88 protein-coding genes, 1 tRNA gene, 6 pseudogenes and 1 riboswitch are annotated in these 99,667 nt (G+C 38.6%); of the genes and pseudogenes, 62 read left to right on the forward strand and 33 right to left on the reverse strand.

Going from position 1 to position 99,667, the window contains the following annotated elements; all coding sequences use genetic code 11:
• Positions 1-232: 232 nt before the first annotated feature.
• Both AR334_RS07955 and AR334_RS07960 read left to right on the forward strand, forming a co-directional pair.
• Positions 233-1,063: pseudogene (locus AR334_RS07955) on the forward strand (ATP-dependent DNA ligase).
• Positions 1,064-1,147: 84 nt separating this feature from the next.
• Positions 1,148-2,089: a hypothetical protein gene (locus tag AR334_RS07960; protein WP_066307767.1), complete on the forward strand. Its 942-nt coding sequence runs from the start codon at positions 1,148-1,150 to the stop codon at positions 2,087-2,089.
• Positions 2,090-2,217: 128 nt separating this feature from the next.
• Here AR334_RS07960 and AR334_RS07965 read toward each other — a convergent pair.
• Positions 2,218-2,772 (reverse strand): annotated as a pseudogene (locus tag AR334_RS07965) (recombinase family protein).
• 571 nt (positions 2,773-3,343) lie between these two features.
• On the opposite strand from AR334_RS07965, the gene AR334_RS07970 reads away from it, so the two are divergent.
• Together AR334_RS07970 and AR334_RS29430 are read left to right on the forward strand one after the other, a co-directional pair.
• Positions 3,344-8,131, forward strand: a complete 4,788-nt coding sequence (locus AR334_RS07970; RefSeq protein WP_066307774.1) for a type ISP restriction/modification enzyme — start codon at positions 3,344-3,346, stop codon at positions 8,129-8,131.
• A gap of 1,817 nt (positions 8,132-9,948) precedes the next feature.
• Positions 9,949-10,080: pseudogene (locus AR334_RS29430) on the forward strand (RCC1 domain-containing protein); the annotation flags it as partial.
• 129 nt (positions 10,081-10,209) lie between these two features.
• Here AR334_RS29430 and AR334_RS07975 read toward each other — a convergent pair.
• Positions 10,210-10,986 carry a DUF4393 domain-containing protein gene (locus tag AR334_RS07975; protein WP_066307777.1) on the reverse strand — a complete coding sequence of 259 codons (777 nt, stop codon included), beginning with the start codon at positions 10,984-10,986 and terminating at the stop codon, positions 10,210-10,212.
• Positions 10,987-11,307: 321 nt separating this feature from the next.
• Between AR334_RS07975 and AR334_RS07980 the strand changes: the two genes are divergently transcribed.
• The 4 genes from AR334_RS07980 to AR334_RS07995 all read left to right on the forward strand — a co-directional run bounded on the left by AR334_RS07980 (position 11,308) and on the right by AR334_RS07995 (position 13,450).
• Positions 11,308-11,823, forward strand: a complete 516-nt coding sequence (locus tag AR334_RS07980) for a hypothetical protein (RefSeq protein ID WP_066307780.1) — start codon at positions 11,308-11,310, stop codon at positions 11,821-11,823.
• A gap of 57 nt (positions 11,824-11,880) precedes the next feature.
• Positions 11,881-12,183, forward strand: coding sequence for a hypothetical protein (locus AR334_RS07985; RefSeq protein ID WP_066307783.1), 303 nt, complete (start codon positions 11,881-11,883; stop codon positions 12,181-12,183).
• Positions 12,180-12,422: a phage holin gene (locus AR334_RS07990; protein WP_066307786.1), complete on the forward strand. Its 243-nt coding sequence runs from the start codon at positions 12,180-12,182 to the stop codon at positions 12,420-12,422. The genes AR334_RS07985 and AR334_RS07990 overlap by 4 nt, the downstream gene beginning before the upstream one ends.
• Positions 12,423-12,505: 83 nt before the next feature.
• A complete protein-coding gene (locus tag AR334_RS07995) occupies positions 12,506-13,450 on the forward strand; it encodes an N-acetylmuramoyl-L-alanine amidase (RefSeq protein WP_253701219.1) in 945 nt (314 codons plus the stop codon).
• Positions 13,451-13,490: 40 nt separating this feature from the next.
• Here AR334_RS07995 and AR334_RS28780 read toward each other — a convergent pair whose 3' ends face one another.
• On the reverse strand, positions 13,491-13,637 hold the full coding sequence (locus AR334_RS28780) for an aspartyl-phosphate phosphatase Spo0E family protein (RefSeq protein ID WP_082692846.1): 147 nt from the start codon (positions 13,635-13,637) through the stop codon (positions 13,491-13,493).
• Between the two features lie 168 nt (positions 13,638-13,805).
• Positions 13,806-14,555 carry an EAL domain-containing protein gene (locus AR334_RS08000; protein WP_066307790.1) on the reverse strand — a complete coding sequence of 250 codons (750 nt, stop codon included), beginning with the start codon at positions 14,553-14,555 and terminating at the stop codon, positions 13,806-13,808.
• A 74-nt stretch (positions 14,556-14,629) separates the two neighbouring features.
• Positions 14,630-14,715: riboswitch (cyclic di-GMP riboswitch) on the reverse strand.
• A 304-nt stretch (positions 14,716-15,019) separates the two neighbouring features.
• Between AR334_RS08000 and AR334_RS08005 the strand changes: the two genes are divergently transcribed.
• Complete coding sequence (locus AR334_RS08005) at positions 15,020-15,922, forward strand: DUF6731 family protein (protein WP_066307795.1); 903 nt, start codon at positions 15,020-15,022, stop codon at positions 15,920-15,922.
• Positions 15,923-15,927: 5 nt separating this feature from the next.
• A complete protein-coding gene (locus AR334_RS08010) occupies positions 15,928-16,473 on the forward strand; it encodes a hypothetical protein (protein ID WP_066307798.1) in 546 nt (181 codons plus the stop codon).
• A gap of 36 nt (positions 16,474-16,509) precedes the next feature.
• On the opposite strand, the gene AR334_RS08015 is transcribed toward AR334_RS08010, so the two are convergent.
• Together AR334_RS08015 and AR334_RS29435 are read right to left on the reverse strand one after the other, a co-directional pair.
• Positions 16,510-16,902 carry a hypothetical protein gene (locus AR334_RS08015; RefSeq protein WP_066307799.1) on the reverse strand — a complete coding sequence of 131 codons (393 nt, stop codon included), beginning with the start codon at positions 16,900-16,902 and terminating at the stop codon, positions 16,510-16,512.
• Positions 16,903-17,115 carry a hypothetical protein gene (locus AR334_RS29435; protein ID WP_156431213.1) on the reverse strand — a complete coding sequence of 71 codons (213 nt, stop codon included), beginning with the start codon at positions 17,113-17,115 and terminating at the stop codon, positions 16,903-16,905.
• Between the two features lie 1,979 nt (positions 17,116-19,094).
• On the opposite strand from AR334_RS29435, the pseudogene ltrA reads away from it, so the two are divergent.
• Positions 19,095-20,355: pseudogene (gene ltrA, locus AR334_RS08030) on the forward strand (group II intron reverse transcriptase/maturase).
• Between the two features lie 759 nt (positions 20,356-21,114).
• Here the strand turns inward: ltrA and AR334_RS30590 are convergent.
• From AR334_RS30590 to AR334_RS08045, 4 genes are all read right to left on the reverse strand, one after another.
• Positions 21,115-21,249, reverse strand: coding sequence for a hypothetical protein (locus AR334_RS30590; protein WP_301337155.1), 135 nt, complete (start codon positions 21,247-21,249; stop codon positions 21,115-21,117).
• A gap of 458 nt (positions 21,250-21,707) precedes the next feature.
• Positions 21,708-22,070 (reverse strand): hypothetical protein, encoded by a 363-nt coding sequence (locus AR334_RS08035; protein WP_066307805.1) that lies wholly within the window; start codon positions 22,068-22,070, stop codon positions 21,708-21,710.
• Between the two features lie 444 nt (positions 22,071-22,514).
• Positions 22,515-24,371, reverse strand: coding sequence for a YfjI family protein (locus AR334_RS08040; RefSeq protein ID WP_066307809.1), 1,857 nt, complete (start codon positions 24,369-24,371; stop codon positions 22,515-22,517).
• Between the two features lie 1,640 nt (positions 24,372-26,011).
• Positions 26,012-26,548 (reverse strand): ankyrin repeat domain-containing protein, encoded by a 537-nt coding sequence (locus tag AR334_RS08045; protein ID WP_066307812.1) that lies wholly within the window; start codon positions 26,546-26,548, stop codon positions 26,012-26,014.
• A gap of 163 nt (positions 26,549-26,711) precedes the next feature.
• Between AR334_RS08045 and AR334_RS08050 the strand changes: the two genes are divergently transcribed.
• Positions 26,712-27,056 (forward strand): helix-turn-helix domain-containing protein, encoded by a 345-nt coding sequence (locus AR334_RS08050; protein WP_066307816.1) that lies wholly within the window; start codon positions 26,712-26,714, stop codon positions 27,054-27,056.
• A 411-nt stretch (positions 27,057-27,467) separates the two neighbouring features.
• Here AR334_RS08050 and AR334_RS30745 read toward each other — a convergent pair whose 3' ends face one another.
• Positions 27,468-27,722: a helix-turn-helix domain-containing protein gene (locus AR334_RS30745; protein ID WP_156431217.1), complete on the reverse strand. Its 255-nt coding sequence runs from the start codon at positions 27,720-27,722 to the stop codon at positions 27,468-27,470.
• A 722-nt stretch (positions 27,723-28,444) separates the two neighbouring features.
• Between AR334_RS30745 and AR334_RS08060 the strand changes: the two genes are divergently transcribed.
• The gene (locus tag AR334_RS08060) at positions 28,445-28,648 is read left to right on the forward strand and encodes a hypothetical protein (protein WP_066307826.1); all 204 of its coding nucleotides are present in this window, start codon (positions 28,445-28,447) and stop codon (positions 28,646-28,648) included.
• Positions 28,649-29,485: 837 nt separating this feature from the next.
• Here the strand turns inward: AR334_RS08060 and AR334_RS08070 are convergent.
• Together AR334_RS08070 and AR334_RS29445 are read right to left on the reverse strand one after the other, a co-directional pair.
• Positions 29,486-30,433, reverse strand: coding sequence for a tyrosine-type recombinase/integrase (locus AR334_RS08070; RefSeq protein WP_066307835.1), 948 nt, complete (start codon positions 30,431-30,433; stop codon positions 29,486-29,488).
• 209 nt (positions 30,434-30,642) lie between these two features.
• Positions 30,643-30,739: transfer RNA gene (locus AR334_RS29445), tRNA-Sec, on the reverse strand.
• A gap of 421 nt (positions 30,740-31,160) precedes the next feature.
• On the opposite strand from AR334_RS29445, the gene AR334_RS08075 reads away from it, so the two are divergent.
• The 13 genes from AR334_RS08075 (at position 31,161) to phaC (ending at position 47,153) form a co-directional block, all read left to right on the forward strand.
• On the forward strand, positions 31,161-32,396 hold the full coding sequence (locus tag AR334_RS08075; protein WP_066307844.1) for a sugar ABC transporter substrate-binding protein: 1,236 nt from the start codon (positions 31,161-31,163) through the stop codon (positions 32,394-32,396).
• Positions 32,397-32,596: 200 nt separating this feature from the next.
• Positions 32,597-33,526: a carbohydrate ABC transporter permease gene (locus tag AR334_RS08080; protein WP_066307847.1), complete on the forward strand. Its 930-nt coding sequence runs from the start codon at positions 32,597-32,599 to the stop codon at positions 33,524-33,526.
• A complete protein-coding gene (locus tag AR334_RS08085; RefSeq protein ID WP_066307854.1) occupies positions 33,523-34,344 on the forward strand; it encodes a carbohydrate ABC transporter permease in 822 nt (273 codons plus the stop codon). Before AR334_RS08080 ends, AR334_RS08085 begins: the two co-directional genes overlap by 4 nt.
• 50 nt (positions 34,345-34,394) lie before the next feature.
• Positions 34,395-36,554, forward strand: a complete 2,160-nt coding sequence (locus tag AR334_RS08090; RefSeq protein ID WP_253701220.1) for a glycoside hydrolase family 2 TIM barrel-domain containing protein — start codon at positions 34,395-34,397, stop codon at positions 36,552-36,554.
• A gap of 91 nt (positions 36,555-36,645) precedes the next feature.
• A complete protein-coding gene (locus AR334_RS30310) occupies positions 36,646-37,455 on the forward strand; it encodes a beta-galactosidase small subunit (RefSeq protein WP_253701221.1) in 810 nt (269 codons plus the stop codon).
• 47 nt (positions 37,456-37,502) lie between these two features.
• Positions 37,503-39,167, forward strand: coding sequence for an amylo-alpha-1,6-glucosidase (locus AR334_RS08095; RefSeq protein WP_066307857.1), 1,665 nt, complete (start codon positions 37,503-37,505; stop codon positions 39,165-39,167).
• 11 nt (positions 39,168-39,178) lie between these two features.
• On the forward strand, positions 39,179-40,063 hold the full coding sequence (locus AR334_RS08100) for a DMT family transporter (protein WP_066307859.1): 885 nt from the start codon (positions 39,179-39,181) through the stop codon (positions 40,061-40,063).
• A gap of 76 nt (positions 40,064-40,139) precedes the next feature.
• Positions 40,140-41,138 (forward strand): LacI family DNA-binding transcriptional regulator, encoded by a 999-nt coding sequence (locus tag AR334_RS08105; protein WP_066307862.1) that lies wholly within the window; start codon positions 40,140-40,142, stop codon positions 41,136-41,138.
• A gap of 136 nt (positions 41,139-41,274) precedes the next feature.
• On the forward strand, positions 41,275-42,831 hold the full coding sequence (locus AR334_RS08110) for a spore germination protein (RefSeq protein WP_082692879.1): 1,557 nt from the start codon (positions 41,275-41,277) through the stop codon (positions 42,829-42,831).
• A 17-nt stretch (positions 42,832-42,848) separates the two neighbouring features.
• Positions 42,849-43,940, forward strand: coding sequence for a GerAB/ArcD/ProY family transporter (locus AR334_RS08115; protein WP_066307866.1), 1,092 nt, complete (start codon positions 42,849-42,851; stop codon positions 43,938-43,940).
• Entirely contained in the window at positions 43,937-45,004 is a 1,068-nt protein-coding gene (locus AR334_RS08120; protein ID WP_066307869.1) for a Ger(x)C family spore germination protein, read from the forward strand. Before AR334_RS08115 ends, AR334_RS08120 begins: the two co-directional genes overlap by 4 nt.
• A 493-nt stretch (positions 45,005-45,497) precedes the next feature.
• A complete protein-coding gene (locus AR334_RS08125) occupies positions 45,498-45,902 on the forward strand; it encodes a hypothetical protein (RefSeq protein WP_066307872.1) in 405 nt (134 codons plus the stop codon).
• A 174-nt stretch (positions 45,903-46,076) separates the two neighbouring features.
• The gene (gene phaC / locus AR334_RS08130; RefSeq protein WP_066307880.1) at positions 46,077-47,153 is read left to right on the forward strand and encodes a class III poly(R)-hydroxyalkanoic acid synthase subunit PhaC; all 1,077 of its coding nucleotides are present in this window, start codon (positions 46,077-46,079) and stop codon (positions 47,151-47,153) included.
• A gap of 67 nt (positions 47,154-47,220) precedes the next feature.
• Here phaC and katG read toward each other — a convergent pair whose 3' ends face one another.
• The 3 genes from katG to AR334_RS08140 form a co-directional block, all read right to left on the reverse strand.
• Positions 47,221-49,437 (reverse strand): catalase/peroxidase HPI, encoded by a 2,217-nt coding sequence (gene katG, locus AR334_RS08135; protein ID WP_066307885.1) that lies wholly within the window; start codon positions 49,435-49,437, stop codon positions 47,221-47,223.
• A 510-nt stretch (positions 49,438-49,947) separates the two neighbouring features.
• Complete coding sequence (locus tag AR334_RS30595) at positions 49,948-50,079, reverse strand: hypothetical protein (protein ID WP_285858407.1); 132 nt, start codon at positions 50,077-50,079, stop codon at positions 49,948-49,950.
• Between the two features lie 74 nt (positions 50,080-50,153).
• Positions 50,154-51,569, reverse strand: a complete 1,416-nt coding sequence (locus tag AR334_RS08140; protein WP_066307891.1) for a sorbosone dehydrogenase family protein — start codon at positions 51,567-51,569, stop codon at positions 50,154-50,156.
• A gap of 140 nt (positions 51,570-51,709) precedes the next feature.
• Between AR334_RS08140 and AR334_RS08145 the strand changes: the two genes are divergently transcribed.
• On the forward strand, positions 51,710-52,825 hold the full coding sequence (locus AR334_RS08145) for a Gfo/Idh/MocA family protein (RefSeq protein ID WP_367576355.1): 1,116 nt from the start codon (positions 51,710-51,712) through the stop codon (positions 52,823-52,825).
• Between the two features lie 32 nt (positions 52,826-52,857).
• Positions 52,858-53,142 carry a putative quinol monooxygenase gene (locus tag AR334_RS08150; protein ID WP_066307903.1) on the forward strand — a complete coding sequence of 95 codons (285 nt, stop codon included), beginning with the start codon at positions 52,858-52,860 and terminating at the stop codon, positions 53,140-53,142.
• A 155-nt stretch (positions 53,143-53,297) separates the two neighbouring features.
• On the opposite strand, the gene lspA is transcribed toward AR334_RS08150, so the two are convergent.
• From lspA to AR334_RS29870, 3 genes and pseudogenes are all read right to left on the reverse strand, one after another.
• Entirely contained in the window at positions 53,298-53,735 is a 438-nt protein-coding gene (lspA, locus tag AR334_RS08155; protein WP_066307910.1) for a signal peptidase II, read from the reverse strand.
• A gap of 103 nt (positions 53,736-53,838) precedes the next feature.
• Positions 53,839-54,162: pseudogene (locus AR334_RS08160) on the reverse strand (redoxin domain-containing protein); the annotation flags it as partial.
• Positions 54,163-54,177: 15 nt separating this feature from the next.
• Positions 54,178-54,345 (reverse strand): lipoprotein, encoded by a 168-nt coding sequence (locus tag AR334_RS29870; protein WP_172799183.1) that lies wholly within the window; start codon positions 54,343-54,345, stop codon positions 54,178-54,180.
• Between the two features lie 311 nt (positions 54,346-54,656).
• Here AR334_RS29870 and AR334_RS08165 point away from each other — a divergent pair, with 311 nt between their 5' ends.
• Positions 54,657-55,637 carry a catechol 2,3-dioxygenase gene (locus tag AR334_RS08165; RefSeq protein ID WP_156431219.1) on the forward strand — a complete coding sequence of 327 codons (981 nt, stop codon included), beginning with the start codon at positions 54,657-54,659 and terminating at the stop codon, positions 55,635-55,637.
• A gap of 471 nt (positions 55,638-56,108) precedes the next feature.
• On the opposite strand, the gene AR334_RS08170 is transcribed toward AR334_RS08165, so the two are convergent.
• The gene (locus tag AR334_RS08170) at positions 56,109-56,876 is read right to left on the reverse strand and encodes an IclR family transcriptional regulator (RefSeq protein WP_066307918.1); all 768 of its coding nucleotides are present in this window, start codon (positions 56,874-56,876) and stop codon (positions 56,109-56,111) included.
• Positions 56,877-57,011: 135 nt separating this feature from the next.
• Here AR334_RS08170 and AR334_RS08175 point away from each other — a divergent pair, with 135 nt between their 5' ends.
• From AR334_RS08175 to AR334_RS08200, 6 genes are read left to right on the forward strand one after another with little or no spacing between them, the layout of a single operon-like run.
• Positions 57,012-57,926: an acetaldehyde dehydrogenase (acetylating) gene (locus tag AR334_RS08175; protein WP_066309307.1), complete on the forward strand. Its 915-nt coding sequence runs from the start codon at positions 57,012-57,014 to the stop codon at positions 57,924-57,926.
• Positions 57,923-58,936, forward strand: coding sequence for a 4-hydroxy-2-oxovalerate aldolase (gene dmpG, locus AR334_RS08180; protein ID WP_066307920.1), 1,014 nt, complete (start codon positions 57,923-57,925; stop codon positions 58,934-58,936). The genes AR334_RS08175 and dmpG overlap by 4 nt, the downstream gene beginning before the upstream one ends.
• Before the next feature lie 29 nt (positions 58,937-58,965).
• Positions 58,966-59,742, forward strand: coding sequence for a 2-keto-4-pentenoate hydratase (locus AR334_RS08185; protein WP_066307921.1), 777 nt, complete (start codon positions 58,966-58,968; stop codon positions 59,740-59,742).
• A gap of 19 nt (positions 59,743-59,761) precedes the next feature.
• Positions 59,762-60,553, forward strand: coding sequence for a 2-keto-4-pentenoate hydratase (locus AR334_RS08190; RefSeq protein ID WP_066307928.1), 792 nt, complete (start codon positions 59,762-59,764; stop codon positions 60,551-60,553).
• 26 nt (positions 60,554-60,579) lie between these two features.
• Positions 60,580-60,780, forward strand: a complete 201-nt coding sequence (locus tag AR334_RS08195) for a 2-hydroxymuconate tautomerase (RefSeq protein ID WP_066307931.1) — start codon at positions 60,580-60,582, stop codon at positions 60,778-60,780.
• Positions 60,777-62,249 carry an aldehyde dehydrogenase gene (locus AR334_RS08200; protein ID WP_066307934.1) on the forward strand — a complete coding sequence of 491 codons (1,473 nt, stop codon included), beginning with the start codon at positions 60,777-60,779 and terminating at the stop codon, positions 62,247-62,249. Before AR334_RS08195 ends, AR334_RS08200 begins: the two co-directional genes overlap by 4 nt.
• 111 nt (positions 62,250-62,360) lie before the next feature.
• Here AR334_RS08200 and AR334_RS08205 read toward each other — a convergent pair whose 3' ends face one another.
• Positions 62,361-64,082, reverse strand: coding sequence for an ABC transporter ATP-binding protein (locus tag AR334_RS08205; protein WP_066307936.1), 1,722 nt, complete (start codon positions 64,080-64,082; stop codon positions 62,361-62,363).
• A gap of 152 nt (positions 64,083-64,234) precedes the next feature.
• Here AR334_RS08205 and AR334_RS08210 point away from each other — a divergent pair, with 152 nt between their 5' ends.
• The 5 genes from AR334_RS08210 (at position 64,235) to AR334_RS08230 (ending at position 70,263) form a co-directional block, all read left to right on the forward strand.
• Positions 64,235-65,665 carry an ABC transporter permease gene (locus AR334_RS08210; protein WP_253701223.1) on the forward strand — a complete coding sequence of 477 codons (1,431 nt, stop codon included), beginning with the start codon at positions 64,235-64,237 and terminating at the stop codon, positions 65,663-65,665.
• A 12-nt stretch (positions 65,666-65,677) separates the two neighbouring features.
• Positions 65,678-67,171 (forward strand): ABC transporter permease, encoded by a 1,494-nt coding sequence (locus AR334_RS08215; RefSeq protein ID WP_066307941.1) that lies wholly within the window; start codon positions 65,678-65,680, stop codon positions 67,169-67,171.
• Positions 67,172-67,226: 55 nt separating this feature from the next.
• The gene (locus tag AR334_RS08220) at positions 67,227-69,020 is read left to right on the forward strand and encodes an ABC transporter substrate-binding protein (protein ID WP_066307944.1); all 1,794 of its coding nucleotides are present in this window, start codon (positions 67,227-67,229) and stop codon (positions 69,018-69,020) included.
• Between the two features lie 183 nt (positions 69,021-69,203).
• Positions 69,204-69,722 (forward strand): GNAT family N-acetyltransferase, encoded by a 519-nt coding sequence (locus AR334_RS08225; RefSeq protein ID WP_066307950.1) that lies wholly within the window; start codon positions 69,204-69,206, stop codon positions 69,720-69,722.
• A gap of 160 nt (positions 69,723-69,882) precedes the next feature.
• Positions 69,883-70,263: a PaaI family thioesterase gene (locus AR334_RS08230; RefSeq protein WP_066307952.1), complete on the forward strand. Its 381-nt coding sequence runs from the start codon at positions 69,883-69,885 to the stop codon at positions 70,261-70,263.
• Positions 70,264-70,348: 85 nt separating this feature from the next.
• On the opposite strand, the gene AR334_RS08235 is transcribed toward AR334_RS08230, so the two are convergent.
• Positions 70,349-71,155 (reverse strand): LysR family transcriptional regulator, encoded by an 807-nt coding sequence (locus tag AR334_RS08235; RefSeq protein WP_066307958.1) that lies wholly within the window; start codon positions 71,153-71,155, stop codon positions 70,349-70,351.
• A gap of 110 nt (positions 71,156-71,265) precedes the next feature.
• Here AR334_RS08235 and AR334_RS08240 point away from each other — a divergent pair, with 110 nt between their 5' ends.
• Together AR334_RS08240 and AR334_RS08245 are read left to right on the forward strand one after the other, a co-directional pair.
• Complete coding sequence (locus AR334_RS08240) at positions 71,266-72,501, forward strand: cysteine desulfurase (RefSeq protein WP_066307961.1); 1,236 nt, start codon at positions 71,266-71,268, stop codon at positions 72,499-72,501.
• Between the two features lie 140 nt (positions 72,502-72,641).
• The gene (locus AR334_RS08245; protein ID WP_066307964.1) at positions 72,642-73,409 is read left to right on the forward strand and encodes an SDR family oxidoreductase; all 768 of its coding nucleotides are present in this window, start codon (positions 72,642-72,644) and stop codon (positions 73,407-73,409) included.
• 235 nt (positions 73,410-73,644) lie between these two features.
• Here AR334_RS08245 and AR334_RS30315 read toward each other — a convergent pair whose 3' ends face one another.
• The gene (locus AR334_RS30315) at positions 73,645-73,875 is read right to left on the reverse strand and encodes a hypothetical protein (protein ID WP_066307966.1); all 231 of its coding nucleotides are present in this window, start codon (positions 73,873-73,875) and stop codon (positions 73,645-73,647) included.
• Positions 73,876-74,261: 386 nt separating this feature from the next.
• On the opposite strand from AR334_RS30315, the gene AR334_RS08255 reads away from it, so the two are divergent.
• The 5 genes from AR334_RS08255 (at position 74,262) to AR334_RS08275 (ending at position 77,432) form a co-directional block, all read left to right on the forward strand.
• Entirely contained in the window at positions 74,262-75,050 is a 789-nt protein-coding gene (locus AR334_RS08255; RefSeq protein WP_066309313.1) for a hypothetical protein, read from the forward strand.
• Positions 75,051-75,055: 5 nt separating this feature from the next.
• Complete coding sequence (locus AR334_RS08260; RefSeq protein ID WP_066309312.1) at positions 75,056-75,514, forward strand: hypothetical protein; 459 nt, start codon at positions 75,056-75,058, stop codon at positions 75,512-75,514.
• 104 nt (positions 75,515-75,618) lie between these two features.
• Positions 75,619-76,416, forward strand: coding sequence for an HAD family hydrolase (locus tag AR334_RS08265; RefSeq protein WP_066307972.1), 798 nt, complete (start codon positions 75,619-75,621; stop codon positions 76,414-76,416).
• A 151-nt stretch (positions 76,417-76,567) separates the two neighbouring features.
• Positions 76,568-77,044 carry a CarD family transcriptional regulator gene (locus tag AR334_RS08270; protein ID WP_172799184.1) on the forward strand — a complete coding sequence of 159 codons (477 nt, stop codon included), beginning with the start codon at positions 76,568-76,570 and terminating at the stop codon, positions 77,042-77,044.
• 187 nt (positions 77,045-77,231) lie between these two features.
• On the forward strand, positions 77,232-77,432 hold the full coding sequence (locus tag AR334_RS08275) for a cold-shock protein (RefSeq protein ID WP_066307977.1): 201 nt from the start codon (positions 77,232-77,234) through the stop codon (positions 77,430-77,432).
• A 102-nt stretch (positions 77,433-77,534) separates the two neighbouring features.
• Here the strand turns inward: AR334_RS08275 and AR334_RS08280 are convergent, their stop codons facing one another.
• Positions 77,535-77,963 (reverse strand): Rrf2 family transcriptional regulator, encoded by a 429-nt coding sequence (locus tag AR334_RS08280; RefSeq protein WP_066307988.1) that lies wholly within the window; start codon positions 77,961-77,963, stop codon positions 77,535-77,537.
• Between the two features lie 204 nt (positions 77,964-78,167).
• Here AR334_RS08280 and AR334_RS08285 point away from each other — a divergent pair, with 204 nt between their 5' ends.
• The gene (locus AR334_RS08285) at positions 78,168-78,806 is read left to right on the forward strand and encodes an NAD(P)-dependent oxidoreductase (protein WP_066307990.1); all 639 of its coding nucleotides are present in this window, start codon (positions 78,168-78,170) and stop codon (positions 78,804-78,806) included.
• 58 nt (positions 78,807-78,864) lie between these two features.
• Here the strand turns inward: AR334_RS08285 and AR334_RS08290 are convergent, their stop codons facing one another.
• Entirely contained in the window at positions 78,865-79,104 is a 240-nt protein-coding gene (locus AR334_RS08290) for a hypothetical protein (protein ID WP_066309319.1), read from the reverse strand.
• Positions 79,105-79,379: 275 nt separating this feature from the next.
• Here AR334_RS08290 and AR334_RS08295 point away from each other — a divergent pair, with 275 nt between their 5' ends.
• Complete coding sequence (locus AR334_RS08295) at positions 79,380-79,784, forward strand: hypothetical protein (protein ID WP_253701224.1); 405 nt, start codon at positions 79,380-79,382, stop codon at positions 79,782-79,784.
• A 140-nt stretch (positions 79,785-79,924) separates the two neighbouring features.
• Here the strand turns inward: AR334_RS08295 and AR334_RS29450 are convergent, their stop codons facing one another.
• From AR334_RS29450 to AR334_RS08305, 4 genes are all read right to left on the reverse strand, one after another.
• A complete protein-coding gene (locus tag AR334_RS29450) occupies positions 79,925-80,071 on the reverse strand; it encodes a hypothetical protein (RefSeq protein WP_156431220.1) in 147 nt (48 codons plus the stop codon).
• 98 nt (positions 80,072-80,169) lie between these two features.
• Positions 80,170-81,069 (reverse strand): VanW family protein, encoded by a 900-nt coding sequence (locus AR334_RS08300; RefSeq protein ID WP_066307994.1) that lies wholly within the window; start codon positions 81,067-81,069, stop codon positions 80,170-80,172.
• 60 nt (positions 81,070-81,129) lie between these two features.
• The gene (locus AR334_RS29875) at positions 81,130-81,303 is read right to left on the reverse strand and encodes a hypothetical protein (RefSeq protein WP_172799185.1); all 174 of its coding nucleotides are present in this window, start codon (positions 81,301-81,303) and stop codon (positions 81,130-81,132) included.
• Positions 81,304-81,463: 160 nt separating this feature from the next.
• Positions 81,464-82,087, reverse strand: a complete 624-nt coding sequence (locus AR334_RS08305) for a TetR/AcrR family transcriptional regulator (RefSeq protein WP_066307997.1) — start codon at positions 82,085-82,087, stop codon at positions 81,464-81,466.
• Between the two features lie 203 nt (positions 82,088-82,290).
• On the opposite strand from AR334_RS08305, the gene AR334_RS08310 reads away from it, so the two are divergent.
• From AR334_RS08310 to AR334_RS08325, 4 genes are all read left to right on the forward strand, one after another.
• The gene (locus tag AR334_RS08310) at positions 82,291-83,148 is read left to right on the forward strand and encodes an ABC transporter permease subunit (RefSeq protein ID WP_066308000.1); all 858 of its coding nucleotides are present in this window, start codon (positions 82,291-82,293) and stop codon (positions 83,146-83,148) included.
• A complete protein-coding gene (locus AR334_RS08315; protein ID WP_066308002.1) occupies positions 83,145-84,110 on the forward strand; it encodes a hypothetical protein in 966 nt (321 codons plus the stop codon). Before AR334_RS08310 ends, AR334_RS08315 begins: the two co-directional genes overlap by 4 nt.
• Before the next feature lie 329 nt (positions 84,111-84,439).
• Complete coding sequence (locus AR334_RS08320) at positions 84,440-85,540, forward strand: serine hydrolase (RefSeq protein ID WP_216638016.1); 1,101 nt, start codon at positions 84,440-84,442, stop codon at positions 85,538-85,540.
• A gap of 26 nt (positions 85,541-85,566) precedes the next feature.
• Positions 85,567-86,334 (forward strand): sugar phosphate isomerase/epimerase, encoded by a 768-nt coding sequence (locus AR334_RS08325; RefSeq protein ID WP_066308009.1) that lies wholly within the window; start codon positions 85,567-85,569, stop codon positions 86,332-86,334.
• Between the two features lie 71 nt (positions 86,335-86,405).
• On the opposite strand, the gene AR334_RS08330 is transcribed toward AR334_RS08325, so the two are convergent.
• The 4 genes from AR334_RS08330 to AR334_RS08345 all read right to left on the reverse strand — a co-directional run bounded on the left by AR334_RS08330 (position 86,406) and on the right by AR334_RS08345 (position 88,285).
• On the reverse strand, positions 86,406-87,251 hold the full coding sequence (locus tag AR334_RS08330; protein ID WP_253701225.1) for a hypothetical protein: 846 nt from the start codon (positions 87,249-87,251) through the stop codon (positions 86,406-86,408).
• A gap of 312 nt (positions 87,252-87,563) precedes the next feature.
• Entirely contained in the window at positions 87,564-87,701 is a 138-nt protein-coding gene (locus AR334_RS08335; RefSeq protein WP_066308016.1) for a YvrJ family protein, read from the reverse strand.
• Between the two features lie 74 nt (positions 87,702-87,775).
• Positions 87,776-87,994 (reverse strand): DUF2922 domain-containing protein, encoded by a 219-nt coding sequence (locus AR334_RS08340; protein WP_066308019.1) that lies wholly within the window; start codon positions 87,992-87,994, stop codon positions 87,776-87,778.
• Between the two features lie 72 nt (positions 87,995-88,066).
• Positions 88,067-88,285 carry a DUF1659 domain-containing protein gene (locus AR334_RS08345; RefSeq protein ID WP_066308027.1) on the reverse strand — a complete coding sequence of 73 codons (219 nt, stop codon included), beginning with the start codon at positions 88,283-88,285 and terminating at the stop codon, positions 88,067-88,069.
• Between the two features lie 185 nt (positions 88,286-88,470).
• Here AR334_RS08345 and AR334_RS08350 point away from each other — a divergent pair, with 185 nt between their 5' ends.
• The 9 genes and pseudogenes from AR334_RS08350 to AR334_RS28795 form a co-directional block, all read left to right on the forward strand.
• Positions 88,471-88,671, forward strand: a complete 201-nt coding sequence (locus AR334_RS08350; protein ID WP_066308029.1) for a hypothetical protein — start codon at positions 88,471-88,473, stop codon at positions 88,669-88,671.
• A 234-nt stretch (positions 88,672-88,905) separates the two neighbouring features.
• Positions 88,906-90,351, forward strand: a complete 1,446-nt coding sequence (locus AR334_RS08355) for a DEAD/DEAH box helicase (protein WP_066308031.1) — start codon at positions 88,906-88,908, stop codon at positions 90,349-90,351.
• Positions 90,352-90,531: 180 nt separating this feature from the next.
• A complete protein-coding gene (locus AR334_RS08360; RefSeq protein ID WP_156431221.1) occupies positions 90,532-91,605 on the forward strand; it encodes a Wadjet anti-phage system protein JetD domain-containing protein in 1,074 nt (357 codons plus the stop codon).
• Positions 91,596-93,110, forward strand: coding sequence for a hypothetical protein (locus AR334_RS08365; protein WP_253701226.1), 1,515 nt, complete (start codon positions 91,596-91,598; stop codon positions 93,108-93,110). The genes AR334_RS08360 and AR334_RS08365 overlap by 10 nt, the downstream gene beginning before the upstream one ends.
• Complete coding sequence (locus tag AR334_RS08370; protein WP_066308041.1) at positions 93,107-93,853, forward strand: DUF6063 family protein; 747 nt, start codon at positions 93,107-93,109, stop codon at positions 93,851-93,853. The genes AR334_RS08365 and AR334_RS08370 overlap by 4 nt, the downstream gene beginning before the upstream one ends.
• Positions 93,831-98,276, forward strand: coding sequence for a hypothetical protein (locus AR334_RS08375; RefSeq protein ID WP_066308044.1), 4,446 nt, complete (start codon positions 93,831-93,833; stop codon positions 98,274-98,276). Before AR334_RS08370 ends, AR334_RS08375 begins: the two co-directional genes overlap by 23 nt.
• Before the next feature lie 282 nt (positions 98,277-98,558).
• Positions 98,559-98,738 (forward strand): annotated as a pseudogene (locus AR334_RS30320) (ATP-binding cassette domain-containing protein); the annotation flags it as partial.
• Between the two features lie 318 nt (positions 98,739-99,056).
• Positions 99,057-99,347, forward strand: a complete 291-nt coding sequence (locus tag AR334_RS28790; RefSeq protein ID WP_082692852.1) for a hypothetical protein — start codon at positions 99,057-99,059, stop codon at positions 99,345-99,347.
• Between the two features lie 107 nt (positions 99,348-99,454).
• Positions 99,455-99,667 (forward strand): heterocycloanthracin/sonorensin family bacteriocin (locus AR334_RS28795; RefSeq protein WP_082692880.1); only part of this gene is annotated, 213 nt, incomplete at its 3' end.

Consider the following 99,667-nt stretch of genomic DNA (forward strand, 5'->3'; position numbering starts at 1 on the left):
GCTACTGATATAATAAGACCAAAATAAATAAGGTCAACCAGAAATATTTAGCATTCTGGTTAACCTTATAATACGAACGGGGGCTTTAGTTCACGAACAGTGAAATCATAGCGGTGCCCTATTTTTATTTTATGTAGCTGAAAATGCCATTAATGACAATAAACCACCAGTGATAGTTGTTTAACTTTCTCTTACAATTAATCATGAGGTGGTTTATGTGTTTGTTTCACCGATGTTATTGCGAAGGGTAACGGAACCTTTTGATGATGATTCATATATTACAGAACTAAAGCTAGATGGCATTAGATTAATACTTTCAAAGTTTGATAATAAGGTGCGTCTTTATACTCGCCATAATAACGAGGGTACAGCCCGATTCCCTGAACTTTTGACTATAGATATACCAGACGGAACGGTTTTAGACGGGGAAATTATCTTTACTAGCGCCGATGGGAAGCCGGACTTTGAAGCTATGATGTTCCGGTTCCAGTCAAAGCGCAACGTACTAGAGAACGGGACGTTAAGCTAGGTGGTTTTCGACGTCATCCAATATAGGGGCAAATCGGTTACCAGGTTTCCCTTGATGGATAGAAAGCAACTGCTGCATGACATTATCCCGGAGGATTCAAGTTTAGTATCGAAGGTAAAGTTTTTGGAAGGTCACGGTTCGACATACTTTGATCTGGTCCGGCAGCAAGGCTTGGAGGGGATTGTCTTAAAGCGCAAGGATTCACTCTATGAGGTCGGTAAGCGCAGCTGGGTTTGGCTCAAAGTGATAAATTACCAATATGATGATGTGGTGATTACCGGGCTTAGAAAGGGCAAATTTGGGCTTCTCCTGGGCTTTCAGGGGCAGACCAGCCGGAGTAATGGAGAGAATATTCTACCAGCCGAACGTAAGAAACTGTACGGGGTGCTGGAGGTTGTGTCAGACGATGATAAGTTTACTTTTATAGAACATATCCCGTGTCGAGTAAGGTACCGGAACTTAACCAGAACTGGGTTGCTCAGGCTGCCTCCGTTTGTTAAATGGAATAAAAAAAATTTTAGGATGGAATTGTAATAGTTTCATCCTTTTTATTATGATATAAATATATCGAATATAATATATGTAACTTAAATTGGGGGAAGAAGGAAAGGATAATATATGGAAAGAAAAAATAAAATAGACAATAAAAACGAATTCGATGTAACAGAATTAGCCCCTGTCTTTCTTGGTTTGGCATTCGTTTCTCCGTTTTTTGGCGCTTTCGGAAATAAAGTATTAGGTATATCTTTTAGTGAACTAGGTACATACGGTGACTTACTTGGAGGAAGTACACTTCCCTTTCTAACATTTGCTAGTATTCTTTATATTATTCGAACAATAAATATACAAAAGGAACAATTGAATATACAAAAGGATGAAATATCTTTAGTTCGTGAAGAATTAGAAGACGCAAAAATAGCTTTGCAAGAACAAAGTAAAACATCTAGACTTAATAGATTTGAAAACATATTTTATAATTTAATAAATGAAATTAGAATAGATATACTAGGATTTTCATTTCATACTGAATCAAAAACATATTCTGGGTACGAATATCTTAAATATCTATTGGTCACTTTTAATAAAAGAATGGAAAGCGGCACAAATAGCCCGGAATTTAACAAACAAGTAAAAAATATACGTAAGGAACATTTTAATGAAGATTTTTATAAAATATATGGAAAGGTTGTTGAAGATTCATATTTTTCGCTTGAAAGAGGTACTGATTTTGATGTTTTCCAAGACCATTTACAACAGGTGTTTCTTTTATTAGAAAGGAATATTAATTTACTAGATGAATGGGATCTTGAATTTTATTTGAAATATTTGTTTAATCTTACTCGCAAAGAAACGTTAATTCTATATTTACTAAGTAATGCATTCTTATTCAATGACAAAGGGATTAATAGTATTAAAAAATTAAATTTACTTAATTACATTTCAAAATTTGATACAGGTAACACAACAGATTATAAGTTTATAAAATTTGTAGTTGAAAATGATTTTGAAATACTGCCGTCTTTTACCTTTAATGAAAAAGATTCTGCTCAAGGTAACTAATCAAATTATAAATAAATTACGAGCCTGGGAATCCGGGCTCACTATTTTTTACCTTTAACGAATCACTTTGGACATTAGTTTTTGGTTTATTAAATCGCTTGATTCATGCTCAGCAACAGCTACAAATATTATTTAAAGGTAGTGCGTTTCTTCGCACGAATGAGCGTACTTTTGCTGATTCCGGTGATTTCCTCTACTTGTTTGTATGAATTACTCCCCAGTAGCTTTAGAGCGTGTTCTATTTGCTTCTTGCTAAATTTGTTCGGTCGCCCTTCCCGAAAATCCTCCTTCTGTTTCGCTATAGCCTTTTCTTCCTGGATCGCTCGACAATCATATCCCGTTCAAACTCTGCGAACGCCAGCATTACGCTCAATATAAGCCATCCTGTAGGCGTATCCTCAATTAATCCCATATTTAGCACATGGAATTTAATCCCCTTCTCGAACAGTGACTTAACGGTGTTTATTCCGTCTGCAGTCGTTCGGGCGAAACGGTGCAGCTTTGTAACGACGAGTGTATCACCTGTTTTTAGTTCTTGCAGCAGCTTGTTGAATTCGAGGCGATCAGTTTTAGTTCCGGTAAACATTTCTGAATAAATTTGTAGCAACCATGCTTTTCTATGCTTGAAGCTGGGATTCCAAATCTTGATTTAAAGACGATACCCTGGTGTAACCATATTTCATGATGATTTTCTCCTTTTATTTATTTATATTTTTCTGACCGGGGGTGGGCTCGTAAAGATCTCTTGTATTTAGTACTATTTAAATAGCAATTGCCTTGAACTATATGTAAGAAAGACCCCTATTAGGCCTCGAGTCAGGAGTGCTATAAGTCGTATAATATTTTTAGATTCTCACGCTTATGGGATTATTGTGAATATTTATGTTACTTGAGTCTATCTTAATTTATATTAAAAATCACAGGGAAAGAGTGAATTAAGGCTCTAAAAGATAGAATAAAGAATGAGGAGAATGAAAATAGAGAGTTAAAAAAACAATTAGAAATGGCTTATGGTGAACTTTTTTTACAAAAATCACGGTTTATCGGAAAAATATAGCAAATTTTTCAAAATATTGTAGTTTAGTACTCTTGAAAGAGTTAGAATAATGATGGAAATGTTGTTTTAGGGCTGGCCCTCTTAGAAAAACTAAACTTTATTGATAGTCAATATGCTAGATATTAAATAATATTGTACTCAGTCCTAATAATTACTTTCTGTTACACCTACCAACTAGTAAGATTGGAGTTATTAGGATGAGTACAATTTTTAATTTACTGGAAGAGTTTAATCGTGCAGCTAGTTCAACCCGCGAAAAAGGCGAATTATTTGAAAGATTAATAGCAAACTATCTTTTGACCGATCCAATTTATTCAAATCTTCTAAGTGATGTATGGTTATGGGATGATTGGCCATATCGTTGGGGGAGTGACGATGGGATTGACCTTGTAGCGAGGGTACGGTATACGGGTGAATACTGGGCCATTCAATGTAAATTTTTTAATTCAAACTATAGTATTGAAAAAGGAGATATTGATTCATTTTTTACAGCATCGGGTAAACTTTTTGTAGCAGATGATTATGAGCAATCGTTTGTTCACCGCTTAATTGTCTCTACAACAAATAATTGGAGTAAAAAGGCAGAGGAAGCTATAAACCATCAAACAATTGAGGTTACACGTTTAGGGCTCCAACAGTTGGCCGAAAGTCCTATTGATTGGAGTCAATTTAGCATTAATAACATAAAGGATCTTCGGCTACGCAGAAGGAAGCAATTATTACCACATCAGAAAGATGCACTGCAAGATACTAAATTTGGATTTCAAGCTAATGATCGTGGGAAACTAATTATGGCATGTGGTACTGGAAAAACCTTAACTTCACTGAGGATAGCTGAAGAAATAACGGATAGAAAGGGAAAAATTTTATTCCTTGCTCCCTCAATTTCTCTTGTTGCGCAAACCCTTCGTGAGTGGGCTAACGAATCTATTGCTCCATTCCATTCATTTGTTGTTTGCTCTGATAACAAAATTGGAAAAGAAAATGAGGACATACGCAAGTATGATTTGGCATACCCTGCAACTACTGATTCCGACAGACTTGCTGCCAAGTTAAAGCAGGTTCCCTCGGATCGCCGAAGTGTTATTTTTTCAACTTATCAATCTATTCAAGTTGTATCAGATGCTCAGAAAAAGGGTGTTGGGGAATTTGATCTAATTATTTGTGATGAGGCGCATCGAACAACGGGGATAAGTATAGATAACGAAGACATATCAGATTTTGTAAAAGTACATCAGCAAAACATAATCCAAAGCAAAAAGCGGTTATACATGACGGCAACTCCTCGTATCTATAATGATGCATCAAAAAATAAAGCTGACAAAAATAGTGCCACACTATATTCCATGGATGATGAAACAATTTATGGGCCAGAATTCCATAAGCTTGGGTTTGGTAAAGCTGTCCTTAAGGACTTACTGGCTGAATATAAAGTTTTGATTGTTGCTGTTAACGAGGAGCTTATGGCAAAGCTTGCAAACGATTACAATGCATTTAAAATTGAAAATAAAAAGGCAATTGATAGTGGATTTGCTACTAAAATAATTGGAAGTTGGAAGGGGCTTTCAAAACTTGGCTTGATAGAAGTAAGTGAAGAAGGAACAGAAGCGATAACTGATGATACTGCCCCAATGAAAAGAGCTGTGGCTTTCTCACGCTCAATAAAAAATTCCCAGTCCACAACCAAGATATTTTCTGAATTAGTAAGTATGTACAGCCAGTCTCATCAGGACAATGATAATATGGTTTTTTGTTCATTGGAACATGTAGATGGGACTATGAATGCACTTAAGCGTCAGGAGGCAATAGAATGGCTTAAGGAAGATCCTCGAGCCGGTGAATGTCGTATTCTCTCAAACGCACGTTGTCTTTCAGAAGGTATTGACATCCCGGCACTTGATGCAGTAGTTTTTTTTGATACACGGGACTCTATTGTTGATATTGTACAGTCTGTTGGGCGGGTAATGCGTAAAACAAAAGACGGTAAAAAAAAGTATGGGTATATTATTCTTCCGATAGGAATTCCATCATCAAAAGTTAAAGATTACAATTCTTATATAGATAGAGATAGTCAATTTAAAGGAATTTGGAAAGTTATAAAAGCACTAAGGGCTCATGATGATTCTTTGGTTGATGAGGCTGAATTTAGAAAAAAAATTCGTGTTATTAGCGCATCCCCTGGTAAAGGAAGTGCTAGTGATTCAAGTGGTAATTCTCAAATATCCATGGACTTTCCTCTACTCTCAATTGATGCTATATCCGAAGCTGTTTATGCAGCAATACCAAAAAAACTTGGTGATTTAGAATACTGGAGGGACTGGGCGAAGAACGTTGCACAAATTGCAGAAAGTATTATTTTACGTATTCATGAACTATTAAAATATGATAAAGCACAAAATGCCTTTCAAATTTTTTTAAAGGGGATTAGAGATAACCTGAACCCATCAGTAACTGAGGAAGAAGCAATAGAAATGTTATCACAACATGTAATTACACGTCCGGTATTTGAAGCATTATTTGAAGGTTATTCATTTACAAAAAATAACCCAGTATCAAAATCTATGCAGGCAATAATAGAAATAATTGATAACCATGCCATGAGTAGTGAGATTGAGAACTTGGGAAAGTTCTATGAAAGTGTTCGAGAGCGAGTACAACTTGCAAAGAGCGATAAATCACGGCAAGAAATTATCAGGAATTTATACGATACCTTTTTCAAAAGTGCATTCCCACGGATGGCTAAACGCTTAGGTATTGTTTACACCCCTGTAGAAATAGTTGATTTTATTATCAATAGTGTTGAATTTGCTCTACGGAAGCACTTCAGTACAGGATTAACTGAGCGTAATGTGCATGTTCTTGATCCGTTTACTGGCACGGGAACTTTCGTAACACGACTGCTACAATCTGGGTATATTAGACCTGCGGATTTATTACATAAGTATCAAAATGAACTACATGCCAATGAAATCGTTTTATTGGCCTATTACATCGCAGCAATAAATATAGAAAGCACCTATCATGCTTTAACTGGCGAATATCGACCATTCGAAGGTATAGTATTAACGGATACGTTTCAAATTGCCGAAAAACGAGATTGGATTGATCGTCAAACTTTGCCGGAAAATAGCGAACGAGTAAACCGACAAAAAACACAGGATATTCGAGTTATAATTGGGAATCCTCCATATTCAGTTGGCCAAGAAAGTGAGCGGGATAACAATAAAAATCTGAAATATCCAACCTTAAATGATCGCATTCGTAGTACCTATGCTTTAGCGTCAAAATCAGGGCTAATGAGGAATCTCTACGATTCATATATACTAGCCATTCGATGGGCCTCAGATCGTATTAAAGATAAAGGTATCATAGCTTTTGTAACCAATGGTAGGTTTATTGATAGTAATAATGCAGATGGACTACGTAAATCCTTGACTGACGAGTTTAGCCATCTCTATGTTTTTAATTTACGCGGATTTATTAAAGGGAGACTTGGGGAGGACGCAAAACGGGAAGGCCAAAATGTATTTGACATACAAACTGGTGTTGCAATAACGGTCATGGTTAAAGATCCTGATCATGAAGGTAAATGTGAGTTGTCTTATTACGACATCGGTGATAATCTTAGCCGCGAAGAAAAACTGACAAAAATAGAAAACTTAAATAGTATTAATGGCGTCTATTGGCAACATATCATCCCAAACACAAAGGGTGATTGGATAAATCAACGTAATCCGGTGTTTAATACGTTTATTAGTATAGGGAACAAGGATGATGAAACATCCAATAATATTTTCTCCTTATACTCACTTGGTGTTGTTACTAACCGTGATACTTGGACTTACAACTTTAAACAAAGCTGTCTCGAATCCAATATGAGAGGGTTGATTAAAAACTATAATGGAGAAGTAAGACGATATGTTAATGCATGTATTGGAATGGAGAAAAGTCAAAAGCCACAAATTGAATCTGTAGTGGATAACACCCCGAGTCGAATAAGTTGGACACGTGCCCTGAAATCTGATGCAAAAAAGGGAAAGTTGTTTAAATATGACCCTAAATCGGTTGCAGTTAGCATGTATCGCCCATTTACTAAGCAATGGTTGTATTTTAACCGTTCCTTCAACGAGATGGTATATCAAATGCCACGAATCTTTCCTACTGAGGAACACGAGAACATCGTTATTTCCATAACCGGGATTGGGGCGAGACGTGATTTCTCAGCATTGGTTACTGATGTCATACCCAATCTGCACATGCATGATACCGGACAATGTTTTCCTCTATATTGGTATGAAAAGGTACAGGTTGAAAATAATACTCAAATTGAATTATTCGAAAAACAACCAAATAATTACAATGGATATATCCGTCATGAAGCAATTACAGATTGGGCATTAAATGAATTTCAAAGTCATTATAATAATTATTCATTTACCAAAGAAGATATCTTCTGGTACATATACGGTATCCTTCATTCTCCTGAGTATCGTAAACGGTTTGGCACAGACCTAAAGAAAATGCTACCACGTATTCCACTTGCTGGCGATTTTTGGACATTCTCAAAAACTGGACGAAAGCTAGGTGAATTGCATTTAAACTATGAATGCGTTGAACCTTATCCTTTGGCCGAGGAGTCAAAACTTTTAATGGATGAAGAGAGTTATAAAGTAACCAAGATGACCTTCGGTAAAAAGAATGGAAAAATTGATAAGAGTGTAATTGTTTATAACCAAGAGCTTACCCTGTATGATATTCCGCTTGAAGCTTACGATTATGTTGTAAACGGAAAATCAGCTATTGAGTGGATTATAGAGCGATATGCAATAACCAAAGATAATGATTCTGGAATTGTCAATAATCCCAACGAATGGTCCAATGATCCTCTCTATATTGTTAATTTACTAAAACGGATTGTAAGGGTTAGTTTGGAAAGCGTGAAGTTTATAAAGGGGCTACCCCAGTTAAATGTAAGTGAAGAATAAGAATTGTTAAAAAAATAAATGGGAAAGTCTTGTCTATTTTAGTCAAGACTTTTTCGTAATTTCTATTTTAATAAAAGTTTTGTTAATTCAGTATCATTCCAAAATCGTTATTATTTGTTTCATAGGAGGGGTTCCTATCTTTGAATTTTTCAATATACTTTAAACCACTTTATAAGGGTTTTTTATATTGTTTAAATAAGGTACGTTCACCTTACGTCGTATTCTAGGCCCTTTTTAAATCATAAAGGTTCGACAATCCATTCAAATAATTATATTTTGGACATTTAGAATCAGTACAGCGAACAATCGTGGCTAACAATCTGAATGAGACAACTAATTTATAAAGTCGGCGCCAAAGAAAGCTTTTTTTGGTATGAATTTAAAGGAAGATTCTTGGGTATATAGTAAGTAACGGAGGGGGAGAACACAATGGTAATGCACAAGAGAAATCCTTTAGGTTTAACTTATAAGGACTATTTAAACAATAAAGAATCATCAATAATGACTTTCGATGAATGTTAAAAAAGAAGATGATTGTGAAGATACTGAATACTCCGATAGTTACGGTGAGTATAAAAGGTAAGCGCACATATGTCCAGAATGGAAGCTCTAACGCTGTAATTCGGCGTTCTTTTTTCAATCACAAAATGAATATTAGTTCCTATATAATGGATTTAAGGTGATATTAAGGCAATAGGTGACTGCGGTAAGATTAATGACAGCCAGATACTAATATTCCGAAAGATTTTATGATTACTCGTGAATTGTTCAAAGATCAGGAATTCATACCTAAACCGTTAAATAAAGAATTTTTAGAGAAAATTAGCTATCATCTTGAATAATCTAAAGAGGTTATTATTGATCTTGCAAAAAACGGTTGTGAGAACGACTCAGCGACAACCCGAGGAGAGCGAAGCGACTGGAGCGGAAATCAACAGTCAAAATAATAAAATATGCTTAAAAAAGAGTCTGCCTCTAAAACTTTTGGGCGATGCCAGCGAATAACATTCCCTATATATTCTGTTTTATAAATGAGATGTATTTTAAACTAATAAACTAACTCATAATTTTATTCTCAGTATTGGTTGTCGCCATTATTTAGGCAAATAAAAAAGACTAACACACCCTGTTAATCTTTGACCGGATACAATGGTATGAGTCTTTTTTTTACATCGAACTTTCTGGCTACGGTATTTAGCTGCCAAAGAGCGTCGTGTTACCAGCACGGAACTCTTTTTTAATTACCTTCATTATAGTCGATTTTCATGTATTTTACAACAATACGGGAAACTCTGAATGATTTCTGTTTTACAGAAAATAGCTGCCGATGACAATCAATTCATTCAAGGAAACCTGCAATACCTAAAAATAATCCAGTTCAAGTTTGTGTCTTCATCATCCATCAAGTCCAGATCCAATTTGCAAAAATCCTCTTCGGAATATGAATGACCATATTTTTCAGATGGGAAGGGGCAGTATCAACTTTTAAAGTAGCCCTTACATTTATTCGGTTTTTAGGACCTACTTTGCTCTTTACTCTGTCTTACCATGCAAATCTGGAAAAGGCAATTGTACTCTCACTTCTATTTTCTATTTTCATTCAGTAATATCATTAAATTGAGTGTATGATTTGTTTCTGTTGGTTCCATTAAGCGCCAAAACGATAAGAAATAAAATAAACATAGGGAAACGATGTATGATTTTGGCTATTTTCTTAAACCGGGAAGCTGGAGAAAAAATGAAAAAAGTTCTTCAAGTTATAATCGTTATTCAGCTAAAGGGTGAGAGAGTGAAATAAAGCAACGAATAATTACGATGTGGCGATTGCTGCGGGTTGTGCCCATATTGTCGGTCTTAAATCTGACGGCACGGTGGTTGCTGTGGGAAATAATAAATATGGCCAATGCGATGTAAGCGGCTGGCGTGGCACCCAACTGCCCAACAATTAGTTTTCGGGTAAAAAGGATACAGTTCCTGCAACTAATAAATCCAAAAATAAAAGATAAAAATTCCTTATTCAGCTATCGGGAGTCTTATGTGAGAAAAAAAAGGAGCTAATTTTAGCTCCTTTGAAAGCTTTATTGTTCCTTAATGCATGCTTCATAGAATTGACTGCCAAATGATGATGATGTAACATACCCGCAATCGTACCTTAGTTTCCCAAATGTTGGCGCTTTACTGGAAGCAGATATAACGAAAGGGTGTTCTTTTAGCATTTGATAAGATTGTTTAAGTGTAACATTTTCAATTCTGATCAATCCTAATCGTTTCAAATTATCTAAGTAATTACTCAGAATTTCTGGATGATCGATATTAGCTTCTTCGCCAAGCAAAGTAAAGTTTCTAAGCAATTCATAATAACTTAAGTTATCACTTTCCATTGCTTTTAAGCTTATTATTGGATGGTAACCTAAACCTATTTTTTTCAACAACCTTGCTTCGTCAGAGGTTAATTGCTTTAATATTTCTACAAACGAAGGATGAGCTTTTGAAGAAGATTCTTTATCCATTGAAGTTGCAAGTAAGTTAGCAAACAACTCTCTTAGTTCTTCGTTATGTCCTGAAAATCGTAGAGCTTCCAAAGCAGGACCAGCAACAGTCACTTCAGGGCTTACAATGTTTTCTTTAGTTTTATTTTTAAATCGTTTTTCCAAAGCCGGTTGAAGATATTCTTTAATTTGATCAAAGCCCCAAACTAAACCGGAGACTGGAGAAAGTGCTATGTTTATAGCTTTAGATAAAGTATGGATACTTTTACCTAATTCTTTTGCAGCGGGTTGAAGCATATCCTCATAAACGGGTACAGCTTCAACTATTCCTTGGACAGCTTCTACGGTTTCTTTAACGTTACTCATTAATTTATTCACATCCTTTTTTAAGTACAATGTGATTCTACTAAACTTTTACAATTTATTCTAGGAGGTGTTTGTGTGGAAAGTAAAGCTATTGTATGAATTATGCTCTTTCTTTAATATTTGTTTATTGATTTTAATTGGTTGGAGCGTTTGGTTCCTAAGATCTCCCATACTCTTTTTGGTTTGTTATTTCTCTAAAAAAAAATCCCGGCTGCGTAATAGTCGTGATCTTCTTTTTTAAGGCGATTTTGAGATCTACAGAGGAGATATTTAGCCATATTGAACTTATATAGTAAAAATTTCTATTAGGGGAACTTGAATATGTCAGAACTTAATTATGAACAAAGAATGAGGTTAAAATTCAACCATTATGCAAGTATTACTGCTTTCAAAAGACTTGAAAAAGCAATTGAAGAATCCAACGATCATGAGATTTATTCTGCTATTGGAGAGCTACTACTTTGGGTTATGACTACTCATGAGTGGCATAAAAAACATGGTTTAGCTGATTATTATAATAGAGCGGGACAGGATGAAAAAGGACTTCTATTGTTTGGGCTTGCGCATGCTTATAATTCAATGAAACACAATATGAAACTATTCGTGATTCACAATAAAATAGGTCTTCATTTTAATAACATAGACTTTAATAAAATAGACTTTAGACCTTATGCAGTCAGGTGGATTAAAGCAGCAAATCTTTTGGATGAGGGATTTCCAAACCAACAGAAGAATTATGTTGACTATATTGAAGATAAAGATGTTCTAAAAACATTTAATGATGTGTTAATTTTTTTGAATAATGAAATGCAAACTTTAATATTTCAAAAAGAATAAGTTGTTTTAAGAGTCCTTCCAGGGCTCTTATTATTTTTCTTGAAAGCAGGTGTATTGATGACAGTAGAGGTTGGAGTATTAATATCCGTTTTATCCGTAATAATTGCTTTTCTTGGCTATTCACTAAACAAATCTAAGGCAATTAAATCTGATGGGCAGGAAAGTGCAGAATTAAAGGCAGAATTGGGTTATATCCGCAGAGGGGTTGATGATATAAGAATTGACCAGAAAGCCAGTGAGAAGCAAATGCAGGTTTTTGGAGAGCGCGTAACACTGGTGGAGGAATCCAACAAGTCGCTGCATAAACGAGTCGATAAAATTGAAGGTAATGGAGGAAATGGAGGAGGAAGTGGAGAATGAAAAAGGATATTGCTACATTATTAGGTGGGTTTTTAACAGCCCTATTATTTTTTTTAGGAACCATCGGAGTATCTTTTGATTGGTTTACAACTGAAAGTATTAATGCGTTTATCCTTGTTGTCTCAGCTGGAACTGCGCTTGTAATTAACTTGTATGCTGTATGGAAAAACACATATACATCTAAAAAAGCGCAGTTGCAGAAAAAGGCTTTGCAGGCCCAGGGCCTAATCAAAAAATAATGTTTACCCATTTGTCCCTGTCAAGAATAAATATTTTGCATTTACTATACTATAGGAGATGATAAGTAATGGCAAAAAAAATCATGTGGGATCCTGGCCATGGAGGCATTGACCCCGGCGCCGTTGCCAATGGACTCCAAGAATCAAAACTAACATTAAAGATTGTACAGTATGCGATGACATATTTAGAGTCATATTACATGGGATTTGAGCAAAGAGCTACTCGGTTAAGTGAGACAACGGTGGAGTTATCGAGGCGAGATGATCCCGCGAATGCATGGCCAGCAGATGTATTTGTATCCGTCCACATTAATGCAGGTGGGGGAACAGGTTTTGAAAGTTTTGTTTATAATGGTGCCGGTTCGTCATCCGTTGCCCTGCAGAATATTCTACATGCTGAGATTTTAGCAGCTATGCGACAATATGGATCCATTCCTGATCGTGGCAAGAAACGCGCAAATTTTGCAGTATTAAGGGCGACAAATATGCCGGCGATCCTTACAGAAAATCTTTTCATTGATAGCAATGACGCTAATCGACTAAAGGATGAGACCTTTATTAAAGCGATTGGCGAGGCGCATGCACGAGGTGTTGCCAAGTTTTTAGGGCTAGCAGTAAGACCCCAAACACTTGCTATATCAAGCCCATCTGTCGTATATGAGGCGCATGTCCAAGAACTGGGGTGGCAAGGGCCACGGCGAGACGGCCAGACAGCTGGAACCATTGGACAATCACGAAGAATAGAAGCGTTGACTGTAAGACTTGAACATTCGGACGCCAGGCTTACAGTAGAAGGACATATTGAAAGTTTAGGCTGGACACCAGCTAGGACCAACGGAGAAGTAGTCGGAACCATTGGTAAGGGGTTAAGGCTTGAGGCTATAAAAATAAATTGTGATAAACACAGCATCTCTTATCGTGTTCACGTTCAAAACATAGGCTGGACTGCATGGATACGTAATGGCGAAATAGCAGGTACGACTGGACAAGGATTGCGAATCGAAGCCATTGAGATTAAATTAGCGTAGTTGAGAAGCCCCTTACTATTTTAGTAGGGGGCTATATTAGTTATGTACTCATTTTTATATTTATTAATTGGTCCAGCGTTTTACTGAGACTAATCGTATCTGGTGACGTAAGGCCCTTTTTCATTCCAACCGTTATCATTTTCCTCCTTAGTAATTCAATTCTCTTGGTTAGTTCCTCATTGCACACTTTATTTCTCTCCTGCTTTAAAGTAATTATGGGATTATTTTACCAAAAGTGGATTGATATTCAAATAGATAACTTGACAATTTTTTTTTTTTACAAATTAAAATCCCCTTTTTCTCTTGAGATGGGGGTTTTGATTCTTTAACACTTTGTTCATTTTATCAGATCATGTTAGGTAAATTGCCTATTTTTTAATAATCCTGGTCTGCCGATTAAATAACCTTGGGCGTAAGGAATGCCCATATATTGAGCGGTTGCCAAGTCTAATTCATTTTCAATTCCTTCTAAGATAAGATAACAATTATACTCTTTGCAATATTTAATTAATAACTTAATCAAAAATTGTTTACGATTAGATCGATAAAGATCCCTTGCAAAATAGTGGTCTAATTTTAAAAAGTTTGGTTCTATCTCAACCAATAACTGAGTGGGAACAAATCCTTTTCCGATATCATCTATGGCAATTAATATTCCATTTTCTTTAATTTTCCTAATCCTATCCTTAAAAATTTGCATATTGATATCTGACATATCTTCTGATTCAGAAATCTCAAAGACAATCTCAAAAGGAACATTTACCTGTTGACTAAGGTTTTCTTTTTCTAACATAATATTATATAGGAATTTTAAAAATTGTGGATGTATTATCGTAGACGGGTATACATTTAAAAACAATTTTCCTTTTATTCCTGAACCTTCTGTTAGGTAGGTGCGAACAGCTTTTTGAATAGACCGCGAATCTAATTCAAAAAGCTGTTTTACTTCTATTGCTTCATCAAATATTATCGTTGGATCTAAAGAAGAGCTAGACCTTAATAAAGCTTCAAAACCTATAATCCTCATGGTATTTAAGTCATAAATAGGCTGAAATACATGATAGAATTCTTCATTGCTAATAACATTGTAAATAGACAGTTCCATCTTAACTCATCATCCTCCTTAAAAATAAAAAAAGATAGCCCTGAAAACAAGGACTATCTTAATTTATCCCTATCTTCGGTAGCCTGGCGATCATAACAAGTATTGCCTTAGACCCATGGCTTTGCGTCCTAATCTTTCAATTAGTTTGCCGTTATCGGAAAAGTCATTAATATCATATCACAGATTATTTACATAAAACGACAATTTTCTACATATTTCGAAATTCTGGTTATAAAAAATAGCCCCCTTGCTCATTGAGTAGGGGGCTATTTTAATTGACAAATATCACCATTATATAGCCAAATTCGACCATAAGAATTATAATAAATAAAAAAAGACATGCAGGATGTCCAAACATGTCATCAATAAATTGGTTATATTAATTATATAATAGTTTACTTTTTTGTGCTATTAATTTTTAATAAAGATGAGTGTTTGGGTCTCCTGAAATAAAGGAGGCATTTATGAATACTAAATATGTAAACTTTGATTATTTCCATGTTGTTTGTAGACCAAAGAATTCTGCCCCGACATTTCGTGATGTTCCATTTGATGTAAGGGCGATTTTTTCAATCATGGAAAATAAGGATCTTGCTGAGAGAACAATTCAGTACAAACAGGAACATGCTAGGATGGAACAATTTTCATTCATGGGACATACTCAAAATCTATGGGATATGTACTTTACAAGATTAAGAGATTTTAATCTACCTTCTAAGGCGAAGAAAAATTCAAAGTCAGTTCCAGTTGATTTGGATGATGATGAATATATTGGCGAAAATGTTTCTGCAATTTATGATCAAACATGCAATATCATAATGATACAGAGAAATAGATACAGCTTGGGTCCAAGTGCGATTGAAGAGTATTTTAACCAATTTTGTAATCCAAATGAAGAAATTCACTTGCGGCCAATTTACGTAACTGACATGCAGACGAGAGTTAAGAGTGCAGATTCAGTAAGGAAACTCAGAATTAAGTTCTCTGATGTGAAAAAGGCAAGTGAAAATGTTACTGGAGATTCCCTAAAAAGATGGCTTACTGCATTCGATGATTACGAGACAATCGCTGGCGAAATTGTTTTAACTGTCGGCAGGAAGAGAAAAGCATCATTAGGTGGAAATTTAAAGGGACTCGTTGATGAAATATATGCCAATCAAGATTTAGTAAGTCATGCAGAAGCCAGTATAAGAAAAACTGAGCTGGCCGATAATGAAGTTATTGATTTATTCAATGACAATGCACATGATATTGCTACATTCTTACTACCACCAAGGGCAATTTTAAATCATGAGGCAGTTATTTTAGAAATGGAAAGACTATACATGGCAAAAAGGGCACGTTTACTTGCATTAATTGGGAGATGACTAAAATGGGAAGATTTCGAGATAAGATTTATCCCTATGTAGTGGGAGCGATTGTCATGATTATTGCCTATTGCTTTCATTTAGATCCTACTATAAAAGGATTTGATAACGTTTTAGATGGGCTTATCTCGTTTTCTTCAATTGTCCTTGGATTTGTGGCTGCATTATTAGCGATTATCTTAAGCATATCAAAATCTCCGGTAATGAATCACTTGTACAACTACACTGCTTCTGGTGGGACCATAGACGGGAAAACTCTACTTTTTGGATACTTTCGTTCTGCACTATTTTCCGGTTTTTTTACAGTGATTATTTCAATATACATGTTTATTATTAGCAATAAAGAGCGAATAAATATATTTGATGAAATACTCACCTATTTTTGGATTGGGATTACTACAATTTTTATGTTAACGTCATACAGGATTGTTTCGATAATAATGTTTACTTTATTTAAACATGAATCAAATCAATCTACACATGAACAAGCAACTCAACCAGAAAGTGATTATAGTCAATTACAGGAACGAAATACCAGAGTGATTGAATAGAAAGAAATAAGCCCCTCCTAAATTATAGAAGGGGCTTTAGATATGCTTCCAGGTCTTCCTCAAAACCACATCCGAAATGGTCGGACGTTTCACGCCATACTTCTTGGCCAGCTTATATTGTGCATCAGTTTTGGTGTAGCCATCCCAAAGTAATTCTTCATATTCACTTCTAATTCTTTTCACTTGTTCCTCAGTCAGCTTCGCGCAAGTATTTAGTTCTCCTAGCTGTGTTGACCTGATTTTCTCACTGTATTCGGGAGTAGTTCTTAATCTACATGCTTCGGATTTTTCTCTGGTGCCGGCTGCATATTGATTAAGGTATTTGATGACCGTATGAGCCTCAATATGTAATATTCTGGCCACGTTACGTGTTGACAACTTTTCTTGGTAATACAACCGTTCAATTTCTTTTAATAACTCAGCATTCATTTAACCACTCTCTTCTTCAAGTGCTTTCTTAAGTTTAAATGCTGCCATTTCTATTGCCGAATCTCGAGTCGATCCATAGCAGTTACAGACTGTTACCTTTCCATTCGATGCAATTGCATGATAGATGTCACCGTAATCCACCACATGAAAAGCGACTTTACCTTTGCGGAAATACCAAAACCAATACCAAAAATTCCATAACCAAGCCGGCATCAAAACGCCTCCTTTCACCTTAAAATTCAATATGCGTTCTTTATTCCCTTTATCTGAATATGGACGTTTTGTGGCAAAATAAAAAGCCCTGCAAATGGGCTTAAAATGGCAAATTGTCATTCATCGATTTATTACATTCCTCCTGCTCCTGCTCTTAGGCCAGCACCAACTGAGTAATGTCCTGGTTGCCGTTTATGATGACCTTCTCCAGCTGTGCGTGGAAAGGCATATCCTTTTTAATCTGTTGACAAAATAATAAAGCAATCTTTTCCGGGTGGCGGCCTCAGAGCAGGAAACTGCAAGATTGAGATACTTTTGATGAATCGCTGTAGATTATCTGGATGTTTCTGTTCATTTGTATACTTCCTTATAAACCTTTCCCCAAAACATCCACTTTTGGCCGGGAATTAAACGCTAATAAACGAACAGCAAGCAGGCCGAAAAATACAATGTATTCAAGCAACCGCAATTACCTCCGGCAGCTATTCTAATATTTCCGATTTTTTAAGAATTAATTAAAATGGAATTACTTACCGCTGACAAGATTTTTTCAGGCCAAGTGGTAATAACGCATTATTTATTATCGCTAAGTTTATAACAATACTCGAACCTACAATTTAACAACTTGCCCAATAACAAGCCTTTTTCGGTCGGAATGAATAATTCAAATTTTTCATATTTCCTTAACTGGCGAGGAGATACCTTTATTTTTTCAGCAATATAATCCTTTTTTAATCTGCTTTCTCTAATTAACGCCTCAATGTTGCATTTCCACATTTTCATCACCTGTAAAAATAATACTTCGGAAGGGAGGTTGAAAGGAGAGCAGAAATAAGGAAGTAAGGTCCGTTTCGTTTAATACTACCAAAGATGACGATAAACGTTATTTAGAGCGGATAGTGTCAATAGGTAATTTTAGCGGCTACGTTAAGCGCTTGATTGAGAAGGATATCCGGCAGAGGAAGATAATAAAGTCGGAAAATAAAGCCACCACAGCCAATTTTAAGCGATTACCCGATAATTATTCGGACCACTTGAAACAACCTTAAAATCCGTATGACCACCTCCTTTCTTAATCAGTTATGTGTAACAAAGTAACGCGGTTGACGTTGGTAATTGTCAGTACAATTTGAAAGGGGATGCAAAAAGAATGATAGAAGGGATGGGGTTAGGAGGTAAGAAAGTTCACTGGGTAGAATGATTTGATCGACTCCTTTCGAATTCCTCCCATGACCGCAACTGTACCATGATGAGCAAGAGATTCTATCCACGAAGTTTCAATTTGTAATCCTGTCTGATTTTTATTGGCAATTTTTATTTTGTCTTTTAAAATTCAGTGTATACAACGTCCTCATCTACCATGAGGTAAACTTTCGGTATCTCACACGCAATGTAACTGGGAAACTATTTCCCAGTTACCCACCATGTGCGCCCGGCATGGGTGCAGTCTATAGGGTGAAAGTCCCGAGCCATGAAGGCAGTAGTAATGGTTAGCTTAACGCAAGGGTGTCCGTGGTGACGCGGAATCTGAAGGAAGCGAGCGGCAAACCTCCGGTCTGAGGAACACGAACTTCATATAAGGCTATGTATCATTGGATGAGTTTGCATGTCAAAACAAAGTCCTTACTGCCGAAGGTGGTACAGAGTAAATGAAGCAGACAGATGGAGGGAAAGACTGTACTCTTACCCGGGGAGGTCTGATTGATAAGCCAAGTACACTTGGTAACCTATCCAGCAATGGATAGCTGAACAATCAGAAGTCAGCAGAGGTCATAGTACCATTCTAACTCGAGAAAGAATGGGAAGGACTGAACTATTAAGAAAGAATGCAATCTGCACATTCGGTGATTGCATTGAACACAGACAATCCGAAAGGACTTACCTAAAGGAGGAAGCGGTGAATCCGTTGTGGACTTTAGGAGGGTGGAGCAAGTACCGGCATAAACAGAGCCTTCATTCACGTGGAAAGGAATAGCATCATGTTAATGGAACGAGTCTTGTCACGGGAAAATCTCTTAACTGCCCTTAAACGGGTAGAGCAGAACAAAGGAAGTCACGGCATAGATGGAATGTCCGTAAAATTCCTACGACGATATCTCTATGAAAACTGGGACTCCCTTCGGGAAGCTTTGAGAACAGGTAACTATCAACCTTCCCCTGTTCGCCGTGTCGAAATCCCGAAAGCAAGCGGAGGGATAAGGCTTTTAGGCATACCAACTGTGACAGACCGTTTCATCCAACAGGCAATTGCCCAAGTATTAACCCCAATCTTTGACCCAACCTTTTCTGATAACTGCTATGGCTTCCGACCTAACAGGAGAGCCCATGATGCGGTAAGAAAAGCAAAGGGTTATATCAAAGAAGGTTTTTGGTGGGTAATTGATATGGACTTAGAGAAATTCTTTGATAAGGTCAATCATGACAAATTGATGGGAATACTCGCTAAAAGAATTGAAGACCGCATACTTCTAAAACTAATTCGGAAATATCTTCAATCAGGTGTAATGCTTTAATGGGGTCGTCCAATCAACAGAGGAAGGTACTCCGCAAGGAGGACCTCTCAGTCCTCTCCTTTCAAACATAATTCTTGATAAATTAGATAAAAAAATTAGAAGCTAGAGGACATAAGTTTGTCCGTTATGCGGACGACTGCAACATCTATGTTAAGTCATTAAAAGCAGGGGAACGTGTAATGGAATCCGTTACGACGTTTGTTGAGCAGAAACTAAAGTTGAAGGTAAATAGGAATAAGTCGGCGGTAGACCGTCCATGGAAACGGAAATTTCTTGGCTTCAGCTTCACATGGAATAAAGAACCGAAGGTGCGAATCGCGAAGGAAAGCATCAAACGCTTTAAGATGAAGATTCGAGAAATTACCTCTCGGTCAAAACCTTTTCCAATAGAAGTAAGAATTGAAATGTTAAACCGTTATCTAACAGGATGGTGCGGGTACTTCGCTTTAGCTGAACTTCAAGCAAATTCAAAGAATTCGATGAATGGATAAGAAGAAGGCTTAGAATGTGCGAATGGAAACAGTGGAAGAAACCCAAGACCAGAGCTAGAAAACTAATTGGTTTAGGCGTCCCTGATTATAAAGCATATGAATGGGGCAACTCCAGAAAGAAATACTGGAGAATCGCATGTAGTCCAATATTACACAAAACCCTCGATAACTCTTATTGGAGTCAACGAGGGTTGAGGAGTCTATATAATCGTTATGAATTTCTACGTCAATCTTAATGGAACCGCCGTATACCGAACGGTACGTACGGTGGTGTAAGAGGTCGGGGGTTAGTCACCCCCTCCTACTTAATTGAGCTTCCGGTTTTTCAAACCATTGTTTCCCATACTTATCCTTTAATAATTTTTCAGTAGCATTGGATATGTAAAAATAGTGAAATTTTTTTATTTAGAGTCAAGTGGTAAATCTCTAGTAATTAGTATGGAGATATTTTTGTATAACGCTGGCTTAATTACAGCGAATCTCACTATCAGCAGTTGAGGCAGGGAGTAGTAAAACGCAGATGCTCGAACTGGCCGGCGAGCTTGTTGCTGATAATTTAACGGACAAGGAATATCAAATAAACGGTTTCTGAATATCGTCAATTATATCGAAAAAAATAATGTTTCGGTTCAGGAGATTCCTGATTCCTTCCGCGATAAAATCACGATTGAACATTCCTTCTTTTTTAGAATTACTTCCAAAAATTTCATTCATTTTTTTATTTCCAACCGAAATTTGGAAAAAACACGTATATTAATAGTAGTTATCTTTTTCGCTAAAACACAATATTTTTATAAAAAGCCTTAAAATTATAGTAAAATTACCTTCTCTCCCTTTGCTAGACCATATTTTACTTAATTTGAAAAAGGGTTATTCAACTGACCATTAGTGTGTTCCACATTGGCAGCTATCTGAAGAAAATAGACGGAAGATATCCGCCAAGGTAATTTGGACACAGCATTGAAGTACCTAAGCTTAGCTCTGTCCTTGCATAATTACTTATACCGTTCAAACAAATGAACTGCCAGTGCTGGATAATTAATTTCCTCAAGGGCATGTCCATTTTTTAAAGAGAGCTCTTTCCATTTTTTTAACAAATCGAGGTTTGGACTTTTCTTTTCCTTAAGCATCTTTTTAAACCCACCTTTGCATTTGTAATTAATTTTTTATGGCAAGGATATTTTAGTTTTCCTTGGGCATCAATTATTCCAAGAATTATTGCCCGGCAGAGTTGTATTAGATATAGGCTCTACATATTCAACACTAGTATGATTCCTGTTTTTTCATCAATCAGAAGGTACTGATAAAAACCAGGTTTATTTTCCTCATGTAAATATTTTACCCTGTAAAAACTAGTTTTACAGTTCTTAAACTTTGGTGTGTTGCGTTTTTTGGGGAGTAATATTTTCTCTGTGATAAAATCCCGCTCAAGTCCGGCCAGATCCTGCCATCTTAATGAAATACAATCGAATTCTCTGAAGGGAATGTAAACATTTTAAACGAAAATATCAATAGGTATAAAAAAAAGACCAACTTTTTAAAATGTTTCAATCTAAATGATTGTTCATTTTAATAGTTGATCCTATTTTTATCTTTTAATTAGATCATGGCCTCTCCATCCACGGTACCACCTAGTAGTAATGGTTTTATAGGAAATCCCGCTTTGTTCTGCCCATTCAATAAGCGGTTTTTGAATTCCGTTGATTTCCGCATAAACCGTTGACTGTTTATTTCGGGATTGCGCTCGCATATCAATCCATTTGCAGTTCAAAGGTTCGTAATTACCATTAACATCCATACGTTCAATGGTCAATTGCTCTTCATATCCGTTATTATTTGCCCAGTTAAAAAAGGACATGAAATCATTATTCCACTGTTCACAAACTGTGATGCCCCGGCCCCCATAATTTGTATAGTTTGAAGCATTCGGATTGTTGCACCTGTCTTTCATCTTTCTCCAAATATTATGAAGTCTTGTTTTGGATAATCCGTGTATTGTTGCTATGGTTACTCCTCCTCTTTATTTATGTCGGAAAAGTAACCATTTATATTCTAGAAATCAACTTGAAATAATTAGATAATCAATCCCAGCATGCCAGCCTCTATAAAACTTGGAGAAGGAACAACACCAGCCGAAGGCATCAAATGTTTATTATTCAGGTCTTGATTTACACCATACTCTCTTATGATAGTTTTTGAAAGTGAAAAGTTCTTATAATGTTCCGTTTAATAGGGTTTGGAAAATACCTCCAGATGATTCTAAATCCTTTTTTAGCTTTTCGCGCATATGCCCCAAGAGATATCGGAACGCCTATATAATTCTTGGAACCTTTTTTGGAACATCAAAACCCAGTCATAATAGAGATATTGGCCTATTGGAACATTTGGATCAATATCAAGTGTATTCCTTAATATCACTTAAAAGATTAAAGATTTTTGAGTTGTATTTATTAACTTCTATCAACCTCCTTCTTTCCAATGAATTAAGTACAGATTTCATGACCTTTGAGTTCATTCTTCTTCTCAGGTTACTTTGCTGAATCTTTTTCCATTCAATAGCACCATCTTGATTATATTTGATGATATAATCGACCATTAGTTTCTCATCAGGTGTAAGCGGATCTTTTTGCCTACCGTAAATAGCCAAGTAATGTTCAGAATAATACTCAAATAGCTGCCATACCTTCATGGTTGTTTCCAAGTTAATATTTGTTGGGAAGGGAACCTTATCATAGTTCTCTGCAATATGTATGAGAGCTATCAGCCTTGAAAGTTTTCCGGGAAGTTTCCGCATCCACTCACAATAATGTGAATCACCAAAAGGTTCACCTTTTCGCATTTGTTTTTGGACAGCATCTCTGAATCTTTGGAATTCTTCATAGGCGCCTGTATCAAATGTCAAAGTACAACCACTAAGATCGTGGATATCATTCAATAGTTTATTATAGGAAGCTTCAAGTTCTTCTGTCACTGGTTCAGAATCAAGTTTATCATAACCTACATTGTATTCTGGCTTCGCCAATAGAAAACGTTGTGGCAATCCTCTATTCGTAGAATATTCCGTAAAGTCATTGATAACAGATGGTTGAAATAAAGCACCTATATTGAGACAAGGGTTTTCCAAATGTTCCTTAATATTTCTTCTGGTGACTGTGTGAGATTCACCATCAACCCCCTTTAAATAGATGTCAATGTTGGGGTCACTACTGTACCTGCCCATCATACCTGTGACAAATCCCCCTTCTGGCGAGAATAAGGAAATTTTCTCACCATTATTAACCATAGTAGTTACTAGTGCTTCTGGCGTGACATCTTCCACAATCATTTGCCCTTCACTAACAATGGGTAACTTTGTCAATGACTTAATTAATTCTGATTTCTCAGAAGTAAAATTACTGATGGCTTCCGGGTCATTAAGCTTGGCTAAATCCTGTTCCAGTTTTTCTATTTTCCTAGTCAGTATCTTTTTAGTAGATTCATATTCAGCACGCTCAATTCTTTGAGTGAACATGTTTTTCCTCTGGATAGTTTGTATCGGTTTAATCATATGACTAAATACAGCTGATTTCTTTGATCCTGGGGCTGCCAATGCACCCGAATAAACGCATACTTCTTCACACCATCCTCTCTTAGGCGAAACCTTAAATTTTCTCATGGACAAGGCGGCTAATACAGGAAATGCTAACACAGATGGAATATCAACTGGCACTTGTAACGATTCTGAAACTGCCTCCACATATTTCTTCAAAACTACTGGAAATACCTCCGTCGGAAACAATGGTAATTGAGGTTCATCAATCCCATCTTCTTCCTGATCAGTTAAGCTCTTTAACAAATCAATATGGTGGTTAATGTAATGTTCGGTAAGAAAAATGGTATCTTGACTAAGCTGTACTAACATCGCCTGGATGTCCTCTTGTGGCATTTTGACAACGTGATTTAGGATGGCAGTTTCATGGCCGAGCCTTTTACAGAGCTGAGTTGCTATATCATTAGATACCTGGCCTTTTAGTACTTTGTCAGCAAGTTTTAACTCAAAAGAGTAACTACGAGCTATTTTCTCCTCAACCAGCACCGAATCCGGTACGAGCTGAGGTTTTTCTTTGGTTTGTGATGATTCTTCAAATTGGATTTCTTCAAGTCCTGTTTTTTCTTTGCATGGCTCTCCCATGTTTTTCTCTAAATCATCGAAAAAGTTTTTATCATTGTTTTCCATCATTTCTTCAATAAATAGTTTTTGTAATTCTTCCATCTTAAACATCCTTTCTTTTGCGTTTTTTATGTTCTTAAAAATGCTCCAAATGTTCCAAAGTGCCGACAAGCGTTGAAAGGGCGCCTTTTGTTCTGTTCAAAAAATGTCCAAAACATGTTCGAATTTCGGCAAAATCGGAAACACTCTTTAGTTAGATTGGTATTTACCTATGAATTTTTGAGATCCGATAGAGTGAATTATAAACCTGCCTTCCTTTTTGTAACTCTGAAATAGAACCAATTTAAAAGTACTAAGTTTCATAAACCGGTTATATTTTCCACCTATCTCAAAAGCAAAAACTCTTGTGTTAATTGAAAATCAATCTTTTAATTTATTTTTTTCTAGCGCGATAATCGTTTAAAACCAACTTCCGAATATACTCAGATCGCCTAATCCCGGATTCCGCACATTTTTTAGCAATGTACTTGATATATCTTTCCGGAAGCCTGACGCTGAATGGAATTGAATATTCTGTTTTGCTTGATTTCGTCATCTTTATCAACTCCCCTCAAAGTAACAAAGTAGTTACTACAATAATTTTTGAAAAAAACCCTTAACCAGTGCGGAATACCAAAAGCTTGAAAATGTAGAGGTATAACTTCAATTCTTTATTTTCAGCTATTCATATGGTTAACGGATGACACATGTATCGAAACCATTTGATAATTAAATGTCAATACCTTTTTTGGAAAAGTCACAAATATTAAACCATAGGCGGCAATCCACGGATTTTACTGCAAGTGTTAAAACGATATAACGCTAGGAAACAAACGTCTTGTTTGTAAGACCATTATGCCTGTCGCGCAGGCAGCGATGTCTTCATTTTCGAGTACGGATGGTATTTCTGGCACAGGAAATATTTATTAAGAACAGATTATTCTTTTGAAAACTATTTTTTCCATTTAATTGGAGGGGGGGGGGATTGTAATGGCGTAATGAGAATTTGTTATTCTAGATACTAACAACGTATCAATCATTGGTTCATAATTAGTTGCTCCTTTCATACGAGCAACAGAGGGAGGACAAGTTAACAAAATGGCTTTAGAAAAAAATTCTTTTGGTATATCAGATCGGGTTTATTGGTAAAAGGGGGTTGCAGAAAGCCGGGGACTAGGACTATTAAAAAGGTCTGAATAACTGTGTATCTAAACCATTGGAAGGGTATATCTCCTTTGAGATAATAAATAAGAATTTATTCGTTATTTTGGAATTTAAACAGTGGATCTAGCGTCGAAGGATTTTAGGTGGAAAAAGTAAATGGTGAGAATGATTTCATTCTGAAACGAAAAGGGACTACTTTACGTAAACCAAGAACTTTTTTATTTAATGTTGCTCGTTGTTTGTTGGATAACAGTATTCCCGGAGAACCTTTACAAAGGAAAATTACACGAAGCTAAAGAGCCACCACTAAAAGGGGATATTTCACATTATCATAAATATAATATTACTTATCTCTTACCAAAAACAAATATAGGTAGGTAACGAAAAATCAGAGAACTACTTCTCCCCCTCAAGGGAATCGTTTTTTATCCTTATTGAGTGCAGAGTGGAAGATACGCATAGCATTATAGTTTAATGAAAAAATCTTTTAAAAGGACTAGCGCTAGACTAATCCTTTCTTGATAGTTACATCTAACAAATTAATATACTCTCTGAAAAAAAACCTTACCGCCGTATTTCTCACAAAGTTTAATGACAGCCCACAATTCTCTTTGATCTTTCCTCAGATACATAATTTTTATTCGATAATCATGAATGCAATACAGAATAGATTTACCATTTTTCGATACTATTTCATTTGGATCCACACCATATTCAAGTAATAATTTGGCAATAGGATAATTATCACAGGCTAAATATAAAGCAGGTACGCCACAATAATCCTTTGCTCTTGGATTAGCCCCTGCCTGTAATAATAACCTTACAATCTCTACCTGATTACATTCTGAAAATCGTGGCTTTTTTTGGAAATCACCTACAATTGCACTTATCAAGATTGGTTCTTTATAACTTTCTATATTTGAATTGTTAATTTTATAATTTGGATCAGCGCCAGCAAGTAATGCCTCTTTTACACCCTCAATATCCAAATCTAAAACAGCCTCTGCCAATTTCATATTGGAAATTTCAATCCATTCTTTAAGCGAAATATCCTCCGGCCTAAACACCTTTATCATATTAACCTCCATAGTAAATTTCTACTTTATTAATCAAATAAAAAGAATACAGATAAATTTCAATGGATAAATCATATATGATTTATATTACTATATCGGAATCACATATGCTATTCAAAAATAATATAGATTAAGATTTACTAACCCTAAAGGGGTTGTTTAAATGGAAGAACTCTCAAAGTTAATTGGCGATCGAATTCGTTCCTTACGGAAAGCAAACAATTTAAGTCAAGAAGAACTAGCCTTTAAATCATCACTTCATTCCACGTCAATAGGTAGAATTGAAAGAGGAGAAATGACTTTTAGTATTGATAATCTTATAAAGATTACCAATTCTTTAAATGTATCCCTAGAAGAATTTTTTAGTGTAATTGATCCAAAGGGTAAATCAGAAAATACTATTCTAGTAGAAATTATTCGATTACTGGGAAATCAAAGTTCGATGCAACAAAAAAAGATATTAGAAATCTTAAAATTAATTTTGGAACTTAATGATGTAGATAAATAACCAAGCACTCACTTACTCCAACAAGCATTTTGACTAGTTTCTAAAAATGAATAGTTAACATAATTTCAATTAACCTTCTAGCAAGATAATCCCGATATCAGGAAAGATAGGGGGACGGGCCTATTAACTGCAAGAAAAGTTAAACAAAAGTAGCCTACTACTTTAATTAGGGTACTAGGACTGAGTTTAAGCCGAAGGCAAAACGGAAGAAGGTTACTCAATTTGTCTAAAATGACCAAGTTTGCAGCATAGGAAAATTAAAGGCTCCCAAGAAAACGTTTCGAATCTGACCTTCTTTACGTGATTGGTCACAATTTATGAAAAAGCACGCTCAAAAGTTGTATGGCCTACTATATGTATGAATTTAAGCCTTCCTATAGTATTTGGAAGGTTTTATTATTGATTTAAAATTCAGATTTCTTCCAAAGGCCTCTTAAGTTCGGTAACAATTTTATATGTAATTTCAAAAGTTGGGAGTGTTTTTCGTTTGATAATAAAAATCAATGTTGTATACGTAACACCTATCGTTTTTGCAAATTTTCCTTGTGTATACGAACAATCTTTAAGTTTTTCCTCTACAAAAATTTTGTTCAATCGGTCTGTTCGTATTCCATGACTTCGATTTACTGAAATAGGGCTTGACGACGAACTTAAAAGCGGATGCATGCATTCATTTATTTTTATTCGCTACTACAATCGCATGGTTTTCGAAAATCCGAAGCTCAGTTAAAGCCCACGTTTGAAATGGATTTAGAGCTCTCTAGATTGAGGGTTATCATGCGATAGTTATTGCCAGGTCCGACGGGCGCAGGCAAAACTCGTTCTTTATTAAAGCTTACCTCCTATCAGCGTGCGGTTACAGCAGTTTGATAATTCATTATTTAACCAGGCGATACTCGAGAATATATGGCCGCCACTTGCAGGATGCCGCTTCAATGTTGACTGGAAACATCTTAAACATTTATTTAATGTACCAATTAATAAATACGATTTACTAGGAGGTGAGGGTACATAGTTAAAATTATTTCGTAAAATAAGGTGGCTAACATTTGACCAAACGGTTCGGAAAAACAGACCCTGTGATATCGTCGATTTTGGAACAACATGGGTAAAACCAAAAGAAATATTAGGTCTAACCTTTCCCGTAAATCAGGATAAAAGATGATTCAAAAACTCAATGGTTGAGACGTTTGGTGTATAAATATGGCTGGAATGACAAAACACCTCATGACACATAAAACGGAAAATACAATGTTGAAACAAGAGGGAACCATCGAACCTACCTTTCTAATGAATTAAATATTCCACAAATCCAAGCATTCTTTACAATAATGTTCCCTTTTAAGGATATACCAGAAGAAATTAAATAACAGGTAGATTATTACTGGTTGAAAGAAGCAGAATATGAAGAAGAAGCCTGTAAAATAAATGACTGGTTAAGGCTGAAAGGAATACGTCGCATTGGCTATACGGAGGAGGTTACTTATAATAGATTTTGTGGATTAGCGGATGGGATGCTCGGAAAACGAGAAGAAACCTTGTTGTCCCTTACACTGGAACTAAATTTTCTTCCAGAAGGAATAATAGAATGATTTAGCTTTCCTTTTTGACGTTCAACGAACAACAGCTATTTCGACATTTTACTGTGACTCCAAATAGAACTAACTTCTTTTTCTCTTCGGCTCTTAAATCCTGGAAACCCTGTTTTTCCTTAGGTTCGTAAAATTCATAATTCCAGCAGGTTGAATTATGTCTTGCATTCTCATCTTTCCGTAAGTCCGTAATTTAAACATCTACAAACGGAAAGTTAGTGCCTATAAAAACTTTTAACGAAAAGACCGCTTGCCGATTAAATAGGTAGAGTCCGCCTATATTATATTAGGTTTCTAATCAGCCGTGCTGTTGTTTGTCAAGAAAGCATATATACTTAGACTAATAATAAGCCGACTACAGAAAAATATAAAGAAATATGGCGATAGTGGATTAAACACAGTATTTGGAAAGTTTTTCGGATTGATTTTTTTGGAGGTTATTATGAATGATTTATTAGAGGCGAAGTTAACAATGGCTCGTGTTAAGGTGAAGTTTCTAGACCTTGCTGGCGAACTGATTGCTGACAAAGGTTCCACAAAAGACGCATAATTAAGCGCATGATTGGCATTGTGGAATATATTGAGGAACATACGATGAAGGAAATAAAGGAAACATTATAGGCGATAATAAAGAGAAGCTCTGACGTCATGTGCCGGGGTCTTTTTCTTTTTTTTAGTTAATTCAAATTCGTACACGTACGAAAGTAGAAGGACGGTCCTTTTGGGAACGCTAGAAGGTTTCAGTCGGATGACTTGAAGGTAAACAATCCGCCAATTAAACGCAATAAAAACGCGCAATAAAAACGCCAGCCCGTAAAGCTGGCGTAAAATTTATCGTTATTTAAATACGTAATTTAGCGGTGAGTGTGTATTGTGCTGATTCTGTATGTCCATATTCGTCATCTGCACGTAACGGCGTACCATATTCATATGGGAGTGTCCGAGAATACGTTGCAAGCTAAACGGGTCGCCACCGTTAAGGATATAAAATAGTGCGCCGGTATGACGGAGTGTGTGCGGGCTGACTCGCTTGTTTGTTATCTTCGCTATTTGGCCGCAAACTCGTAAGTTATCTCTTACAGTGGATTCGCCAATTTTTTCTCCCTCATACGATAAAAATACGTAGTCATTGCTGAAAGCTTCCGTTTCTTTCAAGTACTGGCTTAATAGTTTAGCTGTGCGCGTTGAAATTGGCACGATACGACCGATGCGCGTCTTTGTATCCGCAGCTTCCAATCGTATCGACATCGTTTTAAAGTCTATATTTTGACGCTTCATATCTACGAGCTCACTAACGCGAACCATCGTATCGAGCAATATAAGCAATATTACCTTTGTCCGAAAACCGACGTAAGTATCATCGTCAATAGCTCCAATTAGCCTGCGATACTCTTCAACGGTAAGCGCTTCAACGACGTCTATTGGTGCCTTAATCGGCTTGAAGCGCTTATGTATTGCCTCATTGATCCACATTTTATCTTCGAAACAATATCGAAGGAATGCACGCATTGTTCTAATGCGAATATTAACGGTCATGGGTGAATAATCCATTTCCTCGACCATGTATGTTATCCAGCCCATAAATAACTCAGTCGTCATTTCTTCAGCGGATAACTCAGCATTCATATAATCCTTAAAATAGCCGAAATTTTGATAATGGCCTTCTATCGTTCTTTTCGCCAAACCTTCGCCCTTTTTTATTAGCATAAATTCTTCGAACATTTCCGACATGGTGAGCGAAACTTCAGTCGATACATGCTTTGTTCTTCGTATACCTTTTCGCATAAATAAAAAAACCCCTTCCACAGTCAAAATAAGTGTAAGAGGACGAATGTTTAACCTATACAGTTTCGAGCAACTATCAAGACAGTCTTTACGATCAGTCGTTAACAGTTTTTCGTTAAACTGGTCGAAAACTGTGTATGTAAACGGCTCAATCAACGCCACCAATCACCGAGTCAATCATTAGATTAACAGCGGTATAGAGCGTTTTTTGGCGGGACCGCCTGGGAATCGAACCCAGCAGACCTGGCACGCAGGTCTCGTGCAGTTTTGAAGACTGAGGAGGACACCAGTACCCCACTCGGCCCCATCTAATGAATGTACTACTATATTACAATGGATTATAGTAGTAAATCAACAATTCGACTCTAATTGTCATTTTTTCGACAATTTTTGAAAAAAGGAGAATACATTATGGTTGTATTCTCCTTTTTCAAAAGATTATCTAACATCCAATTTGGCCACAATGGCGACCGGCACTTGGAGGAATGCCTGAATGTGACAGATGAAATATTTTAGTAAAAAATCTGTTGTGAACCATTCTTTCACTTACAAAAATTCTCATATTTTACTTAACATATAAACTCTAGTAAAACTAGTTAGGTTTGATATACCAGTGTTTAGACCAAATTATTCCAACGAAAAATTTTAGTAAAAATAGAAATAAAACCGTTTACATTTAGTAAAAACCAGAATATAATCAAGTTGTCATACTAAAAGGAGGATTTCTATGAAGCTAGTAAAATCAATATTATCTTTATTCATTGCAACAGTATTTCTTTTAGCTGGCTGCAGTTCATCGTCCAGCAAAAACGATGGCGATAAAACGGCAGATGGCAAAGTCAAAGTTCGCTTTGCTACATGGGATGTTGGAGACGATGTTAAATTACAGCAAAATTTGATTGATAAGTTTAATAAGTCTCATGAAAATATTGAAGTTGTTTTAGAAGCATACGGAAGTGATTATGATACGAAGATCACCGCCGGTATGGGTGAGAAAGATGCACCAGACGTCATGTATATGTGGAACTACCCACAATATAAAGATGCACTGGAACCTCTTGATTCTTACATTGAAAAAGAGGGTGCAGACTACAAAGGCAATTTCTATGAAACGCTTTGGAACTACAATTCAGCTGATGGAAAAATCCTCGGCTTGCCAGTTGGATACACAACTCACGTGGTTTATTATAACAAAGCTCTTTTTGATAAAGCTGGAGTGGAATATCCAAAAGCGGGCTGGACTTGGGAAGATTTACAAACAACAGCTAAAAAGCTGACCAACAAAGAAACGAAAGTAACAGGATTCGCTTTCTCAGGCAAGCCAGATCCATATGATTTTGAAATGTACCTATGGGGCAACAACGCTACCTATGCCGATAAGAATGGAAAACTAAAAGGCAACCTGGATTCCAAGAAATCAGTTGAAGTATTTGAGATGTTCCAGAACATGGCGAAAGATGGCATCGCCATTACAACTGAAGGCTCGGGAGATACTGAAATGAAATCCGGCAAGGTAGCCATGTTTGTTTATGGCGCATGGGGATTAAACCCATTAAAAGATGCAGGCATTGATTATGGTGTAGTGGAATTGCCGACGTTTAAAGATGGAAAAAGCGTAAGCATTTTAAGCTCTTCAGGTATTTCGGTTTCGAAGGATTCCAAACACAAACAAGAAGCATTTGAGTTTATTAAATTCTGGACCAATGAAGAAGCGAATAAAGCGAGAATCGATTTCGAGCTTCCGGTTCTTAAATCTGTAGTAGAAAGCGAAAAGCTTGAGCAAGATGAAAAAAGAAGCGTGTTCTATTCCATGCTCGAAAAGAGTAATGGCTACACTCCAGCTTCCTTCATCGTTGATGACTGGAGCCAAGTGTCAGAAAATCTAAATCTTGCATTTGAACAAATCTTTAACCCAAGCACCAGAATGGAGCCAAAAAAAGTATTAAGCAGTGTTGTGGAGTAAATCGTTAGTACGTCTTCAGGGTAAGCACTTCACATGAAAAGGTGGGTGCTTTCCCATTTTTAGCTAATAAGAAATAAAAAAATTTTAATAAATTTTTTTATTTCTTATGTCGCATAAATTCAACTACGCCTCTGTCTTCGTCCTAACGGACTCGCCAGTCGGCAAGTTTACATTTATTCTGAAATTTAAGGGGTCATCTTATGTTTAGTAAATCGAAAGCGAATAGCTATCAGCTGGTAAGTAGGAAGGTACCCTATTTATTTATATTACCGTGGATCATTGGGTTCTTGGTGTTTACCTTGGGACCATTGGCTTTTTCTCTAGTCATGAGCTTTTTTGATTGGCCCATTACAAGTGCCCCGACCTTTATTGGGATTGACAACTATAAAAATATGTTTAGTAACGATCCGCAATTTTATAAATCCCTAGGCATCACCTTAAAATTTGCCGCTATTTTTGTTCCGTTAAATTTAGTTATCGCCTTAGTTCTTGCCCTGCTTATTACGCAGCCTGTTAAAGGAATGAAATTCTTTCGTACGATTTTCTATTTGCCGGCCGTTGTTTCCGGTGTGGCGATTTCAATTATTTGGGGCTGGATTTTCAACTCTGAATACGGAATTTTAAACTATGTTTTATCCTTGATTGGGGTAGAAGGGCCAAGGTGGCTGATTGATCCAAAGTGGGCTATTGTCACAATCGTCATCGCAAGTGCCTGGGGAGTAGGAACGATGATGCTCATATTCTACACCGATATTAAAGGAATTCCCGCTGAATTATATGAAGCGGCTGCGATTGATGGTGCAAGCCCGCTAAGGCAATTCATCAGCATCACTATCCCTGTGATCACGCCAACGATTCTTTTCAACGTCATAACATCTGTGATTGCAGCCTTACAGCAGTTGACTTTGGTTCTCCTGCTAACCGGCGGAGGTCCCTTGAAGTCAACTTATTTCTACGGTCTATATGTATTTAATAACGCGTTTAAGCACCATCACTTAGGATATGCAAGTGCAAACGCATGGTTCATGTTTATCATTATTTTAGTTTTAACCATGTTAATCTTTAAATCATCATCCACGTGGGTGTTTTACGAAAATGAAGTGAAAAAAGAAGGGAAGAAGAAAAAATGAAGATGTCAAAGAAGCACAAAACAATCATATACATCCTTCTTGGGTTATTTTCACTTTATTTCTTATTGCCGTTTGTTTGGGTCATCCTTTCTGCTTTAAAAACAGAAGCCGAGGTATTCAGCTTTCCGCCTAAGATTTTTCCGGATGTTCCACAATGGGGCAACTTTATGGATGCCTGGAACAGCCAGCCATTTGGAACGTATTTTATGAACTCGGTGATTGTTACGGTAATGACGACGCTAGGACAACTGATTTCATGTTCTCTAGTTGCCTATGGGTTTGCGAGATACGATTTTAAATATAAAAATTTCTTGTTCATGCTATTGCTGGCAACGATGATGATCCCATGGGACGTGACGATGATCCCTTTATACATGCAATTTAATTTGTTTGGCTGGATTAATACCTTAAAGCCGTTAATAGTTCCAGCATTTTTTGGGTCTGCCTATTATATCTTTTTGCTAAGACAGTTCCTGATGAATATTCCAAAGGATCTTGAAAATGCTGCGAGAATTGATGGTGCGAATGAATTCCAGATTTTCTATAAAATTTTCCTTCCCATCATGAAGGCGCCGCTTATCTTAATTGCGGTATTAAATATTTTATTGGTTTGGAACGACTACCTTGGTCCATTAATTTACCTTCAGGACCAATCAAAATATACATTGGCATTGGGCCTTGCCGCGTTTAAGGGAGTTCACACCCTGCAAATATTACCGATTATGTCGATTACATTAATCATGATTGTTCCGCCTGTATTAGTTTTCTTGTTCGCACAGAAGTATATTGTCGAAGGAACTAGTGGTGCAATCAAGTAATTCAGCAACAATGCTCGAATTTCAACTACGATCGTTCGGAGGAAGATAATATGCTACGTGAAATGAAAAGATGGGAAAATATCCAACTGACCGGGATCAATAGACTTCCCGCCCATACAGATTTTTATCGCTATAGTAATAGCGAGAATGCCACTACTTTTAATAGAGAAACTAGCATCGGATACCGTTTGCTAGATGGAGTTTGGAAATTTCTATTTGTCGAGGCACCGGAGCTTTCGCCAAAGGGCTTCGAAACAGAGAATTTTCCGATTGAGAGGCTGGATGATATCGAGGTGCCGTCCAGCTGGCAAATGAAAGGCTACGGCCACATGCATTATACCGATGTGTTGTATCCTTTCGCCATCAACCCGCCATTTGTACCGCAGGAAAATCCAACCGGGATCTATTTTAGAGAGCTCGTCATCGACGAACTATCAGAGCATGAAGCGCTGATTTTAAAATTTAATGGTGTCGATTCAGCTTTTGACTTATATGTAAATGGGCAGCATGCCGGCTTCAGCAAGGTTTCAAGATTGCCTTCTGAATTTGACATTACAGAGTTTTTGAAAAAAGGAAGCAATCGCCTGACAGTAAGAGTCTATCAATTTTCCGACGGTACCTATTTAGAGGACCAGGATATGTGGTGGCTCTCTGGAATTTTTCGAAGCGTTGAGTTATTTACCATCAACAAGGACACAATGCAGGACGTTTATGTTGAAACAGTGCCTGATGAAAACTACCAACATTTCACCTTGAAAATTGGCGGAGCTTTTTTTACTCATAATGTAAAAAATCTTAAAGCGACGCTTCAATATAGAAATGAAAAGGTTGATGAATTTGCCATTGATGTGGTCGATGGTATGTTCAAATCTAACAGATTAGTTGAAAATCCGCTATTGTGGAATGCCGAGGAGCCGAATCTTTATACACTCCAGTTCCAATATGAATTGCCAACAGGCGAAACGGAGATCGTGCCGCTTAGAATTGGCTTCCGCTGTATTGAAATCATGGATAACGAAATTCGCGTTAACGGAAAACGCATTTTCTTTAACGGCGTGAACAGGCATGATGCCAATCCAAAGACTGGCCGCACGGTTAGCTATGAGGATATGGTCAAGGATGTAAAAATGATGAAGCTGCACAACATTAATGCAGTTCGTACCGCCCACTATCCAAATAATGATGTGTTCTATGATTTATGTGACGAGTACGGTTTATATGTGATTGATGAGGCGGATTTGGAGTGCCATGGCTTTGAAAATACTGGCAATTACAATTGGATTTCCGATAATGAGCTTTGGGAAAAACAATATGTTGACCGCGCTGTCCGCATGGTAAAACGAGATCGCAACCACCCAAGTGTCATTATGTGGTCACTCGGAAATGAATCAGGTGCGGGCCGCAACTTTACGGCGATGTACAATGCAATAAAGGCGATCGACTCCACTAGACTGGTACATTACGAGGGTGATAGAGTTGCCGCCTACAGCGACGTCTACACCACAATGTATACGCGAGTGAAGCCGCTTGAAGAAATCGGAATGAATGCGGAAGGCAGGAAGCCTCATATTCTATGTGAATATGGCCACGCTATGGGGAATGGGCCCGGCGGATTGACCGAATACCAACAGATCATGCGAAAGTATCCTAGATTGCAAGGCGGCTTCATTTGGGAGTGGTGCGATCACGGGATTGAACCTACCAATGAAAAGGGTGAAACCATCTATCTATATGGCGGTGACTTCGGTGACTTCCCGACAAACGGAAACTTCTGTATTGACGGACTTGTTTACCCTGATAAAACACCATCACCTGGACTCCTAGAGTATAAAAAGGTAATTGAGCCGATTGTCACAGAAGAGGTTAATTTAAAAGAAGGCAAGGTTCTTGTGAAGAACCTGTACGATTTTAGGAATCTGAGTGGTATCATGCTTCATATTTCTGTAAAATCCTATGATACACTTATCGAAGAAAAAACAATTATATTACCAAGCATCGATGCGCAGAAAGAAGTGGAGATTGTTTTACCGGTAGATCTGGCGAAAGCAATTAAATATGACAATGTTCGGATCTATCTAAGCTATCAGGAAGCGGAAGGTACGCTCTATGCAGAAAAAGGTCATGAGATTACAAAGGAAAGCTTCTTGCTTGCTTCAACTAAAGTGGAGAAGACAGTAAAAAGCTGTCATCACGGTCGGCTCCGAATTTAGCATCGCGAATGAAGCAGCTCAGCTTACAATTGAAAACAACAAGTTCAAGGCTGTTTTTTCAAAGGTATTTGGAACACTGGAATCGTTCGCAGTGGAAGGAGAAAAAATGATCGATAAAGGCCCTGAGGTCACCCTTTGGCGAGCCATCATCGACAACGATATGTATAAAAAGGATGACTGGGTCAATAAGTACTTCTTGAAGAATACAAAAGAACAGCTTGGAATTGTTGCCTATGAGGTGGCTGAAGATTATATCGATATTGAAATCACCAAATATCTATCAACGGTAAACCAGGCGTGGGGCTTCAATCTGACTTATAATTACCGGATTACGAAAGATGGTGCCCTAAACATTAACCTTAATGGAAAGAGGGTTCTCCGAGGCACTGATATTCCGGAAATGCTGCCGCGAATTGGTGTCACACTAAATCTTAACCAAGATTATAACCAGGTAACCTGGTATGGACGAGGCGATTCTGAATCGTACCAAGACACAAAACGCAGTCAACACATTGGGTTATACAGTAAGACTGTTGCAGACATGCATACGGATTACGTGTACCCTCAGGAAAACGGTTCACGCTGTGACACTTCTTTCCTAGCAGTAGCAAACGGTGAAGACATGTTCTTAGTCAATTTTAAAGAGGATTATGATTTCACCATCCATGATTATGAAAGTAGTGCACTTGAAGAAGCGAAGCACCGTGGCAACATCAAAAAGTCACCTTACAATGTGCTGACGATTGATTACAAGCAAAGCGGCGTGGGAAGCAATAGCTGCGGCGAAGAACAGCTGCCTCCATATCGGGTTGGAGTCGAGGATTTCCATCTTCAATTTGAAATGAGAAAAATCGCTAAGGACAACTTGGTGGAAGAAAGCAAATTTTTTACGGCACGCTAACAGTAAGCAGGGGAAACCCTGCTTATGATTTCAAAGGAGAAAAAAATATGAAACTTGATATTAGAGAAATTCCTTTTTCCAGATTTGGTTCGTATTTTTGTGTGTCACAGGAGAAGGATTCTGAGGAAATTTATATCCGCGACGTTCACGGCGGGGATGACGCCCCATCAAAGTTGTTTAAATTGAATTTGTTACAGGAAGGCGTTGAAAAGGCGTTTGAGATTTTCGCAACGGAAACTTCTTTGCGCTTCCAGTTAATCGACAACGAAGAGAAATATGCGGAAATCATTATTCCTGAGGAGGATGAACTTCATATTCATACAAGCGGAGTGGAGGTTCGTTTGCAGGCGAGTAAAGTGAAGTACGATACTTTACATGAATATGAGGACGGGATGTACGAATACCACATTTATCCGAAGGAATTAAAGCTGATGATCAGCAGGCTGTCGGGCGAGATAAAGGTTGAGGCGCCTTGGAATGTGATCGGAAATGATTTTATTGACATCCGGATGAAAAATGGCCATTTTGTCATTGAAAGCTATCGTACTGTCTATAAACAAAAGCCATATGCAAGCTTTGAAGCAGGGAAGGAAAAGGTTGAACAGCTTTATCATGAATGGAAAGAAAACGTTGCGAAGTCCAGCGAGTTTTATCAGTCTTCAATTGACCGTGCTGCCTATATTACATGGTCAAGTGTGGTTCACCCTCATGGCCACCTTAAAGATTATGCGATGTATATGTCTAAGCTTTGGATGTACAATATTTGGTCATGGGATAACTGTTTTAATGCGCTGCATTTAGGTGAAAAGTATCCGGAGCTTGCTTATTCTCAGTTAAAAATCTTTCTCGATACCCAGGACGAATCCGGAACATATCCTGATTTTGTCAATGATAAATTTGTATCTTATAACTGCATTAAACCGCCGATTTTTACGTATGTATATGAAAAGCTGATGGAGCGGAACGACTATTTTAAAGATGAACATCGGCTGCGGGAGATTTACCAGTCTACAAAGAAAGTGGTCGAATATTATCATTCATATAGAACCTATGAAGGAAGACTTCCGCATTACAAGCATGGAAATGATTCAGGCTGGGATAATGCTTCATTGTTCCATCAAGGAATGCCGGTCGAAGCCCCCGATTTGGCCAGCTTTTTAATCAGAACGTATGATTGTCTGTCTCGGTTTGCCGAGATGCTTGGAGAAGAGGCAGAAGGGAAGCGATTTACGGAAAAGGCGGATGCTCTATTTGCGTTGCTGATGGAGCGGCTTCATGATGAGAATGGATTCTTTGGACGGGTTGGAAGGAATGCCGAAAAGATTAACATCCGTTCTAGTTTGATCTTGCGATTGCCTGTTTTAATTGGATATCGTTTGGATAAAGCTGTCATGGATCAGCTTGTTACTGATCTGGCGGAAAACTTTGAAACCCCATATGGTTTGGCAACCGAAATGCCATCAAGTCCGTTTTACAAAGAAAATGGCTACTGGCTCGGTCCGATTTGGGCGCCGGTTACTTATCTTTTTGTTGATTCTTTGACAAGTTTTGGCTACAGTGAAATGGGAGAGAGAATTCGCGATAAGTTTATAAATCTTACGCTAGCAGGCGGTATGGCAGAGAATTTTGACCCATTCTCCGGCAAGGGACTCGTCGATACCTCCTTTACGTGGACATCGAGTGTCTTTCTCGAACTAGTAGAGAAGAAATAGAGGATGATGAAATGCGTAAATACATTGGGGAAATAAGTCTTACGATTGTAGCGGTCATTTGGGGAAGCGGATTTGTGGCCAGTGCGGTTTCACTGGAGCATTATACGCCATACCAGATTTTAGCGATCCGGTTTTTGATAGGGGTACTGCTGTTAAGTGCTGTATTTTTTAAGAAATTTAAACTGATGAAGAAAAGCACGATTATAAAGGGCTCCATTATCGGAATATTTTTATACTTGGCATTTGCCCTGCAAACCGTAGGATTACAGTATACAACACCATCAAAAAATGCCTTTCTCACTGCGGTAAATGTGGTGATTGTTCCGTTTATTGCATTTTTTATTTATAAGCGAAAAATGGATAAGTTTGAGCTTTTTGGAGCGATTCTGGCGATTACAGGTGTCGGTGTCATCTCGTTAAAGCTTACGGCTGAAGTGAATTTCGGGGACCTGCTTACCTTGTTGTGTGCGGTGGGATTTGCATTCCATATTTTCTACACTGCACAGTTTGTAAAAGACGAAGATCCGGTTCTTTTGACTATTGTTCAAATGGCGGTCGCAGCGATTTTAGGAATGATTGTCGTCTTTTTCAAAGGGGAAACAAGCTTTTCGATGAATGTCGAAGGGGTTTCCAATGTGATCTATTTGGGTGTTTTCTCGACAACGATTGCGTTTTTGCTGCAGACGTTTGCGCAAAAATTTACAACCGAAACAAATGCAGCCATCATTTTATCGACCGAAGCCTTATGGGGTATGGTATTCTCCATTATCCTGTTAAGCGAGGTTATTACCTTGAAAATGATCATTGGAGCACTCCTGATTCTTTGCGCTATTATCATTTCCGAAACGAAGCTAAACTTTTTCAAAAAAGAAACGATTGAGGAACCAGTTTCGTAAACGATATTATTTCAAATCCACATGTTGATTGGATGAAATAATAAGAATTTAAATTAGAGTTAAGTAGGTATGCACAATGGCAACGATTAAAGATATAGCTGATATAGCACAGGTTTCAATCGCGACAGTGTCAAGAGTGTTAAATTATGATGAAACATTGAATGTTACACCGGAGACGAGAAAGCGAATTTTTGAGGCGGCAGAGGAATTAAATTATGACTTTACCCCGAAAAAGAAGAAACCAAAAAAGAAGGGGCTCATCGGCCTGTACTACTCCTATTCGTTGGAAGAGGAATTGATTGACACATACTACTTGTCCATTCGGGTCGCTTTGGAAAAGAAGCTTGAGAATATGGGGATGGAGTTATATAGAATCAACAAGGACGATACAAAGAGAAGTGTTTCGAAGCTGGACGGCATTATCTGTCTTGGAACGTTTAAGAAGGCAGATATTGAGTTTATCAAGAGTTTTGCTAAGCTGTCCGTGTTTGTCGATGCAAACCCTGATGAGAACTATTTTGATTCTGTCGTTATTGATTTCAATTCCGCTACCAAAAATGCACTCAATTATTTAATGGAATTAGGCCATCAAAACATTGGTTTCATCGGCGGGGTTGAAACCGATATGTACGGAAACCGATTCAAAGATTTGCGCCAGGATGTTTTTGAGTCCTATTTAAAGGAAAAGGGCATTTTCAAAGAGGAGTTTGTCAAAATCGGCGGGTATAATCCAAAGGATGGATACTTAATCCTAAAGGAAATGCTAAGCGGGGACGAAAAACCTACAGCCTTGTTTGTTGCAAACGATTCGATTGCAGTCGGGTGTTATAAAGCAGCCTATGAATTGGGCGTGAAAATTCCGGATGACCTGAGCATCGTCGGGTTTAACGATGTATCATCGGCTCAATACATGGTCCCGCCGTTAACAACGGTCAAACTTTATACCGAAATAATGGGGGAAACCGCCGTTGATCTTCTCTTTGAAAGAATCGCATCCAAACGAGAAATATGTAAAAAAGTGACCATTCATACAAAACTAATCATCCGCGGCAGCGCAACAGCGGTTAAGTCTTAGTTTCCGTCACCTAAAATATAAATAAGCCAAAAATATGCTTTATTCATTTTGCATATTTTTGGCTTTTTTTAATGGAAAAAGGATATTCTACCCTATTTCGGAAAAGATAAAGAAAAACTTTCCAAATGGTGCTAATATGGCTAATTTTTTCAAATCAAAAAAACACATTCGTAAGTTGAAATACACACTCGATAACCAAAAAGACCAGCAAAGCAGCCTGGAAAAATGTGAGCATCGCAAGGATCAAACCGAAGACTGGGAAAAGGAGCTTACTAAATCAAAGGATTATCAAAAGAGCTATTATTTTAATCAAAAGTCAGGCAAAAAATTTACGCTTACCTACTTATCTACACTTGTCGAAGAAAAGGTGATGGATAATAATGCTGTACCGCCTTTACTCGAGGGCGAGTTTCATCAGATAGACGATGTTAAAAAGCTTCTTCCTTTAGCAGATGTAGAATTATCAAGCAGCTTTAAAGATATCCCTGAAAAGCTGCTGAAAGGTGCTGTCATGCTTTCCTTAGAGGGGGAAAAGGAGTTTGCCTTCATCTCCTCACCGAAACAAATTGTCCGGTCGGTTTCAGCACCCGAGATTGAATTTAGTGTTGTAGGTCCGAAAGAAGCCTTTGTAGAACCCATTGACCAGAACATAAATATGATTCGCAAGCGTTTACCAATTAAGAAACTCATCATAGAAGAATTTATAGTTGGAAAATTATCGTTAACCAAGGTGTGTGTCCTGTCTATCGAAGGGGTTACAAATAAGGAAATAATCAATACTGTCAAGCAACGGATTAGCGATCTTGATAAGGATGAAATCGCTGACAGTTCCTATTTTACTCAGATGATTTCCGATAATGGGAACTCTCCTTTTCCGCAGCTGCTCGATACAGAAAGGCCTGACCGTGTGTCATCCAGCCTGGTTGAGGGGAAAGTGGTTATACTGGTTGATGGCTCACCCCATGCTTTAATCGGGCCAACCTCTTTGACGGAGTTCTTTAACTCTTTCGAAGATTATTTTCTAAACTGGATTCTTGCAACCTTTATTCGATTAATCCGTTTATTTTCGGTTATCTTCTCGATCATGGTTACACCTCTTTATGTTGCAGTGGTGACTTACCACTATCAAATGATTCCAAAAGACTTACTAATTACGTTAGTTACCTCAAGGCGTGTTGTCCCTTTCCCCCCCATACTTGAGGTCTTGTTTTTGGAAGTAACGATTGAACTTCTACGGGAAGCAGGGGCAAGGCTGCCAACTAAGGTCGGCCAGACAATTGGTATCGTGGGCGGTATTGTTTTGGGAACAGCATCAGTGGAAGCGGGGCTTACAAGTAATGTTCTATTAATTTTAATCGCGCTAGCTGCACTCGCTTCCTTTACCACTCCAGTCTATCAAATGAGTAATACCATCAGGATTTTGCGATTTCCGTTTCTGATCATGGCCGAATTATGGGGATTAGTCGGGATTACGATTGCTTTTTGTTTTTTGCTTACACATCTGCTGCGGCTTACTTCATTAGGCCTTCCATTTATGGAGCCAATATTCCCTCTAAGATTGAGAGATTTTAAAGATGCCTTATTCCGGCTGCCTTTTAAAAATCAGGCGAAACGTCCGCAGTATCTAAGGACCAATGACCCCATCCGGTTTAGCAAGGAAAAGGCCCATAAAAAGAAGGACATTGATGAATAAAGGAAGGAAGAGAAGCAATGATGCAGGGATCCATCCAGGAGAGACTCCAAATATCACCATTTATGGCCGCGTATGTCATTGTTTCTATGCAGATTGGAATAGGAGTCCTAGGTTTCCAGCGCATTATTGCCACAGATGCTGGCACAGATGCCTGGATTTCGGTTATTGGGGCGGGATTGACCATCCACATCATCGTGTGGATGATGTATAAGATTTGTGAGACTGTAAATGGGGATATACTGGATGCCAATGTTTACTTATTCGGAAAAATAATCGGCAACAGCATAAATACCTTTTTTATCTTTTATTATACGGTTACGTGTGCAGGGACACTTGGCGGCCTTTATGAAATTATACGCACTTGGATGTTTCAAAGTCTGAGCCCGTTTTGGTTCGCAGCTATCTACTTACTTTTAGGAATCTATATTGTCTTTGGCGGCTTTCGGACCGTAGCAGGAATCTCGTTTTTCGGAATGGTAATACCTTTTTATTTACTTTTTTCTTTTGGTTTTGCCTTACAGTATGGGGATTTTACCAATTTGTTGCCGATTATGGACCATTCCTTTATTGAACTAGTAAAAGGCGGCTACCACATGTCACTCAGTTACCTGGGATATGACGTTTTATTATTTTTTTACCCTTTTATTAAGAAACCAAAACAATCAAAGAAATTTGTTCATATCGGGCTTTTGTCAACCACTTTCATTTACACGGCCTTAGCTGTCATAACTTTTGCCTATTTTCCGCTGGGTTTGCTTGAAAAATCAATATGGGCAACATTGGAAATGTGGAAAATTGTCCGGCTTCCAATAATTGAGAGGTTTGAGTATTTGGGAATTGCCAATTGGACCTTGATTATGCTCCCAAGTATAGCCCTTTCCTTATGGGTAGCAAGCAGAGTGACCAAACGTATTTTTCATATTAATCAAAAAAAATCGGTTATTTTTATTGCTTTGGTATGTCTGGTGATGGTGGTACTCATTCCTACTCGTGAAAGACTGAACTTCCTGTTTAACTATACGGCAATTGTTGGGTTTTCCTTAGCTTATATTTACACTCCTCTTCTTTATTTTTTACTGCTGATTAAAAAGAAGGTGAAAGCGAAGTGAAAAAATCCTGCTTTATTGTAACGTTACTGTTGTGTATGACAATTCTGCCTGGATGCGTGGAAAAAAAGGTAATTGATGATGTAAATATTGCCACTGGCATCGGAATTGATAAAAGTGAGAAACAGTTCCTTGGGAGTGTCATGATTCCCGTGTTTAAGCCAGACAAGTCATTCGGGAATTTTACATTTAAGGCCAAAGGAAAAGTGATCCGGGATTTGGTATCTGAAATGCAGAAAAAAGCATCACAGCCAATTGTCAGCGGAAGTCTTGATATCGCTCTTTTTGGAGAGGATGTCGCGCGTGAGGGACTTATTAAAACTCTAGACGTCTTTTTGCGGGATCCAAGTGTGGGTGCAAGGGTTCAATTGGCTGTAGTAGATGGGCAAGCTATAGATATTTTTAAAGGAAAATATGGTGATCGCGGGAACGCCCAATACCTGACACAGTTACTAGAACATAATATGGAGCAACAAAATTTGCCTTTAACCAATCTTCATCGATTTCTGGCTGCGTTTTACCAAAAAGGGATGGATCCCTATTTACCAATGCTTAAAAAGAGTAGTCGTAATTTAGTGACGATATCTGGATTAGCCCTTTTTAAAGATGAAAAGCTCGTTGACATTCTCCATGAGAATAAAATGTATTATTTCAAGCTCCTTGTAGACCATCACACATTGGGGGTAGTGAAAGTGAAGGAGGCTCATGGAGAATCTACTGTCAAAAGTATGGGGTTAAAGAAAAACATAAGACTGAAAGGAAGGAATCCCTATACATTCTCGATTAAGATTAAATTAAAGGGAGATCTTACCGAGCATCAGGAAAGGATCCTTGAGAAAGGCGAGATTCGAGAAATTGAGAACAAATTAGCACAACAAATCTCAAAGGAATGCAAAATGTTGGTTGAGGATTTTCAAAGAAAAAACATTGACCCGGTCGGCTTTGGTCACTTCGCAAAAACAAGGACACGAAATTTTGATTACAAAAAGTGGAATGAAGAATATAAAAATGCGAAATTTGAAGTTTCAGCAGATGTTAAATTGATTGGACATGGTGTAGTGGAGTAATGATTATCTGAAAGGTAAAAAAATAACCACCGTTAGTTTGACGGCGGTTATTCATAGTGAAAACCCTTTCTTTCCCAGGAGAACATTTTTCAACAAATACTTTTCGACAAAAATCTATTTGCGCGTACACAAATCCTTTCATCAAAATGTAAATCGCTAATCCTATAGATACTTTTCCGGTAACTATATTTTAATATATTGCAATAAGATGTTAAATATCTTAAATAAAGAACAATTCAAACATCCCATGTACTATGATTTTTTAAAATAGGACTACGATATTTGCGGTATTTTTATTTTTATATATTAAAAATAGCCTAATTACGTAAATTGAAATGTACGAATAGATATCCTGATGGAATTAAAAAATGTGTAAAGTTTGTCAAAAAAAGCAATAATTTGTTCTGATAATTTCGAATGTTTTTCCTTCATTTATTTTCCAGTAATTAGTATGATAAGAATGTTAAATTTTTACGAATAGGGGAGAAGAACAATGAGCATGGAAACCAATCTTTTTGATATCTGGAAGGATTTCTATTCAAAGTCTACAAGTATGTTTGATGAAAGGATCACGCAGAATTTCCCATCACAAGGAATTGCTCAAGTCATGGAAATGAATTTAATGTTCAAAAAAATGATCGATGAAACTACGGAAAAATACCTGGAATTAGTTAACATTCCATCACGTAACGATTTGGCCAGTCTTTCTTCCATGATTGTCAATGTGGATGCGAAAGTTGATAGCTTAGAAGAATTGTTGGAAGAAAGCAGCGCAAATCAACCTCATGCTGCCAGCCTCCAGGAGGAAATGGTTTCCATCAAAAAGGATATAAAGAGTCTTGAAAATAAAGTGAATCAAATTCTTGCATTGTTAAAGGCGTCGGAAGGATCAAAATAGACAAAAGGAAACAAGAGGTGTCGTGCTTTTTATATAAAGCCGGGACTTACATAACGGGTCGACAATATGAGTTTACTCGCGCCCTATATATGTAATTTTCATGTAGATGTAAATTATTAATATTGTTTGTATAACGTTAAAACTGATAAGGAGTGAGTAGTCATTAGTGTTCCTATGACCAATGATTGGGAAAAATACACCGATCTATACCCAAAAGAATTAAAGCAATTATTTAACCGTGTATATCGGGCTACCCAAGTGCTAACCACCGATGCCGAACCAGAAGTAGCTCCGACACCAAAGGAAATCGTTTGGACGAGAAATAAAACGAAACTTTATCGTTACATATCCGACCAGCCTAAAAAACACAAGATTCCATTGCTGATGGTGTACGCGCTCATTAATAAACCATATATCCTGGATTTAACAAAAGGCGGCAGCTTGATAGAATATTTGGTTAATCAGGGATTTGATGTTTACCTTCTTGATTGGGGCACCCCTGGATATGAAGACCGGAATATGAAACTCGATGATTTCATTATGGATTACATTCCGCGGGCTGTTAAAAAAGTAATGAGAAAGTCTAATGTTGAAGAAGTGTCCATTCTTGGGTATTGCATGGGCGGTACAATGACGTCTATTTTTGCGGCATTGCATCCTGAATTGCCGATTCGAAATCTTGTATTTATGACAACTCCGTTTAATTTTGAGAATTCAGGTACTTACGGCGCCATGCTAAACGAGAAATTTTTTGATCTTGATAAAGTAGTAGACACCCTTGGGGTTGTTCCTCCTACAATGATTGACTTTGGCAACAAACTAATCAAACCGATGGCAAGCTTCTATGGGCCTTATGTCAGTCTTGTGGATCGGGCGGACAATGAAAAGTTCGTAAAAAGTTTTAAGCTTCTTCAAAAATGGTTAAACGATGGCATTCCATTCCCAGGTGAAGCATATCGTCAGTGGATCAGGGATTTCTACCAGAAAAACAAGCTGATTAAAGGGGAGCTTGTTGTACGCGGCCAAAAAGTAGACTTGAAGAATATCAAAGCCAATGTTCTTAATCTAGCAGGAGAAAACGACATAATTGCCCAGCCGCATATGGTCGAAGCATTAATGGACGCGATCTCTAGCCAGGATAAACAATACAAGAATTTACCGGTTGGCCATACTTCCATTACCTTTGGCAGTCAGGCCAATAAAATAACGTATCCTACGATTGGCAACTGGTTAGCAGAACGTTCTAACTAAATATCTTAAAGATCATTGAGAATAAAAAAAGAACCGCCGTCACACGACGGCGGTTCTTTTTACATATTTATTTACCGGCTAGTTGAGCTTTCTTCACGTCAGCAGTTTTAAGATCAAAGCGATCAGCGTTCATGACCTTGGTCCAGGCGGCGACAAAGTCACGCACAAACTTTTCTTTGTTATCATCCTGTGCATAAACTTCGGCAATCGCACGAAGAACCGAGTTTGAACCGAACACGAGGTCGACTCTCGTCGCAGTACGCACGACTTCACCCGTTTTACGGTCGAGTCCTTCATAGACATTTTCTCCTGCAGGCTTCCACGCCACGCCCATGTCAAGCAGGTTCACAAAGAAGTCGTTCGTGAGCTGGTCTAGACGTTCCGTGAATACACCGTGTGTTGTACCGCCATAGTTGGTACCGAGAACACGCATTCCGCCAATAAGAACCGTCATTTCTGGTGCAGTTAGATTTAATAGCTGAGCCTTGTCAATTAGCAGTTCTTCCGGACTAACGCTATACTGTTGCTTTTGGTAGTTGCGGAAACCATCAGCGACAGGCTCTAGCACATCAAAGCTTTCTGCGTCTGTTTGCTCTTGGGTCGCATCGCCGCGTCCAGGGGCAAAAGGAACGGTAACATCAAAGCCTGCATCTTTGGCAGCTTTTTCAATTGCGGCGCAACCGCCAAGAACAATTAAATCGGCCAAGCTAACTTCTTTTTCAAATTCATTTTGAATGCCTTCTAGCACTTGAAGCACTTGAGCCAGTTGTTCCGGTTGATTTACTGCCCAATCCTTCTGTGGAGCAAGGCGGATGCGGGCACCATTGGCACCGCCGCGATGATCGGAGCCACGGTAGGTACTTGCAGAAGCCCAAGCAGTTGTTACTAGCTTGCTGACAGTAAGGCCTGAGTCTAAGATTTTAGCCTTAAGTTCCGCTACATCAGCGACTGTTAAATCATAATTACCGGCTGGTACAGGATCCTGCCAGATGAAATCTTCTTCAGGAACTTCTGGACCGAGGTATCTTGCTTTTGGACCCATGTCACGGTGCAGTAATTTGAACCAGGCACGGGCAAATACCTCTGCAAATTCTTTCGGATTCTCATAGAAACGACGACCAATCTTCTCGTATTCTGGATCATGTCGCAATGCCATATCTGCCGTGGTCATCATCGTTGGTACTTTAATTGATGGATCTTCTACGTCTGGTGCTAGATGCTCCTCAGCAGGGTCGACAATCAGCCATTGCCATGCACCGGCAGGACTCTTTGTCAGCCACCATTCATAGCCAAACAATAGCTCAAAATAACCATTATCCCATTGTGTCGGGTTGGCAGTCCAGGCACCTTCAATGCCACTAGTGATGGTGTCGCGGCCTTTACCTTTGCCATATGAATTTTGCCAGCCCAAGCCCATTGCTTCGATAGGGGCAGCCTCTGGCTCCCGGCCGACATGAGAGGCATCTCCTGCACCGTGTGCCTTACCGAATGTATGGCCACCTGCAATAAGAGCTACGGTTTCTTCGTCGTTCATTCCCATACGGGCAAAGGTTTCACGAATGTCGCGGGCCGACGCAATCGGATCTGGCTTCCCGTTCGGGCCTTCTGGATTGACATAGATAAGCCCCATTTGTACGGCAGCCAGCGGATTCTCAAGCTCACGGTCGCCGGTGTAACGCTTATCGCCTAGCCATTCCGTTTCAGTTCCCCAATAGATATCTTCTTCCGGATGCCAAATGTCTGCACGTCCTGCTCCAAAACCTATGGTTGGACCGCCCATGTCTTCAATCGCCACATTGCCTGCCATAACAAGCAAGTCAGCCCAAGAAATTTTGTTGCCGTATTTTTGCTTAACTGGCCAAAGTAGTCGTCTGGCTTTATCAAGGCTGGCATTGTCAGGCCAGCTGTTAAGCGGTGCAAAACGTTGGTTGCCTGTTCCGCCGCCGCCACGTCCGTCACCCACACGGTAGGTACCAGCAGCATGCCAGGACATACGGATAAAGAAAGGTCCATAATGGCCATAGTCAGCAGGCCACCATTCTTGGCTGGTTGTCATAAGATCGCGCAGATCCTGCTTAAGAGCTGTGTAGTCTAACTTTTTGAATTCCTCCGCGTAGTCAAAGTCTTCTCCCATCGGGTTGGACTTTTTATCATGCTGCCGGAGAATATTCAAGTTTAACGCGTTGGGCCACCAGTCCCGATTTGTAGTACCGCTAGATTTTACGCTAGTCGCACCGCCATGAAACGGGCATCCTTCGATGTTGCCATTGTTTTTAGTATCCATAATTTTTCTTCTCTCCTCCTATGTAAAATTAATAGTATATAATTATGTATCCTAGTTTAAAAAACTAAGATATTATAATTATAATAATTATCATTTAGTTATTATAATAATTATTATATAATCATTATAATAAATTATGAATCCAAATTGAAAGAAATAAGTTTTGAAAAATTAGGATGAAAAATTTACGGTATGCTTTAAGTAGACCATGATGCTGATGGAAAAGGTTTTCAAAATAATGAAGGTCATAGATGAAGTAATAGAAATTGTAGAATTATTCCAAAGATAGTTGAAGTGAATGAAAAGGATTTTTGGAAAATTAAAAATTTTCCTGTACTACCATTATAATGAAATAAATAGAGATAAGGCAAGTCTTATGGGATAATCGTTTAGAATTCCTGAAAAATTAAAAAAGTTGCTCGAAAATCCTTTAAAACAAGGAATCCGAACAACTTATTCCAGCAGAAAAATTACTCTATAGAAATACTAGTACAAACTGGTTTACCATTCCTATTTTCTTTTCTTGAGTTCTTCTTTATCCGGAAAGTCATAACGCTTATGGTTAGAATCGCCTTCTCCTTTTTCATTAGACTTTTGTCCGCCTAATTGTACGTTCTGGTAAATCTTTGTGTTTTCACCCATGTTTATCACCTCCAAAGCTATATTCTGTTCAAATGATTCTCATTTATGTTTTGCATGCAGATGAATTTTATGAATCACGGAACAATTTCAAAAACAGTGCCTTGGTTAAAATTCGTTACGGTCATCGAACCATAAACTCCTAAATACAGTCTGGTCTGCCCCCGATTTGTTCCCAAGCTGACATAATAAGCCGATTGTGATCCAAAAGGATAATCAGGTTCAATTACGGTAAAATCATTGGGTCTGCCATCCGCTCTTACCCTGGAATAAGCTAATACCCCTCTAGTCGGAGAACCCGATTCTCCTCTTCGCGCAATATCCGTAAACACAACGCTCCCCGTTAACGCGGGGATTCGTGTGCCAATATAGGGCTGCACACCAGTAAGTGCTGTTCCGGCAAACTTATCGGGGCGAGGATCTTGGTGAAAATAACTGGTTAGAGGCGGTATACGCATCGGTCCGGTTACCACTGCTTCATTGTAATAGGCAATCGTTTTCGCATCCAAAGTTTGGTTTTCAGGGCAAGGCCTGATAATCTGAGTAGGAAAGGCGCCTTCCCATCCGCGCCAGCCCAAGTTAATCAACCCTTCCTCGACGGGTTCGATAGTCCTTAAAGAAGCGCGGACAAGCTGTGTAACCGGTATAGGTTTATAATGAACAAATGAAAAAATTGACTCTACTAATTCCTGACCGACTTGTCCTGCATATTTGACATACTGGTTATAGAATCTTTGATAGGAAATGCCTGGTATATTGCGGACCCCTTTGGCTATGACCGTAAGCGTTTCCTGAATGGGAAGGGGGAGTTCATTAAAACGGGTGACGATAGGTGGATTGGAGATAAATGTATTCTTAACCACATCAACTTCGATGATCTTACCGGCGATTTCCAGATTATCCTGGCTTAAATTAAATGGATCAAATGCTGATCCGCCATCACCGGTTGTTAACACAAGTTTTCCCGTTTCGGGTGAAAAGTTTAAGCTATTGACACCATTATGATTCATAAATGGTCTTCTTAAGTTAAGCAATGTCCGTCGTTTTTGCGGCTGGCCATTATTTTGCAAAATCCACTCTTCCACTGTATCAATATGATCAAATTGCGCTTCTCGATTTGTCCATCTTAGGTTTAAGGTGTTTGGATCACACGGGTTGGGCTCAAAAGAAGCAGTCAGAGCACCAGGACCTTGTGATCCGGCTACTGAATAATGAAGATAAAATAGTCCATTATAAGTAAATTGCGGATGAAACGCCAGCCCCAGCAAGCCCCGTTCATCATAACCGCCGTCCGAAGCACCTAGTTTAATGATTCGCGGGCGAATATCTAAAAAAGACCTGCTCACTCCATTGTCTATGTAAAAAATCTCGCCCACTTGGGTGGCAATAAATAATCTTTCAACAGAGTCACCCGGGAGGATCGCTGTTTTCAAAACCGTGGGTAAATTGATCTTGCTAACGATGGGCCGCAAACGAACTTTAACTCTTATCACCTAACTTTCCACTCCTTTTTATGGTATTCTTTTTTTAAGAATATGAGTAGAAGTGTTCCATTAGTACCAGATTAGGGTCTCCAAGCAGTTCCTATCGAACGAACTATTGGGATAAAAAGTATGATCAATGGCGAGGTAATATGATGAGAAACATAAAAGTCGGTGTAATTGGAATCGGTCATATGGGCAGGACCTATGCGCTTCAGTTGGATAAGGGCCTGATAGAGGGTGCCGTGTTAACGGCTGTTTGCGGTCGAAATCAGCAGCTTGCTGATATGAAAGAACAAGTGACAGGCGATGTCCAATATTACCAAGATGAAGATGCATTTTTTCAAGAATCAGGAATTGAAGCGGTGATTATTGCGACACCGCATTTTAGTCATCCTGAATTAGCCATAAAGGCATTCGCCAACGGGATCCATGTTCTCGTTGAAAAACCGGCAGGGGTCTATAGTAAGCATGTCATCGAAATGAATGAGGCGGCCAAAGAGAGCGGCAAGGTATTTTCGATTATGTTAAATCAACGGACAAACCCGCTCTATCAAACATTACGGGAACTGATTCATGCGGGGGAACTGGGGGAAATAAAACGGACCAATTGGGTCATCACAGATTGGTACCGGTCCCAAAGCTATTACGATTTAAGCAGCTGGAGAGCGACCTGGAAAGGGGAGGGTGGCGGCGTTTTGTTAAACCAAGCTCCGCACCAACTGGACTTGTGGCAATGGATAACCGGTCTTGAAATAAAGCGTGTTCATGCATTCTGTCACTATGGCAAATATCATGATATTGAAGTGGAAGATGATGTGACTGCCTATGTTGAGTATGGAAATGGGGCGACAGGGGTATTTATCGCTTCAACCGGGGAAGCTCCTGGAACCAATCGCTTTGAAATCGCCGGTCACCGCGGAAAAGTGGTAGTAGAAAATAATGCCCTAACTTTTTACCAACTGGCACAATCAGAACGAGAATTTAACGCCACGTATAAAGGCGGTTTTGGGAAACCGGAATACAATAGAATCGATGTACCAGTGGATGGTGATAATCCAGGACATGTAGGAATTATTCAAAATTGGATCCATGCCATTGTGCAAGGAACACCTCTGCTTGCCCCTGGTGAAGATGGGTTACATAGTGTAGAAATTGCCAATGCTATTTATTTATCCTCATGGATGAACCAAAGCGTTGATTTCCCTGTAAATGCGGATCTTTACTACGAAAAATTACAAGAAAAAATCAGGCAATCGTCGAAATGAGTGGAGATTAAAAATGAAGGAGGGATAACATAATGATAAGAGTGGTATGTAAGGGAAAGCTTAAACCTGATGCTAATATCGAAGAATATTTGAGTCTGGCCAGAGAGGTTGTCCAAGAAACGAGAAAAGAAAAAGGCTGCATCATGTACACCTATCATCAAGACATCAATGATTCAACCATCCTTACCACAATTGAGGAATGGGAGAATGAAGATGCACTTCATGAGCACAATCAGAGTGACCATATCAGGAGATTTGTTCCCGAACTAAGAAAAATGAGGGAAAGTACAGAAATTAATATTTATCGGGAAGTTTAAATATAAATGGACAAATTGAGTTGTCGGTGAAACAGAATGACTATCTGAAATCAAATAACTATTTAAAGTACCATTGGTGTTCAAGCTAATGGTACTTTGCTATTTTGATATATGTAGTTTTGAGTTCACCCTAAAGAATACTCCATCCAGAGAATCTAGTGCTTATTTTTGAACCAGCTGACGACTCCAAAAATAATAAGTAATACCCCTCCGATCTCGATAGCATGGTCTGCCAAGTTTAGAATTCCGCCAGAGCGAATGATAAAATCTGTCACTTGCCCAAACAAAAGGCGATCAATGCCGTTACCAATTGCTCCTCCTACCAGGAATCCAAAACTACTATCAATAAGAGCACCCTTCATTTCTCCGGTTCTACGAAAATAGAAAACAACTATCACAAATACGACAGCGACAACTCCAAAGAGGCGTGCATAGCCTTGAAATAAACCTCCCGCCATCCCACTATTTTCGATATGTGTAAGTTGTATTCCCCACAATGTGAATGTTTCATTGATCTCAATGTAGGCCCGAATCAGATATTTAGAAAGCTGGTCCATCACAATAACGAAAATGGCAATGACATAAAATGGCATAAATAGACCTTCTTTCTTAAAAAATACAAAGAAATGAACCAAGCGAAAAAGTTTAAAAAAAGTGCCCTAAAGCATAACTTCAGGGCAAAAATCTTGCGTAATATTAGAGGTCATTATATTCTTTTTTCAGTTCGTCAGTAGTTTTATCAATCTGCTCTCCCCAATGGTCGTTGATCGTATTAAAAACAACCTTGCCATCCTGGTCCATCATAGCGTAGCCCCTATAAGCGACATCGCCATTTTTCATCCCCATAAAATCAATTAATTCAAAATTCGGATCAGAAACAAAGGTGAGACTGCGACCATAATTTTCTTCCAGTTGTTTATATAATTGGTATTGTTCTTCCGGTAAATCCTTGCTAATAATGTACATTTGAACATCCATGTCTTCAAACTTATCGAGATTTTCATGCAACTGAACCAGTTGCTGTGCACAAAGTCCTCAGGTATAGGACGTAATAAAAAAGAATATCGTCGGTTTTTCCTGAGGAAATGTTACTTCATCTAGGTCTTGATTTAATAATGTAACAGGCTCGCTGAGTGTTTTTTGTCCGCACGCAGATAATAGCAGAATGGATGCGAAGAACAAGATCAATATTTTCGGCTTCATGTTAAACTCCTTACTATAATGAATTCAGACAATTTCCCTTCCATTGTAGTGTAAACCTAAACATCTATCAATATTATTGCTTTGATCACATGTTTAATTCAACTTTATGAGATTTTTGAATGGTAGGGGAGTTTTAATTCAAAATATTTAAAAAATTTTTATTATCTGTCCATCATAACGGGACAATTGCCTTTTTAGCAATACCAATCTCTTTTACTATTAAAGTAACCGAAAAGTCATAAATATTTCATCTTAATGTAAACGGTTTCATCCGGTTGTTCCCATTATCCATTTTAAGAGGAGGAGTAACAATGAAAACGATTAAAGAACCAATTTTTGATGTTGGTCAGTTGGCTCATGTGGAGATTTTTTCTCCAAAACCAGAGGAGACAGTAGACTTTTTTACGAGATTGCTTGGCATGAGTGTAACAGCCCGTTCCGGTCAATCTGTCTATTTGAGAGCGTATGAGGAGTCGTATCATCATTCTTTAAAGGTTACGGAATCAAAGGAATCCGGTCTCGGGCATGCCGCTTGGCGGACCATTTCTCCTCAGGCCCTTCAGCGGCGGGTTGAGGCAGTAAAGGCAACAGGTCTTGGCCGTGGATGGATTGAGGGAGACCTTGGCCATGGAGAGGCTTACCAATTTACAACGCCTGATGGTCATTTAATGGAATTATTCTATGATGTGGAATATTACCAGGCCAAAGAAAACGAAAAAACGAAATTATTGAACCGGGTTACGAAACGGCCAGATCGAGGTGTACCGGTACGCCGCTTGGATCACATTAACCTCATGACCGCTGACCCAGGAAAAAATACTGATTTTATGCTGGATGCCCTTGGTTTTCGATTAAGGGAACAAATTCAGGATAACGGCAACGTTGTTGGAAGCTGGATCAGCGTTTCCAACCTTGTCCACGAAATCGCCTTCATGCCCGAACCTAATAAAATGCAGGGAAAACTCCATCATCTTTGCTATTGGTATGGCATTCCGCAAAATTTATATGAATTAGCAGATTTACTAAGAGACAATGATATTTTCGTAGAGGTACCGCCGAACAAGCATGGAATCAGCCAAGCGTTCTGTATGTATGTCTATGAGCCGGGAGGAAACCGGATAGAGTTGTTTGGAGACGCCGGTTATCTCATTTTGGACCCTGCTTGGGAACCGGTGATTTGGGAAATGAAGGATGTACCGGGGAATGGCGATACATGGATTGGTACTGCATTCCCTGAATCGTGGTGGGTACGAGGTACCCCTGTCACCGTTCCTGAAATTGCAAAATCTTAATATCAAAAGGCGCAGTGCGTGCCGCTCATTATGAAAGGCTCATAGTGCCCGTGCCAAGGAAAAAACTCGCGTGCGGGTCACTATGACAGGTTCATAGTGCCCGTGCTAAGGAAAAAACTCGCGTGCGGGTCACTATGTAAGGCTCATAGTGCCCGTGCGAAGGAAAAAATTCATGTGCTGGTCACTATGACAGGTTCATAGTGCCCGTGCCAAGGAAAAAACTTCCGTATTGGTCACTATGACAGGTTCATAGTGACCGTGCCAAGGAAAAAACTCGCGTGCGGGTCACTATGAAAGGCTCATAGTGCCCGTGCGAAGGAAAAAATTCATGTACTGGTCACTATGAAAGGCTCATAGTGACCGTGCCAAGGAAAAAACTCTCGTGCGGGTCACTATGAAAGGCTTATAGTGCCAGTGCCATGTAAAAAACACACGTCCCGGTCACCGTTTCAATAAAAAACTGCGTACTGATCATCGTTTCCAATACCCCATTCTATCTGAAATTAACTCCCCGGACCGGATTAATTCAGGTGCCATCAATTCAACCCTTCGATTGGAAAGCCGATTACTTGGCCCAACTAAGTTTATAGCTGCAATTACTTTGCCAGTATAATCTCGAACCGGTGCAGATAGAGAGCTAATATCATTTCGAAGTTCACCGTTGCTAACTGAATAGCCCTTTTGATAGATTTGCTTCAATTCTCGGCGAAACATATCTGGGTCAGTGATTGTTTTAGAGGTATATTTTTTTAATCCATTTCTCAAAATGGAATCTACTAGAAAAGGTTCACTAAATGCTAGTAATAATTTTCCTGAACTCGTGCAATGGGTATGGTAGTGAAGACCGGGATGCGAGACTAATTTAATCGAGTTTTCACCCTCTACTTTGCATAAGTAAATGATTTCAAGGTTATCTAAGATAGCAAGATGAGAGGTTTCTTTGAAGGTATTCGCTATTTTTGTAATGATCGGCAGTGCTTCAGTATGGAGATCAATATGTCCTAATACGATGGAACTTAATTCGAGCACGGATAAACCAAGTTCATATTTGTTTGTTTCGCTATTCTTTCGGACTAATCCCTCTTTGGCCAATGTTGCTAGTATTCTCTGGACACTGCTTTTTCCTAACCCCAGTTCAGCTGCAAGCTCACGAACGCCTTTTTGAGGCTGTTCCATCTTGAAAGAACGAAGAATTTTTATGGCATTGCTTACAGAAGAAAGTGCATTTTCTTTTTCCATTTATCCACGCCCCTTTATTTTGATTATATAAAAAATTCGGAAAATGTCCACTATACAGGGACAACGAAATTGTTCAGCCAATTTATCTCTATTATTATTGAAATCAATAGAGGAAGAGAGGAAGGTGTGCAGCAAATGACCAAAGTGAAAGCTGCCATATTAGGTTCCGGAAACATCGGAACAGATCTAATGTACAAAATTTTAAAGAATGATGGGAATCTGGAACTGTCGCTCATGGCAGGGATTGTCCCCGATTCAGAAGGATTGGTTAGAGCACGTGAAATGGGAATTCGCACTAGCCATGAAGGCATTAAAGATATTTTGGAGGATACGGAAATTAAGATTGTCTTCGATGCCACAAGCGCAAAAGCACATTTGCAAGCTGCGGAACTCTTGCGTTCAGTAGGAAAAATGGCTGTCGATTTAACTCCGGCAGCGGTTGGTCCTTATTTGGTCCCACCGGTAAACCTGGATCAACATATTGAAGCCAAAAATGTAAACATGGTATCCTGTGCCGGGCAGGCGACCACTCCACTTGTATATGCGGTTTCCCGTGTAGTCCCGGTCCATTATGCAGAAATTATTGCCACAGTCGCCAGCCTTGCGATTGGGCCGGGGACAAGACAAAATGTCGATGAATTCACGAGAACGACAGCTAATGCCCTTATGAAAATTGGCGGGGCCAACATGGCGCGGGCGATTCCCGTCTTTAATTCAGCCGAGCCTCCAATCACCATGACAAATACCGTTTATGCCGTCATCAAAGATCACGATTTTGATGTAGATGCTGTAAAGAAATCGGTCCTAGAAATGATCGAAGAAGTTTCCTCTTACGTTCCTGGATACCGCTTAAAAGGCGAACCATTCGTTGATTACCGTGAAACGCCTTGGGGACGATTGCCAATGGTAGTCATCATGAATGAAGTGGAAGGAGAAGGAGATTTCTTTCCGACCTATGCAGGCAATTTAGATATTATGACAGCATCCGCCCGAAAGGTTGGAGAATTGTATGCTCAAGCATTTATTGAGACAAAGGAGGTCCAACGATGAAAATTCCTAGAATTACCGATACAACACTTAGGGACGGTTCACACGCTGTCAGTCATAGTTTTTCTCCTGAAGTAATAAAGAATGTAGTCAAAAGACTTGACGAAGCGGGAGTGCCTGTCATTGAAGTCAGCCATGGAGCGGGATTGAATGGTTCAACCATTCAACAAGGATTTTCTCTTCATTCGGAATTTGACTTAATTAAAACAGCGGTTGAAACCGCAAAACAGGCAAAAATCGCTTCCTTATTTGTACCGGGTATCGGCACAAGTGAGGAATTGCGACATGCGGTTGAAATTGGCATCAACACCATTCGGATTGCTGTACATTGTACCGAAGCGGATGTGACGGAGCAATACTTCCGCTTGGCGAAAGAATTAGGAATTGAGGCAGTGGGCTTTTTAATGATGGCCCACACCCAATCAGGTAAAGTGCTTGCAAAACAGGCAAAATTGATGGAATCATACGGAGCGGATTGTGTTTATGTGGTGGATTCGGCAGGCGCTCTTGTTCCTGTGGGCGTAAAGGAACGAGTCTCAGCATTAAAAGAGGCACTTTCCATTGATGTAGGCTTCCATGCTCATAATAATCTTGGATTAGCGATTGGTAATACATTGGCTGCCTTGGATGAAGGAGCGGATCAGATTGATGGAACGTTAAGGGGACTAGGAGCAGGACCTGGTAACGCGCCAACAGAAATACTTGTGGCAGTTTTAAATAAAATGAATATCGACACCGGAATTAGCCTTTCAGCATTATTGGATTTAGCAGAAGAGGTGATTGCACCCATCCTGCCAGCCCAAATGATTCTAGATCGCGACAATATATCGAGTGGATATGCAGGCGTATATAACAGCTTCTTGTTACACGTAAGACACGCCGCTGAAAAATTTGGTGTAAATGTGTCGGAAATCATGGCAGAACTAGGGAAACGTCAAGCCATTGCTGGCCAAGAAGATTGGATTTTGGATGTGGCGGTTGAAATCGCTGCGAAAAAAGGGATCAAGGTCTAATTAAGTTTTTTAACAAGGGTGTGAATTTGATGATGATACAAGAAGCTGCGGCGAGGCTACTTCAGGCGGAAGAAACGAAGAAGGCGATTGAACCGTTAACCGTGACTTATCCCGAAATAACGGTAGATGAAGCATACCAAACTCAACTAGAGATCACCCGCCTTAAAGTGGAAAACGGTGCCAAGATTGTCGGGAAAAAAATTGGGGCCACAAGTAAGGCGATACAAAATATGTTTGGTGTCAATCAGCCGGATTACGGCCATCTTTTAGACGATATGATGTTTGTCGAGGGAGACACGATTCCGTTGGACCAATACATTCAGCCGAAAGTAGAGTGCGAGATTGCCTTTATTTTAAAGAAAGATTTAAAGGGTCCGAATGTGACCATCATGGACGTGGTCGAGGCCACGGATTATATTGTCCCCGCCATTGAAGTAATTGACAGTAGGATCTCAGATTGGAAGATTAAGTTTGAAGACACAGTAGCGGATAATGGCTCTTCTGCCAGCGCCATCATCGGTGGAAAACCAACGAAGCTTGATGGTGTTGATTTAACCCATATCGGAATGGTGATCTATAAAAACGGCGAAATGATCGAAACCGCAGCAGGCGCGGCTGTGCTAGGCAACCCGTTACGTGCCGTCGCCTGGCTTGCGAACTCTCTAGGAAAATATGATGTTTCTTTAAAAGCGGGAGAAATCATCCTGTCCGGTGCCCTGACCAGCGCTGTTGAAATTGAAGACCAAGACACATTTACTGCTGAATTTGCCCATATTGGCTCGGTAAGCGCAACATTTAAGCGGTAAAGGGGATGAGGTGAAAAATATGCTGAAAACGGATGTAGTAGATGTCATTGCCAATGAACTATTCAAGGCGGAGAAACATGGGTATTCGGTTGATAAATTTGTCGAGCAATATCCTGAATTGGATGAGGCGTTGGCCTACAGAGTACAAGAACGATTGATTGAAATTAAATGTAAGGAAGAAAATACAAAAAGGGTTGGCCGCAAGCTCGGTTTAACCAGTAAAGCAAAACAGGTCATGATGGGTGTCCATGAGCCGTCTTACGGCGTTCTGCTTGAGAGCATGCAATTATTTGAAGGGGAGCCTATTTCCATTTCTCCTTTTATTCATGCAAAACTAGAACCTGAATTGGCTTTCATTTTTGGGAAGGAATTAAAAGGATCGCATGTAACGGTGGCGGATGTGCTTACTGCTACAGACTATATCGCTCCTGCAGTAGAGATCATTGACAGCAGGTTTCAAGGCTTTAGCTTTACACTTCCGGATGCAGTTGCGGATAATTCTTCATCATCTCGTTTTATCATTGGTGAAAGGTTTTATTCACCTAATCAATTAGATTTAAAACTGATGGGGATGGTGTTTAGGAAGAACGGTGAAGTGGTCGCGACCGGCGCAGGTGCTGCCGTGATGGGCCATCCGGCAAGAGCGATTGCCTGGATGGTCAATAAATTGTATAAGGTCGGACAAAGTGTTCAACCAGGTGAAGTGGTGTTAAGCGGTGCGCTATCGGGGGCCTTTGCCATAGCAGCTGGTGATCATTTTTCGGCGAGCTTTGACAGAATCGGCTCGGTAGAAGCAGTATTCACTGAATAACGTCAAGTAGAAGGGGGAACTGTTTTATGCCATTTGTTAAAATAAATATTCTTAAAGGAAGACCGCCGGAAAAAAAAGAACGATTAATCCGTGAAGTAACCGATTTGGTTTCTGAAATATTGGAGGCACCAGTCCAGAATGTCCGCGTCATGATTCAGGAGGTAGAACCAGAGCACTGGGGAATTGCCGGGGAATCGGTTAAGAAGAGAAATGAGGTAGCAAAATGACAAACGTTCAAACTGGTGTAAGAGAAGTGGGTTTGTATATTAATGGACAGTATGTGAAATCGAGTAATGGTGTCACGTTTGAAGTGAAAAATCCTGCAACACAGGAGGTAATCGCAAGGGTTAGCGAAGCAACCGAGCAAGATGTCGATAAAGCTTGCCGGGCAGCCAGAGAGGCTTTTGAAAATGGCCCATGGAGGACGATGACGTTAGCGGAGCGTTGTGAGAAACTGCGCCGAATGGCCGAAATTATCATGGAGAGAAAAGAAGAAATAGCCCGCTTGGACGCAATTGATGTTGGGAAGCCCTATCAATCGGCCGTTGAACACGAAGTTCCCCGAGCAGCGCACAATATCCGTTTTTTTGCCGATTTTGTTGAAAAGCAAGGCGGAGAAACCTATCCAATGGAGGAAAATTACATCAACTATACCCGTTATGAGCCAGTAGGAGTGGCGGCTTTGATTACTCCATGGAATGTGCCGTTTATGCTGACAACTTGGAAGCTTGGCCCATGCCTCGCTGCCGGGAATACCGCTGTCATTAAACCAGCCGAGATGACACCGCTATCCGTTTCTTTGCTTGGTGAAATTGCCAAAGAAGCAGGTATTCCAGATGGCGTCGTTAACGTGATTCACGGTCAGGGCAATGTGGCAGGAACGGCACTGACCACACATCCTGAAGTTGACTTGATCTCTTTTACGGGTTCAACAGCAACCGGAAGAAGGATTTTGAAAAATGGAGCGGATACGCTTAAAAAAGTTTCCTTTGAACTGGGTGGAAAAGCGGCTAATATCGTGTTTGAAGATGCAGATTTAGATACAGCGATACCTGGGTCAATCCATGCGGCCTTTATGAACTCAGGGCAAATCTGTCTTGCCGGATCAAGGATTTTAGTCCAGCGCAGCATTTTTGAAGAATTCCTGGAAAGGTTTAAGAAAGCGGCAATGGAATTAAAAGTGGGAGACCCGCAAAATAAAGACACGAAAATGGGGCCGCTTGTCAGTGAAGAACATTATAAAAAAGTAACGAGTTACTTTGAGATTGCGAAAGAAGAGGGCGCTGCTTTAATCTGTGGTGGAAAACGTCCGGAGCTTCCTGACTATCTGCAAAATGGATATTATCTCGAACCAACCGTTTATGTGACAGAAAATCCGAAGTCACGGATGTGCCAAGAAGAGATTTTTGGACCTGTTGTAACGATCATCCCATTTGATACAGAAGAAGAGGCCCTGCGAATTGCCAATGATACGGAATATGGTTTGAATGGTGTCGTTTGGACGCAAAACCTGCAGCGTGCACACCGAATTTCCCATGCAGTGCGGGCAGGGACGATTTGGGTGAATTGCTGGTTTGTTCGTGACCTTCGCGCACCGTTTGGCGGATTTAAGAAGAGCGGGATTGGACGTGAGGGCGGCCATCACAGTATGGAGTTTTTTACGGAAGCGAAGAATATTTGTATTGCTTTGAAATAATAGGATAAAGGAGCAGTTGCATGAATGAAAGACTGCGCTTATTTTAACATGAAGCAACCGCCATCAAACGACGGCGGTTGCTTTTAAGATTCAAATCTACTGCCCCCAAAATTAAGCTAGCACAAAATGCCCGGGTTTCACCTCTTGTAAAGCATGTTGACTGAAATCAAAACGAGGCATTTCCGGCATTTCTTGCTTTAGTTTGTTCGTCTCGATTGCTGGGTCGGGAACCGGAACAGCTGCCAGCAGCGATTTCGTATAGGGATGAAGCGGATTGCTGTATAGCTCTTCACTTTCGGCAAGTTCAATAATTTTTCCGGCATTCATCACGGCCACTCGGTCGCTGATGTGTTTGACCATCGAAAGATCATGGGCAATAAATAAGTAGGTGAGCCCCAGCTTTTTCTGCAAGTCCTTTAATAAATCCACGATTTGAGCCTGCAAGGATACGTCCAATGCTGATAACGGTTCATCACATACAATGAATTTCGGATTAACCGCCAGCGCCCGGGCAATGCCGATCCGCTGCCGCTGACCGCCAGAAAATTCATGTGGGAATCGATCCGCATGTCCTTTTTCCAAGCCGACAAGTTCCAATAATTCCTCGACACGAGCCCTCCGTTCGGCTTTGTTTTTCACCAATTTATGAATATCCAAGGAATGGCCGATAATATCCAGTACCTTCATACGCGGGTTAAGTGAAGCATAAGGATCTTGGAAAATAATTTGAATTTCTTTGCGAAGCTGCTTCAGTTCTTTCTTATTTAATCGGTTGACCGCCATTCCCTTATAAAGGATTTCTCCTTCCGTTGCCTCTTGCAAACGCAATAACAGTCTTCCGGTTGTCGATTTTCCAGAGCCGGATTCCCCAACGAGCCCCAGCGTTTCACCTGGCTGTATCGAAAAACTAATCGAATCTACCGCTTTTAACGTCCTTCCGCCGCCAAGCGGATAGACTTGTTTTAATTTCCGTACCTCAATTAATGCGCGGCCCGGATTGATATCTTCGGGTAAAGCGATATCCCCCTTGGGATGTTTCTTTTCATCTAACCGAGGCAGGGCGTTCAAAAGCTTTTTAGTATAAGGATGCTCCGGTGAGGAGAAAATCTTATCCGTGGTATTTCTTTCGACGATTTCGCCATTTTTCATGACAACAACCCGGTCACACATCCCGGCAACAACCCCTAAATCATGGGTAATTAAGATAATGGAAGTTCCGAACTGCTTTTGCATTTTTTTCATTAAACGCAGGATCTGCGCCTGAATCGTGACATCGAGAGCGGTCGTCGGCTCATCGGCAATCAATAGCTTTGGCCGGCAGGCAAGGGCCATGGCAATCATGGCCCGCTGCCTCATACCTCCTGAAAACTCATGCGGGTATTGATCGTAGCGTTCTTCCGGATTTTTTATACCTACGAGCTTTAACATTTCGATAGATTCTTTCCTTGCCTCTTTTGCTGAAAGCCCCTGATGTTTGATTAATACTTCATCGATTTGTTTACCTACTTTAATAGTAGGGTTTAATGACGACATCGGATCCTGGAAAATCATACTGATTTCTTTACCACGGATTTTTTCCATTTCACTATCGGTAAAAGTGGAGATAGGTTTGCCGTCAAATTCAATCGAGCCTTCTGTCATCAAAGCCGGGGGAGAAGGAAGCAGCTGCATGATCGACCTTGCTGTCACACTTTTCCCAGAACCGGATTCTCCCACAATCCCGAGTGTTTCTCCTTTGCGGACATCAAAAGTAACCCCCTTGACCGCTTCGAAAACTTCATTATTAGAAAGGAAAGAGATATGCAAATTGTTGACTGTTAATAATTTGTCCATGTCGAATAGCCTCAATTTCTAGTATTAATAATTTTGTGTTTTTTAAGTTGACATCCAATCATTTTATTACTATACTTTTCACTGTTACATATAATATATACTAAACTACTCGGAATTATCAACAATAAAAAATGTCCTAAGGGGGTGAGTATTTGCTTTCGGAAAAGGGTCAAAATAATGAACCATCATTGTTTAGTTTTGAAAAGAATTATTTAGGAATCATAAGACAGCCATTATTCAAGTATTTATTGATCCTGCTCGGACTTCCTGTCCATTTGGTGACCTGGCTCATTTATCAACTTACATATAAACTTTCATCCTATGGGCATTTACTCCAAAAAGAGAAGAAAGCATTGCAACAGTCTCCTGTATACGACCAATGGATTGACCGTTATGAAGATCAATATAAAAGTAAAATGAACTATTTTAATAAGCCGATAGATGAGCTAGAGATGCGCCGTGAAGCTAGAAAACTAGCAGATATACAAGCTGAGGAAATGGCTAAAGCTCGTTTGTCAGAGAAAAATATTAAAGATGCCTCTTATCTGTCATTCTTTGGAGAGCGTTTGAGAAATCCAGCCTTTGTTAAGGTTAGTTTTATACCGGGCATCCTGATGTACTTGTTCTTATGGGGCTATTCAAGACCGATGCTTCGATATATACTCGAACGGCTGGTGATGACGATTTTCGTTATTATCTCGGTAGCAATTTTCGTTTTTACTATTTTATATTTTTCACCTTCAGATCCGGCAGCGAACATCCTGGGTGAGGCAGCTACGATGGAGCAGCGACAAGAATTTAATCATCAATACGGTCTGGATCAACCGTATTTGGTGCAGCTTGCGGATGCGGTCAAAGGAATTATCACCTTTGATTTAGGGTTTTCCTACACAGGAAATGAGAACATTGCAGCAAGCATCGCCAATAAGTTCCCCATTACATTAATAATCGCGGTATGTTCCTTGTTGATGGCTGTCGTGGTGGCGATTCCAATCGGCATCATTTCTGCTGCGAAACGGAATTCCATCTGGGACTACAGTTTTATGTTTATCGCACTAATCGGGTTGTCGATTCCGAATTTTTGGCAGGGATTGGTTTTCATTCTTAACTTCTCGATTAAATGGCATTTGTTACCGGCAACCTATTCACCGAATGATTGGCTGTCGATCATCATGCCGGTCATTGTCCTTGGTACAGGACTGACGGCATCGATTGCTCGGATGACACGTTCATCCATACTTGAAGTCATCAATGAAGATTATATTGTGACAGCGAAGGCCAAAGGGCTTAAGCCTAGAAAAATTCTAATCCAGCACGCCCTAAGGAATGCGATGATTCCAATTATTACGGTGATTGGCTTGCAGTTTGGCGGAATGCTCGGTGGCGCTGCCGTTACGGAGAAGGTCTTCAATATTAGCGGTCTCGGAAGCTATATCGTTGATAAACAATTTGTTCCGGACATTCCATCGATTTTAGCGGGGGTTGTCTATATTGCGATTACGATCTCTCTTGTAAACCTTGTGGTTGATATTATCTATGCATTATTGAATCCGAGAATCCGTTCTCAGATGAAAAGTTCTTAAGAGGTGAATGGAGTGACAACACAACAGGAGTTTGCCCTAAAACAATCACAACAATATAAGAATGCAAATTTTTCAGTTTGTCTTTCGTTCGCATTAACTTTGCTCTTCCTCTTTAATGCTTATGATTTTGCACAAGGGACCTGGAGTATCGTCTGGGGGATGGTAACGGCTGCTTATTTTGTTACATCCATCCTGCAAGGGGCCATTGCCTTGCTTCTAAAAAAAGATTTATTGATCTATGGCACGATTCAGAAGCGCACAAGACTTCTGAGTGCTGTTCAACTGCTCAGTTTATTTACAGGGAATCTTTTTACGGCGGCATTTGCCTTTCGCATGTTGAAAAAGAAGAATTCGATTGAGTATACCCTTGCTTACTATATGTTCATGACACAATTTCTGGTTTTCGCGATTTCCCTGTTCAATTTGTTTAAACCATATGTGTCAAATCTTTTTATGCCAACGATGATCCTGCTTATCTTGGCAATGGTGATTGAACTCATTTTGGTCATCATCCTAGCGAAAGCGGATGTGGAACAGGGCGTGAAGCCATTATTGAAATGGCTGGGCGTTGTCGCATTTTTGATTGGCTTAACCGGGAATTTCTTCGGTTTAATCTTAGGCTATAGCCTAGTGATGAAATCAATCAGCACTGATGTTTCGACCATTGATAAATGGAATAAATTCTGGATAAGCATGACGAACAACTTTACGGCCATGCTGGGATTTTTATTCGTGTTTTTAATGTTGGCGATTTCAATCGCCAGCTACGGAACCTTTGTCAGTTCCTTTGCGACAGAAAACGACTATGGTGCACTCCTTTTGGATCCAAACTTGGCACATCCCTTTGGTACCGATAATTTCGGCAGGGATGTTTTCTCCAGAATCATTTTCGGTGCACGGATCTCCTTGGTGGTAGGTTTATTGACGACCTTGATCCCACTTGTCATTGGCGGATTTTTAGGAGCCATCTCAGGCTACTATCAAAAATCGATAGATAATATCATCATGCGTTTACTTGATGTGTTATATGCCGTGCCAGGCATTTTGCTGGCGATTGCGATTATTGCGGCATTTGGATCGAGTACTTTTAACTTAATCATAGCATTAAGCGTCGGCTCGATTCCGACATATGCAAGAACGATGCGAGCGAATGTCTTGATGGTTTCCAATCTGGAATTTGTTGAGGCAGCCAAAGCATTAGGAGAAAACGAATGGAAAATTATTTTTAAACAGATTGTTCCAAATGCGTTTGCCCCGATGATTGTGAAAGCTTCGTTAACCATTGGCAGTGCCGTTATTGCTACAAGCTCCTTAAGTTTCTTAGGCTTGGGAGTGGAACCGCATATTCCGGAATGGGGAAATATTTTAAAAATCGGCAGTATGTATCTGGAAACCAATCCGCATTTAGCTATCTTCCCTGGAATCGCCATTATTCTGTTGGTCCTTTCCTTTAACTTCCTGGGGGATGGTTTACGGGATGCGTTGGATCCAAAGTTAGATTCGTAGATTTATTTTTTCAATAGATCACTTTTAAAAAAATCACAACGGAGGTTGAACAGAAATGAAGAAATTAGGTTTTCTGCTAGCAGCATTCATGTTATTTATAACAGGCTGCGTTAAAACTGAATCAGATGTAAAAGATGATGCAAAACAAGCTCCAAAAGGAAAAGCACCAACGATTGAAATTTTAGGAATGTCTACTAGCGAAGATAGTATGAACATCTTGCGAGACCAACTGACTAAAAACGGTTTTGAAGTAAAGCTAAATATCCAACCGGATTACGGCAGCTTCACAGCTCAAAAAGAAGCTGGTAACTACGATTTATCGGTAAATAGCTGGACAACTGTAACAGGTAACCCTGATTATGCCGTTCGTTCATTATTTACATCAGATGGCGACAATAGCTTATTTGCTGATAAAAAAGCGGATGAATTAGTAGAAAAAGCCGCTAAGCAATTACCTAAAGAATACCAAAAAACATACAAAGAATTAGAACAACACGTGGTTTTAGACAATGCCTACATTGTCCCAATGTTCACATCCTATAAAGCTCAAGCGGTGAACAACCAAGTAGTGAATGAATCAACTGTCCGCTTGCCAAAATCAAGGGCCCAAGTTTGGGAAAAATACGACTTCGTGGACACATCTAAACGCGCTACCCAGCCGTTGATCGTTCATCAGCAGATTGCTTCTTTAACATCTCTAGACCCGATTAAAGGGAATGACGGTTCTATCAACACGTTAAATACAAACATGTATGTACGTTTGGTAAACCTAACTGACGATGATAAAGTTGTATCTGATGGTTCACTTTCTTTAAATCACGCGATTGCTGAAGGAAGCAAAGACTACTACTTCTTATTGCGCGATGATATTCATTTCGCGGCAGTTAACAACAAAAAAGCGGTAGATACGGGTGAACGTGTTGGGGCAGAGGATGTTGTCTTTTCTCTGAACCGTGCAAAGGATTCAAAATCTGTTCCGGACCATCGTACCTACAGTCTTCATGAAAATATGGACTCCATCTCCATCGTTAACGATTTAAGCGAGCTTGATGGAAAAACAGCAGATGGCAAAACCATCCGTAAAGCATTAGAAGCGGGCATTAATGGAGAAATTAAGCAATTAGTTACCGACAAAACGCAAGCAAATAACGATTCTAGTGCGTACCAAGTCGTGAAAATCACAACTGTGAATCCATTCCCGCAGGTATTGAACTATCTGGCTCACCAATCTGCCGGTATTGTTTCGAAAAAACAAGTCGAAAGCATCAATACCTATGATGTAGCAAACTTTGATATCAACAAAGATGTGCCATATGGCGATCAAAGAACGATAACAGAAGGTGCAAGCTACAACAATCACCTTTATGCTAGCGGTCCATATATCTTAACTTATAAAAATGATTATGAAGCCCATTTTGTAAAAAATCCTGCTTACATGCCGGGTACTGAATATGAAGCAAAAGTAAATGAAATTGTTGTGAAATTCATCCAAGATGCAGACAGTGCTTTATCTACACTCCGGAACGGCGAAATTCATATCTTTAATGGTGTGCCGGAAACCAAATATAATCTAGTAAAAGAAGATAAAAAATTAACGCTGCAACAAAACAAGAGTAACGGGGTTTCCTACCTTGCCTTCAACATGAATGGACGCGAAGTTTCTAAGAGCGTGGCATTACGTAAAGCCATTCTTTACTCTGTAAACCAAGATGAATTCATTAGCTTCTACCAAGGAAACAAAATGAAGGCTGTTTCGACGGTAAGTCCTTTAGTTGACACTGGTTTAAAAGTGGTGGCAGACAGTAAAAAAGCGAAAGAATTCCTAAATGAATATTTGAGCAAAAAATAATTGATTTATTAGCCGGAAATATGCATGCTTTTAATGGTGCATATTTTTGGCTTTTTTTATTTAACAGTATTGGCTACCCGAATCGGAAGGGTGATACTATTTGGGTAGCCAATCAAGGCGATTGGCGACATAATAAAGGAAACAAAAGAAATTATTGATGATAGTAGGGAGCTGCATATTTCCATGACAATACAAATAAACCAGTGTAACCTTGAGGATTTGCGTACACTTCAAGAAATAAGTATTGAAACATTTAATGAGACATTTAAAGAACAGAATTCACCTGAAAATATGGCTGCTTATTTGGAAAGGGCATTTAACTTAAACCAATTAGAAAAAGAATTATCCAATAGTTCATCGCAATTCTTTTTTGTTTATTTTAACAATGAACTCGCAGGCTATATAAAGGTCAATATAGATGATGCCCAGTCCGAAGAAATGGGCGATGAATCACTTGAAGTAGAGAGGATTTACATAAAGAGCAAATTTCAAAAACATGGGCTTGGTAAAGTTCTGCTAAATAAAGCGATAGAAATGGCGACGGAACGCAATAAAAAGAAAATCTGGCTAGGCGTATGGGAAAAAAATGAAAATGCTCTTGCTTTTTATAAGAGATTGGGATTTGTTCAAACAGGAGCTCACTCTTTTTTTATGGGGGATGAAGAACAAACGGACTTTATCATGACCAAAATACTCAATTAAGCTTTTAAAAGGGCAGATACGAATGGCTGTCGGACCCCCTGCAAATATAATATCATTTTAGTATAATAATTCGTCATACAAGACAGAATGTTCAGTCTAAATAGGGTAATTATGTTAAAATGAAACATACAAAATCTAGCATATATAAGAGGTGTATGACATGTTTATTAAACAGCCATTTGACGAGTTTTTAGGATTAAAATACAACAAGCTTGATGATCATAATTTGCAAATTATCTTGCCCGTTCAGGATCTGTTCATTAATAGTGCAGGGGTTATACATGGCGGGATTATTTCATCATTGGCTGATGTAGCCGTTTCAAACCTGTTGCCAGCGGATGAAGACGGTGTACAACAAGCTGTAACAGTTGATTTAAATGTTTCTTTCTTGAAACCCGCAACTGGAACATACTTGATGGCAAATGCCAAAATTGAAAAACTGGGAAGAACGTTAATTCACACGGAGTGTTCGATTTATAACGATAAACAAGAAATGGTAGCTAAATCTAAAGCAATCTTATTTCGCACAAACCTCAAATAAGCCCTAGTTCCATAAGGAGCTGGGCTATTTTTTTGAAAACAAAAAGCACTGAAACTACAGTGCAAATTGGTATACATTTTCATATTTAATTTTCAGTTAAATGGTTCAAAAAAAACCATACACTTTTAGAAAGACGTTCCGCTGGGCGTGTTATCACATTGGTTATCATGGAGTTTGCTTCATATCCATCCCAGTACTTTAATTTCCCGCAAGAAAGCTCCAACTCCACCGCAGATTTTAAGACTACGCCATATCCCATTCCTTGGATTACAAACTGCTTTACTGCCTCCGTTGAAAACAGTATCTTTGTCTCCAGCTCATCTATTAAAAAAGGAATGTCAGAAGAAATAAATATAGTTTTTGAATGAATCGGAAATGGAGGCTGTACCCCTATTAATTGATCATCAGAGATTTTCCGTATTCTTAGTGAAAAATGATCCTCTGGAGGTGTTAAGGTGATCCCGATATCAATATTCCCGGTTTTAACTAAACCTTCAATGTCCTGATCTTCTCTTATTTCCAAATCGACAGTGATATTGGTATGACTTTGATTAAAGGAAAGGATCATTTTGGGTAATAAATAGGTCCCTAATACTTGCGAAGTACCGACAACAATTCTTCCCCGGCTGCCTTGCTGAAACTCCTCCATGGCTCGATATACTTGCTCCTCTAAAGATAGAATCGTTTCTGCATATTCCAGTAAGGTCAAACCAGCGTCTGTTGCTGCTATATTTCTTCCAACCACTGTATATAAGTGGACGCCTACATCCTGTTCAAGCCGTTTTAGCATCATCGAGATCGCTGGTTGGCTCACATGGATTTCTTTTGCAACCTGGCTAATATTCCCTGTTTCCATGACTCTTTTAAAAACAGATAAATGATGGGTATTCATAAAATCTCACACCTATAACACTTTAGTTATACTATTATAAGAACAATTATATTTGTATTATACTCTTTTCGCTGTCAAAATAAAATTATTGAGTGAAAGGAGCATAAAAGATGAACCTAAAAGAAATAAAAACTCATTTCCCGATTTTGAATCAGTCCGTTAATGGACACCGTTTAGTCTATTTAGATAACGCTGCCACCTCACAAAAGCCCAAGGTGGTAATTGATGCACTGGCAACCTACTATCGAACTTACAATGCAAATCCACACAGAGGGGTCCATACTTTAGGCGTGAAGGCAACAGATGCATACGAAGATGCAAGGGAAAAAGTGAAAACGTTTATAAACGCAAAGAAAACGGAAGAAATTATTTTTACACGAGGAACGACTTCTTCGTTAAATTTGGTGGCTCAAAGTTATGTCAGGGAATTTCTCAAAGAGGGCGATGAAATTTTAATTACCGAGATGGAGCATCATAGCAATCTGATCCCATGGCAGCAGGCCGCAAAAAAAATCGGGGCGGTATTAAAGTACATTCCTTTGTCATCAGATGGAACGGTCGATTTGAACAATGTGAAGAAATCAATCACCGCTAAAACAAAATTTATTTCAATTACACATGTTTCAAATGTATTAGGAACCATTAATCCGATAAAAGAACTCGCCAAGCTGGCCCATCAACAAGGCGCAGTCATTTGCATCGATGCCGCCCAAAGTGTTTCCCATCTTGGGGTAGATGTTCAAGATCTTAATTGTGATTTCCTGGCGTTTTCTGGCCACAAAATGATGGGTCCAACTGGAATTGGCGTGTTATATGGCAAAAAAGAATTATTAGAAAATATGCCTCCGGTTGAATTTGGGGGAGAAATGATTGATTTTGTCGGGTTGTATGACTCTACTTGGAAAGAGGTTCCTTGGAAGTTTGAAGGTGGCACACCAATCGTAGCGGGAGCTATCGGTCTTGGGGCTGCCATCGATTTTTTGGGGCAAATTGGACTGGAAAAAATTCGTCTTCACGAGAGAACACTAACCAGCTACGCGTTGGAACAACTGTCCACCATTGAAGGGATTTCCATCTATGGGCCAAAAGATCCTGAACAAAGAGGTGGATTGATTACATTCAATGTTGATCATGTTCACCCTCATGATTTGGCAACCGTTTTGGATTCAGAGGGAATTGCCATTCGCGCTGGACACCACTGCTGCCAGCCATTAATGAAGTGGTTAAATGTATCCGCAACAGCTCGTGCTAGTTTCTATCTCTACAACACGGAGGAAGACATTGATTTACTTATTAATGGGATAAAAACAGCAAAAGCATATTTTGAAGAGGCATTTGTACTGTAATACAGCAACAATTCTAAAATCTTTTTATAAAAGTTCACGAAATCTAAATATTTAACGCTTGCCAGCAGCATTTGTCCATAGGGAAAAAGTCTTATAATGAAGGTAATCGATTTTTTCATGGAAATGGAGTTGGCAGGCACATGAAGCATGTTGTCATTACTGGGAGCACTAGAGGAATTGGCTACGGACTGGCTCGGGAATTTTTATTGGCAGGATGTCGGGTCATGATCAATGGACAATCACAGAAAAGTGTTGATACTGCATTGCAAAGTCTAAAAGAAATTAAGTCAGGTACAGTGGAAGGGTTTGCAGGAACGGCCGCCAAACGGGACGACTTGGAGCAATTATGGAATTACGCCGAGCAAAAGTTCCGTACCATTGATATTTGGATTAATAATGCCGGCATTGACCAGGAGCGGAAGTACTTTTGGGAATTGGATAAAGAGGCGTACGATCAGGTTATTCAAACGAACCTTAAAGGTGTCATGAATGGCTGCCATGTGGCTTTTAACCATATGTTAAAACAAGGCTACGGACAGATTTTTAACATGGAGGGCTATGGCAGCAATGGCATGATGAGCGAAAAGATGACGTTGTATGGAACGTCAAAAAGTGCCGTCAGCTATTTTACCCGCTCTTTGGCAATCGAGGCCAAGCAGACAAATATCAAGGTCGGTACGCTGAGTCCCGGGATGGTCGCCACAGATTTTTTACGAAAATCGCTTGACGACCACAACCGGAAAATTTTTAACATTTTGGGTGACAAGGTAGAACCGGTAACCAAATTCCTTGCAGAGAAAGTGCTCGAAAACCAGGACAATGATGCAAAAATTCAATGGTTGACCAAACCAAAAGTAATGTGGCGGTTTGCTAGCTCGATGTTTACTAAGCGGGATATTTTTAATTAATGTTATTTTTGTTATAGTATCACAAAACCTTAGATATATTTCTAACGGGTATACTTGTGAGGTGCAAAATTTTATATCGCAGACCTAATCACAAAGCAAATAACATAAATTTCACAACGCAAATAACAGTATATTTCGCAATCAATAAGGCTTAGAGTAATTGAACTCTAAGCTTTTTTGTATTATCTTATTAAACATAAGTACCCGTTTGTTGAAGTACATTTGAAACCAACAGTTATCCAAAGTGATTATGAAACCACCAAACAATAAGAATCATACTCACTATTCCCCAAGCTGTGGTACTCACTATCCACCAAATTATGGATTTTGATTTTTTTGAACTTTCCTCGTCTTCTATATTTGCTGTTATAAAAGCGAGCTTACTTTCCATACCTTTTTTCATAGAAGTGAGAACAACAAATCCGATTATTATGAAACCAATAGTTATCCAGAGTAATAAGTCCACCTTTATACCTCACTTTTTTTTGTGAATTACTTTCCTTTCAATCTTCTTTATTCAATTATCCTGCCTTCGTTAGCGTAAGAACATCATTTCACAAACTTTCCAGTATCCATAATATCATTTTAACATAAATATCCAATAACCTTTGTTTTTACAACGTAAATCACTTACTAAATCACAAAGAATTCACACACCCTCCAATAATTATTTCATATACTGTGAATTCCTATGTGAATTCAAGTGCGTTTTTCTATGTGTTTTACTACGTTTGCACCTCTGAAGTAAACCCGTTAATATATTTCTAAGGTTTTTTTGTTTCAATCCTATAGTCGAATAAATGTATCCTAAATTTGGAAACCTACTATTAAATGGTTCCTGAAGGTGAATTTATGAATAGCTACACAAATGACAACACTGCCAGAAGGTATAAAGCCCATGTTAGTATTTTAGGAACTACTCAACTGCATTTGAGAAATCCTTATATTATTGCTTGGTGGTCCGCAGCGTTCCCGGGATTCGGGCACATGCTTTTATCTAAATATCTTAGAGGATATGCTTTATTTATTTGGGAAGTTGTCGTTAATCTGAATGCACATGTTAATTCTGCTATGATTTATTCCTTTCAAGGGAAAATTGACATGGCAAAAGAAGTGTTAGATACAAGGTGGCTTCTTATGTATATTCCTGTTTACCTTTTTGCTATTTGGGACAGTTATCGGACAACTGTTGATTTGAACAAGGTCAATCTTTTAGCTGAGCGAGAGGAACACCGTTTTAATACGTTCTCATTAGGAGCATTAGAGATTAACTACTTAGATACCCGAAATCCCGTCATTTCAGTCATGTGGTCTTTGTTTGTGCCTGGTCTGGGACAACTATATATACATAGGATTTTAACGGCTTTATTTGTTATCATATGGTTAGTGGTATTTTTTTACTATTCACATGTTCAAGAGGCGATCGTACTCTTGTTTTTAGGCAAAATTAAAGAAGCAACCTCGGTATTAAAACCTGAATGGCTCCTTTTTATTCCTTCACATTATGGGTTTGCTATATATGATTCTTACATTAATACGGTTGAGAATAACAAGCTTTTCGAGAAGGAACTAAGGTTCCACTTAACCAAGAATTATCAATCGGAGGGTTTCAAAATACTAAAAGGACAAAAAGTGAAGTGATCGACATGCAGGTATTTTCAACATTTGAAACCACAGGATTTTTAGAAATGGCCATTTCAACGTTAGAAAAAAGAGGAATTAAAAAGGAAAGCATATTTGCTGTTCCTTTGGATAATAGAGCAGAAGACCGTAAAATCTTTGATAATCTTCATCGCTCAGATGGAACAAGCCTGATTGATATTGGAATGGCGCTAGCCACAGCATTTTCAGTTATTGGAGCAAGTATGGGGTTTAAATTAGCCTGGGGACCAATTTATTGGGGATTGATTGGTGCCTTTGTTGGATTTGTACTTGGATTTGCGATTCGTCTTTTTATGGAATTGGTTATGAAGAAAAAGAAAAGAGTTTTAAGAGGAAAACATTCTGAAGTAATCTTAATTATTGATTGTGAAGAATCACAAGCTGAATTAGTAGAAGATATACTTTGGAGTCATTTCGCATTAGGTGTAGCAAAAGTAAAATGAATGATCAATATTTGTAGAACAAATATAAACATAAACTCTTGAAGTGTACTCTAGCAAAAGGGTATGCTTTTTTTATCTTACAAAATGAGAAAGGGAATAATAATATGAAATGTTTTTCAATAGATTTAGACGGAACGTTACTGAATTCCAACCATGAAATATCCGAAGAAAATTTCAAGGTTTTACAGGACTTGCATGAACAGGGGCATAGCATTATTATCAACACGGGCCGGGCTTTTGAAGATGTCATAAAATTTGATGCTGTGCGAAGGCTGAAACTCCCGGTTATTAGCATTAATGGTACGGTACTATATTCGAAAACAGGAGATGTCCTGTACGAAGCCTCCTTGCCCATTTCCATCTATAAAGATTTGCTGCCAATTTTAAAGGAAATCGGTGTATGGATCATGGTCTACACCAATCAGGGCGGCTTTCCATGCAGAAATCCCGAGCTTCAAGATAAAAGTCCTGAAGAAATCGCACCGATCTTCCAAAATTATGATTACGATCAAATTCTAGAAAAAGAAAATCTAAAAATTTATAAAGTTATGGCTGTATCACGAGTGGATCAGCTAGAGAAAATTGATCAAGTAAAAAAAGCCGTCGAGGGAAAATTTGATATGTCAATGGCTTCTTCGCATCCGAACAATGTGGAGTTTACCTCGACCGATGCGAATAAAGGAGTCGCTTTGCTGCGGTACCAAGAGTTGGTGAACCAAAAATTTGATGAGATTTTTGCATTTGGTGATGGTGGAAATGACCTGGACCAATTTAAAGTGGCCACTACCTCTGTAGCAATGGGTAACGCCCCTTTCTTTATTCAGCAGGAAGTAGATATGATTACGAAAACAAATGATGAAAATGGGTTTGCTTATGCAGTCCGCCACTTACTAAACATTTAACATTGATTTAGAAAATAAACAGGAAAAAATATAGTTTTTCAGAAAAGAAATATATTGACTTGATATGACAACTCGTGTTAAAATAAAAAATTTGATAAAAGCCTCTCTATATGATACGATTAAAAAGGTATTAAATTTGGAGGTGCTGTAGTTGTTTCAAATTGGCGATTTCATTGTTTATCCGATGCAGGGTGCCGGAGTGATTGAGGCTATTGAAGAAAAGGAAATCCTAGGTGAGAAACAACAGTATTATGTGATTAATATTCCTAGCAGTAAAATGGAAGTCATGGTTCCTATTGGTAAGGAAAAAAAATCACGGATTCGCTTAGTATCAGATAGTATTACGCTTGAAAAGGTATTGCATAATTTTTATTATGGGCAAACCGATACCAATCTCTCCATGAAAGAAAGGTATAAAATTAACCTAGAAAAATTTAAAACGGGCGATATTCAAGAATGTGCTGAAGTGGTGCGGGACCTAATGCGCATCAATAAAAAGAAGGCACTTAATCAAAGTGAAAAGCAGCTGCTGGAGAGCGCAAGGAAGATTTTCATCAGTGAATTAGGTTTTATTAAAGGGATTTCTGAAAATCAGGCTACGGATCTGTTGAACAAAAAAGTCGTTTAAGTGCAGCCCAAATAGTTATTTTAAAAAAACACTAAAGTAGGCTTGTAATTATTTTGAATAAGTGGTATTCTTAATTAGAATTATTTTTGTTCAGTGTAAAGAATAGTATAAGTTTAACTTTTCGTCTTGATACTGAGATCAAGGATAGTATTAACATGTGTGTCATACACACTAGGAGGCAACAAAAGTGGAAAAAGGTAAAGTAAAATGGTTTAATGCAGAAAAAGGCTTCGGATTCATCGAGCGCGAAGGTGGAGAAGATGTTTTCGTTCATTTCTCAGCTATCCAAGGCGAAGGTTTCAAATCTCTTGAAGAAGGCCAATCTGTGACTTTCGACGTTGAGCAAGGCCAACGTGGAGCACAAGCAGCTAACGTTCGTAAAGCATAATTACCAAATATGAAAGACATACTCCTTTAATGGGGTATGTCTTTTTTAATTTTTGCATAAATCAAAAGAAGAATATCTTTTACTAATTACTTACATTTAGGTTCATTTCTCTTTTTCAATAACATCCTTTACTACATCTTCAATGGTTACATTCTCGAGGACCTTCTCCATTGCAGTCTGGGCACTTAAAAAGAGTGGTTCAATTGTATGTTGAATATTCCTTCCGACAGTACAATCAGGGTTCGGATTTTCGTGAATGGTAAACAGTTCGTTGTCCTTGACAACATTAACCGCTTTATAAACATCAAGCAATGTAATATCCGATAAATCCTTTGCGAGTTCTGCTCCTGCAATACCAGGTTGTACTATAATTAATCCTGCTTTTTTTAGCATCCCCATAATTTTTCTAATCACGGCTGGGTTCGTATTTACGCTTCGTGCTAAATATTCAGATGAACTTACTCCATCTTTATTTATTTCAATTAGAGTTAATATATGAATTCCAACGGAAAATCTGCTGCTAATGGACATCTTCAGGCACCTTCCTTATTTATTGGAGAAAAAAATTTAGTGTGTTCATCTGTAATTCATTCGATTACAAGTATATTATAACTTAAAAGCTTAATCATAATAAAAATTGATATTTTTAATCTGTTGACATCCAATCAAGGTGTAACTACAATAGTTACAGGTAATCAAATTAATTACAAGTCATATTTGCAGGAGGACTAAAGAATGAAAATTGGAATTATTGGTGCAAGTGGAAAAGTAGGCGGTCTTATTTTGAAGGAAGCAGTCAGTCGGGGACATCAAGTTACGGCTATTGTAAGGGATCAGTCAAAACTTAAAGATACGAGCGCTGAGGTAATCGAAAAAAATATTTTTGATCTTACACAAGATGATGTTAAGCAGTTTGAAGTAGTTGTAAATGCTTTCGGCGCTCCACTTGGAGAAGAGCAGGCGCATGTCGATGCTGGGCATGCTTTAATCGAGGCAGTGAAAGGAACGGATACAAGAATCATCGTTGTTGGAGGAGCTGGAAGCCTTTACGTCGATGAAAATAAAACTCTTCAGCTAATTGATACGCCTGAATTTCCTGATTTTGTGAAACCAACAGCAAAAGGTCAAGGACGAAATTTGCAAGAATTACAGACAACAACTAACATCACATGGACATTTATCAGTCCCTCTGCCGTATTTAATGCGGAAGGAAAAAGAACGGGTTCTTATAAGTCAGGAAAAGATCATCTTCTTGTAAACTCAAAAGGTGAAAGTTATATCAGTTATGCGGATTATGCAATTGCCGTTTTAGATGAAATTGAAAATCCACAGCACATAAACGAACGTTTTACTGTTGTCGGTGAAGCAGAATAGATAACCAAGTTCTTTCTTAAATAAAAAAGGGCTGAGGAATTCCTCAAGCCCTTTTTTCCTAGTCGTTCTGAGAACCTTGGTTATTATTACGGTTGTTAGCGGAAGCATTGTTGTTTCCGCCAGCTTCCTCGCCCACTTGGTTACCAAGCGCGCCACCCGCTAGGCCGCCAGCTACAGTGCCAAGAGGTCCAAAAACAGAACCTAACGCAGCACCTGCCGCACCACCACCAATAGTACCTACCGCCTCACCAACACCACTGCCATTTTGATTAGTCGCATTGTTCCCAGCTTGGTTCATAGCATTGTTGTCTTCATTTCCACCAAATCGATTGCGTTCGTTATTTTCAGCCATATAATTTCACTCCCTAATTAAGATAGGAGACAAGATGCAAACCTTTTGTTAGCATCGTTCCCCAACCTATTTTGCCCAACTGAAAGAGCATTATCCACATTCCATCATAGCGGCTGAAATAAAGTAGAGTTCGATTTAAGTCACAAGTGCTTTTTGGTTGCGAGGAGTTTTGAGACTTTTCCAAATATGACTCGTCTAATTATATTAAGGGGGAGATGATCTTGAAAAATTTCAAATATTTGATTGCTTTTTTGGGGATTATTTCATTTTTTATAGTAGGTTGTTCAAACTTAATAAAAGATGAAGAACAGTATATAGATGTTGAGAAGCGTATCGGGGATGAAAATAGATATGAAGAATTCAATAAAATTACTCATAATGACCAAGTTCAAAAGGTGAGAGAGATAGTGGACAATATTGATTGGGAAAAGGCACAAGTATCTATGGTACGCCCTCCTGATTACAGGTTTGCATTTCAATATGAAAATCCGGAAATAGAAACAAAAGTTGCGTTGTATGAACTTTGGATAAGTCCAAATAACGACAAGGTAGAACTTGTAATTAATGCTGAAAGCAAATATGTTCAATTAGACAAGAACCATTCGGCAGAACTATTAAAATACTGACTGGCGAAAAATTATCCAATCTTAAATAATAATTAGAGCTCAAAAGAATGTCGGATTGAAAGCAATTCTCAGTAAGGAGAATTGCTTTATTTTGTTGTTATTCTATCCCATATCCATTTCATTTTCTCTTCTTAAGATCCTTATCTCCATTCATCCCAATATAAAAAGACATACTCTGGTTCATGTTCTTTTTTCAACTCATCAATGCTTGCTATTTTATCTGAAGTTTTCTGTTTATTCGTAGGTAAAGTATTACTAGCGTTCTGTTTTAAACCCTTCTCATCCATGATATACACCCTCCTTTTTAGCATAGTTTGTGTGTCCTGTCCCTTTTCTTATTCTTGTTTTTGCAAGGAATGTAAAAGAAAAAGCCCCAAGTATAGCTTTACTTAGGGCGATGTTGTTCATAAGGGAGGTATGGAACACTTTTAGGCGTATAAGTAATGACATCAGAGGAATATATCTCAATTAATAATCTATTCTTTAATGTTTTAGCCTGAATTAATATAGGTTGATTGTATTCATTTTTAAAGACTAAATCAGGTCCATTCCAGCTAACAGTGGCATCCCGTCTTGGGGGAACGTATGAAACCTCTTTACTATGTGAGTAACGCTTAATAACTTTTAAACCAGCATTATCGATAGCATTAAAAAGGGTAGATGATACTTGACAAATTCCACCACCTAAGTCTTCTGAAAATTCCCCTTTAATTATTACTGTAGAAGGCATATATCCTTTCACTGCTGTTCTTTCGCCAACCACTTTATTAAATGAGAATATTTCACCTGGAAAGAGTACGTAATTATTAATCGCTTTTGCAGCAAGATCGATATTATTGTTTCTTTCAATGCTTTTATTAGTAAAGGATGTTATATATTCTCCAATTTTTTTACTTCTAATATTTCCAAGCAATTCACTATCAACACTTGGATAAATTGTTTGTAATGGGATTTCCATTTCTGATGAAGTATTATTAAAATAATAAGACATAATTTTTTCTGTGAAAATTTGGCGATTCAATCGGTAACCTACTTGTTCTCGTGTGATATTTCCGGACTCATTTATTATGGCATTTTTAGGTTCTTTAGTAACTTGTTGTTCGATTTCGTCTGTAAATTTTATTAACTTTTCCGTATTAATAATGGGTAATACAGGATAATTTATCGAAAAGTTAGTACGATTTACAACTGAGATGGGGTACCCGTTATTAGTGATAACTAAATTACTTGGCATACTTACTTGCTGAGACAAAATTAATAGCCCAAAAAACAAAGTAATATTCATATGCTAAAAACCTCCATCTCATTGTAATGGTGTGAAAATCCATGTTTTAGGAAAATTGACCTATTTTCCGAATAATTTTTCTACATTAAGTGGAACGATCACCCGTCCATTTATTTGTTTATGTATTATAGGGTTTTTAAAGGGATCATAATCTTCACTACCTTGATTAAAAAATCGTGAACGTGCATATATTTCAAAACCGAGTATACTTTGAATATCTTTATTATGGGTCATTTTAACCATCTCCTTTTACCTACTTTTAAATTATTATTTATATTAGCGTTAAAAAAATTCCAATAAAATTTTTTTGTTTTTTTTTACATAGTAATAAAATAACGCGTCATGAGACTGGCTTTCATGACGCGTCTGAGAATATATTTTCTGTTAGCCTTGTTCAATAATCCTGCCCGTTTTCATGTAACTTTGAATAAATGATTTGTTTCAGTTCGGTTATGACATTGTGAAATGGAAAGAGTTCTAGAAGCATAGCGTGATGTAATGAACTGCCATCCATAACCCCCCAGAAGATGAGGGAGAGTTCCTCCGAATTTGTTTTCTTGGAAAATTCCCCATTTTTAATCCCTTCGTCAATAATCGTTTTGAATAAATCTTTATACATATTGAATCTTGAAATCATGATCGTACGCAGCTCGTCTTTCCTAGTGGAATACAGCCAGAATTCAATGTGCACTTTTGTCATATTGACATAGTCAGATGTTTTATTAACATCGCTGTATGTATTAAACAGATGTTCCAGTTTTTCGTGGGAGGTTGTGAACCTGCCCAGTTCATCCTTCAGCTTATTAATGCTTTCAGAAGTACGCTGGTTCATAAGCTCTATATAGATTTCATCTTTACTACTAAAGTAATTATATATAGCACCCTTACTTATGTTAGAGTGTTTTACAATATCCTCCATTGTAGCAACTTGAAATCCTTTTTCGGCAAAACATTCAAAGGCACTTTTCAGTATTAAGGCTTTTTTATTTTTTTTATAGTCATCAGACACTACTGGCATAGTCCTGCTCCTCATATAGATAAATTTGATTAAATGGTTCTGAATACTTCCTTGTACTTATCATCAATCTGCAAAAAACCTGGATTATTCATCCTTATTTAATAATGATTATAGCTTAAAAATAGACTGACTAGTATATTATTGGTAAAATAAACTGACTAGTCGTTTTTCGGGCGCAGTAAGTTAAGTTTGAGGGGGGAAAAATGAAAACACTTGTTCATTATTTCATTCGTTTTACCTGTATCATCACTGGGTTTGCGCTCTTTTTGTCCATCCCAAGACTATTTAATGTTGATACAGGGACCATAGATATTCAGTATGATACCTTTAAAGAAAAGTTTTTGGATACGTTCATTCAGTTTTTTCAAAATTACAGCTTCAAAATGTGGCTAACTCAAGATGTAATAGATCGATATGTCTACACAATGGAAATTTTGATCCTGTCACTATTGCTGATCACGGTGCAAGGATTGATATTGGCCGCGTCTACACTCGTCGGGCCTAATAAGTTCAAGCGACTCTTTAAAAGGTTGCTGGATATGGTTGAAGCCATTCCAGACCTGCTTGTCATTTTCCTGTTTCAGATTACTGTTATCTATATTTACAAGAGCACAGGGTTAAAGCTATTTCAATTGTATGGATTCACCGGGACTCCTTATTTTATTCCCGTAGTGGTCATTTCCTTTTTGCCTTCCTTATTTTTGGCGCAATTTTGGGCAAATGTATTTGAAGAAGAGACCCAAAAAGATTATGTGACCTATGCAAAGGCGAAAGGAATGGGGCTCTCCAGAATTTATCTGGTTCATATGCTTCGCAATACGTTGCCTATGTACATGGTCCAGCTTAGGACAGTGGTATGGATGGTTCTTTCCAACATGGTTTTGATTGAATTTATGTTTAAAATTAAGGGATTCACCGAAGTTCTTGGGAATATATTTTTTCAGCCTGTTTCCCAAGTGTTGTTCAACTTTATTCTGTTTGCCCTCCCGATTATTCTGGTGGATTTGATTGTTAGATTCATTTCGTATAAGACAAGGGGAAAAGAAGAGGTTCGGTTATGAAAAAATATAAAATCACCATTGCAGGTTCTTTGATTATTCTGGGCATCCTGATCGCCAGCTGTCTCTATCCCTTTTACGGGCCGCCTGATTATAACAAAGAGATGTTAAGATACGACGGGCAGGGGGATTTGATTGGACGTGCTCCGTTCCCTCCTTCTTTAGGTAAAATATTTGGTACCAATCCCAATGGAGAAGATATGTTTCTTGTAGTTTTGGATGGTGCCAAGTACACGATTTTGACGGCACTTATTGTCACGTTTTTTCGGCTGCTGCTAGGGGTGATCACGGGAACCATCCTGTCCTTTTGCCACCCCAACATCAAAACCTATTTTAAAGATTTTTTTATTGGCTTTCGGTATGTACCGAGCATCATTATCGCCATTTTGCTTATGCTGCCGGTAACGGTTAGATATACGGGAATACCAATTGGTGTTGTTATCACCTATCAAATTGCTATTTTATTCATTGTTGCCTTTCCATCTGTTGCAGTGACCACAGCAGATCTAGTGGAGGAGTTGAAAAAACAAACCTTTATCAAGAGTTCTTATTTAATGGGGGCAAATCATTGGTTTATCGTTAGGAAGCACTTGTTTCCGTATTTACGATCCTATGGGCCGTTGATCGGAGTCCAACAGTATATGAACACACTAGTGTTGATGATGCACCTGGGTATCTTTTCCGTTTTTATTGGCGGCCCGCAAATTGGCGGTATTAACGACGGTTCCGATGATTCTCCTTTGGCCTCATTATCAAATGAATGGTCGGGATTGATCGGACAAAATTTCAAGTTCTTACTTCATTATCCATGGGTTGAACTAATTTCAGTTTTAGGATTTTTCTTGTTAATTATCATCATGAATTTGATAAAGAGAGAATTAACCGCCAATATGCAAGATATTCTGATGTATTCTAATTCTGTAAGAAAGCACACAAAAAAAGGGGATACCCCAAAAACGGCATAAAGGAATAAAGGGTATATACACAAAGAAGAAGTATTAGGGTGTGAAAGTAAAGAGCACAAAATAGGCTAGTTTTTAGACGACTTGCTGATTTTGGGCTCATTTTATTCCATATAAGGAATTCGGCACATGGTTAGGAATAGCAGTGTGATAGAAAAAGGGATATGATGGAGATAGTTAATGGGTTGCGAATATACGTAGTCTTCTGTCAATATTTTTTATTAGCCAAAAATAGTTGGAATTTGGATTGGGTTCAATGGTTTAGAAGTAAGATGGACTGGTCAATTGATTTCAAGTATTTTAATATAAATTAATATTGGATGGCGATTTATATGAGAAAACGTAAATGGGAGAAAAGGAAAACACTGAAAGTAGTCTTAATCCTATTTCTGGTTGTTGCTGCTGGATTCGGTGGTTATTCTCTTTATGGTTCATATAAAATCAATCAATTAGCGGAAATGACATTTAAGGAAATGCTTGCTTATACAACCAAAAATAATAAGGACGCCGTTATCACTGTAGGAATTATTAAGGATGGCAAAATGGCATATAACGTTTATGGAGAGAATGGTATGGAATTACCCCAAGAAGAGCATATCTATGAAATTGGCTCTATTACAAAAACCTTTACGACATCATTGCTGTGTAAAGCTATTAGTGAGGGAAGGGTCAGTCTTGAGGATTCTATTGAAAAGTATTTGAGTCTTCAGAAGAGAGACTATTATCCAACAATCCAAAAGCTAGTGACGCATACGTCCGGTTATCGAGGATACTATTTTGAAAAGCCAATGATTTCCAATTTCCTACACAAAGAAAATGATTTTAACGGAATATCAGAGGAGATGCTCTTGGATAGAATCGGGAAAATTAATGTGGAAAATTCCGACTACCCGTTTAAGTATTCTAATTTTGGAATGGCAACTATAGGTGCCGTGCTCGAGCAGGCATATGGAAAAGATTATACACCATTGATGAATGACTATATTTCAGATGATTTAGGACTTACAAATACAAAAATATCAGATCGTTCTGGTGATCTGGGTCATTATTGGAAATGGTCAGAATCAGATGCCTATTTGCCGGCAGGTGCAATATTGTCTAATATTACCGATATGATGCAGTATGCCGAGATTCATATGCGAGAAAAACCAGATTATCTCTCAATCGCACATAAGGGATTAGCTGAAGTAAATGCATCATCTGCCAGTAATGAAAAAATGGGAATACATATTGATTCGGTTGGGGTTGGCTGGATGATTGATCATGAAAATAATATTATTTGGCATAATGGTGGAACAGGAAATTATAACAGCTATATTGGATTTGATCAGGAAAATCAAGTTGGGGTCGTGATATTATCAAATTTGCCACCTAATTATAGAATTCCTGCTACTGTCATGGGAATTGAAATTCTGACTTCTTTACAAGAGTGATCATAAAAATAGAAAAAGGTGAACGTATGTCGAGAGTTGTTGCTTTAAATACACTTGCCTATCAACAAGTGTTCTCAGAAAATAAAGATTGCAGCCAAGCGGATGTATTGAAAGAATTAAAATCTGCAGGCTTTCAATATGTTGAGGTTCGTAGAGAATATTTCAAAAATGGTCAAGCTGAAATGGACAGGATTACTGACATATCCAGGGAACAGCAATTGACCCTGTTTTACTCTGTACCCGATGAATTATTTAAAGAAAATAAGCTAAATCCTGCAGTGGAAGGGTATTTTGAAGAGGCGAAACAACTGCAGGCTGTTCAAGTGAAATTGACTTTGGGGGATCTGAATGATTTAACCCGACTACATGCCAACCAAATCGCTGCCTTATTAGAGAGCACAGGGATTAAATTAGTCATTGAGAATGACCAAACAAAAGAAAAAGGCAGTGCAAACAAGCTAAAAGCTGTGATGGAACAAGCTGCTCAACATGGTTTACCAATAGGGGTAACTTTTGATACTGGAAACTTCGTGTATATCAATGAAAACCCAGTTGAGAGTGCGCAACAGTTGAAGTCGTTTGTCCACTATATCCATATCAAAAATGTCCAAAAGACAGATACGGGTATTGAGGTAACAGATATCGAATCCGGTGATCTCCCTATCCAGGACATTTTACGAGAATTTCCTGAAACGGTCCCATGTGCCATTGAATATCCATGTGGTGAACAGGACAGGATTATCGAAAAATTATTGCATGAGAGAAATTTGCTGGTTGAAAGATTTGGCCGCTAATCAGTTTAAAGACGCAGGTTTTATACTTTGATCTGTTCTTTAAAAAATTCAGGAGAATTTTATGGTTTGAGTTAAAGGTTGCCCAATACTCGATCTACAATCGGATTATTGCTGAAAGGATCGTCGTATTTCGTAGTAGGATAGCCATATTCTCCATAAAGTGCATCATAATACCGGCGCATAAATTTACCATTAAGAACCCCATAAAAGTATGCGACCGGTTTTCTGACGGCATTCGTGAATTTTAGTTTGCGAATCAGCTGTTTAAACGACTCTATTGCCACTTCCAGCATACGTTCGGTTTCCTTTTCGCTATTATTGCGATAGGCAGCGATCTGGGTCATGTGCCAGAACTCCTCGATGGTTTTTGCGTCTGAATAGAAATACTTAACCAGTTGGACAAATTCCTGAGGAACACGATTGCTCACATAGGTATGATCAAATTCAAGCGTTTCTTCTTTACGTTTTTTTATCTCTTGATCTTTTTCAGTTTTTAAAAGATTACTAGTTTCTTTTGGCTGGTTCATTTTTTCCGGTTTGGGTGGTTCATTGGATGGAAAACGATTAAACACATATAAATTGCTAGACTGCGAGCCATTCTTTCTTTCGGTTTCATGGACGGTGATGATTCCAAGCTCTCTAGCCTTAAGGACCATTCGCTTGAACGTAGAACGGGAAATGCCATTGTCCTGAAATTCCTCATGAATGACTTTAAGGATTGTTCCAATCTTGGCATTGGCAACACCAGGAAGTTTGGCCGCGAAACGGACCAGCCGTTTTAATCCAAGTAATTCCCCTTTAGAAAAATCCTCCTTATGTTCTAATAACCACAACTCCATATGATGATTGAATTCTGTGAGACTAGCAAATTTCGAATACTCTTCAAAAAGTTGAATGCATCCAGATTTTAAACTCATGATTTGTTGCCACCCTTCATCGCTTTGACCTTTATCAGGCACCTCAACAATAACGGGTTTGGCAGCATAAATCGAATCACCAAAAATCCAATTTGAGGCCAATTTTGAGTCTTAAAGTGCGTTTTTTTGCTTCAAAAATGATTTTTGAAGCCGATTTTGGCAATTTAGGTCATTTTTGCACATATTTTTTACGACAGAATCTATTTAAAGAATTAGACTTGGATACCACTATGTTGGCAAAATTTTGTAAAAAAATTAGAACCCCAAGTCTATGAATGGGGTTCCGCGTCTGATTACGTACTCGGATTTGGTCTAGCCTTTCATTCGCTCTGGCAGATTTTGAATCGATTGGACCACTAAATCAAGCTTGGATTCAATCCGGTAAAGTAGATAAAGGGTCACAACGATAGGGAAGCCTACCTCGCTGACGAGGGGGATGAGTTGATCCACGAGTGTTCACTCCTTTCCTAGCGGTTTTTATAAAAAGAGGCCGGGTTCATCAACTGAATCCGGCCTCCCTACCATTAAACAATCTCGTATTCTACGACGTTGCGATCGATAACGCGGGCACCTTTGGCTTCCACGTATCTGCCACTGGCCGATGTGAAAACCGCCGCTGCAATGATTTGCTCCATCGCTTGCTTGACTGCCGCTTCGTCAATCGGTTCCTTTGGGTTGTCCAAGGAAAGGCGGGCGGTTTTGCCAAGCTCCGTGCCAAATTGCAATTCCAATGTTTTTGCCATGTGATTCACCTCCTTTGTGATGCCGGCCGCCGTTTTGACGGTTGGGCACCAGTTTTATCGTCACCCTCAAAATTAAGCGGTGATTTCAGTGCTGTCGTTACGTTCCGTTTTGTTTAGCGGGTCGTTGCATAAAGAGGCAATCGCCTGTGATGCCTGGAATAACTGATCAACCGTTACTTCCTTTCTCACATTGCTAAATGTCTTGGATTTGTAAATCGGTTTACCAAGGTCATCTAATCCTGCTTCAAATACCAAGCGAAGCTTAGTGCCTTCTAATAATCCCTGTGCCATGAGTCCCTCACCTCCTTTCACCCTCTATATATGGTTTTTTGGGTGAAAAAGGACAGGGTGGGGGAACTTTTAAAAAAAATACTAGAAACGTGTTAAATAGGGCTGCTTTGGAGAACTAACAATGATAAAAAAGATTTCTTTAGTTTTCAGGACTTTATTAGTATTCTAGTTAAGAAGTGCAGTCGATGGCGATAAAGTTACACTCACCAATGGGCCAAATACCAGAACTCAAAATTGTAGATGAAAAAATCAAAGCAGACGAATTTGACTATGTAGCTGTTGGACGTGCACTACTAGCTGATTCAGAATGGGCAGTAAAACTCAAAAATGGTAATCTTAATCAAGTATTGCATTATACTAAGGAATCCGAGAGATACCTGAATTAATTACACGTATCTTTGATGAAAATAGTGTCGAGGATTTCGACATAATACGGTGGTTGCGGGCGGTGACAGGCACTGTAACCAAAAGTATCCCATCGCCCAATGCCGGCAGTGTTACTCATTCATTTTTGCCTGCATTTCATGTATAATGAACCATAATTCAGATTATGCATATGATATTTCTTCGAGAGAAATCCTATAGATAAGCCGGATAATACATAAAAACGAGGTTAATACATGAGTGAAAAAAGTTTTGAGGGTTATAATTTAAGCGATGAAATAAGAAGATCTTTAGAGGCATTAAAATATGAAGCTCCGACAGAGGTTCAGAGTAAAGTCATTCCTTTAGCATTGGCAAATCAAGATCTTGTCGTAAAATCTCAAACAGGCAGCGGCAAGACTGCGTCCTTTGGAATTCCTATTTGCGAAATGATTGAATGGGAAGAAAAATTGCCACAGGCCTTAATCCTTACACCAACCAGAGAGTTGGCTGTTCAAGTTCGCGAAGACATTAAGAATATTGGAAGGTTTAAACGGATCAAAGCAATGGCCGTTTACGGAAAAGAACCTTTTACGAAACAAAAAGAAGAATTGAAACAAAAAAACCATGTAGTTGTTGGTACCCCAGGTCGTGTTATCGATCATATTGAGAGAGAAACCCTGGTTTTAGATAATATTAAGTATCTAATTATAGATGAAGCTGATGAAATGCTTAATATGGGTTTTATAGATGAAGTAGAAACAATTATAAATGAACTCCCTTTAAACAGAGTAACAATGGTATTTTCAGCAACATTACCTAAGGATGTTGAAAATCTCTGCCATAAGTATATGGGAAATCCTGTTAATGTCGAGATTGAGGCTACTGGGATCACGGCAGATACAATAGAACATCGTCTAATCGAAGTAAAGGAAGATGAAAAAATTCCACTCCTTAAGTCCGTTACCGTCGTTGAAAATCCAGACAGCTGCCTTATTTTTTGCCGAACCAAAGAACACGTCGATACTGTCTATACGAAATTGGAAGAATCCAATTATTCTTGTGAAAGACTCCATGGCGGATTAGATCAACAAGATCGGTTTGCTGTAATGGATGGATTCAAAATGGGAAATTTTCGTTATTTAGTTGCCACCGACGTAGCAGCACGAGGGATTGATATTGATAATGTGACACTTGTTATCAACTTTGATGTTCCAATGGAAAAAGAAAGTTATGTCCACCGGACAGGCCGAACCGGTCGCGCAGGAAATGAAGGAAAAGCGATTACGTTTGCGACACCTTATGAAGGAAAATTCGTTAAAGATATTGAACGGTATATTGGCTTTGAAATTCCAATAATGGATGCGCCTAAGCCACATGAAGTTGCTGGTAAAAAAGCTGCTTTCGAAGAAAAAATCAGCGGCCGACGAGTCGTAAGAAATAATAAAACCGCCAGAATTAACCAAGATATCATGAAACTATATTTTAGCGGTGGAAAAAAGAAGAAGCTTCGTGCGGTAGATTTTGTTGGCACGATTGCGAAAATTCCTGGAGTAACTGCTGATGATATTGGGATTATTACGATCCAAGATCAAATGTCCTATGTTGATATTCTGAATGGAAAAGGCTCGCTCGTTTTACAAGCCATGGAGAATGCAACCATAAAAGGGAAGAAGCTAAAAGTTAGTAAAGCCCTAAAATAATTATATCCTGAATTCAAGTGCCTGACCCCCGACGATTTAAAGCGTTACAGCGCCGGGGGGCAGGCACCATTTTATGTTAAGAAATTTTCATTTACCAACCATAACGCAACTAGTCTATAATAAAAGGATGTCCAAAAAAGTAATAGGAGTCTATTCATGACTCCAAGAAGATGTAAGTAGGTGAGTACAATCGACATCATAGAAACACGGGTGAGGGGTTTTATTGCTGATATTCAACACCCAAAACAAAAAAAGAAAATGAATAGTAACGATTTGGAATTTCAGTTGCGCAAGTTAATGGATGATTATTTTGAAATGGACGGTTATTCGTTGTTTTATCGCGCAATCCAAACATTGCAAGCCGAAGGAATGCTTATCCCGATTCAAAATAATCAATACAATGGGAAAACACCTGCGCTTGCCTTATATTACTGGGTAAATAAAAAAGTTCAGGCTGACAAATGGGATCGTCTTGAGATGATGAAATTAAGTGATCAATTTGATTTTTCCTATTATGAACGGCATCCCGAATGGCAGACAGAGGATGAATGGCAGCGAATCCAGAATGTATATACGTTTCTAAAGTCCAGTCAGGAACGGGAACTCGTATCAGTAGAAGAAAGAAGCCTCGAGCTGTTTGGTCATGAAAAATTCTTATTGGATCATGATAGTTTTCCTGATGGAAAAGGCTTTTTAACTAGGATTGGCCTATCAGAAGACCGACTTAAAGTGGTGAACTACGGGGAGCCTTTTGTGTTTTGGATGAAACAAGGAAAAGAATTAAAAGATATTCAGAGAGTACTAATCGTCGAAAATCTATCTTTCTTTCATACTTCTATTAAATTATTGGAAGATAATCAACTCGATTATGAGCCAGAACTCATTATTTATGGGGAAGGCACGAAAATTGAACGGAGCTTCTCCTTTTTCTTTCGAATGTTTCCGCCAAAGTCCTATCTTTTCTACTACGCAGGAGATCTTGATGCCGCTGGTTACGGAATCCTCATACGGCTTATAGAAAAATATCCAGATTGTAGTATTCAGCCTGCCTTAAAAATCTATCGTAAAATGCTAGAATGTTTAGACCAAAAAAATGACCAGAAAATCGGTCAAACACAAAACCTCAAATACCGTGATTTATTTTTTCAATGGTTTACAGAAGAGGAGCAAGCACTATTACGGCAATTATGGCAGGAAAATAAGAGAATTCCTCAAGAGGTCTTAACCGTGGAAACATGGAGGCGATGGACGTGAACGAATCATGGGAAGGGTTTGGCAAGCGTTTGCAACGATTAAATCCACTGTTTGAGCTTGGCAGGGGAATGGAAGTAGGAGAGCTAAAGCCTTATATCCAAAGTATTCTGATGCAGGTGCTCCTTACCATCTTTTATCGAGAATTAAATGATGATGATCATAGAAGCAAATCAGATATCAAGTATATGGTAGAAGATTCCATTAAGCAAATGAAGCTGTTGGCAGACGATAAGCAAATTGATCGGATTACAAGCGGGCTATTATATCAGGGAAAAGAAGAGTTTAGCAAACCGTTTGAAGCCTTATATTACGATGAAATAAGACAATCATGGGATACCCAGGTCTTCCGATATGTCACAATGGATGAAATCTATACAAATTTAGAGCTTGGCGGATCGATTGTTTATAAACTTACAGATGTTTCTCAGGAAATGATTTTTATGAGCAGGGAAATGGCAGAGGAATTCTCGATAACGATTGAACAGCTCTATAGTATGCAGCTCATTAAAAACGGTAATTTTAGAAAAGCTACCCGAAACCTCGATCACCTCATTTCACGCGTAAACCGCTTAATGGCAAAGGAATTCACTTTCCAGAAGGAAATGATTAACAATCCTAAAATCTTGCTGATGGAAGAAGAATGGCAAAGGGCAGACAATCGCGTTGAAATTGAAAAGCAATTTGAAGAAGAAAAAAATCACTTCCGTACGATTACGAGGATGATAGAAAAAACGAAACGAAGTAATGAAGCCGATGAGGCGATCCAAAAAGAATTGATGCTTCTCCAAGAAAAAATTGGCCATACAAGGCAGCTGCATGATCGTTTTGCCAAGCTTGTTATTCAAAATATCTCGTATGAGATGAAATTAAAAGCAGAAAATCCTTCCTTGTTTTGGGAAACCAGTCTGGTTTCATTTCGAGAACATCTTTATGAAAATTGGTTCATGAAGGAAGGGTTTAAAAGTTTCGAGACCATCGAAAGAGTACTTTCTCCCTTATTTTCACCGAAGAATGAATTTATTTTGCCGCTTGATTGGATCTGGGGAGAACAGGAATTCGATGAAAAACAACTAAGTGATGCCGTAATCGAAGAAGAATCAGAAGAAAGTGTTGCTCGTCCACGAGTGACGAACTGGGATTCTGTTGTTAAGGCATGGAGTTATGTTTTTCAGCATTTACAAACATACGGAGAATTTTCATTAGCAGATTTATCCACGCTGCCATTAGAAGTGCAGGATATGTGGTTTGAAGAATCTGAAACGATTGATTTATGGATGATGTTTGATAAAAAACCGTTGAAGGTTCAAGTGTTGCATCGGAAAGAAGAAACATTAAGTGACGAGAGGGAAATTCTCCTTTATAAATTAATGCAGGAATATCCACAATTTCAAACTTTTGAAGGCATAAAACTCTTTACTATGTTTGATCACCGAGCAGAGCCTCATTATTGGTATCAAATGAAAATTACCCCGTTTAAGCTATGTGTACTGGAGGAAAAAAGATGAGTGCAGAATCAATCAAAAAAGCATCAGCTGTCTATTTTACTCTATTAAAAGATAAAGTAATTGACGAAAATAGCGAACACTTCCAGACGTATTTTGAGCCGGAAGTGAGACAGACCGTTCTTTTATTGGCGGACGAATCAGGTACATATATCATTGAATCGCCTAAACGGATTCACTTAGTTGTCCAGCCCACCGGCTCTGTATTTGCCACGAATTTTACCCATTTAAAGGACAAGCATCGGCAGGTGGAAACGAAAAAGCATTTTCATCTAATCAGCATTGTGATTATGGCTTTCCTTGCAGCCATCGACCAAAATCAGGCTGCAAAAATCCGAACAAAGCGTGAAGGGATTAGCTATTACGCATTGGAACGTCTTGTCAACGATCTCATTACAAATTGGGAAAGCATCCTTAAAGCAAAACCTAATTTTGGCGAAGAGGAAAGAATTGATATGAAGGATGTTGTGACAACGTGGAAATACATGGAGGTTGACAATGATGATTATGGCACCAAAAAAGGCAATCGGCGGACCAGAATCGGTTTAGTTGCCAGTTCGATGCGATTGTTAGAGGCTGAGGGACTGATCATCATTCTTGACCGGGATGATATTCCAAAGGCACTTCCTAAACAAGAGCTTTTTGAGCGGATTGAATACCTGTATCACGACTACGATCGTTATGAATTATTTAAAAAGTTAATGATAATGGAGGAGGGGGAGCATGCCGAAAATCCATCGAATTAGAATTGTAGGCCTGAAGTATGATGGCATGCAAAAGCAATATAAAGATACCACCTTTAACTTTCATAATGAAGAAACATCCACAAATGGCCTGATAGCGATGATGAATGGGGGCGGGAAGGGTGTGTTCCTGCAAACCATCTTCCAAATTCTCAAGCCTGGGACTTCATGGGGAAAACAAAACAATCGTTACTATCAGCAGTTCTTTTTTAATAATAAAGAACAATTTATTCCTTATACGTTTCATGTTGTCATTCAATGGGAATTAGACGGTGCCGACCGTCGGCACCTGGTAACCGGAGGAATGTTCTCCGCCGAACAGCGGATTTCAATGAGTGAAGAAGGCGGAAATGAAAGCAAAACTTTGGAACAGGAAGCGAAGATCCTCCCTAATATTACCTTTTATACAAGAGAATTTGAGCGGAAAGAAGAGGCATCACTAGAGCATATTCCACTCTTTGAAAATGATGAGGTTGCTGAAACCGAAAGCTTGAAGGACTATTTAAAATGGAATGGATATGACGTTTACAAAGATAGCAAGAAGCACTATCGCATTCTTGATACATACGGAATTAACCGTAAAGACTGGGATATTATGAAAGAGATTAACAAAGATGAAGGCGGAGTTGGGAAATATTTTGAGGGAGCGGAGGATGATCATTCCCTGTTACAAAAACGAATTATTCCTACTGTAAGTCAAGTCTTGCACAGAACAGAACATCAAAAGAATGATCTTGTCGAGATATTCAAGAGTCAGGCAAGTATTGCCAAGGATTTACCTGTTCTTTTGAAAAGAGAACAAGCACATAAAGAATTTTTGGAAGACATTATCCCTTTTGAAGAAAACCTGGCAAAAGGAGTAGAGCATAAAGAAATTGTTACGGGCAGTGTACAGGTAGGAAGAAAATTGCTTGGTGCGCTTCAGCATTTGAAGCAAACAGAAGAGGAAACGCTGGTTACTATAGCGAAAGACATGGAAAAATTAAAGCTGCGGCAAGCGGATTTACGCTTTCAACAAGACAATTTAGAGTTTGCAAAAGCTCACAGAGAGGTACTAGATTGGGAGAAAAAATTAGTAGAGGAAAAAAATAAGCATGCTTCCTTACAAGAATTTGTAAAAGAAAAACAGGAACGAAAAAAACAGCTGGACTTTCAACTGCTATTGAAAGAGTGGAGTGAAAACGAACAAAGTATTCGCTCTCTTTCACAGCAGATCGCGACATTAGAACAAAATAGCGGTTTAGAGCAAGTGAATCAAAGAATGGGCGAAATCAAAAAAGAAGCTAGCAAACAATGGGAGCAGTCTTATCTATCCATACAAGAATCAGTTAAGCAATATTTGGGGTATGAAAAGTTCTTAACGAAAAAAGGAAATGACCTGTCACAGCAGGATAAACAAAAGACTCTAGAGATTGCCCAGCTTAGTTCCGAAATTGACTTCCTTTATACGCAAATGCAAACATTTGAGTTGGAGGAAGAAAACCTGATCAAGGAATTTGGCGACCGCTTATCCTATGATTTAAGAGGCTTTATCGAGTTTCTATTTAAGCAAATTGAAGATAAAAAGGCCAGGTTAGAAGAGCTGAAGGCAAACGAAAAAGAATCGAGAGAATTGCTAAACACATTAGCCACCTCCCATGGGACACTCGTTCAATCCATTCAGTTTTCAGAAGAAAAATGTGAAGAGTTAAAAGCTGCAAATGAAGAACAAAAGCAAAAAGAAGCAAAACTAATAGATAGGCTTCATGGGTTAATAGATGATGTCACAGTACCTTTAACTCATGCGCTTCTTTCGAAATATGCCCTACAGATTGAAGAGATACTAGGCAATAATCGAGAACAGGGTGAACAAATAAAAAAAGATTTATGGGAAATACAATTGGATCATTCCTTAAATGATGAGCACTTCTGGATTCCCAATAAAGATGTGAAAGAATTAAAGGAATGGATTGATGAAAAGACTGGTATTGATGTGTTTTATGGAACCCAGTTTCTTCAATCTTTAAGTAATGAGGAACTGGTCAATTATCTATTATCTTATCCACTTCTTCCATATGGATTAATCGTAAGCGGGCAGCAATGGCAAAAAATTAATCAGCAGGTTCTTTCAGGAAGAATGTTTAAAAGCCCAGTTCCGATTTTCCTGCGCGAGGAAATGAACAGCGAACATCACCAGCCATCCTTTGTCATTATTAACGGAACAGAGAAAGAGCTATTAACGGATAAAAATCAATTTACCAACTGGAAAATTAGTATTGCTAAACAAATAGAAGAAAAGAAAGAAGCCCTTATTGAAATTGAAAAAACAGAAACTTCCTTGCGTCGTATTTTAAAAGAAATCGATCGATTCCTGTCACGTGATCTTGCTGTTGATATGGAGAGAGCTTTGAATCAGGAACAGAACTCCCTTCTTTCCAAGATGGTTCAATTACAAGAAAACACAACCCAACAGCAAAAACAAAAAGAATTACAGCGCCAGCTAAAAGAAAAGTTGGAGACTACAAAGGTAAAAATCGAAAAGCTGACTAGAGATGTAGGGAAAATAGAAGATTATGAACGAGATAAGCTAGTTCAGCAAGAAAATAACCGTGTAAAAATAGAGAAAGAAAAACGCAAGGAAACGTTAATTTTAGGGCAAAAGGAAATTGTAAAAGAGCATCAAAATAATGTTGAACTGCAAAAAAAATGGCATCAAACCTATTTAGAATGGAAGGTTACAACCGAACAAAATATAAAAGAGATTGGCCTCTTTATTGAAACAGCGGTTTTTCCTGCTGATGAAAAAACAGAAGCTTGTGAAGAAGTTCCACGTTTATCACCACATTTATTGGAGGAGATCAATGGCAGCATTGAAGAGCTAAAGCAGCTTCAAAAATCAAAGGAAGAACAGGCTAGAGAATTACTGGTTATTCAAGCGAAAAAAGAAACGGAACAAAAGCAGCAAAAGAAATTAGAGAAAAAACTCGATACCCAAAACAAGGAGTGGAAGGAAGCTCCGGAACCCCATGAACCGATAAGTATATTAGAAAATCTGTTGCAGACTGCACAGAAGGAAGCAAAAACGGCAGAAAAAGAAGAACGGGAACAAGGAACAGCTGTAACCGTCGCGGAAACGTCTCTAAAACATGCGTCTGAACAGCGTGACAAAGCGGCAAAAAAAATATCAAAGCATGAACAACAGCCTGAAGAATGGGAAGACCTTGACTTAGATGTAAAGGCGATTGAAATAAAAGACCAAACAAAACAAACGCTAGAGGAAATAAAGCAGGCTGAAAAGCTTCAAAAAGAAGCAGAATCGAACATCACTGGCTATGAAGGGGATTTGTTAACTTTATCCGTGATCCTCAAGGAGGACGCGGCAGCATTTACTGATACGGATTTAGAAAAAGTGAAAAATCAAGGTAAAGCATGCATCCTTTCCTGGTGTGAAAAACATCAAGCCATTCAGGAAGAAGGTAAGGAAAAGCATGCGAAAATCGAACAATCGTTACGAAATTTAAAGCTGACCATTGAAGGGAAAGATTGGGAGATTCGCTTTAAAAATGAAGTATTAACCACTTTAGACCATATGGATACGAGGCATTATTCCCATATTCAAAGTGTCGTTAAAAATATGAAGCGCTTCTCACAAAGTGGTTTGGAACAATTAGAACGGGACAAAGAAAGGGCAGAAAAGGCGCAAAACTTCTGGGCAAGCCGTGCCAGCATGAAGGTCATGAGCATTTCAGAGGGGATTCGTTCGATGATTGCAAAAATGAAGCTGAAAAATGAACGAGGGGCTTTCCCACTTGTCCAGCTAAAAGAAGACATCTTACCGAAAAAGCCGGAAGATATCGAGCCGCTGCTGAAGCAGCATTTTGTAGCTGCGATAAACAAAATTACCAAACAATTTGATACGATAGATTCTAATAATCAAGCCGTTGATCAAGAAATTAAACAACTCATTAGTGATGAGCAAATTCTGTTTGTCTCACTGCGAAATCGTTATCCAGAGCTGCTTGTCTATAATATGAGAACCGATAATGCCTTTATGTACGGAAAACCGCAAAGGGAGCATTATTCAACCTGGCAGACCATTAATCAAGGTTCAAGGACGAAATCAGATGGCAGTGGGGGACAAAAGCTGTCCGCCCGAATGGTGATGATGATGATGTTATTGTCTGTTAAAAACGAATCAGACCAAAGCTGGGTCCCTTTAGTCTGTGATAATCCGTTCGGACAAGCGGCGTCAGCACATGTCCTCGACCCGATCTTCTCAGTCGCCGAAAAACTGAAGTTCCAATTCATCGTCGTCACTCCGCCCGAACTGGTAAAAACGGAAATCAGCCAACGATTTGATGCCTATTATAAATTGGACTTCATTCGCGAAAAAGGAAAAGAAATTGTTTCGGACACCATCGTCCCAGCCTATCGAATTTACCAGTGAGCTTGAACAATAGGATAATTGTCCAAGATTCAACGGTGCAGCAATAGTTTCTTTTGCATACACCGGATAATGACAATAATCGAGCCCGAGAGCCAATCTCGGGTTCTTTTTGTTGAATTAGCTTTTAAAAATAGTGACCATTACTAAACAGATGGCACTAAGTAATATGACTTTTATTGTTTTACCATTGGTTACAAAGCTTCCATGTAAATGTAGGCAATTTATTAGAGTCTTTATAAATTCTTTATTTTCCCACTTTTTCCCAATCTATTAAAGATTGATCGGAAAGATAGAGTACAAGAGGTTATCAAGATTGTCGGGTTAGCCGGCAGGGAAAATGATAAAGTACGGACCTACTCGATGGGCATGAAACAACGATTGGGGATTGCTCAGGCGATTCTGGGCAAGCCGCGATTTCTTATTTTAGATGAGCCAACTAATGGCTTGGATCCAATTGGAATGCCCTTCCAATAAGCAAATTTCCCTTCCTGACTTAACCGTTCAATCCGCCAGTAGTACTCATTCTTTGCTATTTCAGCTATTTGGCGTCTATCTACTTCTCTAGCCAGATTTGATCATTTTTCACAATACAACGCACTGCCCATATACCTCCTCAACGTAAAATAGGCTATTGATTCAGTAACAGCGACCTATAAGAAAACATAATTTGTTGATGAGAGTACACATCGTATCTAATGTTTATATATCCGATTCTGATAATTTTACTTGTCAACTCTCTACTCAGGCTTAACTCATAATAAATACAAAGGGGAGGAAGAAATGCAGAGTTTTCATAATGAGCTTCAAGGATTGGCAATTGATCCTTATCAAGCTGGTCAGTTAGTTCCAGTTGGTCAACAAATCGAGGATTCACGCCTTTGGGGGCGTTGTGGCGGCTTTCGTTGTGGTTTTGGTTGCGGTTTTCGTTGTGGTTTTGGTTGCGGTTTTCGTTGTGGCGGCTTTGGTTGCGGCTTTGGTTGTGGTTTTGGGTGCGGCTTTGGTTGCGGCTTCGGTTGCGGCCTCGGTTTCGGTGGATTTGGCTGTTTTGGCATCGGTTTTGGTTTTATTTAATTGGTTTGGCTTTTCATCATTTCTAAAGTTTAATTACACGACTCTAATAAATAATTTTCAACTCCAACTCAGGATAAATTCTCAATAAATACAAAGGGGAGGAAGATATGCAGAATTATCAATATGAGCTTCAAGGGTTGGCTTTTGACCCATTTCAAACGGGTCAGTTAGTATCAATGGACATCCAGAACCAGGATCCGCGTATGTTTGGTATGCGCTGTGGCGGCTTCGGTCGTTGCGGTGGCTTCGGTCGTTGTGGTGGCTTCGGTCGTTGCGGTGGCTTCGGTCGTTGCGGTGGCTTCGGTCGTTGTGGTGGCTTC

It is taken from the genome of Bacillus sp. FJAT-29814 (assembly GCF_001510715.1).
GTDB lineage: Bacteria > Bacillota > Bacilli > Bacillales > Cytobacillaceae > Neobacillus.

Coding starts and splice junctions, on each gene's coding strand:
- AR334_RS07960 (WP_066307767.1), top strand. CDS start 1,148: ATGGAAAGAAAAAATAAAATAGACAATAAAAACGAATTCGATGTAACA.
- AR334_RS07970 (WP_066307774.1), top strand. CDS start 3,344: ATGAGTACAATTTTTAATTTACTGGAAGAGTTTAATCGTGCAGCTAGT.
- AR334_RS07975 (WP_066307777.1), bottom strand. CDS start 10,986: ATGAGTAACGTTAAAGAAACCGTAGAAGCTGTCCAAGGAATAGTTGAA.
- AR334_RS07980 (WP_066307780.1), top strand. CDS start 11,308: ATGTCAGAACTTAATTATGAACAAAGAATGAGGTTAAAATTCAACCAT.
- AR334_RS07985 (WP_066307783.1), top strand. CDS start 11,881: ATGACAGTAGAGGTTGGAGTATTAATATCCGTTTTATCCGTAATAATT.
- AR334_RS07990 (WP_066307786.1), top strand. CDS start 12,180: ATGAAAAAGGATATTGCTACATTATTAGGTGGGTTTTTAACAGCCCTA.
- AR334_RS07995 (WP_253701219.1), top strand. CDS start 12,506: ATGTGGGATCCTGGCCATGGAGGCATTGACCCCGGCGCCGTTGCCAAT.
- AR334_RS08000 (WP_066307790.1), bottom strand. CDS start 14,555: ATGGAACTGTCTATTTACAATGTTATTAGCAATGAAGAATTCTATCAT.
- AR334_RS08005 (WP_066307795.1), top strand. CDS start 15,020: ATGAATACTAAATATGTAAACTTTGATTATTTCCATGTTGTTTGTAGA.
- AR334_RS08010 (WP_066307798.1), top strand. CDS start 15,928: ATGGGAAGATTTCGAGATAAGATTTATCCCTATGTAGTGGGAGCGATT.
- AR334_RS08015 (WP_066307799.1), bottom strand. CDS start 16,902: ATGAATGCTGAGTTATTAAAAGAAATTGAACGGTTGTATTACCAAGAA.
- AR334_RS29435 (WP_156431213.1), bottom strand. CDS start 17,115: ATGCCGGCTTGGTTATGGAATTTTTGGTATTGGTTTTGGTATTTCCGC.
- AR334_RS30590 (WP_301337155.1), bottom strand. CDS start 21,249: ATGCTTAAGGAAAAGAAAAGTCCAAACCTCGATTTGTTAAAAAAATGG.
- AR334_RS08035 (WP_066307805.1), bottom strand. CDS start 22,070: ATGAAAGACAGGTGCAACAATCCGAATGCTTCAAACTATACAAATTAT.
- AR334_RS08040 (WP_066307809.1), bottom strand. CDS start 24,371: ATGGAAGAATTACAAAAACTATTTATTGAAGAAATGATGGAAAACAAT.
- AR334_RS08045 (WP_066307812.1), bottom strand. CDS start 26,548: ATGATAAAGGTGTTTAGGCCGGAGGATATTTCGCTTAAAGAATGGATT.
- AR334_RS08050 (WP_066307816.1), top strand. CDS start 26,712: ATGGAAGAACTCTCAAAGTTAATTGGCGATCGAATTCGTTCCTTACGG.
- AR334_RS30745 (WP_156431217.1), bottom strand. CDS start 27,722: ATGCATCCGCTTTTAAGTTCGTCGTCAAGCCCTATTTCAGTAAATCGA.
- AR334_RS08070 (WP_066307835.1), bottom strand. CDS start 30,433: ATGCGAAAAGGTATACGAAGAACAAAGCATGTATCGACTGAAGTTTCG.
- AR334_RS08075 (WP_066307844.1), top strand. CDS start 31,161: ATGAAGCTAGTAAAATCAATATTATCTTTATTCATTGCAACAGTATTT.
- AR334_RS08080 (WP_066307847.1), top strand. CDS start 32,597: ATGTTTAGTAAATCGAAAGCGAATAGCTATCAGCTGGTAAGTAGGAAG.
- AR334_RS08085 (WP_066307854.1), top strand. CDS start 33,523: ATGAAGATGTCAAAGAAGCACAAAACAATCATATACATCCTTCTTGGG.
- AR334_RS08090 (WP_253701220.1), top strand. CDS start 34,395: ATGCTACGTGAAATGAAAAGATGGGAAAATATCCAACTGACCGGGATC.
- AR334_RS08095 (WP_066307857.1), top strand. CDS start 37,503: ATGAAACTTGATATTAGAGAAATTCCTTTTTCCAGATTTGGTTCGTAT.
- AR334_RS08100 (WP_066307859.1), top strand. CDS start 39,179: ATGCGTAAATACATTGGGGAAATAAGTCTTACGATTGTAGCGGTCATT.
- AR334_RS08105 (WP_066307862.1), top strand. CDS start 40,140: ATGGCAACGATTAAAGATATAGCTGATATAGCACAGGTTTCAATCGCG.
- AR334_RS08110 (WP_082692879.1), top strand. CDS start 41,275: ATGGCTAATTTTTTCAAATCAAAAAAACACATTCGTAAGTTGAAATAC.
- AR334_RS08115 (WP_066307866.1), top strand. CDS start 42,849: ATGATGCAGGGATCCATCCAGGAGAGACTCCAAATATCACCATTTATG.
- AR334_RS08125 (WP_066307872.1), top strand. CDS start 45,498: ATGAGCATGGAAACCAATCTTTTTGATATCTGGAAGGATTTCTATTCA.
- phaC (WP_066307880.1), top strand. CDS start 46,077: ATGACCAATGATTGGGAAAAATACACCGATCTATACCCAAAAGAATTA.
- katG (WP_066307885.1), bottom strand. CDS start 49,437: ATGGATACTAAAAACAATGGCAACATCGAAGGATGCCCGTTTCATGGC.
- AR334_RS30595 (WP_285858407.1), bottom strand. CDS start 50,079: ATGGGTGAAAACACAAAGATTTACCAGAACGTACAATTAGGCGGACAA.
- AR334_RS08145 (WP_367576355.1), top strand. CDS start 51,710: ATGATGAGAAACATAAAAGTCGGTGTAATTGGAATCGGTCATATGGGC.
- AR334_RS08150 (WP_066307903.1), top strand. CDS start 52,858: ATGATAAGAGTGGTATGTAAGGGAAAGCTTAAACCTGATGCTAATATC.
- lspA (WP_066307910.1), bottom strand. CDS start 53,735: ATGCCATTTTATGTCATTGCCATTTTCGTTATTGTGATGGACCAGCTT.
- AR334_RS29870 (WP_172799183.1), bottom strand. CDS start 54,345: ATGAAGCCGAAAATATTGATCTTGTTCTTCGCATCCATTCTGCTATTA.
- AR334_RS08165 (WP_156431219.1), top strand. CDS start 54,657: ATGAAAACGATTAAAGAACCAATTTTTGATGTTGGTCAGTTGGCTCAT.
- AR334_RS08170 (WP_066307918.1), bottom strand. CDS start 56,876: ATGGAAAAAGAAAATGCACTTTCTTCTGTAAGCAATGCCATAAAAATT.
- AR334_RS08175 (WP_066309307.1), top strand. CDS start 57,012: ATGACCAAAGTGAAAGCTGCCATATTAGGTTCCGGAAACATCGGAACA.
- dmpG (WP_066307920.1), top strand. CDS start 57,923: ATGAAAATTCCTAGAATTACCGATACAACACTTAGGGACGGTTCACAC.
- AR334_RS08185 (WP_066307921.1), top strand. CDS start 58,966: ATGATGATACAAGAAGCTGCGGCGAGGCTACTTCAGGCGGAAGAAACG.
- AR334_RS08190 (WP_066307928.1), top strand. CDS start 59,762: ATGCTGAAAACGGATGTAGTAGATGTCATTGCCAATGAACTATTCAAG.
- AR334_RS08195 (WP_066307931.1), top strand. CDS start 60,580: ATGCCATTTGTTAAAATAAATATTCTTAAAGGAAGACCGCCGGAAAAA.
- AR334_RS08200 (WP_066307934.1), top strand. CDS start 60,777: ATGACAAACGTTCAAACTGGTGTAAGAGAAGTGGGTTTGTATATTAAT.
- AR334_RS08205 (WP_066307936.1), bottom strand. CDS start 64,082: ATGGACAAATTATTAACAGTCAACAATTTGCATATCTCTTTCCTTTCT.
- AR334_RS08220 (WP_066307944.1), top strand. CDS start 67,227: ATGAAGAAATTAGGTTTTCTGCTAGCAGCATTCATGTTATTTATAACA.
- AR334_RS08225 (WP_066307950.1), top strand. CDS start 69,204: ATGACAATACAAATAAACCAGTGTAACCTTGAGGATTTGCGTACACTT.
- AR334_RS08230 (WP_066307952.1), top strand. CDS start 69,883: ATGTTTATTAAACAGCCATTTGACGAGTTTTTAGGATTAAAATACAAC.
- AR334_RS08235 (WP_066307958.1), bottom strand. CDS start 71,155: ATGAATACCCATCATTTATCTGTTTTTAAAAGAGTCATGGAAACAGGG.
- AR334_RS08240 (WP_066307961.1), top strand. CDS start 71,266: ATGAACCTAAAAGAAATAAAAACTCATTTCCCGATTTTGAATCAGTCC.
- AR334_RS08245 (WP_066307964.1), top strand. CDS start 72,642: ATGAAGCATGTTGTCATTACTGGGAGCACTAGAGGAATTGGCTACGGA.
- AR334_RS08255 (WP_066309313.1), top strand. CDS start 74,262: ATGAATAGCTACACAAATGACAACACTGCCAGAAGGTATAAAGCCCAT.
- AR334_RS08260 (WP_066309312.1), top strand. CDS start 75,056: ATGCAGGTATTTTCAACATTTGAAACCACAGGATTTTTAGAAATGGCC.
- AR334_RS08265 (WP_066307972.1), top strand. CDS start 75,619: ATGAAATGTTTTTCAATAGATTTAGACGGAACGTTACTGAATTCCAAC.
- AR334_RS08280 (WP_066307988.1), bottom strand. CDS start 77,963: ATGTCCATTAGCAGCAGATTTTCCGTTGGAATTCATATATTAACTCTA.
- AR334_RS08285 (WP_066307990.1), top strand. CDS start 78,168: ATGAAAATTGGAATTATTGGTGCAAGTGGAAAAGTAGGCGGTCTTATT.
- AR334_RS08290 (WP_066309319.1), bottom strand. CDS start 79,104: ATGAACCAAGCTGGGAACAATGCGACTAATCAAAATGGCAGTGGTGTT.
- AR334_RS29450 (WP_156431220.1), bottom strand. CDS start 80,071: ATGGATGAGAAGGGTTTAAAACAGAACGCTAGTAATACTTTACCTACG.
- AR334_RS08300 (WP_066307994.1), bottom strand. CDS start 81,069: ATGAATATTACTTTGTTTTTTGGGCTATTAATTTTGTCTCAGCAAGTA.
- AR334_RS29875 (WP_172799185.1), bottom strand. CDS start 81,303: ATGACCCATAATAAAGATATTCAAAGTATACTCGGTTTTGAAATATAT.
- AR334_RS08305 (WP_066307997.1), bottom strand. CDS start 82,087: ATGCCAGTAGTGTCTGATGACTATAAAAAAAATAAAAAAGCCTTAATA.
- AR334_RS08310 (WP_066308000.1), top strand. CDS start 82,291: ATGAAAACACTTGTTCATTATTTCATTCGTTTTACCTGTATCATCACT.
- AR334_RS08315 (WP_066308002.1), top strand. CDS start 83,145: ATGAAAAAATATAAAATCACCATTGCAGGTTCTTTGATTATTCTGGGC.
- AR334_RS08320 (WP_216638016.1), top strand. CDS start 84,440: ATGAGAAAACGTAAATGGGAGAAAAGGAAAACACTGAAAGTAGTCTTA.
- AR334_RS08325 (WP_066308009.1), top strand. CDS start 85,567: ATGTCGAGAGTTGTTGCTTTAAATACACTTGCCTATCAACAAGTGTTC.
- AR334_RS08330 (WP_253701225.1), bottom strand. CDS start 87,251: ATGAGTTTAAAATCTGGATGCATTCAACTTTTTGAAGAGTATTCGAAA.
- AR334_RS08340 (WP_066308019.1), bottom strand. CDS start 87,994: ATGGCAAAAACATTGGAATTGCAATTTGGCACGGAGCTTGGCAAAACC.
- AR334_RS08345 (WP_066308027.1), bottom strand. CDS start 88,285: ATGGCACAGGGATTATTAGAAGGCACTAAGCTTCGCTTGGTATTTGAA.
- AR334_RS08350 (WP_066308029.1), top strand. CDS start 88,471: ATGGCGATAAAGTTACACTCACCAATGGGCCAAATACCAGAACTCAAA.
- AR334_RS08355 (WP_066308031.1), top strand. CDS start 88,906: ATGAGTGAAAAAAGTTTTGAGGGTTATAATTTAAGCGATGAAATAAGA.
- AR334_RS08365 (WP_253701226.1), top strand. CDS start 91,596: ATGGACGTGAACGAATCATGGGAAGGGTTTGGCAAGCGTTTGCAACGA.
- AR334_RS08370 (WP_066308041.1), top strand. CDS start 93,107: ATGAGTGCAGAATCAATCAAAAAAGCATCAGCTGTCTATTTTACTCTA.
- AR334_RS08375 (WP_066308044.1), top strand. CDS start 93,831: ATGCCGAAAATCCATCGAATTAGAATTGTAGGCCTGAAGTATGATGGC.
- AR334_RS28790 (WP_082692852.1), top strand. CDS start 99,057: ATGCAGAGTTTTCATAATGAGCTTCAAGGATTGGCAATTGATCCTTAT.